At 62.9% G+C, this 93,437-nt stretch carries 90 protein-coding genes, 1 tRNA gene and 2 pseudogenes; 42 read left to right on the forward strand and 51 right to left on the reverse strand.

The genetic code is table 11. The features are described 5' to 3' along the window. Together NKH19_RS18855 and NKH19_RS18860 are read right to left on the reverse strand one after the other, a co-directional pair. The coding region (locus NKH19_RS18855) for a hypothetical protein (protein WP_352865608.1) at positions 1-1,621 on the reverse strand (1,621 nt) is incomplete at its 3' end. A 304-nt stretch (positions 1,622-1,925) separates the two neighbouring features. Then, positions 1,926-2,573, reverse strand: a complete 648-nt coding sequence (locus NKH19_RS18860; protein WP_352865610.1) for a response regulator transcription factor — start codon at positions 2,571-2,573, stop codon at positions 1,926-1,928. A 549-nt stretch (positions 2,574-3,122) separates the two neighbouring features. Here NKH19_RS18860 and eglC point away from each other — a divergent pair. Continuing rightward, positions 3,123-4,514, forward strand: a complete 1,392-nt coding sequence (eglC, locus tag NKH19_RS18865; protein WP_352865612.1) for an endo-1,3-1,4-beta-glycanase EglC — start codon at positions 3,123-3,125, stop codon at positions 4,512-4,514. A 272-nt stretch (positions 4,515-4,786) separates the two neighbouring features. Here the strand turns inward: eglC and NKH19_RS18870 are convergent, their stop codons facing one another. Further along, on the reverse strand, positions 4,787-5,308 hold the full coding sequence (locus NKH19_RS18870; RefSeq protein WP_352865613.1) for a GNAT family N-acetyltransferase: 522 nt from the start codon (positions 5,306-5,308) through the stop codon (positions 4,787-4,789). A gap of 106 nt (positions 5,309-5,414) precedes the next feature. Then, positions 5,415-6,062, reverse strand: a complete 648-nt coding sequence (locus tag NKH19_RS18875) for a helix-turn-helix domain-containing protein (RefSeq protein WP_352865615.1) — start codon at positions 6,060-6,062, stop codon at positions 5,415-5,417. A 361-nt stretch (positions 6,063-6,423) separates the two neighbouring features. Between NKH19_RS18875 and NKH19_RS18880 the strand changes: the two genes are divergently transcribed. The 8 genes and pseudogenes from NKH19_RS18880 to NKH19_RS18915 all read left to right on the forward strand — a co-directional run bounded on the left by NKH19_RS18880 (position 6,424) and on the right by NKH19_RS18915 (position 11,734). After that, positions 6,424-6,756, forward strand: a complete 333-nt coding sequence (locus tag NKH19_RS18880) for an ArsR/SmtB family transcription factor (RefSeq protein WP_352865617.1) — start codon at positions 6,424-6,426, stop codon at positions 6,754-6,756. Between the two features lie 16 nt (positions 6,757-6,772). Continuing rightward, positions 6,773-6,898 (forward strand): annotated as a pseudogene (locus tag NKH19_RS33565) (arsenate reductase/protein-tyrosine-phosphatase family protein); the annotation flags it as partial. Between the two features lie 103 nt (positions 6,899-7,001). Continuing rightward, positions 7,002-8,111, forward strand: coding sequence for an ACR3 family arsenite efflux transporter (gene arsB / locus NKH19_RS18890; RefSeq protein ID WP_502910976.1), 1,110 nt, complete (start codon positions 7,002-7,004; stop codon positions 8,109-8,111). After that, positions 8,108-8,518, forward strand: coding sequence for an arsenate reductase (glutaredoxin) (gene arsC, locus NKH19_RS18895; RefSeq protein WP_352865619.1), 411 nt, complete (start codon positions 8,108-8,110; stop codon positions 8,516-8,518). Before arsB ends, arsC begins: the two co-directional genes overlap by 4 nt. Then, positions 8,519-8,699: pseudogene (locus tag NKH19_RS18900) on the forward strand (arsenical resistance protein ArsH); the annotation flags it as partial. A 57-nt stretch (positions 8,700-8,756) separates the two neighbouring features. Beyond that, positions 8,757-9,077: an ArsR/SmtB family transcription factor gene (locus tag NKH19_RS18905; protein ID WP_352865621.1), complete on the forward strand. Its 321-nt coding sequence runs from the start codon at positions 8,757-8,759 to the stop codon at positions 9,075-9,077. Between the two features lie 45 nt (positions 9,078-9,122). Continuing rightward, positions 9,123-10,511, forward strand: a complete 1,389-nt coding sequence (locus NKH19_RS18910; protein WP_352865624.1) for an FAD-dependent oxidoreductase — start codon at positions 9,123-9,125, stop codon at positions 10,509-10,511. Continuing rightward, on the forward strand, positions 10,508-11,734 hold the full coding sequence (locus tag NKH19_RS18915; protein WP_352865626.1) for an MFS transporter: 1,227 nt from the start codon (positions 10,508-10,510) through the stop codon (positions 11,732-11,734). The genes NKH19_RS18910 and NKH19_RS18915 overlap by 4 nt, the downstream gene beginning before the upstream one ends. Before the next feature lie 45 nt (positions 11,735-11,779). Here NKH19_RS18915 and NKH19_RS18920 read toward each other — a convergent pair. Further along, positions 11,780-11,856 (reverse strand) — tRNA-Met (locus NKH19_RS18920). 239 nt (positions 11,857-12,095) lie between these two features. On the opposite strand from NKH19_RS18920, the gene NKH19_RS18925 reads away from it, so the two are divergent. After that, on the forward strand, positions 12,096-13,055 hold the full coding sequence (locus NKH19_RS18925; RefSeq protein ID WP_352865926.1) for a Gfo/Idh/MocA family protein: 960 nt from the start codon (positions 12,096-12,098) through the stop codon (positions 13,053-13,055). A gap of 190 nt (positions 13,056-13,245) precedes the next feature. Here the strand turns inward: NKH19_RS18925 and mnmA are convergent, their stop codons facing one another. After that, positions 13,246-14,436, reverse strand: a complete 1,191-nt coding sequence (mnmA, locus tag NKH19_RS18930) for a tRNA 2-thiouridine(34) synthase MnmA (protein WP_352865928.1) — start codon at positions 14,434-14,436, stop codon at positions 13,246-13,248. A gap of 309 nt (positions 14,437-14,745) precedes the next feature. On the opposite strand from mnmA, the gene sciP reads away from it, so the two are divergent. Beyond that, a complete protein-coding gene (sciP, locus tag NKH19_RS18935) occupies positions 14,746-15,021 on the forward strand; it encodes a CtrA inhibitor SciP (RefSeq protein ID WP_013529904.1) in 276 nt (91 codons plus the stop codon). 183 nt (positions 15,022-15,204) lie between these two features. On the opposite strand, the gene NKH19_RS18940 is transcribed toward sciP, so the two are convergent. Next, complete coding sequence (locus tag NKH19_RS18940; protein ID WP_352866095.1) at positions 15,205-15,609, reverse strand: hypothetical protein; 405 nt, start codon at positions 15,607-15,609, stop codon at positions 15,205-15,207. Here NKH19_RS18940 and NKH19_RS33570 point away from each other — a divergent pair. Continuing rightward, entirely contained in the window at positions 15,536-16,327 is a 792-nt protein-coding gene (locus tag NKH19_RS33570) for a winged helix-turn-helix transcriptional regulator (protein WP_502910978.1), read from the forward strand. The genes NKH19_RS18940 and NKH19_RS33570 overlap by 74 nt on opposite strands. Here the strand turns inward: NKH19_RS33570 and NKH19_RS18950 are convergent. After that, positions 16,220-16,597: a hypothetical protein gene (locus tag NKH19_RS18950; protein ID WP_056595903.1), complete on the reverse strand. Its 378-nt coding sequence runs from the start codon at positions 16,595-16,597 to the stop codon at positions 16,220-16,222. The two genes, NKH19_RS33570 and NKH19_RS18950, sit on opposite strands and share 108 nt — an antisense overlap. Positions 16,598-17,048: 451 nt before the next feature. Between NKH19_RS18950 and ctrA the strand changes: the two genes are divergently transcribed. Continuing rightward, positions 17,049-17,744 (forward strand): response regulator transcription factor CtrA, encoded by a 696-nt coding sequence (ctrA, locus tag NKH19_RS18955; protein ID WP_006203583.1) that lies wholly within the window; start codon positions 17,049-17,051, stop codon positions 17,742-17,744. Between the two features lie 106 nt (positions 17,745-17,850). Here the strand turns inward: ctrA and NKH19_RS18960 are convergent, their stop codons facing one another. Then, complete coding sequence (locus NKH19_RS18960) at positions 17,851-18,255, reverse strand: response regulator (protein WP_352865930.1); 405 nt, start codon at positions 18,253-18,255, stop codon at positions 17,851-17,853. Positions 18,256-18,492: 237 nt separating this feature from the next. Further along, positions 18,493-19,122 (reverse strand): histidine phosphotransferase ChpT, encoded by a 630-nt coding sequence (gene chpT, locus NKH19_RS18965; protein ID WP_352865932.1) that lies wholly within the window; start codon positions 19,120-19,122, stop codon positions 18,493-18,495. Between the two features lie 413 nt (positions 19,123-19,535). Between chpT and NKH19_RS18970 the strand changes: the two genes are divergently transcribed. Both NKH19_RS18970 and NKH19_RS18975 read left to right on the forward strand, forming a co-directional pair. Further along, positions 19,536-20,072, forward strand: coding sequence for a DUF1134 domain-containing protein (locus tag NKH19_RS18970; protein WP_352865935.1), 537 nt, complete (start codon positions 19,536-19,538; stop codon positions 20,070-20,072). Between the two features lie 252 nt (positions 20,073-20,324). Continuing rightward, positions 20,325-21,455, forward strand: coding sequence for a coiled-coil domain-containing protein (locus NKH19_RS18975; protein ID WP_352865937.1), 1,131 nt, complete (start codon positions 20,325-20,327; stop codon positions 21,453-21,455). A 2-nt stretch (positions 21,456-21,457) separates the two neighbouring features. Here the strand turns inward: NKH19_RS18975 and NKH19_RS18980 are convergent, their stop codons facing one another. The 6 genes from NKH19_RS18980 to NKH19_RS19005 all read right to left on the reverse strand — a co-directional run bounded on the left by NKH19_RS18980 (position 21,458) and on the right by NKH19_RS19005 (position 26,282). Beyond that, positions 21,458-22,261, reverse strand: a complete 804-nt coding sequence (locus NKH19_RS18980) for a TrmH family RNA methyltransferase (protein ID WP_352865939.1) — start codon at positions 22,259-22,261, stop codon at positions 21,458-21,460. Between the two features lie 167 nt (positions 22,262-22,428). Then, positions 22,429-22,773: an ArsR/SmtB family transcription factor gene (locus NKH19_RS18985; RefSeq protein ID WP_023760638.1), complete on the reverse strand. Its 345-nt coding sequence runs from the start codon at positions 22,771-22,773 to the stop codon at positions 22,429-22,431. A gap of 155 nt (positions 22,774-22,928) precedes the next feature. Next, on the reverse strand, positions 22,929-23,708 hold the full coding sequence (locus tag NKH19_RS18990; protein WP_352866083.1) for a HugZ family pyridoxamine 5'-phosphate oxidase: 780 nt from the start codon (positions 23,706-23,708) through the stop codon (positions 22,929-22,931). A 34-nt stretch (positions 23,709-23,742) separates the two neighbouring features. Next, the gene (locus NKH19_RS18995; RefSeq protein ID WP_352865941.1) at positions 23,743-24,918 is read right to left on the reverse strand and encodes a CaiB/BaiF CoA transferase family protein; all 1,176 of its coding nucleotides are present in this window, start codon (positions 24,916-24,918) and stop codon (positions 23,743-23,745) included. A gap of 6 nt (positions 24,919-24,924) precedes the next feature. Then, positions 24,925-25,686 (reverse strand): 3-hydroxyacyl-CoA dehydrogenase, encoded by a 762-nt coding sequence (locus tag NKH19_RS19000; RefSeq protein WP_352865943.1) that lies wholly within the window; start codon positions 25,684-25,686, stop codon positions 24,925-24,927. A 62-nt stretch (positions 25,687-25,748) separates the two neighbouring features. Then, a complete protein-coding gene (locus NKH19_RS19005) occupies positions 25,749-26,282 on the reverse strand; it encodes a GNAT family N-acetyltransferase (RefSeq protein WP_352865946.1) in 534 nt (177 codons plus the stop codon). Between the two features lie 268 nt (positions 26,283-26,550). Here NKH19_RS19005 and NKH19_RS19010 point away from each other — a divergent pair, with 268 nt between their 5' ends. Beyond that, positions 26,551-27,543 carry a glutathione S-transferase family protein gene (locus tag NKH19_RS19010; protein ID WP_352865947.1) on the forward strand — a complete coding sequence of 331 codons (993 nt, stop codon included), beginning with the start codon at positions 26,551-26,553 and terminating at the stop codon, positions 27,541-27,543. 1 nt (position 27,544) lies between these two features. On the opposite strand, the gene NKH19_RS19015 is transcribed toward NKH19_RS19010, so the two are convergent. After that, positions 27,545-28,039, reverse strand: a complete 495-nt coding sequence (locus NKH19_RS19015) for an NUDIX domain-containing protein (protein WP_352865949.1) — start codon at positions 28,037-28,039, stop codon at positions 27,545-27,547. A gap of 53 nt (positions 28,040-28,092) precedes the next feature. Between NKH19_RS19015 and NKH19_RS19020 the strand changes: the two genes are divergently transcribed. Further along, entirely contained in the window at positions 28,093-29,022 is a 930-nt protein-coding gene (locus NKH19_RS19020) for a metallophosphoesterase family protein (protein WP_352865952.1), read from the forward strand. Here the strand turns inward: NKH19_RS19020 and NKH19_RS19025 are convergent. The 4 genes from NKH19_RS19025 to leuA form a co-directional block, all read right to left on the reverse strand. Beyond that, a complete protein-coding gene (locus tag NKH19_RS19025) occupies positions 29,006-29,623 on the reverse strand; it encodes a hypothetical protein (protein ID WP_352865954.1) in 618 nt (205 codons plus the stop codon). The genes NKH19_RS19020 and NKH19_RS19025 overlap by 17 nt on opposite strands. A gap of 115 nt (positions 29,624-29,738) precedes the next feature. Then, positions 29,739-30,542 (reverse strand): alpha/beta fold hydrolase, encoded by an 804-nt coding sequence (locus tag NKH19_RS19030; protein ID WP_352865956.1) that lies wholly within the window; start codon positions 30,540-30,542, stop codon positions 29,739-29,741. A 183-nt stretch (positions 30,543-30,725) separates the two neighbouring features. Then, complete coding sequence (locus NKH19_RS19035) at positions 30,726-32,474, reverse strand: tetratricopeptide repeat protein (RefSeq protein WP_352865958.1); 1,749 nt, start codon at positions 32,472-32,474, stop codon at positions 30,726-30,728. 184 nt (positions 32,475-32,658) lie between these two features. Beyond that, entirely contained in the window at positions 32,659-34,413 is a 1,755-nt protein-coding gene (gene leuA, locus NKH19_RS19040; RefSeq protein ID WP_502910977.1) for a 2-isopropylmalate synthase, read from the reverse strand. Positions 34,414-35,090: 677 nt separating this feature from the next. Between leuA and NKH19_RS19045 the strand changes: the two genes are divergently transcribed. From NKH19_RS19045 to NKH19_RS19055, 3 genes are all read left to right on the forward strand, one after another. Beyond that, entirely contained in the window at positions 35,091-36,257 is a 1,167-nt protein-coding gene (locus tag NKH19_RS19045) for an ATP-grasp domain-containing protein (RefSeq protein WP_352865960.1), read from the forward strand. Between the two features lie 4 nt (positions 36,258-36,261). Continuing rightward, positions 36,262-37,038, forward strand: coding sequence for an esterase family protein (locus tag NKH19_RS19050; RefSeq protein ID WP_352865962.1), 777 nt, complete (start codon positions 36,262-36,264; stop codon positions 37,036-37,038). A gap of 332 nt (positions 37,039-37,370) precedes the next feature. Then, positions 37,371-38,444 carry a siderophore-interacting protein gene (locus NKH19_RS19055; protein ID WP_352865963.1) on the forward strand — a complete coding sequence of 358 codons (1,074 nt, stop codon included), beginning with the start codon at positions 37,371-37,373 and terminating at the stop codon, positions 38,442-38,444. A 43-nt stretch (positions 38,445-38,487) separates the two neighbouring features. Here NKH19_RS19055 and NKH19_RS19060 read toward each other — a convergent pair whose 3' ends face one another. Then, positions 38,488-39,387, reverse strand: coding sequence for a proline iminopeptidase-family hydrolase (locus tag NKH19_RS19060; protein ID WP_352865965.1), 900 nt, complete (start codon positions 39,385-39,387; stop codon positions 38,488-38,490). Positions 39,388-39,498: 111 nt separating this feature from the next. Continuing rightward, on the reverse strand, positions 39,499-40,260 hold the full coding sequence (locus NKH19_RS19065; RefSeq protein ID WP_352865966.1) for a helix-turn-helix transcriptional regulator: 762 nt from the start codon (positions 40,258-40,260) through the stop codon (positions 39,499-39,501). Positions 40,261-40,551: 291 nt separating this feature from the next. Between NKH19_RS19065 and NKH19_RS19070 the strand changes: the two genes are divergently transcribed. From NKH19_RS19070 to NKH19_RS19090, 5 genes are all read left to right on the forward strand, one after another. Further along, positions 40,552-42,225, forward strand: coding sequence for an ABC transporter substrate-binding protein (locus NKH19_RS19070; RefSeq protein ID WP_352865969.1), 1,674 nt, complete (start codon positions 40,552-40,554; stop codon positions 42,223-42,225). A gap of 100 nt (positions 42,226-42,325) precedes the next feature. Then, positions 42,326-43,354 carry an ABC transporter permease gene (locus tag NKH19_RS19075; protein ID WP_352865971.1) on the forward strand — a complete coding sequence of 343 codons (1,029 nt, stop codon included), beginning with the start codon at positions 42,326-42,328 and terminating at the stop codon, positions 43,352-43,354. After that, complete coding sequence (locus NKH19_RS19080) at positions 43,354-44,328, forward strand: ABC transporter permease (RefSeq protein WP_352865972.1); 975 nt, start codon at positions 43,354-43,356, stop codon at positions 44,326-44,328. Before NKH19_RS19075 ends, NKH19_RS19080 begins: the two co-directional genes overlap by 1 nt. 4 nt (positions 44,329-44,332) lie before the next feature. Then, positions 44,333-45,352, forward strand: a complete 1,020-nt coding sequence (locus NKH19_RS19085) for an ABC transporter ATP-binding protein (protein ID WP_352866088.1) — start codon at positions 44,333-44,335, stop codon at positions 45,350-45,352. Continuing rightward, positions 45,349-46,332 carry an ABC transporter ATP-binding protein gene (locus NKH19_RS19090; protein WP_352865975.1) on the forward strand — a complete coding sequence of 328 codons (984 nt, stop codon included), beginning with the start codon at positions 45,349-45,351 and terminating at the stop codon, positions 46,330-46,332. Before NKH19_RS19085 ends, NKH19_RS19090 begins: the two co-directional genes overlap by 4 nt. An 8-nt stretch (positions 46,333-46,340) precedes the next feature. On the opposite strand, the gene NKH19_RS19095 is transcribed toward NKH19_RS19090, so the two are convergent. From NKH19_RS19095 to NKH19_RS19120, 6 genes are all read right to left on the reverse strand, one after another. Continuing rightward, entirely contained in the window at positions 46,341-48,446 is a 2,106-nt protein-coding gene (locus NKH19_RS19095) for a TonB-dependent siderophore receptor (protein WP_352865978.1), read from the reverse strand. Positions 48,447-48,616: 170 nt separating this feature from the next. Beyond that, a complete protein-coding gene (locus NKH19_RS19100; protein ID WP_352865980.1) occupies positions 48,617-49,720 on the reverse strand; it encodes an AbrB family transcriptional regulator in 1,104 nt (367 codons plus the stop codon). A gap of 208 nt (positions 49,721-49,928) precedes the next feature. Continuing rightward, a complete protein-coding gene (locus tag NKH19_RS19105; RefSeq protein WP_352865982.1) occupies positions 49,929-50,174 on the reverse strand; it encodes a type II toxin-antitoxin system Phd/YefM family antitoxin in 246 nt (81 codons plus the stop codon). 38 nt (positions 50,175-50,212) lie between these two features. Beyond that, positions 50,213-50,521: a putative quinol monooxygenase gene (locus tag NKH19_RS19110; RefSeq protein WP_352865984.1), complete on the reverse strand. Its 309-nt coding sequence runs from the start codon at positions 50,519-50,521 to the stop codon at positions 50,213-50,215. 63 nt (positions 50,522-50,584) lie between these two features. Then, entirely contained in the window at positions 50,585-51,367 is a 783-nt protein-coding gene (locus tag NKH19_RS19115; RefSeq protein WP_352865986.1) for an SDR family NAD(P)-dependent oxidoreductase, read from the reverse strand. Positions 51,368-51,429: 62 nt separating this feature from the next. Next, positions 51,430-51,867 carry a DsrE family protein gene (locus NKH19_RS19120; RefSeq protein WP_352865987.1) on the reverse strand — a complete coding sequence of 146 codons (438 nt, stop codon included), beginning with the start codon at positions 51,865-51,867 and terminating at the stop codon, positions 51,430-51,432. 102 nt (positions 51,868-51,969) lie between these two features. On the opposite strand from NKH19_RS19120, the gene NKH19_RS19125 reads away from it, so the two are divergent. The 3 genes from NKH19_RS19125 (at position 51,970) to NKH19_RS19135 (ending at position 53,768) form a co-directional block, all read left to right on the forward strand. Next, positions 51,970-53,073 (forward strand): hypothetical protein, encoded by a 1,104-nt coding sequence (locus tag NKH19_RS19125; protein WP_352865989.1) that lies wholly within the window; start codon positions 51,970-51,972, stop codon positions 53,071-53,073. Positions 53,074-53,139: 66 nt separating this feature from the next. Then, positions 53,140-53,385, forward strand: coding sequence for an antitoxin (locus NKH19_RS19130; RefSeq protein WP_352866090.1), 246 nt, complete (start codon positions 53,140-53,142; stop codon positions 53,383-53,385). Further along, positions 53,382-53,768: a type II toxin-antitoxin system VapC family toxin gene (locus tag NKH19_RS19135; protein ID WP_352865991.1), complete on the forward strand. Its 387-nt coding sequence runs from the start codon at positions 53,382-53,384 to the stop codon at positions 53,766-53,768. Before NKH19_RS19130 ends, NKH19_RS19135 begins: the two co-directional genes overlap by 4 nt. Before the next feature lie 6 nt (positions 53,769-53,774). On the opposite strand, the gene NKH19_RS19140 is transcribed toward NKH19_RS19135, so the two are convergent. Then, positions 53,775-54,722, reverse strand: coding sequence for a cation diffusion facilitator family transporter (locus NKH19_RS19140; protein ID WP_352865993.1), 948 nt, complete (start codon positions 54,720-54,722; stop codon positions 53,775-53,777). Between the two features lie 5 nt (positions 54,723-54,727). Next, the gene (locus NKH19_RS19145) at positions 54,728-56,917 is read right to left on the reverse strand and encodes an anthranilate synthase (RefSeq protein ID WP_352865995.1); all 2,190 of its coding nucleotides are present in this window, start codon (positions 56,915-56,917) and stop codon (positions 54,728-54,730) included. A 321-nt stretch (positions 56,918-57,238) separates the two neighbouring features. On the opposite strand from NKH19_RS19145, the gene NKH19_RS19150 reads away from it, so the two are divergent. Then, positions 57,239-58,009, forward strand: coding sequence for an isocitrate lyase/PEP mutase family protein (locus tag NKH19_RS19150; RefSeq protein WP_352865998.1), 771 nt, complete (start codon positions 57,239-57,241; stop codon positions 58,007-58,009). Between the two features lies 1 nt (position 58,010). Here NKH19_RS19150 and NKH19_RS19155 read toward each other — a convergent pair whose 3' ends face one another. The 4 genes from NKH19_RS19155 to NKH19_RS19170 all read right to left on the reverse strand — a co-directional run bounded on the left by NKH19_RS19155 (position 58,011) and on the right by NKH19_RS19170 (position 62,292). Next, positions 58,011-59,066: a M14 family metallopeptidase gene (locus NKH19_RS19155; protein WP_352866000.1), complete on the reverse strand. Its 1,056-nt coding sequence runs from the start codon at positions 59,064-59,066 to the stop codon at positions 58,011-58,013. A gap of 88 nt (positions 59,067-59,154) precedes the next feature. Beyond that, on the reverse strand, positions 59,155-60,333 hold the full coding sequence (locus NKH19_RS19160; RefSeq protein WP_352866002.1) for an MFS transporter: 1,179 nt from the start codon (positions 60,331-60,333) through the stop codon (positions 59,155-59,157). A gap of 124 nt (positions 60,334-60,457) precedes the next feature. After that, positions 60,458-61,834, reverse strand: a complete 1,377-nt coding sequence (locus NKH19_RS19165) for an FAD-containing oxidoreductase (protein ID WP_352866005.1) — start codon at positions 61,832-61,834, stop codon at positions 60,458-60,460. Further along, a complete protein-coding gene (locus NKH19_RS19170) occupies positions 61,831-62,292 on the reverse strand; it encodes a DUF4126 domain-containing protein (protein ID WP_352866008.1) in 462 nt (153 codons plus the stop codon). Before NKH19_RS19170 ends, NKH19_RS19165 begins: the two co-directional genes overlap by 4 nt. Positions 62,293-62,477: 185 nt before the next feature. Here NKH19_RS19170 and NKH19_RS19175 point away from each other — a divergent pair, with 185 nt between their 5' ends. Next, a complete protein-coding gene (locus NKH19_RS19175; protein WP_352866010.1) occupies positions 62,478-63,035 on the forward strand; it encodes a sugar O-acetyltransferase in 558 nt (185 codons plus the stop codon). A gap of 15 nt (positions 63,036-63,050) precedes the next feature. Here the strand turns inward: NKH19_RS19175 and NKH19_RS19180 are convergent, their stop codons facing one another. Beyond that, positions 63,051-64,043, reverse strand: a complete 993-nt coding sequence (locus NKH19_RS19180; protein WP_352866013.1) for a GlxA family transcriptional regulator — start codon at positions 64,041-64,043, stop codon at positions 63,051-63,053. A 127-nt stretch (positions 64,044-64,170) separates the two neighbouring features. On the opposite strand from NKH19_RS19180, the gene NKH19_RS19185 reads away from it, so the two are divergent. Continuing rightward, complete coding sequence (locus NKH19_RS19185) at positions 64,171-64,815, forward strand: cysteine hydrolase family protein (protein WP_352982629.1); 645 nt, start codon at positions 64,171-64,173, stop codon at positions 64,813-64,815. 66 nt (positions 64,816-64,881) lie between these two features. Here the strand turns inward: NKH19_RS19185 and NKH19_RS19190 are convergent, their stop codons facing one another. The 9 genes from NKH19_RS19190 to NKH19_RS19230 all read right to left on the reverse strand — a co-directional run bounded on the left by NKH19_RS19190 (position 64,882) and on the right by NKH19_RS19230 (position 75,702). Beyond that, the gene (locus NKH19_RS19190; RefSeq protein WP_352866019.1) at positions 64,882-66,561 is read right to left on the reverse strand and encodes a formate--tetrahydrofolate ligase; all 1,680 of its coding nucleotides are present in this window, start codon (positions 66,559-66,561) and stop codon (positions 64,882-64,884) included. Positions 66,562-66,874: 313 nt separating this feature from the next. Then, positions 66,875-67,999, reverse strand: coding sequence for a DUF2333 family protein (locus NKH19_RS19195; protein ID WP_352866021.1), 1,125 nt, complete (start codon positions 67,997-67,999; stop codon positions 66,875-66,877). A gap of 105 nt (positions 68,000-68,104) precedes the next feature. Then, complete coding sequence (locus tag NKH19_RS19200; protein ID WP_352866023.1) at positions 68,105-69,406, reverse strand: DUF6638 family protein; 1,302 nt, start codon at positions 69,404-69,406, stop codon at positions 68,105-68,107. Positions 69,407-69,515: 109 nt separating this feature from the next. After that, the gene (locus NKH19_RS19205) at positions 69,516-69,932 is read right to left on the reverse strand and encodes an endonuclease domain-containing protein (RefSeq protein ID WP_352866025.1); all 417 of its coding nucleotides are present in this window, start codon (positions 69,930-69,932) and stop codon (positions 69,516-69,518) included. 131 nt (positions 69,933-70,063) lie between these two features. After that, complete coding sequence (locus tag NKH19_RS19210; RefSeq protein ID WP_352982631.1) at positions 70,064-71,974, reverse strand: AAA family ATPase; 1,911 nt, start codon at positions 71,972-71,974, stop codon at positions 70,064-70,066. Positions 71,975-71,998: 24 nt separating this feature from the next. Next, positions 71,999-73,144: a hypothetical protein gene (locus NKH19_RS19215; protein WP_352866029.1), complete on the reverse strand. Its 1,146-nt coding sequence runs from the start codon at positions 73,142-73,144 to the stop codon at positions 71,999-72,001. A 31-nt stretch (positions 73,145-73,175) separates the two neighbouring features. Further along, the gene (locus tag NKH19_RS19220; protein WP_352866031.1) at positions 73,176-74,264 is read right to left on the reverse strand and encodes a hypothetical protein; all 1,089 of its coding nucleotides are present in this window, start codon (positions 74,262-74,264) and stop codon (positions 73,176-73,178) included. Positions 74,265-74,574: 310 nt separating this feature from the next. Beyond that, positions 74,575-74,964 carry a c-type cytochrome gene (locus NKH19_RS19225; protein ID WP_352866033.1) on the reverse strand — a complete coding sequence of 130 codons (390 nt, stop codon included), beginning with the start codon at positions 74,962-74,964 and terminating at the stop codon, positions 74,575-74,577. Between the two features lie 126 nt (positions 74,965-75,090). Continuing rightward, a complete protein-coding gene (locus NKH19_RS19230; protein ID WP_352866036.1) occupies positions 75,091-75,702 on the reverse strand; it encodes a thymidine kinase in 612 nt (203 codons plus the stop codon). Positions 75,703-76,102: 400 nt separating this feature from the next. On the opposite strand from NKH19_RS19230, the gene NKH19_RS19235 reads away from it, so the two are divergent. From NKH19_RS19235 to NKH19_RS19250, 4 genes are all read left to right on the forward strand, one after another. Then, entirely contained in the window at positions 76,103-77,038 is a 936-nt protein-coding gene (locus NKH19_RS19235) for a choline ABC transporter substrate-binding protein (protein WP_352866039.1), read from the forward strand. 120 nt (positions 77,039-77,158) lie between these two features. Further along, entirely contained in the window at positions 77,159-78,013 is an 855-nt protein-coding gene (gene choW, locus NKH19_RS19240) for a choline ABC transporter permease subunit (RefSeq protein WP_352866042.1), read from the forward strand. Continuing rightward, positions 78,010-79,191 (forward strand): choline ABC transporter ATP-binding protein, encoded by a 1,182-nt coding sequence (gene choV, locus NKH19_RS19245; protein WP_352866044.1) that lies wholly within the window; start codon positions 78,010-78,012, stop codon positions 79,189-79,191. Before choW ends, choV begins: the two co-directional genes overlap by 4 nt. 45 nt (positions 79,192-79,236) lie before the next feature. Further along, positions 79,237-79,527 (forward strand): hypothetical protein, encoded by a 291-nt coding sequence (locus tag NKH19_RS19250; RefSeq protein ID WP_352866047.1) that lies wholly within the window; start codon positions 79,237-79,239, stop codon positions 79,525-79,527. Positions 79,528-79,644: 117 nt separating this feature from the next. Here the strand turns inward: NKH19_RS19250 and NKH19_RS19255 are convergent, their stop codons facing one another. Together NKH19_RS19255 and NKH19_RS19260 are read right to left on the reverse strand one after the other, a co-directional pair. Continuing rightward, on the reverse strand, positions 79,645-81,051 hold the full coding sequence (locus NKH19_RS19255) for an ATP-binding protein (protein ID WP_352866049.1): 1,407 nt from the start codon (positions 81,049-81,051) through the stop codon (positions 79,645-79,647). Then, entirely contained in the window at positions 81,048-81,764 is a 717-nt protein-coding gene (locus tag NKH19_RS19260; RefSeq protein WP_352866051.1) for a response regulator, read from the reverse strand. The genes NKH19_RS19255 and NKH19_RS19260 overlap by 4 nt, the downstream gene beginning before the upstream one ends. Before the next feature lie 233 nt (positions 81,765-81,997). Between NKH19_RS19260 and NKH19_RS19265 the strand changes: the two genes are divergently transcribed. The 4 genes from NKH19_RS19265 to clpS all read left to right on the forward strand — a co-directional run bounded on the left by NKH19_RS19265 (position 81,998) and on the right by clpS (position 83,572). After that, positions 81,998-82,300: a hypothetical protein gene (locus NKH19_RS19265; RefSeq protein ID WP_136615919.1), complete on the forward strand. Its 303-nt coding sequence runs from the start codon at positions 81,998-82,000 to the stop codon at positions 82,298-82,300. A 39-nt stretch (positions 82,301-82,339) separates the two neighbouring features. Beyond that, positions 82,340-82,573, forward strand: a complete 234-nt coding sequence (locus tag NKH19_RS19270) for a hypothetical protein (protein WP_013529962.1) — start codon at positions 82,340-82,342, stop codon at positions 82,571-82,573. Between the two features lie 219 nt (positions 82,574-82,792). Next, entirely contained in the window at positions 82,793-83,131 is a 339-nt protein-coding gene (locus NKH19_RS19275; RefSeq protein ID WP_352866054.1) for a hypothetical protein, read from the forward strand. Positions 83,132-83,266: 135 nt separating this feature from the next. After that, entirely contained in the window at positions 83,267-83,572 is a 306-nt protein-coding gene (gene clpS / locus NKH19_RS19280) for an ATP-dependent Clp protease adapter ClpS (protein ID WP_027039419.1), read from the forward strand. 223 nt (positions 83,573-83,795) lie between these two features. On the opposite strand, the gene NKH19_RS19285 is transcribed toward clpS, so the two are convergent. The 4 genes from NKH19_RS19285 to NKH19_RS19300 are packed head-to-tail and all read right to left on the reverse strand — an operon-like array spanning position 83,796 to position 90,696. After that, on the reverse strand, positions 83,796-85,874 hold the full coding sequence (locus tag NKH19_RS19285; protein WP_352866056.1) for a hypothetical protein: 2,079 nt from the start codon (positions 85,872-85,874) through the stop codon (positions 83,796-83,798). A gap of 57 nt (positions 85,875-85,931) precedes the next feature. Beyond that, positions 85,932-88,754, reverse strand: coding sequence for a DUF4159 domain-containing protein (locus tag NKH19_RS19290; RefSeq protein WP_352982635.1), 2,823 nt, complete (start codon positions 88,752-88,754; stop codon positions 85,932-85,934). Then, positions 88,751-89,692, reverse strand: coding sequence for a DUF58 domain-containing protein (locus NKH19_RS19295; RefSeq protein WP_352866060.1), 942 nt, complete (start codon positions 89,690-89,692; stop codon positions 88,751-88,753). The genes NKH19_RS19290 and NKH19_RS19295 overlap by 4 nt, the downstream gene beginning before the upstream one ends. After that, on the reverse strand, positions 89,692-90,696 hold the full coding sequence (locus NKH19_RS19300) for an AAA family ATPase (protein ID WP_352866062.1): 1,005 nt from the start codon (positions 90,694-90,696) through the stop codon (positions 89,692-89,694). Before NKH19_RS19300 ends, NKH19_RS19295 begins: the two co-directional genes overlap by 1 nt. Before the next feature lie 141 nt (positions 90,697-90,837). On the opposite strand from NKH19_RS19300, the gene NKH19_RS19305 reads away from it, so the two are divergent. The 3 genes from NKH19_RS19305 to NKH19_RS19315 are packed head-to-tail and all read left to right on the forward strand — an operon-like array spanning position 90,838 to position 93,358. Further along, entirely contained in the window at positions 90,838-91,467 is a 630-nt protein-coding gene (locus NKH19_RS19305; RefSeq protein WP_352866065.1) for a DUF1285 domain-containing protein, read from the forward strand. Further along, a complete protein-coding gene (locus tag NKH19_RS19310; RefSeq protein ID WP_352866067.1) occupies positions 91,467-92,099 on the forward strand; it encodes a CoA pyrophosphatase in 633 nt (210 codons plus the stop codon). Before NKH19_RS19305 ends, NKH19_RS19310 begins: the two co-directional genes overlap by 1 nt. Further along, positions 92,096-93,358, forward strand: coding sequence for a CCA tRNA nucleotidyltransferase (locus NKH19_RS19315; protein ID WP_352866069.1), 1,263 nt, complete (start codon positions 92,096-92,098; stop codon positions 93,356-93,358). The genes NKH19_RS19310 and NKH19_RS19315 overlap by 4 nt, the downstream gene beginning before the upstream one ends. The last annotated feature ends 79 nt before the right edge of the window (positions 93,359-93,437 follow it).

Consider the following 93,437-nt stretch of genomic DNA (forward strand, 5'->3'; position numbering starts at 1 on the left):
TCTGGCTGATCGTCAGCACCGTGCCGTTAGCGTTGAGCGCCTGGATGAAGTCGCCGTTCACCGCCGACGAGGTCGGCAGGCCAGCGCCGCTCAGCAGCGTCGAGCCGGCGCCGTCGGTGCCGTAGCTGTGCGCCAGCGTGCCGGTGGTGTTGGCGGTGTCGGGATTGACGTCGCCTGTGCCGCCCGCATTGCCGCCGGTCAGCGCGTCGTCGTCGAGTTGCACGGCCGCGTTGGCCGACACCGTCGGCCCGTCATCGTCGGTGTGCAGCTTGTCGCCGACCGATTCAGTCACCGTCACGCCCTGCGATAGATCGACCCGGCCGACGTCGAATTTGCCGACCACCGCTGTCGCCTGAAAGCGGTTGAAGGTCTCCACCGCCTGTGTGCCGGTGTTGTCAGTGAACCACTGCACCGTATAGGCGTCGTTGAGATGTTGTGCGGTTATGGTTCCATCAGGTATGCCGTTAACGGTGTTGAAGGTGACGAAATTGTTCGTGACGGTTGTGTCGGTGACGACCTGCCCGTTGCCGTCTTTGATGATGACGCGAACGATGGCCACCGCCGCATCGTCGGCAAGTGCGCTTTGGCCGCCATCGTTGCCGAGATTGGCGCCACTGTTGAGATTGTTGTCGATGTAGCTCCGGCCCGACTCAGCAGCGGTTGTTGCGCCGCCGGCGCTGAATGCCCCGATCTTCACGGTGAAGTTGGTGCTCGGAGTGCCTTCCGTCTGCGAGATGAAGAGCGCGGCGTCGGTGACATCGATGAAGTCGGTGTAGCTCATGTTGTCGATGTCGCCATATGTGCCCGGTGCCTGGCCTTTGACGAAGCTGAACACCGCCGTCTCACCCGGATCGAACATCTGGTTGTTGACGCCGATCGTGGCGCCGATGCCGCCCTGGCTGGTCTTGATGTTGTCACCTGAATTGTCGAGTGTTCCGTCGGCGTGGATGACCGGGTGTATGCCGCTTACCACCAATCCTGCGCCGGATGTGCCCACCGCCACGAACAGGTTGTTGCCGGAGGCGAGATTGTCGAAATTGAAGGACGTCGATCCCGTTGCCGAGACGTTGAGAATGTCGGTCCAGTCGATACTGTCATCGCTGCTCGTTACATCCGGGTGCGCGATGGCCTCGAAGGTCACCATCTCGATGCCGGCGCTGAGATTGTCGCCGGCCGCTTTCAGATAGAAGGCGGCAACGACGTCGCCTACGCCCTCGGTGGCGCTGGTGGTGGCCAGCACGATCGTGCCGTTCGCATAGGAATGCAGATAGATGGCATCGCCATCGACCGTCAGTAGCGGGCTGCCATTGAAGATGACCTGATCGCCATCGAGCGGCGCGCCGCTGCCATCGGAGAAGAACAGCTTGCTGATCGTCGCTCCGTCGGGATTGACCGTGACGAGCCCAGCCCCGCTGACCGCCGCCTCGACGTCGTCGGCATAGGCGCGCTGGCCCGCGGACAGTAGCAGGTCGCCAGCAAGGCCGTTCAGGAAAGTCTGGAAAGCGGAGGAAAGCCCGGTGAGGTTGCTGTCGATTACGGTGTCGTTGCCGTCCAGCAAGGTCTGCTGCCCCGAACTCTGATCCAGAGTCAGTGTGCCGGTGATGTCGATGGTGGTTGTCATGATTGTTATCCCCAACAAGAACTTTGAGTTTTGAATCTTGTGATCCGCCATCCGGCGACGCCGACATGTCGGGGTTCCCCAGATCCGATGGCTTATCGAATTGCGGCCTTAATTCCCTCAATGTGCCGCCGACGCGGAGGACGCGTCCATTCCCGCTTAGGTAGTATTGGGGTCAATGGCCGTACCTGATCGAACGATATATATCCTTCGATAGTGGCCGGTGCCGGCGGTTGCACGGCCGATGCCGTCAGGCGGCTTTCCTGCCCGTTGACGGCATCATGTCGATGTCAGTTGAAAGCGATGGTCAGATGAGGCCGGTTCGGCCCGTTCCCGGGCGCTCGGCGTCTTTGCCATGCGCCACCCAGGCCAGTTCCGCCCGGCTGCCGAGGTGCAGCTTCTCGTAGACGTGATGCAGGTGCATCTTCACCGTGCCTTCGGATACATGCAGCCGCTGCGCGATGGTCTTGTTGCGCAGCCCGCGCGAGACGAGATCGGCGACTTCAGTCTCCCGTCCGGTCAGCTTGGACATCGGCTGGGACTGCGTTTCCGGCATCAGCAGTTGCTGGACGATCTTGTTGTCGATCCACTTCTTGCCCGCCGCCACCGCGCTCACGCATTCGACGAGATAGCGGTGGCTGATGCCGTCCAGCAGCAGACCGTCGCTGTCGAGCGCCTGTATTTCCTTGATGTCGATCCTGCCGGCTGGCTGGACGATGAAGATGATGCCGAGAGCGCTGTTGCAGGCCTTCAGCCGGGCTGAGAGACCGGTCGTCTGCGGATCCGCGATGTCCAGGCCGACGATGACGATGTCTGGCCGATGGCGCTCCACATGAGGGACCACGTCGACAGGGCGGCGGCACTGGGCGACAACATCGTGTCCAGCCTTCTGCAACACCCACTCAAGACCGGCGAGATACACCCCCCGCGGGTCGGCGACAACCAAAGTCGACATACCAACACCGTCCGAAAAAACGCAACAAACTTGGTTAAACACCCGTTAAAGCACGAAACCAGAGCTCATGCGTATTGTCAAGTAAACACTAATATAGTGATTGCTATAATAACGATCCGAGGCTTTCAGACCAGCGCGGAATCCCACACGCCGTCACCATGTTTTCCCGGCGGACCGCCTTACGATGGCGCGACGCGCGTTTTCTCCCCGCTGACGGCGATGTCAAATCTCGCCCCCAGATTGCGGCGACTTGTGACCAAAAAAAGTGCTGGCAGCCCAACCCTAAAGCGCGTCGCGTTTGAACGGATTCAGGCGACGCTTTAGGTCCTTGTTTTTATGCATGTCGTCCTCCCAAAACCGAGGTCACTTTTGGGCGACATGCATTAGTGCATTCGAGGCAACGAGGCGGCCCGAATCGCCCGCGTGTTAAGTTATTGGTAACCCTCACAAGTCGAACACAACTCGAAGGCCAAAAAAGGCATTGGCTTCTCGTGCCCTGCATGGATGCTGCGGCTGATATCGAGGCGAGTCCAAGGAGCAGAGACCAGCATGGCCACCGTCCTCAACGCCAAGGGCGTTCCACTCCCCTATAGCGGGTCCTCGACCAGGTGGTACTCGGCGACGAATTCCGGCCCGGCACTTTATGGCAGCATATACAACGACTCGCTCTACGGCGACAGCAGCGTCAGCGTCACGATGTATGGCGGCAAGGGCGATGACATCTACTATCTGTATTCCACGAAAAACAAGGCGGTCGAACTGGCCAACGAGGGTGTCGACACCATCTCGACCTGGATGAGCTACAGGCTCCCGGCGAATTTCGAGAACCTGACGGTCACCGGCGACAAACACTACGCTTTCGGGAACGAACTGAACAACGTCATTACCGGCGGCTCCGGCCAACAGACGCTCGACGGCTTAAAGGGCGACGACGTTCTCAAGGGCGGATCCGGGGCGGACATTTTCGTCGTGGCCCCCGGCAACGGCAGCGACCTGATCCTGGACTTCAGCGCCGAGGATACGGTGCGCGTCGGGAGCTACGGCTTCACCTCCTTCGAGCAGGTGCACGCCAACATGGTCCAGTCGGGCGCGAACGTCCGACTTGATCTATCCGACACCGAGTTCCTCGTCTTCGCCAACAAGACAATCGACCAGTTCACCGCAAGCCAGTTCGATCTGGCCCTGGACAGGTCGCATCTGCAACTCACCTTCTCGGACGAGTTCAACACGCTGAACCTGTGGAATGGCTCGAGCGGTACCTGGGACTCGAACTTCTGGTGGGGAGCCGCGAACGGCAGCACGCTCACGAGCAACAACGAGCTTCAATGGTATATCGATACCAGCTACGCCCCGACGAGTTCAGTCAACCCGTTCAGCGTCGAGGACGGTGTTCTCACGATTACCGCCGCCCGAGCCCCCGAGGCTATCAAGCCCTACATAAACAACTACCAATACACGTCGGGTTTGCTGACGACTCACGAATCCTTCGCGCAGACCTACGGCTATTTCGAAATTCGGGCCGACATGCCCGAAAAACAAGGCGCATGGCCGGCCTTCTGGCTTCTTCCGGAGGACGGCTCCTGGCCACCGGAACTGGACGTCATAGAGATGACCGGTCAGGATCCAAACAAGCTTCTTATGACAAGCCACTCGAACGAGACGGGAACACATACGACCGTGGCCTCGACGCCCTTTGTCTCGGATACCGGAGGGTTCCACACATACGGGGTGCTGTGGACGGAAGACGAACTCGTCTGGTATTTCGACGACGTCGAAGTTGCCCATGCCGCGACACCCGCCGACATGCACGAGCCGATGTATATGCTGGTCGATCTGGCGGTGGGCGGCATCGCGGGAGCGCCCGCCGACGGGCTTGCGACGCCCGCGGAAATGCAGATCGACTACATCCATGCCTATTCGTTGAACGATTGGGTTATCTAGGTGGCACGGTGCACGCTGAAGGCAACAACCCGCAGGGTATGCATACGAGAGCGCTGCATTGAAATCATTGATCAATTTCCGCCGGCGGCACCGCCGCCAGCATAGATTTTAGTTATTTCAACAGCTTAGCGAATTGCGGGAGAGCGCTACCGCCTTTCTTCGACCCTTGACGGTCTAGTGAGCACGCGTTGCGGCGCGCTCGGGCGGGCACGGATATGCTCATCATCTTTCGACCTGCCGCGCCCGAAACGGCCCGGGAGGGAGCGCGGCAGCTAAGCGGCTGATCGCGCCCCCAGCTCCCGCCGAACCAGGACAAGCGTCGCATCGTCGGGATCGGTGGTGATGGTGAAACCCATGTCGCGCTCGACCTCGATCGCGGCACGGTTTTCACGGCTCTCGATCGCTTCGATCGCTTCGAGGCCGAGGTCTTCGGCATATTTCGCAATATAGGCGAGCAGCTCCCAGCCGACGCCCAGATGCTTGCGATCGGCGCGAATGCAGATCGCGACCTCACCGTTTCGGTCGGCTGGATCGCTTGCCAGCGTCGCAACCGCGATCAGCATTCCGTCCGCCGAGAACGCAAGAAAATTATGGATATGGGCGTCGTCTGAACGCGTCATCGCGACCAGCCGTTCATGGGAGACTTCCTTCACGGCGCCGAGAAAGCGGAAGCGCAGGTCGTCCGGCGTCACATGGGTGAAGAACTCCGCCAAGGTCGGTTCGTCTTGGGGATGCGCAAGGCGTATCTCGAAGCGAAAGCCGGTGCGTGTGGTGATTGAGCTATTCGTGGTCATACGCGGACCTCTAATCCTGGATTGTTCTGAAGCGGCCGGATGCTGCGGAGCCAAAGGGATATGGCTTTGCTCAGTATCTCCATGCCGCCGTTCGACGATATCCGGGTCATTCGCTCATGCAGTGGAGCGCGTCGCGCTTGACGATTTCGATGCTGCGCAGGCTGAGCAGGCGGATGACGCCCTTGTCCTTCAGCCGGGTGAAGACCCGTGAAACGGTCTCGATGGTGAGGCCGAGATAGTCGCCGATGTCCATACGAGACATGGGCAGTTCCACCTGTCGCAAGCCGCCCTGCCGTTCCGCGATGTCGACCAGGAAAGCGGCGACGCGTTCGATGGCGTTCTGGCGACCCAGGACCAGCAGGTGTTCCTGCGCGCGGGTCAAACCCTTGAGCGCCAGGGGCAGCAACTGGTGGGACATGTCCGCCCCGGCATTGAGCCGCAAGACGCGCACAGCGGTGGCGTTGATTGCTTCCGCGAAGAAATGATGTGTCGTGTCAGCCTCGAAGCCGAATGTCTCGCCGGCGAGGTGGAAGGCGCTGATCTGCCGGCGGCCGTCGGCAAGCAGGCGGTAGATGCGCACGGCGCCGAACTCGACCTGATAGAGGGCTAAGGCCTTCTCGCCCTGGGCATAGATCTCCGAACCAGCGGGAAAGAAACTAACCGGCTGCAATGGTGCCGGGTCGAATACCGCCGGCAGGCTTGGCTGGACAGAATGCGACGGCAGTGAAATTCTGGAGCTCGTGTAGGCGTGCATGGCTGTTTTCCCGGTTGTTCCGTGACACAGCAATCGCGCGAATCCGCGGGTCGCGAAATTCGGTTATATCCCTACGGGAAACTACCTAGGATTCGACCGTGGCAGCACGGGAGCCGTTGATGATGGCCGGTGCATGCCCGATCTGCTCGGGCGAGGTCGGGGGTGCCTGCCGGAGCCGATCGAGCATCTGGTCTGAGCCGTAGCCCATCGGACCGCCCATGGAAAAGCGCTACGGTCCCCGCCGGGCTCGCGGCACCGGTCGAGGATTTGATGCGGCGAATTTCACCACCGCGCTTGCCCAATTGTCATCCCGCGGTCATACGTTGGCGCTACATACCGTTAAATCTGGATTTATAGATACATGGATAAAAAACTAGCTCTCCTTGCCTTGGCGGCGCTCGGCCAGGATACCCGGCTCGAGGCTTTCCGCATGCTCGTTCAGGCTGGCGGCGAGGGAGTTCCCGCAGGTGAGATCGCTGCACGGCTCGATACCGTTCAGAACACCATGTCGGCGCACCTGAAGATTCTAGATCATGCCGGCCTGGTTCGAGCCGAGCGCGACGGCCGCACAATCCGCTACGTCGCGGACATGACCGGCTTCCGCGATCTACTCGCCTATCTGATGGAAGATTGTTGCAACGGCGCACCGGAATTGTGCCAGCCCGTCATTCAAGCTGTGACCTGCAAATGCTAGAAGGGAGGCGTACGCGATGAGCGAGCCGTACAACGTTCTGTTTCTCCGCACCGGCAATTCGGCCCGTTCGATCATCGCCGAGGCGGTCCTTAACCGTGTCGGTGTCGGCAAGTTCAAGGCCTATTCCGCCGGATCGCACCCCAATCAGCCTGCCGATGAACATGGTCGACAAACTTGCCCTGCAGAAGCAGCTGGACGAGATCGGCCGCAACCCGCCGAAGGCCGGCTGAGTCAAGGAACCAACCATGACTGATCATGCTTTGAACGCGGGCGAGGCGACGCGGCCCAGGATTGGCTTCGTTGAGAAATACCTGACGGTATGGGTAGCGCTGTGCATCGTTGCGGGTGTGGTGCTCGGTCATCTGCTGCCCGGCGCGTTCGGCGCCATTGCTTCAGCCGAGATCGCCAGGGTCAACATTCCCGTCGCGGTGCTGATCTGGCTGATGATCGTGCCGATGCTGTTGCGCGTCGATTTCGCCTCGCTGGCCAGGGTCGGCACCTACTGGCGCGGCATCGGCGTGACGTTGTTCATCAACTGGGCGGTGAAGCCGTTCTCGATGGCGCTGCTGGGCTGGCTCTTCATCGGCTGGCTGTTTCGGCCTTGGCTGCCCGCCGTGCAGATCGATTCCTACATTGCAGGGCTGATCATCCTTGCCGCGGCACCGTGCACGGCGATGGTGTTCGTGTGGTCGAACCTGACGCGCGGCGAACCGAACTTCACACTGTCGCAAGTGGCGCTCAACGACGCGATCATGATCGTCGCCTTCGCACCCATCGTCGGTCTGTTGCTCGGCCTGTCGGCCATTGCCGTGCCGTGGAGCACGCTGGTGTTGTCGGTGGTGCTCTACATCGTCCTGCCGGTGATCGTCGCGCAACTGGTTCGCGCCCGGTTGCTGGCGGCGAAGGGGCAAGCGGCGCTCGACGCGCTGCTGGCTGCCATGCAGCCGCTGTCGCTGTTTGCCCTGCTGGCAACGCTGGTGCTGCTGTTCGGCTTCCAGGGCGAGCAGATCATTGCCCAGCCGCTGGTGATCGCGCTGCTGGCGGTGCCGATCCTGATCCAGGTCTATTTCAATTCCGGCCTTGCCTATCTGCTCAACCGCATCTCCGGCGAGCGGCATTGCGTGGCCGGGCCATCGGCGTTGATCGGCGCGTCGAACTTCTTCGAGTTGGCGGTGGCAGCCGCGATTGCGTTGTTCGGGCTGAATTCGGGCGCCGCCCTCGCCACCGTGGTCGGCGTCCTCATCGAGGTCCCGGTCATGCTGTCCGTGGTGTGGATCGTGAACCGCAGCCGGGGCTGGTACGAAGAGGGTGCCGCCGTCAAAACCACAATGTCGACAGAGAGGCCCGCGCAATGACCGTCACCATCTACCACAATCCCGATTGCGGTACGTCCCGCAATACCCTCGCGATCATCCGCCAATCGGGCGAGGAACCGGAAGTGATCGAGTATCTGAAAACGCCGCCGTCGCGGGAACGACTGGTCGAACTGATTGCGGCGATGAGGATGAAGCCCCGTGACTTGCTGCGCGAGAAGGGCACGCCCTATGCCGAACTCGGCCTCGGCGACCCCAAGTGGACCGACGACGAGATCCTCGATTTCATGCTGGCGCATCCCATCCTGATCAACCGGCCGATCGTGGTCACACGTCTCGGCGTCGTCCTTGCCCGGCCTTCGGAAGCGGTTCTCGACGTCCTGCCAAATCCGCATATCGGGCCATTCGTCAAAGAGGATGGCGAAGTCGTGGTCGACAGGACGACATAGGGGCGCACCCTCGCGGTGATGCAGGTGTCGGGCGGCTCGCGGAGCTTCAGCGCCGTCAACCAGCTGCGTATTCTCGGCCGCTGGGTGCGGATGGTCACGATTCCCAACCAGTCGCCGGTAGCCAAGGCGTTCGCCGAGTTCGACGAAGCCGGCGGTCGATCTGAGCCAGAAAATTCATATTTCGAGAATCGCCGAAATTCATTTGACCGACTTCCCAATCGCGCTTATACATATTTCCATGAAACTCGAACAAGCAGCATCGCAACTCGAAGCTCTCGGGAACCCCACCCGGCTTCAGCTCTACCGTGTCCTGGTTAGGGCGGGGGACGAAGGGCTTCCGGTTGGCAGTATCCAGGAGAAACTGGAGATTCCGTCCTCGACACTGTCGCATCACCTCAAGCGGCTTGTCGACACTGGCCTCGTGACCCAGGAACGCCAGGCAACAACTCTGATCTGCCGCGCCAACTATCCCGGCATGAATGCGTTGATTGGCTATCTGGCTGACGAGTGCTGTGCCGACGCAAAATGTGCGCCAGCGGCCAGCAAAGCTGTCGCCTGATTTTTTTTGCGCGAATAATTCGAAGATACTGGAAGGATCGAACAAATGAGCGACATCGCAAATCTCCCGGTGGCCGTCATCGGCGCGGGGCCCGTGGGCCTCGCCGCGGCCGCTCAACTGATCAGCCGTGGACTGAAGGTGAAGGTGTACGAGGCCGGCTCGCATGCAGGTTCGAACCTGTTGGACTGGGGGCACGTTCGCGTTTTCACGCCGTGGCGCTATTGCGTCGATGCGGTTGCCCGCCGGCTGCTCGAGGGCCATGGCTGGACAATGCCGGAGCTTGAGGCATTTCCCACCGCCGATGAGATCGTCGATCAATACATCGGCCCGCTCGCGCAGCTTCCGGAACTGGCACCGTCGATCGAGACCAATGCTCGCGTCATCGCCGTATCCCGCTGGGGTGCCGACAAGGTCCTCAGCAAGGGGCGTGAACAGAGGCCCTTCATGCTGATGGTCGAAACCGCAAGCGGCCGGCGCCGGGATACGGCCCGCGCCGTCATCGACGCTTCGGGCACATGGCAAACACCGAACCCGCTTGGCGCAGGCGGCTTGTCCGCTGAAGGCGAGAGCGAGTTCGGCGACCGGATCGCCTACGGCATACCCGATGTCCTCGGCCGGGACCGCCATCTCTATGCGGGCCGTACGACGCTCGTGGCGGGGGCCGGTCATTCGGCTGCCAATGCCTTGCTGGAACTGGCCAAGCTGTCAGAAAGCGCTCCAGGCACCTCTGCAATCTGGACGACGCGCGGCACCGACCTGGTGCGGATCTATGGGGGCGGCGATGCTGACGCGTTGCCGGCACGCGGTGAACTCGGCTCCGAAGTCAGGGACCTTGCCGAAAGCGGGCGCGTCCGCCTTGTCACCGGCTTTGCCACCACAGCCATCAGTGAGGTGGACGGCCGCCTGCTTGTGGACGGGCAAACCAAAGACGGTCTTCAAACCATCGGGCCCGTCGACAGGATTATCGCGGCCACCGGCCAGCGGCCGGACCTCGCCCTGACCCGCGAACTGCGGCTCGATCTCGATCCATGGCTTGAAAGCGTAAAGGCGCTCGGTCCTCTCATCGATCCTAACGAGCACTCTTGCGGGGACGTCCCCCCGCATGGCCACCGTGAACTCAGCCATCCGGAACCGGGGTTCTATACGGTCGGAATCAAGAGCTATGGGCGTGCGCCGACATTCCTGCTGCTGACCGGCTATGAACAGGTCCGCTCCGTCGCAGCAGTGATCGCCGGTGATATGGCGGCGGCCGATGCCGTGCATCTGGTGCTGCCGGAGACCGGCGTTTGCACGGTGCCGGCATCGTTTTCCGGCTCAGCAGCCAAAGGCTGCTGCGGTGGCCCGGCGCCTGTGGCCGTTGACGCCTGCTGTGTTGCGGACGCGCAAGCCAAGGACAAGGGCAAGGCCGGCTGCGGCTGCAGCGCCGCAGCATGACCATGTCGCCCCCGTCGGCCGCCGTCGTGCGTGGTCGTCGCACGATCATCACGACGCTCGGCGTGACACAGATCATGGCGTGGGGATCATCGTATTATCTCCCCGCGGTCATTGCGCCGGCAGTCGCCTTAGGCACAGGCTGGCCTCTGGCCTGGGTCGTTGGGGGCCTGTCTCTCGGATTGCTCACAGCGGGAGTTATCTCGCCGCATGTCGGGTCTTCGATCGAGCGGCACGGTGGCCGCAACGTTCTGGCCTTCAGCGCGGGTTGCATTGGGCTTGGCCAGATCGGACTTGCGGTAGCGCCCAATCTGGCCGCCTACATCATCGCGTGGCTCGTTATCGGCCTCGGCATGGGGGCAGGGCTCTACGACGCCGCGTTCGGCACCCTTGGCCGGCTCTACGGCCATGGGGCTCGCTCCGCCATCACCACGCTCACCCTGTTCGGGGGCTTTGCGAGCACGATATGCTGGCCGATCTCGGCTTTTTTGCTGGGGGAGATTGGATGGCGCGGCACGTGCCTGGCCTACGCCGCGGTCCAGCTCTGCCTTGCCTTGCCGCTTTACCTTGTGATCTTGCCTCGTGGCCTGCCGCAACCGGCTGCCAAAGCCGCGTCGAGTAGGGCGGTGACGCCTGCCCTGCAAACCGGCTCCAATCTCACGATCATGATCGTCCTGGCCGCGACCCTCACGCTTGCGGCGGTAATCTCTTCGATGCTGTCAGTGCATCTGCTTACGATCCTGCAACGGAGCGGCATGACGCTTGCCGCAGCCGTTGGGCTTGGAGCCCTCGTCGGCCCCTCCCAGGTGGCTGCCCGGACGGTCGAGATGGTGATCGCGCCCCTCCATCACCCGATCTGGACCAAGTTCGCGTCGGTTACCTTCGTCGCTATCGGGGTCTCGGCGCTCTGGCTCGGCATGCCGATCATCCCGCTAGCACTCGCGTTCTACGGCGCGGGCATCGGGCTGGAATCCATTGCGCGGGGCACTCTGCCGCTCGCGATCTTCGGCTCCAATGGCTACGCCAAGCTGATGGGTCGCCTTGCCATGCCGAGCCTGATTGCTCAGGCGGCGGCGCCGTCCCTTGGCGCGCTGCTGCTGGAGCGCTTCGGCGCTTACGGCACACTGGCGACGCTTTCCGGCCTTGCGCTGATTAACGTCGCCCTGGCATGCGGCTTGGGTTGGCTGTTTTTCAGTCGAAGGGATATTCAGGTGCAGCCGCAATAGTGTGGCTGACGGTAGCGGTTGCCCACTTAACTTATTATTAGCGACTGGTAGCGGGAGAGGGACTTGAACCCCCGACCCCAGGATTATGATTCCCGTGCTCTAACCAACTGAGCTACCCCGCCAGGGCGGCGAAAGGCCCGAAATCCGCCTCAAATCGAAAGGCATGTCGGGGGCGTTCGCCAAGGTCGCGCGGATATAAGGTTGGGAGGGTGAGCCTGTCAAGCTTCGAAGCAACCAGCTTGCCGGCTTATCGTCATTATCGAAAAGCTTTGTCGCCCGGAGATTTGGTTGCCGCCGCCGGGGTTGAGTTCGCGGTGGCACGTCGCTATGTCTCGGCCACGAGTTTAAGAGTTTGAAACAGATGAAGCCGCGCATTGCAGTCCTCGGTTGCGGATACTGGGGCAGCAACCATATCCGCACCCTCAAGGCGCTCGGCGCGCTGCACGCGGTCTCCGACACCAACCGGGCCCGTGCCGAAGGCTTTGCCAGCGAGCAAGATTGCCTGGCGATCGAGCCGGACCAGCTGTTCGTCCGTGACGATATCGACGCTATCGTCATGGCACTGCCGCCGCAATTCCATGCCGACCTTGCCGTGCGTGCCGTCGAGAGCGGCAAGGACGTGCTGGTGGAAAAGCCGATCGCTCTGACGGTAGCGGACGCCGAGCGTGCGGTGCAGGCGGCCAAGGACAATGGCCGCGTCTTCATGGTCGGCCATGTCCTGCGATTCCATCCCGCTTTCGAGACGCTGAAAGGGCTGATCGACAAGGGCGAGCTCGGGGAAGTCCGCTACATCCACTCGCACCGGCTCGGGCTCGGCAAGTTCCACACCGAGAACGACGCGCTGTGGGACCTGGCGCCGCACGATCTGTCGATGATCCTGGCGATCACCGGCACCGAGCCGATCGAGGTGCGCGGCGAGGGCGCAGCGCTCCTCGACAATCTCAGCGACTTCGCGCATCTGCACATGCGCTTTCCCAACGGCCTGCGCAGCCATCTCTTCACCTCGCGGCTCAATCCCTATCGCGAGCGGCGGCTGACCGTGGTCGGCACCAAGGCGATGGCGGTGTTCGACGATGTCGAGCCATGGGAACGCAAGCTTGCCGTCTACCGCCACGCGGTGTGGCAGGACAGCGGCCAATGGGCCTTCACCACCAATGAGCCGTCCTATGTCGGGGTTGCCCAAGGCATGCCGCTGACGCGCGAGCTGGAGCATTTCATCCACTGCATCGAGACGCGGGCCGAGCCGCGCACCAGCGGCGAGGAAGCGATCAGGGTGCTGCGCATCCTGACCGCCGGCACAGTCACCCACACCAAGTCCTGAGACCGTTTGGAAATTCTACTCCGGCGGCCATCTGGTGGCGTTTTCTGCGCTTCCCCGTTCTACTACGTCGACGCAGTAGAACTGTGCTCACGGACCCAAATGTCCGCTCCGCGCCGGTTCTCAAAAACACCACTATATGACTCGACTCGCCAGAGCGAATTTCGAAACGGTCTCCGAGAGGACGGAGCCCCTATTCAGCGGGAATCTGCGCCGGCCTGGCGGCAAGACGGGTCAGCATGGCCTCGGCCTCGGCGCCGCGCTCCGAACGCTCGATGAAGCCGCCGCCGAACACGCGGGCCTCGTTGCCGTCGTCGGAGTAGAGCACGCAGGCCTGGCCCGGCGCGATGCCGGACTCGCCGTCGACCAATTCCACCCATGTGGCGCCGGCACGATGATGCAGCACGGCCGGGCGCGGCGGTCGCGTCGAGCGAACCTTGGCGAATAGCTCCAGGCCGCCGCTGGGGACGTCTGCGAGCGGTCCGTCGCCCAGCCAGTTCATGTTGCGCAGATAGATCTTGTGCGTCTCCAGCGCCTCGCGCGGGCCGACCACGACGCGGGCGCGGTCGGCATCGAGGTGGACGACGTAAAGCGGCTCGCCGGAAGCGATGCCGATGCCGCGGCGCTGGCCGATCGTGTAGCGCAGGATGCCCTCATGGCGGCCGAGCACGCGGCCGTCGATATGGACGATGTCGCCTGGATTGGCGGCGGTCGGCTTCAGCTTGGCGATGATGTCGGAATACTTGCCCTGCGGCACGAAGCAAATGTCCTGGCTGTCCTGTTTGGCCGCGACCGTCAGCCCCATCTCCTCGGCAATGGCGCGAACCTGCGGCTTCGACAGGCCGCCGAGGGGAAAGCGCAGATAATCGATCTGCGCCTGCGTGGTGGCGAACAGGAAATAGCTCTGGTCGCGGTCGGCGTCGACCGGCCGGTAGAGCGCGCGGTGGGCGCCATTGGCGCCGGAGCGGATGTAGTGGCCGGTGGCCAGCGCGTCGGCGCCAAGCTCCTTGGCGGTGGCCAGCAGGTCGGCGAACTTCACCGTCTGATTGCAAGACACGCAAGGGATCGGCGTCTCGCCGGCGACATAGCTTTCGGCAAAGGGATCGATGACCGCCTTGCGGAAGCGCTCCTCATAGTCGAGCACATAATGGGGGATGCCGAGCGTCTCGGAGACGCGGCGGGCATCGTCGATGTCCTGCCCGGCGCAGCACGAGCCGGCCCGGTGCGTCGCCGCGCCATGGTCGTAGAGCTGCAAGGTGACGCCGACGACATCGTAGCCTTCGCGCTTCAGCAGGCCAGCGACGACCGATGAATCGACACCGCCCGACATGGCGACGACGATGCGGTTGGTTTCGGGACGTCCGGGAAGATCGAGACTGTTCATGATGCTTTCGTTCTACGCGGCGTCTCAATGCCAATGTCGAGAATATAGGTCAAGCTTTACCGGCGCGCCAGCGGGCAGGGCGATTCATGGGGGCGATCGATCCGCGTGAGGGGATGCAATTTCCCGGGCCAACCGGGGTTTCTTCCCCGGCAAACCAGGGTTTGCGGGCAGATGGTTCAAATGCCGGTGAAAAGACTAACGCGGCGTTCATGATCCTTACCTAGTCATTAGGGTCTGCTTAGGCAATTTTTAAAGCTGTGGCGGTAACGTGGCGGGGATTGGGTCTTTGAGTTTTTTGTAGAGAGTACGATGACCGATCTGGTTAGACCGAGAGTCAAGTATGTTATTGGGCCTGACGGCAGTCCTCTTACGATTGCCGATCTGCCGCCGACGAATACACGTCGCTGGGTTATCCGGCGTAAGGCGGAAGTGGTTGCGGCAGTGCGCGGCGGGCTTTTGAGCCTGGACGAGGCATGCCAACGCTACAAGCTCACCACCGAGGAATTCCTGTCCTGGCAGGCGTCGATCGACGAATATGGCCTTGCCGGGCTGCGCACGACGCGCATCCAGCAATACCGGCACTAGCAAAATTCGCTTCAGGAACGGCGATCGTGAGTTAAGGGGCGGCGCAACCGCTGCTCTTCGCTCGCCTAGCCCATCGCGATCTTCGCTACATGGACATGCTCGCCGACCCGCGGAGGGCGAGACATGATCGCGCCCCTCTTCTTAAAAACTGCGAGATGAAGGCCGCACCCAGCGATCGGGAATCTATTTCACAAACGAGCCAAGAAAGTTGTCGACCAAATCCTCTTTCGTCTCCAAAAAAAGACTTTCGATGGTGAGGTCCATCTCTTTTTGAGCGATAATAGCGTCGATCTGTGCGGTTGGGAGGGGACTGGCGAATCGGCAACTCAGCGCGTGCTGTGTTCTTTGGACCAGATAGCAGCTCACCAGTTCGGATTTATCATCACCATATTGCAGGTAAAAGTAATCCGGACTGCCGGAAAAGCTGCCGACATACAGCGCCGCTCCACCTTCGGACAGGTCCAGCATGCGAAAATTGTTGCTCTGTACTTCGCGCAGGCCATGTGATGGAAAGATGAGGCGAACAAGGAAATTGACGTTCCTTCGAACCCATCTGCGCTTTTCCTCGACGCCGCCAGAATGTTCCACGAGTTCTGTTCCAATATCTAAGAATCCAAGTATTCCTCGGCCCTTACTTCGGTATCTTGGGTTAGAAACCTTAAGGACCGATAAGCGGTTCTGCTCGAATTGGTTCTTCCCGTATGACTTCGCGAGCGCGTATCCGCTTCTTCAACATCGCCGATCTCGCTTCACGGTCGAGCGAGACGATCGCGCCGCGGGTGTCTATCTGGTGGTTTGCGCGCTGCGCAAAGGCCGGCTGCGCAATGGCGAGCTTGCCCGCAAGCTCGAAGGCATCACGCCGAAGATGCTGACGCAGACGCTGCGCGTTCTCGATCGTGACGGACTGGTGCGGCGCGAGATCTTCCCGGGGATCCCGCCGCGCGTCGAATATGAATTGACGGATCTCGGCCAGAGCCTGGCGGGGCTGCTTACCCAGATGCTGCTTACCCAGATACGGTCATGGGCGGAACAGCATGCACCGGACATCAAGATGCCAGGGCGCGGGCGGCTGCCGAATATGAAGGCGATTTGGCCGCCTAGGTGGCTTCCAGTTCTCTTGGCGACCTTGCCGCCAAGGCTGGGCGAGGTCATGCGCCCGCCGGGTTGGCAAGCGCCGGAGCCGCGTGCGGGCCGGGCTTCAGCCGATCATGGCGCTGCGGCCGCCGACTTCGGCTTCGCGGATCTTGGTGTCACGCGATTCCAGCATTTCCGCCTTGGAAAGCTCCGCTTCAGCTTCGCCGAGTAATGATTCGGCAGTGCTTCGCTGCTGAGCGAGGTCACTTTGCGAATTTCTGAGGTTGTCGCGGCGCAAACGCGCCGCCTTGGCGAAGGTCGGATAGGCGAAATGGTTGATGTCGGTGATGCCGGCCTTCTTTTCTTCAGCGGTGATCTGAAGCTCCAGCTCGACGGCCATGCGTTCGAACTCGGCGATCATCATGTCGAGCTGCAGCAGCTGCCGCCGCTTCTCATTCACCTGAAATTGTTTCAGCCGAACGAGGTTTTCACGTGACTTCATGATTCGGTACTCCCGGAAACGCACACCCGCACTTATCGTCCAAACCACCTGGAAGGGCCCAGGCCGCACCCGTGTCCACCGCCTTTCCCCGAACTATGGGAAACAAAACCCTAAAGTTTTTTGCCGGCGGTAACCATTCGTTTACGGGCATTGTTAATCATACGGGTCAGGACTTAAGGCCGGGTAAAAATTCCGGCCGCCGATGCGGAAGCGATGTCGATGAGTCCCTGGAGTCACTTAGTCCAGATTGTTGATGTGTTGCATTAGGATTTGGTTCTGAGATTCGTTATTAGATTCAAGAGGGTGTAGAAAGAGGTTAAAAAATCTGGTACCGTCATGGACGGGAAATTAGGTTTTGTTAACCATTTAATGGCAGCCTCTGCACAAGGCAACCACTGCTCCGGGTCCGGACGGGTCGTGAAATGGTCCGGCAGCAGAAAAGGGGAATGAAATGCGTGTTCTGCTGATAGAAGATGACAGTGCAACCGCACAAAGCATCGAGCTGATGCTGAAATCGGAAAGTTTCAACGTCTACACGACCGATCTCGGTGAAGAGGGCGTCGATCTAGGCAAGCTCTACGATTACGACATAATCCTTCTCGATCTCAACCTGCCTGACATGTCGGGCTACGAGGTTTTGAGGACGCTTCGCCTTTCCAAGGTAAAGACGCCGATCCTCATCCTCTCCGGCATGGCCGGTATCGAGGACAAGGTACGCGGCCTCGGCTTCGGCGCCGACGACTATATGACCAAGCCGTTTCACAAGGATGAGCTGGTCGCCCGCATTCATGCCATCGTGCGGCGCTCCAAGGGGCACGCCCAGTCGGTCATCACCACCGGCGATCTCGTGGTCAACCTCGATGCCAAGACCGTCGAAGTCGGCGGCCAGCGCGTACACCTGACCGGCAAGGAATACCAGATGCTGGAGCTGCTCTCGCTGCGCAAGGGCACGACGCTGACCAAGGAAATGTTCCTCAACCACCTTTATGGCGGAATGGACGAGCCTGAGCTGAAGATCATCGACGTCTTCATCTGTAAGCTGCGCAAAAAGCTCGATGCGGCGTCCGGCGGCCAGAATTACATCGAGACGGTCTGGGGTCGCGGCTATGTGCTGCGCGAACCCGAAGACATCCGCGTCAGCGCCTGAGCGAAGAACACGTTCTAACTTATTCAATAAAAAACCCGGCTCTGCCGGGTTTTTTGCGTGATGGGCTGATAAGCATCCGTTTTACGCAATTACCAGCAGAAAACCGTCACGCACTCTTCCTGGAATTGCTCACCACCGCCGAATCAGGCGCGATCCTCAAGGCGCTAAAACGCTCAAGCAATTGCGAACGGTTGAACGGCTTCAAGAGATAGCCCTGGGCGCCAGCGCGCTTGGCCCGCATGATCGAAGCGATATCGAGCTCGACCAGTGAAATCAGGATCTGCGGCTTTATCGGGCTCTCCATGGCGCGCACGCGACGGATGAGATCGACCGCCGCCACGTCAGGCAAGGCGCCGTCGACGACGATGATGTCGGGCATATCGGCGGCGCACATCTCCAGCGCGTCAAGTCCGCTGGCGGCCTCGATGATAACCATTTCGGAGCCGCCCAGGATACGTTTTGCAACCTTCCTGATGACGCTTGAATCGTCGACGAACATGCAGCGTTTCATTTCCGGGTCCTCTTTGCCGTCTGGCAATCCGGCAGCGTCGGGGGCATCGAGAGGCACCATAGGCCAATCCGGTAAAGAAGCCGAAAAGGCGTTAGGTAAAATTTTTGCAAAGATGGCGGCTGCTGACTTTTATTCGCGAATGCTTCAATGCCGCCTAGGCAACTAAACGAATTTCATGCCAATCAGCCGGAATTACAGATTTCGATGTAAAAGTACTTTGGCTTCTCGACCGCGCTATCAGACCGCCGCAAACACGATTTCTTCAGGCGTCGCGTGGATCGATATCGTCATACCGGCTTCGCGCGCCAGAAGCAGCGTGTAATAGGGTTGCACGGAATGCGCGTCGATCGGTTCTTCCGGCTTGTGGCCGGAATGCAGTTCGAGGAATTTCGGCGGCACACGCAGCATCGGGCCAGCCGCGGCGAGCGCGAAACGCGGCTCGGTCTCGAGGTTTTCCAGGGTCACCGAGAGCTTGCCACCGCGCGGAATGGCGGCGTTGGCGACGAGGATCAGGTTGAGCAGCAGCTTGACCTTGTTCTTTGGCAGCAGCGCGCGGGTCCCGTTCCAGGTCAGTTCCGGCTTCTCGTTCTTGAGGAAGGCGATGGCGACCGCTTCGGCATCGCCGGTATCGATCAGCATGCCGGCCGAGCCGGCGGCGCCGAAGGCGATGCGGGCGAACTGCAGGCGGGCCGAAGCGTTGCGGGCGCTCTGACGGATCAGCTTCATGGCGTCTTCGTCGGCGCCGCCTTCATCGAGCAGTTCGAGCCCATTGTTGATCGCGCCGACCGGCGAGATGATGTCGTGGCAGACCCGGCTGCACAAAAGCGCCGCCAGATCGGGTGCGGAAAGGGTGAACAGATCGGCCATCGGCGAAAATCCCAGCAAAATTTTACAATTCATGGCCGAGCGATCGATCGTCGCCTGCCCACACGAATCACGCTCTCTCTCCTCGGACTTTCTGAATACACAGCGTCCGTGCGTGCAGCAACAAATCCAAATTGTGGCTATGGCAAATGGCGTTCACGAAGGCTGCCGACCCCACTTGAGCGACCCTAAACAGCCTTTGAACCGCCATGTTCATGTGGGAGCTTAATGGTTGAAAAAGGATTACGGCATAGTTTGCCCGTAACAGTTACCCTTAACGGCCGGCTAAAAGAGCCGTACGGGGTGCGAGGCGTCGGCGAAGGTGCTCCCTGACGGAGATTGGAAGCATGTTTTCCCGATTCTATGGCCGGACTTTTTTCCGTGTCCCAGACCGGACGGTTGTTCGTGTCATCTCAATGGCGATTGCGCTCATGGGCGTTCTCGCCTTCTCGACTTCAGCCCTACGGGCCCAGGAATACACCGCTCAGGAGATTGTCGATTCCGGTCACAAGTTCTTCGGCGCGACATCGGGCGGGCTCGCCACGGTCGTCGAGAAGATCTTTGCTTCCTACGGCCTGCCCAACGGCTATCTGCTGGGCGAGGAGGGCTCGGGCGCGCTGATCGGCGGTCTGACCTATGGCGAAGGCACGCTCTACACCAAGAATGCCGGCGATCACAAAGTATTCTGGCAAGGCCCGTCGCTCGGCTGGGACTTCGGCGGCGAGGGCTCACGGGTGATGATGCTGGTCTACAATCTCGATGATGTGGGCAGCCTCTACAACCGCTATGGCGGCGTCGCCGGCTCGGCCTATGTGGTGGCAGGTGTCGGCTTCAACGTGCTGAAGAACAATAATGTGATTTTGGTGCCGATCCGTACCGGCGTCGGTGCCCGGCTCGGCGTCAATCTCGGCTATTTGAAGCTTACCGAGCGCGCGACGTGGAATCCGTTCTGAGCTAAAGGTCTTTGGCTTTATGCATGTCGCTAGCCCAAAACCGGGCCACTTTTGGGCGACAAGCGTTAAACCCGTCAAGTTGCGGCAAGCCCTTGCCGCAACGCTGGATTTCCGCCATGTCAACGTGGCACGGTCAAAAGCGCTCGACGCGTTTTTGGTTTTATCTTGTTGCATGTCGTTGCGCCAAACCGGTTCTCATTTTTTGGACGACATGCATTGGTTTGATGGTTGCCGTCCACAACGGGTAGTCACTTGGTCCAGTCGGTCCTGTTCTTCGTTCTCGGCTTTCTCTGCGCCGGCTTTCTGGCGCTTATGGTGGCTCCGGCCATATGGCGTCGCGCCGTCACCCTGACGCGTCGACGTATCGAAGGCTCGATCCCCCTGACGCAAACCGAAATCCAAGCGGACAAGGATCGCATCCGCGCCGAGTACGCCATGTCGACGCGCCGCCTCGAAATCATCGTCAAGGCGTTGCGCGAGAAGGCAGCTGAGCAACTCGTGGAGATCAATCGCGGTCGTGAGGCCCTGAAGGGGCTGGCGGTCGAGCGCATGGACAAAAGCCAGGCGCTGACCGAGCTCGGCGTCACGACCGAGGCGTTGCATCAACGCGAGAGCGAGTTGCGGCAGCTTTCGGAGCGACTCAAGGAAACCGAACGCAAGCTGGAAAAACGCGCGCTCGAGCTGGAAAAGCTGGAGCGCATGTATGACGACGCCAGTTTTTCCTCCAGCAGCCGGCAAATCGAGCTCGTCGCGCGCGAATCCGAAATGCAGAAACTCGCCAGCGACATTGCGCTGCTGCGGGGCCAGCGCAAGGAGGCGGACAGGCGCGGCCAGGAGATCGCGGCCGAAAGCAAGGCAGCACGCGAAGCGCTGAAAGCCGAGAAGAAAAGGACCGCTGAGCTCGACAAGAAGGTCGAACGGCTGCTGGCGACGCTTGCCGACCGCGAGGACAAGCTTGAACGCCGCGAAAAGGAACTGGCGCGCATGCGAGAAAAATCGAAAGGCGAAGACAGCGCACCGGACTTGCGGCTGGTCGGCAAGGCTGGCGAAACCGCCAGAAGCGACGACCTCGACAAAGCGATCGCCAAGCTCGACAGCGATCGTGAGCGGCTAGAGGCGAGGCTGACGGCGCTGGCGCTCGAGAACAAGCGGCTGAAGGCGGATCTCACAGCGCTGGCCGCGTCCAATCCCGCGGAGGTCAGCTCCGCCCTGCGCGAGCAGATGAACGAACTGGCGGCGGAGGTCGTCCACCTGACGGCCAAGCTCGAAGGGCCTGGCTCGCCGATCGACAAGGCCTTGGCGGCCCCTTCGGATGTACGCTCCGGCAACCGGAGTCTTGCCGACCGCGTGCGGGCGCTGCAGAAGGCTGACGCGACAAGCTGAAATCAGGTCTCTTTTGCCGAAAAATGATGCAGGGTGATGGCTGATGCGGCTGCGACATTCAGGCTGTCGAAACCTTTCGACATGGTGATCCGCACGGTGTGCAAGCGCGCGAGCAGGCTGTCCGGCAAGCCTTCGCCCTCAGTGCCGAGATAGAGTGCCAGGCGTTCGCTCCTTTGCGCATCGCGGATGTCGGTCCGCCCGCGTGGCGTCAGTGCGAATTGTTCGAAGTTCCGCCGGCCAAGCATTGCCATGAAGCCGGCGGCGTCGGTGAACGACGCGAAAGGGATCTTGAGCGCGGCGCCGACTGAAACGCGGATCGCCTTGCGGTAGAGCGGATCGCAGCATGTCGCGTCCAGCAGTATGGCGTCGGCACCAAAGGCGGCGGCGTTGCGGAAGATCGAACCCATATTGTCATGATTGGCGATGCCGACGAGCACCACGACCAGTGCCCCGGCCGGCAAGGCATCGATCAGGGCCTCGGCGGACCGCGGCGTCCCCTTGCGGCCCATGGCCAGGATGCCGCGATGCATGTGAAACCCGGCGATTGCGTCCATCACCGCGCTGGTGGCGACATAGACCGGAAGGTTGGCCGGCGCCTTGCGCAGGATGCTCTCGAGGCCGGAGAGCCGGTTCTCCAGAACCAGAACCGATTCGGCGCCAAAGCGTCCGGCCGAGAACAGCAGGTCCAGCACCACCTTGCCTTCGGCGACGAAGCGGCCTTGCCGGCCGGCGAGATCGCGCTCACGGATGTCGAGATAGGCAGCGACGCGCGGATCTTGCGGGTCGTCGATGCGAATAGGGTCCATGCGTTCCTCGCCGCCGTCGCATCGGCTCGAAAATCCGGGCCGATTTCCCGGCGCTCACCTTTGGGTTCGGAAAGCACGATGCGACAATTCGGGACGGTCAGCTAGCTCCATGCGCCCTGATAGCGCATGTCGGCTCTGAAATCGCCGGCGAGGCGGCTACAGGACGGTCAGGTTCCGGCACGGCGCAAACGGTGCGCCATCTGGGACAAGTCATCCTTGCCGCTGCCGAAAATGCCGTCCAGCATGACAAGCAGTTCGCGCACGGCGTCGGATTTGCAGGAATAGTAAATCATCTGCCTGTCACGGCGGGTGTCGACGAGGTCGAGCGCACGCAACTTGGCCAGATGCTGGGATAATGCCGATTGACTGAGCATCACCTTCTCGGCGATGGCGCCGACCGACATTTCACCGTCGGCGAGATAGCTCATGATCAACAGCCGCTTCTCATTGCCCATCAGCATGAGAAATTCGGCCGCGGATTCGGCGTTGACGATTAGCTTTGTCGAGACCATTGATGCCCCATGCTTCTTGTTCATCCCGACGCCATGGGGGCAATGGCGTCTGATTCCATAAACTCACTTGTCAACCGGCGCTGGCGATTCAGCGCCACCAGCAAAAGGTAGAGCATTTCATTTAAATCTCAAGTGTTGCTTTTGATCAAACATAATTAAGTCCAGTCTCCGGCGTCGACCGAGGCCCGGCCGCTCTTGGCCATCTCGACCAGAACGTGTCGCAATTCGCGCGCTGCCACCAGGGGTTGCGGGAAGAAAACCCGGCAAGTGTCATCACCCGATACCAGATCCATGCCATCGGCATCGAAGCCGGTAATGGTCCAGCCGTTGGCGGATGCTGTCGCGAAATGCCGGGCATACACGGCGATTGCGTCAAGATGGTCGGCGTTCATGTGATCGATGGCGGATTGCTCGCTCGCCGCAAGCTCCTCGACGATCGGCCCGCTGGTGAGCAGATCCGACCGATCGAGATGATAGGCCTTGCCGAAACCTCCATTGAGGCTGGCGCGTTGCGGCTCGAGGCGAAAGATCGAAAAGTCGCCGAGACTGGCGTAAAGTTTCGCCTTGGGATTGTGGTTGAGATAACGGCGCTCGGCGCGGGCGTGTTCGCTTGATCCGCGATCGAGCCGTGCCGCCCGGCAGACCAGTGTCAGGCGCGGGTGCGCAAGCGGGTCGCCCTTGCCGGGTTCGCCAAGCAAAAGGGAGCAGCGCGGATCGGCAAGCAGGGCGCCGGTGTGCGCCGAGAGCATCGACACCAGGATCAGCGGCGCGCCGTCGATGTCGGTGGCCACGCCGACCCTGCTGGCCAGCGGTGAGCCGGTTTGCGGTTCGATCACCGCCAGCGCGCCAAAGCGGGCGTTGCGCAGAAGCGTCTTCGCCAGCCGGATCGCTTCGGCGTCCGTCTCGCGGATCACGTCCTTCTTCGGCTCGTCCAAGGCATCACTCAATAAGTGGATTTTCTTTCTCCAATTATCTGTCAAACAAACCGGATTTGGCAAGGTCGTCGATCTCGTTTTTCGAAAACCCGAAACGTGCCAGCACCTTCGACGGGGCGAGATCGCTGTCGGCGGGCCTGATCGCCGGTGTCGGCTGTGAGCCGGAGAAACGCGGCGCCGGGGCAGGGCGCTCAAGTGCGCCCGCCATCACGAAGGCGTTGCGCGCCCGATTGTGCGGGTGCTGCTTCGCCTCATGCAGCGACAGGACAGGAGCAACGCAGGCATCGGTTTGGGCAAACAGCAGGTCCCAGTCGTCGCGTGATTTCCGCCGGACCCGATCGGCAATGGCCGCGCGCATCGGCGGCCACAGCGCCTTGTCGTACTGGCCGGACACAAAGCGCTCATCGAGCGGCAACAGTCTGGCGAATTCGGCGAAGAATTGCGGCTCGAGGCAGCCGATGGCGATATGGCGTGCGTCCGATGTCTCATAGGTGTCGTAGAAGGGGGCGCCGGAGTCGAGCAGGTTCGCGCCGCGCTTGTCGCTCCACAACCCGGCAGCCATGAAGGCGTGCAGGGGCGCCGCCAGCATCGAGGCGCCTTCGACCATCGCGGCGTCGACGACCTCGCCCTTGCCCGTGCGCGAGCGTTGGAACAGCGCGGCCAGCAGGCCGGCTACCAGCATCATGGCGCCACCACCATGGTCGGCGACGAGGTTGAGCGGCGGGACAGGGCGGTCGTCCGGGTGGCCGATTGCGTGCAGCACGCCGCAATAGGCGAGGTAGGTGATGTCGTGACCGGCGCGGCCGGAGAGCGGGCCGTCCTGGCCGAAGCCGGTCATGCGGCCGTAGATCAGCGCCGGGTTGCGCGTCAGCACCGCCTCCGGGCCGAGGCCAAGCCGCTCCATGACACCGGGGCGAAACCCTTCGAGCAACATGTCCGCGTTTTCGGCAAGGCGCAGCAGCAGATCGGCGCCTTCCCGGCGCTTCAGGTCAAGACGCAGGATGGCGCGGCCGTGGCGGTCGATGTTGTACTCATCCGGGAGCGGCAAGGGCGGCTGGCTGGTCCCCGTCCGTTCGATGCGCAGCACTTCGGCGCCCATCTCCGACAGCATCAGGCCGGCCAGCGGCACGGGGCCTAGCCCGGCCATCTCGATCACCTTCAGCCCGGCAAGCGGGCCGGTCTTGCCGGCAGCGGACGGGCCGGTGCTCATGTCCGTCTATTTCGGCGCCATGCGGATGGCGCCGTCAAGGCGGATGGTCTCGCCGTTCAGCATCTGGTTCTCGATGATGTGCAGGGCGAGAGCGGCATATTCGGATGGTTCGCCCAGGCGCGACGGGAAGGGGACGGCGGCGCCCAGCGAATCCTGCACCTCTTGCGGCATGCCGGCCATCATCGGCGTCTTGAAGATGCCGGGCGCGATGGTGCAGACGCGGATGCCTGAACGGGCAAGGTCGCGCGCCACCGGCAGCGTCATGCCGACGACGCCGCCCTTGGACGCCGCATAGGCGGCCTGGCCGATCTGGCCGTCATAGGCGGCGACAGAGGCGGTGTTGACGATGACGCCGCGCTCGCCACCTTGCAGCGGCTCGAGCTTTGAAGCGCGCTCGGCGACGAGGCGGATCATGTTGAACGTGCCGATCAGATTGACCTCGATCACCTTGCGGTACTGATCGAGAGGATGGGGGCCATCCTTGCCGATCGTCTTCACGCCTATGGCGATGCCGGCGCAATTGACCAGGATCCGCGGCTCGCCAAGCTTGTCGGCGACGTCGGCAAGTGCAGCTGTCCCACTGTCGGCGCTGCTGACGTCGCACTGGACGGCAATGGCGTCGATCTCGGCCGCGACCTTGGCCGCGCGGTCAATACCGACGTCGAAGATGGCGACGCGGGCGCCCTTGGCGGCCAGCGCCCGCGCCGTTGCCTCGCCAAGACCGGAGCCACCGCCGGTAACGATCGCGATCTGGCCGTTCGGGTTCATGGCGTCATCCTTTTGATCTCAGGAACAGTGGAACGGATCAGGCGCCAGATCGATGGGGAAGGTCAAGCCATCGCCGCGATCGCGGCAACCCTGGCCTGATCGGCGTGACAGACCTCGCCCGAGAGCCTGGCGACCGCGCCCGGCACGATCTCGTGCGACAGCAACCGGTCGAGATCGACAGGGCGCGGCATCGAAATCTGGCCGCGCGGGATCCGTTTGAAACCGAGCGGACCGTAATAGGGTTCATCACCGACCAGCATGATCGCGGGCGCACCGGTCTTGGCGGCGGCCTCCAGCGCGATCGCCACCAGCCGGCGGCCGATGCCGAGATTCTTGAAGGCCGGCCGCACCGCAAGCGGCCCGAGCATCAGCGCGCGACCGGCGCCGGCGGCGATGCGGGTCATGCGCACCGAGGCGACGACGATGTCGCCCTCGACGGCGACAAAAGACAACGAGCGTTCGTGCCCTCCGGCTTCGCGGATCTTGTAGGCGGCCAGCACAAAGCGGCCGGGCCCGAAGGCTTCGTCGTTGATGGCTTCGATCTGGAGGTCGTGCGCCGGGGTTTCCGGCAGGTATTTTACGTCGGCAAGGCTCATGGTCTTTGCGTTCCGGTAAGGAGGAAAGGTTTGCTGCAAACGGCAGCATTCGCCAGTCAGCGCTAAGCGCGGGCGCCCTTTCGTCGTCGGTCAAACCGGATCAAAGCAAAGTCGAACATGCGGATTGTCCGCTAGCATCAATTTTCCGCCGCTGCAATCGGCCGTTTTTGTCCGTCGTTTCGGCCAAGTGACGGTCTGTTCAGCACCTGACGTCTTCGACAGGCCAATGTTGCGCTTAAATAGGCCAATGGGACGCAAGGAGATTTGCATGGGATTGCTGGTTGAAGGCAGGTGGCAGGATCGCTGGTATGATACCGCGGACAACGGCGGCAGGTTCGTGCGGACGCAGTCGCAATGGCGCGACTGGATCACCGTTGACGGGGCGGCGGCCGAAGGCCGAACGCGCGGCTTCAAGGCCGAGCCCGGCCGCTATCATCTCTATGTCTCGCTTGCCTGTCCGTGGGCACACCGGACGTTGATCTTTCGCGCGCTGAAGAAGCTGGAAGGCATCATATCGATGTCGGTGGTGCATCATTTCATGGGCGCCAACGGCTGGACGTTCGTGGCCGAGGACGGCGCCACCGGCGACACGCTTTACGGCCTCGACTTCCTGCACCAGATCTACGCCAAGGCCGATCCTGACTATTCGGGCAGGGTGACGGTGCCGGTGCTGTGGGACAAGAAGGAGCAAACCATCGTCTCCAACGAATCTTCCGAGATCATCCGGATGCTGAATTCGGCTTTCGACGAATGGGGCGATGCCAGCCTCGATTTCTATCCGCAGGCGCTGCGCGGCGAAATCGACAAGGTCAACGCACTGGTCTATCCCGCAGTCAACAACGGGGTCTATCGCGCCGGCTTCGCCACCACGCAGGCCGCTTATGAAGAAGCATTCGGAGAGCTGTTCTCCGCGCTCGATGCGCTGGAAGGCCGGCTGTCGAAGCAACGCTATCTCGTCGGCGATCGCCTCACGGAAGCTGATTGGCGGCTATTCACCACGCTGGTGCGCTTCGATCCGGTCTATGTCGGCCATTTCAAATGCAATCTGCGCCGTATCGCCGATTACCCGAACCTGTCCAACTATCTGCGCGATCTCTACCAGGTGCCTGGTGTCGCCGAGACCGTGAACCTGCACCACATCAAGGCGCATTATTACGGCAGCCACGAAACGATCAATCCGACGCGGATCGTGCCCGTCGGGCCGAAACTGGATTATGGCGCACGGCATGACCGGGCGCGGTTCAGCAGGGCGGCGGCTTGATCTACCAGTAAGGCGAGGGCTGCTCGCCGCCAAAAACCTCGGCGATCCGCCGCAGCGTCGCCGGCGTCGTTTTCTCGGGCAGGCGGTCGAGGGGGAAGAAGCCGGCTTCGGCGATCTCGTGGTCCGGGAGTTTTGGCGCCGTCTGGCTGAAGTGCTCGATCACGTAGAAGCCGACGTGGTCGCGCCGGCTGGCGCGGCGGTTGAAATGCATCGATTTGAGCATCGGCGGTGATGTCAGTGCGATGTTGCCTTCCTCGGCCAGTTCGCGTGCCAGCGCCTCGGCCAGCGTCTCGCCGACTTCGACACCGCCGCCGGGAAGCTGCCAGCCCGGCACATAGGTGTGGCGAATGAGGAAGATGGAATTGGACGCCATGTCGTGGATCAGACCGCGCACGCCGAGCGTCATCGGCCGCCGCAGCACGAAATGGAGATGGAACAGCCTGGCCCTCAGACCCGCCCAGCCGGTCTGGCGGAAGGCATCTTCAGGCTTCACCATCAGGCCCGAAACCGTGGCTGGAAAGCCAAGCGCGGGTCGCCTATGAAGGATGCATGTTCAGGCTCGCGCATATTTCCGATGTCCATCTTGGGCCGCTCCCCGATGTATCCTATCGTGATCTCGCCTCCAAGCGCGTGCTCGGCTACGTCAACTGGCAGCGCAACCGCCGCCGCCATATGCATGACGCCGTCATCGACACGATCGTCGCCGACATCAAGGCGAACACGCCTGACCACCTTGCCGTCACCGGCGACCTGGTCAATCTGGCGCTCGACGGCGAGATCGAGATGGCCAGGCATTGGCTGGAGACGCTGGGACCGCCGCATGATGTTTCGGTCGTTCCGGGCAACCACGATGCCTATGTGCCCGGGGCCTTCGACAAGGTCTGCCGATCCTGGGCGGCGTGGATGAGCGGCGACGGCGTCAACACGCCGGTCGACCGCAACGCGTTCCCCTATCTGCGGGTGCGCGGCGAAGTCGCCCTGATCGGCGTCTCGACGGCACGCGCCACGGCACCCTTCATGGCCAACGGTTTCTTCATGGAAGGTCAGGCGGCCCGGCTCGGCAAGCTGCTCGACGCAACGGCCAAACAAGGGCTGTTTCGGGCGATCATGATCCACCATCCGCCGGTGCGCGGCGCGGTCCCGCAGCACAAGCGGCTGTTCGGTATCGCCCGCTTTCACAAGATCATTCGGCGTCATGGTGCCGAACTTGTCCTGCATGGCCATTCGCATCTGCCGTCGCTGTTCTTCATCGGCGGTAGAGGCGTCAGGATCCCGGCGGTCGGCGTTGCTGCCGCAGGCCAGGCACCGGGCGGCAAGCACCCGGCGGCGCAGTACAATCTGTTCGACATCGACGGCGAAAAGGGCAATTGGCGGATACGGCTGACGCGGCGCGGCCTGACCGGGCCGTCCATACCGCCATCCGACCTGCAGACGCTGGAGCTTGGCACGGAGCCCGGAGCCGTTATGGCCGCAAGCTGATAATCATGGCGGCGATACGGTCCCAGAACAAGACGACCGACACCACCAGGCCGACCAGGGCACCGGCGGCGATCAGGCCAAGCCCGGACAGAAAGGCCGACCAGCCGTTGCTGCTCGTCACTGGGCGCAGCGGCGGTTCGGCTTCCGCTACATCGGCGCGTTTCATGCCGGCGACAGCCGGCTCGACCCCGCCTTCCATCATCCTCTGACGCTCGACGATGCGCTCGGCGACATAGCGCGTCACGGAATCGGCAACCGACTTCATCTCGGTGGATTCGGCAAGCACCACCCGGCCGATGCGGGTGTCCTTGAGGAAGCGATAGGTGCGGCGGTCGCGTCCCATGGCGACATGGCTGACGGCGTCGATCCACAGGCGCGGCTGCAAGCCGGACGAGACGACAAAGTCGAAATTGTCCATGTCGGCCGGAACATCGGCAAAAACCGGCGCCAGATCGGCGGCGAGCAGATCGAGGCGCATGCGATGCGCCTCGCGCATATCGACGACGACGTCATCGCGGTCGGCGAAGGCATTTTTCACATCACGGATGGCATCGGACAGCTTGTTCGACTGGTCGACGGTCTTCTCGCCTGCTTCCTTCATCGGCGTTTGCCTCGCGGGTTTGGTTAACATGGCGTTAACACAGCCGCCGGCAAAATGCACTGGAGAGATGGACGGGATTGAGGCGCGCACGAAGGTTGCTGTGCGCGAAAAAAGGTCAGTTGGCCGCCGCCGCGAATTTCTGGCGATGCGGCCTGGCGCGGCGGTTGGTGTTGCGGCGAATGATCTCGGCGACGAGGCCGGGTGCTTCCTCGGCCAGCATGTGGCCGGCCTCCAGCACATGGTGCACATGAAAATGCGTCGGCAGATCATGCGCCTGGGTAAAGGGCAGCACCGCGTCGTCGGTTCCCCACGCCACCATCACGGGTATGTTCAGCCCATCGAAACGATCATGCGGGATGACGCCTTGCCGATCGTCCATGGTCATGGCGGCTGCGATCTCGACGAGTTTTTCCAACTGGCCGGGCCGCCTGCGCATTTCCCAGAGGGTGTCCACGGTGTGATCGAGCGGCCGGGCTGATGGTCCCGACATGGCGGCGAGGCAGAACCGTATCTCGGACCGATCCGCTGCACCGGCATAGCGGCGCAACAGGGGTCCGTTGATCTCCGGGCCAATGCCGCCCGGCGCCAGAAGCGTCAGCGAAGCGACTTTTCCGGGCTCGGCCAACGCCATCAGCATTGCCACCGCACCGCCCATCGAGTGGCCCACGAGATGAACGCGCCTCAGGCGACGCTCCGAGAGATCGGCGAGCACGGCCCTTGCCGCCACCTTGGCCGGACCAGCGGCGGGAAAATCGAGCGACAGCCCATGCCCCGGCAGATCATAGGCCAGTGTGTGCGTTGCAGGCGCCAGGGAGGAAATCACCTCGCGCCAGACATCGTGGCAACCGCCGAAACCATGCAGCAGGACGATGGCTTTCGAGCCAACACCTTGTTCGGCGGCAAAAAGCGATGCAGTCATGAAAACTGATTTTTGTTATTGCGGGATGCGCGACACTAATTGTGCTGAATTGCTCCGAGTCTAGCGTGATGGCCAGTAAAATTTTCGCGATTTGTACGATTGCGGACAGAACTCGGCGACCAGCCGGTAGTGGCGATCAAATCCACTGGAACGTGGCGCCCAATCCGCGGATGTCGATTGGTGTCAGCTTGGGTTGCCGAGCCCGGCCGCGCGCAGCGCCTTGACCAGCCGGTCGGTCAAGTCGGCTGGATATTTCCGCTCGACGAAGGTCGCACGTGGATCGGCGGCAAATTTAGGGAACTCGGTGGTCAGTTGGTTCAGCAGCGTGCTCACCAGATGGTCCTGTCCGGCGGCCTTGGCGCCGATCAGCCGCGCCGCCAGATAGTGCGATTTCGTTGCCGTCGTTCTCAACGCCATGCTGGCCGCGATGGCTTTGTTCATGTCGCCGAGCATGAACTCACCGACGAATACCCCGTAATCCCACCATGTCGAGTGCCCGCTGAAGGTCTCCGCTGCATGGTCAAGGATCGGCGTTCCCTCCGCGTATCGGCCGGCGAAGATCAGCCCATAGCCGTAAGCAGCGGCCATGCCGAGGTCGTAGGGATTGAGTTCGTAGGCCTTGCGCATCCAGCGGATCGCTTCGTCCGTATTGCCGAGGCGCGAACTGACGTAGCCGTAGGAGCGATGCGCATAAGGGCTGGTCGGCCCCATCTGCACGCCGCGATGGGCAAACTCCACCGCCTTCTCGATCGTCGCATTGGGCGGATAGGTATAGTGATCGGAGACCGCCTCGAGATGCAGGGAGGCCAGTTCCGAATAGACGAGCGAGGATTTCGTGCCGCCATTGGCCAGCTTCTCAAGGCACCGATAGGCAGCCTCATGGGTTCTGGCGTTCTGGTCGAGATAATATTTGTCGTTGAGCAGCAGGCATTGCGTCAGACCATTTGGCGCACCGGTCTGCTCGATATAGTTGTAGATCGTGCCCGAGGCGGGAAGCGCTGAACTCAGCATGTCGGCGATACGGTCTTCGATCGCGGCAGGAGCGCTGTCGGCAGCGGTCAGATTGCGCGAAAGAAGCACCCGTCCGGACGCCATGCTTTGCAGTTCGATCGTGATGTCGCCCGTGTCCGGCCCGGGCAGGATGTCGAATATGAAGTTTGTGGCATCTTCGGCCGGATCGGCCACGGTGTCGCGGCCGATGAAGTCGATCGTATCGAAGCCGCTCAAGCCGGCGCGCAGCGACGCGGCGACACGGCTGGCGTACGTGCCCTCGGCCTTGAGGCCGATATAGACTTGCGGCAGGTCGTCAGCCATTGCCGATGACGCGATGCTTCCGGTCGCGCGGGCGGTCTCGAGCGTTGCCGACATATCGCCGCCCGTCAGCAAGGCACTCCCGCCCTGACGAAGGATCAGTACACCCAGCATGGCGATGACCAGGGCGATCGCCATCCAGAAGAAACGGAGATGGCGCACCACCGAGGGCGTGGGCGAGGGCGTCGCGGAAGTCAGCAGCGCCGCATCCGGCACACTGGCGTCGTTGGGTCGATCGGCGGATGCAGCGCCGTCCAGCTTCAGGTCCGGCAGCCTTATGGCGTTCAATTCATAGGCAGGAACATAGCCGCCGCGCGGAATGGCGATGCGGACAGGCTCGGCAACGCCCTCATTGGCAAAATAGTGCTGCAGAAGCTCGCGCAGCCTGCCTGCCTGCACCCGCACCACGGCATCGGTGGACGGATCGAAATCGCCATCCTTGCCGAAAACATCCATGGCGATGGAGAAGCCCTTGAGCCTGTCGGCTTCTCCGGCTTGTTCACGTTCGACAAGATAACGGAGCAACTTGCGCGCGCGTTCGGATCGTCCGAACGTTTGGCTGGCAAGCAGTCGCTCCAGTGTCTCGCGCACTGCGGGGGCGGCAGGCGTGGCATGCTGCAAGTGTCGATCCTCTCGAAGTCGGCACAGGTTGAGGCGCGATCATATAGGTCCCGCACCGCCACACAAGTATACACCCATTATGCGATCACATACCCCACCGGATAATTCTTCGGTGGTTAATGTCCCGAAAGATCGGAACCGATCACCAGGTTGCGGCAGTCCCGATCTTCGCTCTGGTCGTGCGTCAGCCGGCTTTTTTGCCAACGATCCGGTTGGCGGCAGACATCACCGCTTCCAGCGAGGCAGCGACGATGTTGGTGTTGATGCCGGCGCCGAACAGCTTGCCGTCAGGATATTCCATCTCGACATAGGAAATGGCCGACGCGTTCGAGCCGCGCTGCAACGAGTGCTCGGAATAGTCGAGCACCGACATCTCGACGCCGAGATGGCGCGACAGCGCATCGACGAAGCCGTCGATCGGACCGGTGCCGGTGCCCGATATCGTCACTTCCTTGCCATTGTCGAGGATGACCGCCTCGACAATGCGCCGGCCCTTGATTTCGGTGCTGGGATAGGTGTGGTGGTCGAGGAATTTCAGCCGCGCGGCAGGCTGATCGACATAAGTATCGAGAAAGCGCTCGTAGATGCGCCTTACCGGCACTTCCTTGCCCTCGGCATCGGTGATCGCCTGGATTTCCTGGCTGAATTCGATCTGCAGATTGCGCGGCAGGTTGAGGCCGTAATCGGCCTGCAGCACATAGGCGATGCCGCCCTTGCCGGACTGCGAGTTGATGCGGATGATGGCTTCGTAGCTGCGCCCGACATCAGCCGGATCGATCGGCAGATACGGCACTTCCCACAGGCTCGTATTGGCCTTCTTCAGCGCCTTCATGCCCTTGTTGATGGCATCCTGATGCGAGCCGGAAAAGGCGGTGTAGACGAGTTCGCCGACATAGGGGTGCCGCTCGGGGATCTTCAACTGGTTCGAATACTCGTAGACGTCCTTCATCCGGTTGATGTCGGAGCAGTCGATCCCGGGATCGACACCTTGCGTGTACATGTTGAGCGCCAGCGTGACGATGTCGACATTGCCGGTGCGCTCGCCATTGCCGAACAGCGTGCCCTCGACGCGGTCGGCGCCGGCCATCAGGCCGAGTTCGGTGGTGGCGATGCCGGTGCCGCGGTCATTGTGCGGATGCAGCGAGACCAGCAGGTTCTCCCTGTTGTCGAGGTTGCGGCACATCCATTCGATGCGGTCGGCATAGATGTTGGGTGTCGACATCTCGACCGTCGACGGCAGGTTGACGATCAGCTTGTTGTCCGGCGTCGGCCTGACGATCTCGGTGACGGCGTTGCAGATCTCCAGCGCCACTTCGAGCTCGGTGCCGGTAAAACTCTCCGGCGAATACTCGAAGCGAAAGCCGCCGCCGGCCTTGGCCGCCATGTCGGTGATCATCTTGGCCGCATCGGTGGCGATGCGCTTGATGCCGCCGACGTCCTTTTCGAAGACGACGCGGCGCTGCAATTCGCTGGTCGAATTGTAGAAATGCACGATCGGGTTGGTGGCGCCCTTGAGCGCCTCGAAGGTGCGGGTGATCAGCTCCGGCCGGCACTGAACCAGCACCTGCAGCGAGACGTCGGCGGGCACGTTGCCCTGCTCGATGCACCAGCGGGCAAAATCGAAATCGGTCTGCGAGGCCGAGGGGAAACCGATCTCGATCTCCTTGAAGCCCATGTCGAGCAGCAGGCCGAACATGCGCGCCTTGCGCTCGTGGCCCATCGGGTCGATCAGCGCCTGGTTGCCGTCGCGCAGGTCGACCGAACACCAGATCGGCGCCTTGTCGATGACCTTCGAGGGCCAGGTGCGGTCGGTGAGGCCGACGGTCGGATAGGGCTGATATTTGCGGGCCGCGTCAGGCATGCCCCTGTTCTGGATGCTTCTTTCCACACCCTTGCCAGCTATCTCGGCATCGGAGCGGATCTCTTCTCGTGCGTTCATCGTCTTTTCTCCCGGCGGCTCATGGATCCACCCTCGGGTGGATTGATGGCGAGCGGCGCCTTTACCAGAATTTCGTTCGCTTGATGTGATTGCCAAGGAGCATGCGCTTGCGCGGCGGTTCGACCGCCGGGCGCTCCTTCAGCGAACCCGGCGATCGCCGATAAGGCCGAGAAGAAGCAGGGTCGAAGTCAGCGCGCGCACGGTCTCGCCGGAAAAACCGGTCGGACGGGAAGCGTTGGTGGCGCGCGTGCTCATGGCTGATCTCATATAGGAGCGGCTTGTGGGAGGCAAGTGGGGCCCATGGCGGGTAGGGCTCCGAACTCAGGCTAACAAAAGACCTGACGACAGCCAGTTCGGCGGTGTTGGCAGTTTTTGTGCCGGCAGCTTTTCACGATAGGAATTTTTTCTTGATTCCGTGACCTCAGCTATGGTACATGTTCGTCCATGGTGCTGATTTGCGCCAGTGACCCGCCGCACAGGCGGGTTTTTCATTTGACGCTCCGTCAGCCAACGCGCCGGCGAAGGAACCCGTTAACCCGAGTTCGTTGCCCTGGCATTGCTGGCCGGATCTGCTGGATATTATCCCTACCGCACGTGCTCTTCCCCAGGCGCGGCAAATGCGCCAGACTTGGGCGTCGACAGGGTTGCGATGTCCTGTCGCCGGGAGGGAGTCGTCCATGAATTTCGTGTTCTTCTCGCCGCATTTTCCCGCCAATGGCGTGGATTTCTGCGACCGTTTGAAGAAGGCCGGAGCCAGGGTGCTCGGCATCGGCGACGCACCCTATGACGCGCTCGACGCCAAGCTGAAGGCGGCGCTTTCGGAATATTACCGTGTCGCCGACATGGAGGACTACGATCCGGTGTTCCGGGCGATGGGGTATTTCATACACAAATGGGGCCGGATCGATCGTTTCGAATCGCTCAACGAACACTGGCTGGAACTCGAAGCCAACATCCGCACCGACTTCAACATCTATGGCACCAAGCTCGATTTCGTGAAGAATTTGAAGCGCAAGAGCCGCATGCGCGCCTTCTTCCGCAAGAGCGGTGTCGACACCATCGCGCAGCGCAAATGCTCCGACCGCGCTGGGGCCATGACCTTTATCCGCCGCGTCGGCTACCCGGTGGTGGTCAAGCCAGACAGCGGCTCGGGCGCCTCGAACACCTTCAAGATCTCCAACGCCAAGGAGCTCGACCAGTTCTTCAGGGACAAGCCCGAGGACGTGACGTTCGTCATGGAGCAGTTCATCGAGGGGCTGGTGGTGACCTTCGACGGGCTGGTCAATCGCGACGGCGAGGTGGTGCTGGCGGCGAGCCATCGTTACGACCAGAGCGTCATGGAGGTGGTCAACAAGGATCGCCACATGAGCTACCTTTGTTTTCCCAGGATCAGCCCGGCGGTCGAGGAGGCCGGCCGCAAGATCCTGAAGGCATTCGACGTGCGCGAGCGCTTCTTCCATATCGAGTTGTTCGAGACCAAGGACGACCGGGTCATCGCGCTGGAGGTCAACATGCGCCCGCCCGGCGCCTGGATGACCGATGCCATCAACTACACCTTCGACATCGACGTCTATGCGGCATGGGCCGACATGGTGGTCAGGGATGCCGCCGGCGGTCCCTATGAGGGCAAGTATTTCACCGCCTACGCCAGCCGCAAGCGACGCCTCCACTATTTGCACAGCCATGAGGACGTGTTAGCCGCCCATGGCGACAAGATCGTCCATCATCAGGCCATCGAAGAGGTTTTCAGCCGCGCCATGGGAAATTACGCCTACCAGATGCGCTCGAAGGACGAAGCAGCGCTGCGCGAGGCGGTCGCCTATATCCACGCGGAAAAGGTGTGAGGCGATGGACATCTCCTATCACAAGAGTTCCTCGGGCAAGCTCGGCCGCGACATGGAGTACAAGCGCTACGGCCACGCCGGCCGGCCGGTGGTGGTGTTCCCGACCTCGCAGGGACGGTTCTACCAGTTCGAGGATTCCGGCGGGGTGGCTGCACTGGCCGAGTTCATCGACACCGGCCGCATCCAGCTGTTCACGGTCGATGGCGTCGATTCGGAATCCTTCTTCGACAAGCATGCGGACGCCGCGCACCGCATCGCCCGCCACGAGGCCTATTTCCGCTATGTGCGCGAGGAGGCGCTGCCGGAATTCCTGTCGGCAGCCGAGCAAGCCAATGGCGGACGCAAGCTGAAGCCGCTGTTTTCGGGCTGTTCGATGGGCGGCTACCACTCGTCGAACTTCGTCTTCCGCTTTCCCGAACTGGCCAGCGGCGTCATTGCGCTCTCGGGCGTCTATTCGGCCCGCGACTTCTTCGGCAAGGCGTTGGAAGGCGACATCTTCTACAATTCGCCGCTCGACTATCTGCCCGGCATCGTCGACCCCAAGCTGCTTGCCCGCCTGAAGGCGTTGCGGCTGATCTTCTGCTGCGGGCAGGGCGCCTGGGAAGAGCGGATGCTGGTCGAAACACGCAAGCTGGAACAGATCCTGCGCGACAAATCCATTCCCGCCTGGGTCGATTATTGGGGCGGCGATGTCAGCCATGACTGGCCGTGGTGGCACAAGCAACTGGTCTATTTCTTCGGCCGCTGGCTGGATGAAGACCTGATGCACAGGCTGGACTGACGTGCGTTGATATTCAGCCGGCCTGCGAAAGACGGCTCGGCCTGAATCTCAACACACCTCGGGCGCGGACGAATGAGCACATCCGACTTGGCCGTGTCCAGTTCAGGATGCTGTGGCCCTCCATCGCCATTTGTCGCTGAAGGTGCGCGTGTTCGTCGATTTCCTTCCTGAACGGCTTGCGGCGGCGGCAAGCGGCTCGTAGAGCGCCGTCCAGAAAAATATGACTATTCTAATCATGTTTCTGTGGAAACACCGGAGCGGCTGTGGCATGGCGGTGGCGGCGATGGCGCCGCGTGGCGTCTTGTCCCGAACCGTTTCGAAGGACTTGAGTGATGGACCAACTGAGCGCGCAAACCCGTATCCGCGACGAGGCGATCAGGTCGGCGATGGACAGGCTGCGTGCCGAACACGGCGAATTCGAGATCGACACCGGCGTCGCCGACCGATGGGAGCTTCGCCTGCATTATGGGTCGCTGATCGCCACGCTCGAGGATGACGGCATGCTGATCCGTGTCGCGGCAATGGACGAAACCTGCCTGTCCTACATGAAGATGACGGTCGCCGGCCATGTCGCCGAACATCTTGGCACGGCCAGCGGGCTGCGCTGGCAAGGCGACGGCGTTGACGCCGGCACGCCGGTCTTCTTTCGCGAGATCATGGTGATGGCGTCGACGCGGATCTCGGCGCATATGCAGCGCCTGCGCTTCGCCGGCAAGGATCTCGGCCGGTTCACCCATGGCGGCCTGCACATGCGGTTGCTGTTGCCGCCGCATGGGCGACGGCCGGTCTGGCCGTCGATGGGTGCCGACGGGCTGCTTGTCTGGCCCTCGGGCGACGATGTCCTTACCGTGCGGGTCTACACGATCCGGGCGGTGGATGCCGCACACGGCTGGCTCGATGTCGATTTCGTCCTGCACCCTGGCCAGAACACGCCCGCCGCCACCTTCGCGCAAAACGCACGGACGGGAGACGTCATCGGTATGATCGGACCCGGCGGCGGCGACACCCCGGTGGCGCGGACCCTGCTTCTGCTCGGCGACGACACCGCATTGCCCGCCATGGCCAGGATCCTCGAGCATCTGCCGCCGTCAACCCGCGCCGAGGTACTCATCGAGGTCGATGGCCCGGATGACCGGATCGCGCTGGCGCAAGGGGAAAATATCGACATCACCTGGCTTTACCGGCATGGCCGTGAAGCCGGCACCGCCGGCCTGTTGCCGGCCGCCTTGCGGGAGCGCAGTCACATCGCGCTTGCCGACGGCCTTTATGTCTGGGCCGGATGCGAATTCGGCGATTTCCGGGAGATCCGCAAGATCGTGCGCAAGCAATGGAACCTGTCGCGCGACCAACACCTGGTCACGGCCTACTGGCGCCGGGACGCGCACAGCGAGGGCGACGGCGAGTAACCGTCGATCTCCTGTCGACGTTCGCTACCGCGCGAAGCGGCGGTCAGTCATGGCGGGCCAGAAACGCCTCGGTGACCGCGATGCAATCCTGCCTTTCCTCGACATGCGGCATGTGGCTCGAGAGTGGGAAGACATGGCCTTCGACCGTGGGAATGTGGTCGAGGAAGGGCTGGACACAGGCGGCCGTGGCTTCATCGAAAAGGCCGCGAAAGGCCAGTGTCGGCGCTTCGATCAGCGGCAGGCGGTCGATGATCGACCAGTCGCGCATGGTGCCAACAACGTGGAATTCATTGGGGCCGTTCATCGTGTGATAGACGGTGGGATCGGCGTCGATGGCGGCAAAGGTACGCGCCACCTCGACCGGCCAAGGCACGACGCGGCAGACGTGCCGGTCGTAGAACGCCTGCGTCGCCGCGAGGTAATCAGGATGGTCCGTCGTCCCGTCCGCTTCGTGGCGATCGAGCGCCTGTCTCACTGCTGCCGGCAGCTGCGCGCGCAGTTGCCCCGCGCCTTCGACCCACAGCTTCATCGAGGCGAGCGAGTTGGCGAGCACCAGTGCCTTGAGGCCCGCTGGCCGGCGCACCGCATGCTCGGCGCCGAGCATGCCGCCCCAGGATTGCCCGAGCAGGGCGTAACGCTGCTGGATGCCGAGATGGGCGAGCAGCGCATCCAGTTCGCCAAGGAAGAATTCGACCGTCCAGAAGTCGCCGCCCTTGTGCGGCAGATGGGTGGATCGTCCGTTGCCGATCTGGTCGTAGTGGACCACCGCGCGGCCGAAGCCGGCAATGTCCTTGAAGCTGTCGACATAGTCGTGGGTGCAGCCGGGTCCACCATGGGCAACGACCAGCGGCAGCCTGCCCGACCCCAGGTCTCCCGTCACGCGGTACCAGGTCCTGTATGGCCCGTGGGCGCTGAACCCTTCCGATATTGCAAGGTCGTCCATCGTGTCCCTCCGCCTGGCTGGCTCATCGGCAGCCGCTCATCAACGGTCTCCGACGGTGTTCGCGGCAAAGGGTACAGAGGCGGACCGGCAAGCGACCAGCTAGCAATAACGTTAGTTTTGATGGCGCCGGCGGGACAGGTCCTGGTCCTGGCTGATCGGCCCGAGCAACCGGTAGTGGGCCGCCAAAGCGATGGCGTGGAAGCGGTTGCGGGCGCCGAGTTTGCGGCTGGCGGCGTTGAGATGCAGCGTCGCGGTCGGCACGCTGCGGCAGATTTCATGGGCGATCTGCTTGGCCGTCAACCCGCAAGCGGCGAGGCTCAGACACTGGCGTTCCCGTGACGTCAGGTGGAAATACTGACTTGTCCGGGTGCGCTGATCGAAACCGGCATAGACGCAATCGTGGAACAGGTGACCGAGGTCGCCAATGCCGGGCAGCATCCCTTGTGCCTCGGCTTCGAAATTCGGCTCCGGATCGAGGCGGATGGCGGTGAAGGTGGCGAGATCGCCGCCGTCGAAGCGGATCGGCACCGTCACGCCGCATGTCATCTTGGTGTCCAGCAGATAGCCTATCACCGGGTCATGCTTGCGTTGCAGAATGCGTCGCATGACCGGGCTCTGCGAGCCCTTATGCGACCACAGAAATGGTCGTGACACCGCGAGTGCCGCCTCCTGCACCGGATCGAGCTGATAGTAACCACCCTTGCACCACAGGTCCTGCATGTCGGACGGCACGTTGGCGAGGGCCATCAGCGAAGGCGTGATCAACTCGCCTTCATGACTGACCGGGACCGGCGTATAGTCATAAATCAGCGAGGTAAAACCTGCGGGCGCAAGCACGCGCATCGCCGCCGCCATCGCGGCGTCGATTCCCATGCCTGTGTGAAATTCGCTCTCGAAATCGCCGGACACGCCTTGCATGAGCAAAAGCTTACTCGCCAGCCAATGTTTGTCAAACAGGCATGTTCGTAAAATGCTCAACAAATGAGCACAGCACGATCACGGCTTGTTGTCCGCGACGCGTCTGGAGGGACAAAACTATCTTAATTCACAGCTATCCCGGCGGGTTTCGTGCGCCATACGCTGTGTACAATGGATCGCGGTCCGGCGTGTGCCACGGCGCACATCGTGGTTTGCAATCACCCACTTCCCCAGAGGAGCAAGACGATGCGGTCCCGGAATGTTTTTAGCGCAATGATGGCCGGTGTCGGCCTGGCTGGCCTGATGCTGATGGCGCCCGTGACAGGTGCGGCCGCGCAAGAAGGCAAGGCTGGCGGGACGCTGAAGCTTCTCGCCAACGCCGCTGCCGGCACGATCGATCCGCAAATCAACTACACACTGCAATATTTCCAGATCAACTACGTCCTCTATGATGGGCTGGTGACCTTCCGCAAGACCGGCGACAAGACCGGGTTCGAGGTGGTAGCGGACCTGGCCGAGAGCTTGCCCAAGCCGGAAGACGGCGGCAAGAAATACGTCTTCAAGCTGCGCAGGGGCATCAAGTTCGCCGACGGATCGGACCTGACGACGGCCGATGTCGTGGCGTCGTTCCAGCGCATGTTCAAGATCAGCGGTCCCACGACGGGTACGCTCTACAATGGCATCGTCGGCGCCGACACATGTCTCAAGACGCCGGCGACCTGCACGCTCGACGGCGGCGTCGTCGCCGATGAGGCGGCAAGCACCGTCACCTTCAATCTGGTGGCGCCCGATCCGGACTTCCTGCAGAAGATCTCGATCCCGCACGCCGCGATCCTGCCCGCCGAGGCGCCTCTCAAGGATTCGGGGACCGCGCCCATTCCCGGCACCGGGCCCTACATGATCGCCACCTACGATCCCAACAGCCTGCTCAAGATGGTGCGCAACCCGCATTTCAAGGAATGGAGCAAGGAGGCGCAGCCGGCCGGCTATCCCGACGAGATAGACTATGGCTTCGGTCTCACCGACGAGGCGGCGGTCACCGCCGTGGAGAATGGCCAGGCCGACTGGATGTTCGATCCGCCGCCGGCGGACCGGTTGGCGGAATTGGGCACGAAATACGCCAAGCAGGTGTCCGTGCATCCGCTGACGGCGATGTGGTATGCGCCGATGAATACCAATCTCGCGCCGTTCAACGACATCCGCGTGCGGCAGGCGGTCAACTACGCCATCGACCGGTCGGCCATCGTCAAGCTGTTCGGCGGCAGCAATCTGGCGCAGCCTTCCTGCCAGATACTGCCGCCGGATTTCCCGTCCTACGCTCCTTATTGCCCGTTCACGGCCAAGCCCGGCGAAAAGTGGTCGGCGCCTGACCTGGAGAAAGCCAAAGCGCTGGTCGCTGCCTCCGGCACGGCCGGACAGGAGGTGACGATCATCACCGAGGACACCGAAGTGTCGAAGTCGATCGGCGTGTACCTGCAGGATGTGCTGAACGGGCTGGGCTACAAGACCTCGATCAAGCCGATCTCGCAGAACATCCAGTTCACCTACATCCAGAACACCAACAACAAGGTGCAGATTTCCATCTCGCAGTGGTTCCAGGACTATCCCGCGCCATCGGATTTCCTGCAGGTGCTGTTCAGCTGTGCCTCGTTCACACCCGGCTCGGACGCCTCGGTCAACATTTCCGGCTTCTGCGACAAGTCGATCGACCAGAAGATGGGCGAGGCTCAGACCGCCACGATCGCCGATCCTGCCAAGGGCGCGCAACTGTGGACCGACGTCGACAAGGCGGTCACCGACGCAGCGCCGGTGGCCGTGCTGTTCACGCCGAAGCGCGTCGACCTGATCTCGCCGCGGCTGAAGAATTTCGTCTTCAGCCCGCAATTCTACTGGATCATGAGCCAGTCATGGGTCGAGTGACCGGGGGTTGAGTGATCAGGCCAAGTCAGATCCGCGGCGGAACGATGCGCAATCCTCCGCCGCGGTTGCTTTTCCCGCCGATCTGAAATTCATACCCATCATGGACAATTCGAGTGGCGGGCAAGCGCTGGTTCGGGGCCGCCGGGGCGCCGAGGGGCCATGGCGGACAGCGTGGCGCAAGCTCAGGGCCGACCGGGCTGCCATCATGGCGTTCGGCGTGCTGGTGCTGATCACCGCCGCTTCGCTGGCAGCCCCGCTTTATGCCCGCCATGTGGCACAGAGCGATCCTTTTGCCACCAACCTCAATGGCGAGATCGTCATAGGCGGCCAGACCAGGCAGGTGCTGGAGCCTTCGACCGAAGGCCTTGGCCTCGGATTCACGCCGCTTGGCCCGACCTGGGATTTCGGACCCTATATGCTGGGCGCCGACAATCAGGGTCGTGACGTCGCAGCGCGCCTGCTTTACGGCGGTCGCAATTCGCTGCTGATTGCCGGCGCCGCTGCGCTGATATGCCTTGGCCTGGCGACATTGCTCGGCGTCGTCTCCGGCTTTTTCGGCGGTCTGGTCGACACCTTGCTGTCGCGCATTCTCGACGTGCTATGGGCGTTCCCCATCTTCCTGCTGGCGATTTCGCTGTCGATCGTCCTGATCACGCAAAGCATCACCATCGGCCCGATCGAAATCCGCTCCGGCAGTCTCTGGCTGCCGATCTTCATCATCGGCATCGTCTATGTGCCTTACGTCGCCAGGCCCATCCGCGGTCATGTCCTGTCGTTGATGCAGGCCGAGTTCGTCACGGCCGCGATCGGCATTGGCGCGTCGCCGTGGCGTATCCTGCTCTATGATATCCTGCCCAATGTGATCACCCGGGTCATCGTTTTCGTGCCGCTCATCCTGGCGCTGAACATGATGACGGAATCCTCGCTATCCTTCCTGTCCATCGGCGTGCAGCCGCCCGATGCGAGCTGGGGTACCATCATCCAGGACGGGCAGGGGCTTCTCTATTCACGCCCGATCGTCGCCCTGGCGCCGGGACTGGCGATCGTCATCACGGTGCTGGCGCTGAACATATTGGGCGACGGCGTGCGCGATGCGCTCGACCCGAAGTCGTCGATCAGGGTCGTCTGATGCTGACGGCGCTCATTTCCAGGCTCGGCCAAATGGTGCTGGTGATGTTCGGCATCAGCGTCGTCGCCTTCCTGATCTTTTTCGCCACCCCGGGCGCCGATCCGTCGGCGCGCATCGCCGGGCGCAACGCATCGCAGGAGACGCTGGTCCAGGTGCGGCACGATTTCGGCCTCGACAGGCCGCTGCCCGTACAATACGCGCTGATGATGAAGCGGCTGTTCATCAGCCGCGATCTCACCTCCTTCGTCAATCGCGGCCAGAAGGTCGTTCCAACGGTGCTCGAGGCGATCCCTATCACTCTATCGCTGGTGCTTGGCGCCGCCGTCTTCTGGGTTCTCGGCGGGCTGATCGTCGGCGTTGTCGCCGGCGCGACGCGCGGCACGTGGCTCGACCGGACGCTGATGATCCTCAGCCTGATCGGCGTGTCGATACCGGTCTTCTGGCTGGGCGAGGTCGCCAATCTGGTCACGCAGAGCCGCTGGCATGACAGCTGGCTGTTCTCGTGGGTGCCGCCGCTCGGCTATATCCCCTTCACCGAGGATCCCTGGGGCTGGTTCAAGGCGCTTGTCATTCCCTGGTTCACGCTCGCCACGCTTTATATCGGACTTTACGGCCGCGTGCTGCGGGCCTCGATCATCGAGACCATGCAGGAGGATTTCATCCGCACCGCGCGCGCCAAGGGCATCGGCGAGCGGCGGGTGCTGCTGCATCACGGCTTAAGAACCTCGCTCGTCGCCTTCGTCACCATGTTCGGGCTGGATTTTGGCGCCCTGGTCGGCGGCGGCGCCTTGCTGACGGAGGTGGTGTTCGGCCTGCAAGGGGTCGGCAAGCTCACCTACGGGGCCTTGCAGTCGCTCGATCTGCCGATGATCCTGGCGACGGTCATCTACGCCTCGTTCTTCGTGGTGATGGCCAATTTCATTGTCGACATTGTCTTTGTCTTCATCGATCCGAGGGTTAGAGATGCCCACTGACAAGATGCCCACTGACAGGCCGCTGCTGGTCGTCGAGAATCTGTGCGTCTCGTTCCGCACCGAGGGCGGTGTGGTGCCTGCCGTCAGCGGCGTCTCGTTCTCGCTCGCGCAGCGCGAGATCCTCGGCGTCGTCGGTGAAAGCGGTTCGGGCAAGAGCCAGACCTTGCTCGCCATTCTGGGCTTGATCAGCAGTCCCAACGCCGTCGTCACCGGGTCGGTGCGTTTTCTCGGCCAGGAGTTGCTTGGGCTCAAGCGCCGGGCCCTCGACGCTATTCGCGGCCGGCAGATCGGGATGATCTTCCAGGATCCGATGACGGCGCTGACGCCGGTACATACGATCGGCGACCAGATCATCGAGCAGATCCGCGCGCATGAACGGGTGTCGCGCGCCGCCGCGCGCAAGCGGGCGGTGGACTTGCTCGATGCGGTTGGATTGCCGAGCCCCGACAGTGCCGTCGACCGCTACCCGCACCAGCTGTCAGGCGGCATGCGTCAGCGCGCCGTGATCGCGATGGCGCTGTCGTGCAATCCGGCATTGCTGATAGCCGATGAGCCGACGACGGCGCTCGACGTGACGGTGCAGGCGCAGATCCTGGAGCTGATCGGCCGATTGCGCAATGAGTTCGGATCCGCCGTCATCCTGGTCACCCATGACCTTGGCGTGGTCGCCGAAGTCGCCGACCGCGTGCTGGTGATGTATGCCGGGCGCGTTGTCGAGGAGGGCGGCAAGGGGCAGCTTTTCCGCGAGCCGCTTCACCCCTACGCGTGGGGGCTTTTCGGCTCGATCCCGCCGATGCACGGTCCGCGGCCCGCACGGCTGACGGCCATTCCCGGCAGCCCGCCGAAACTGAGCCAGATGCCGCAGGGCTGCGCTTTCGGGCCGCGGTGCACATTCCGCCATGAAGCCTGTGCCGCCCAGCCTGCGCTCGGTGGAGCGGGCGGGCATCGGTCGGCTTGCTTTCTTCCGCAGGACGGCCGCCAGGATCTGCGCCGGACGCTGGCTGGCAGGGCCGTGCCGGCATGAGCGAAACCAGGCCGAAACCGCTGGTGCGGACCAGCGATCTGTCGAAACACTATCCGGTCGGGCGCCCGCCCTTTCAACGGCGGATCGTCCATGCCGTGGAGCAGATCTCGCTCGACATCTTCCCGGGCGAGACGCTTGGTATCGTCGGCGAGTCGGGCTGCGGAAAATCGACACTGGGGCGCTGCCTCGTCCGTCTCACGGAAATCGCCTCCGGGTCACTGGAATTCGAAGGCCTCGATATCACCAGAGCCTCGCAGCGGCAGCTTCGGCCGATACGGCGCCAGATGCAGATGGTGTTTCAGGATCCCGCCGCTTCGCTCAACCCGCGCCGCCGCGTCGGCGACCTGCTGGCGGACCCTTTCCGCGTGCATGAAAGACTTTCGCGATCGGAAATGGCGGATCGCGTCGAGGAATTGCTGGTCCGCGTCGAACTGCTTCCCGAGCATGCCCAGCGTTTCCCGCATGAATTCTCGGGCGGACAGCGCCAGCGGATCGGCATCGCACGCGCCTTGGCGCTGCGGCCGCGGCTGATCGTTGCCGATGAGCCGGTGTCGGCGCTGGACGTGTCGATCCAGGCGCAGATCATCAACCTGCTTTGCGACCTGCGTGACGAATTCAACCTGACCTATGTGTTCATCGCCCACGACCTCTCGGTGGTCAGGCAGTTCTCGTCGCGGGTGGCGGTCATGTATATGGGTTCGATCGTCGAAACAGGGCCTGTCGACGCTGTCTTTTCAGCGCCGCGGCATCACTACACCATAGCGCTTCGCTCGGCGGTGCCGGTACCCGACGTCGACAACCGGCCAGGCCAGCGGATCATGCTCAAGGGTGATCTGCCGAGCCCGCTCGACCCGCCGTCAGGCTGCCGTTTCCATACGCGTTGCGTGGCGGCGACTTCGGTCTGCCGCCACGAGCGTCCGGTACTTTCGCTCGTCGACAAGAACCACTTCGTCGCCTGCCATCATCCGAGGGCGGGCTAGGCTCTCCGTCAGAAGCGGTAGCGCAGGCTGGCGAACAGCGAGCGGCCTTCGTCGCGGTAGCAATAGCCGGCGGAGCAGATGGTCTTCTGGCTGTCGAACAGGTTCTTGGCGTTGACCTGCAGCTTGACGCCTTCGAGCTTCGGATTGCGGTAGCCGAAATCATAGGAGAGCGAGGCGTCGACGAAGGCGCGGGCGCTGTTCTTGAACGTGTTGGTGTCGTCGCCATAGCTCGAACCGGCGAAGCGCACGCCCGTGCCGAGCCCCAGCCCTTCCAGCGTGCCGTTCTCGAACTGATAGTGGCCCCACAGCGACAAGATGTGGTTCGGCGTCGCCGATAGCTCCTTGCCATCGGTTCCTTCGGCGCCCTGCTCGATCCTGACGCGAAGATACGTATAGGAAGCGATGAAGCTGAAGCCGTTGTCGAGCGAGGCATTGGCTTCCAGTTCGAGACCGCGCGAATTCAGGTCGAGCTGGCGCTGCTTGTTGATGCCGGTCGAGGCATCGAAGACGACACCGTCCTTCTGGTCGATGTCGAACAGCGCGGCGCTGACGGTCGCATTGTAGTTCGGGATCTCGTATTTGACGCCGATCTCCTTCTGCGTCGCGATGGTCGGGCGGGCGACGCGGCCGACAGGGCTGGCAACGTCGTCATAGACGAAGCCGATGTTGGGTGAGAACGAGGTCGAATAGTTGACATAGGGCGTGATGCCCCATTCGGTCTGGTAGGACAGGCCGAGACGGCCTGAAAAGGCGCTGTCCTTCTGCTTCGACGTGCTGTCGTCGGCCGCTGTGGAGGTGGTGTCGACCCAGTCGTAGCGGCCGCTGGTGAACAGGGTGAAGTCGTTCCACTCCATCTGGTCGTGCAGGTAGACGCCGAGTTGGTTCATCTGCTGTCCGCCGGAGTGGGGAACCGGCATCGCCTTGATGTCATCGACAGAGATATAGGACAGGCCGCTGGCGGCATCATAGTCCGACCAGGCATAGTCGATGCCGCCGACGGCGATGTGCTTGACCGGTCCCGTGTCGAACTCGAACTGCGCCATGTTGTCGACGACGAAGTTCTTCATGGTCTCGGTGTAATGGCCCCAGTAGCGCCTCAAGTCGGCGCCGTCCGGATAGTGGCCGCTGTATTCGATGTCGCTGTCGACGGCGTTGTAGCGCAGGTTCTGGCGCACCGTCAGCAGGTCGTTGAAACGATGCTCGAACTCGTAGCCGATGCGGCCCTGGCTCTGGGCAAAATCGTTCCAGGCCGGATCACCCTCATAGAGGTTGGACAGCACGCCATAGCCTGAATTGTAGAAGGCCGCCGTGCCGCCGGTGACCGATTTCGAATATTCGCCGAGGATGGTGAGCTTCGTAGCCTCGTCCGGCTTGAAGGTGATCGCCGGGGCCAGGTAGATCTTGTCGTCGGGATAGCCGGACAATTCGGTATTGCTTTTGCGGCCGAGGCTGGTGAAGCGATAGAGGATTGTGCCGTCCTCGTTCACGGGCCCGGAAGCGTCAAGGGCTGCCTGCAATCGGTTGTGCTCGCCGGCAAGCAGTTCGATCTCGCGGAACGGCTCATCCTTGGGGCGCTTTGTGACGACATTGACGATGCCGCCCGGGCCGCTGACACCGTAAAGCGACGATGCCGGGCCCTTCAGGATGGTGACGCCCTCGATGCCGTAGGGCTCGGTCCTGAACCAGGCCGAGGGGCCGTTGTACTGGCGCAGCCCGTCGCGGAACATGCCATTATAGAAGGCCTGGAAGCCGCGCAGGAAAAACGCGTCGTAGCGGGTGTCGAAGCCGAAGCTGTTGGGATTGGCGCTAGCCGTGTAGCCGAGCGTTTCGTTCAGCGTGCGCGGCTTCTGGTCTTCGATCTGCTTCTGCGTAACGACCGAAACGGCCTGCGGAATCCTGGCGAGCGGCGTGTCGGTCTTGGTGCCGATGCGGTCCTTCTTGGCGACGTAGCCATCCTGCTTCAGGATCTCGTTGCTCTGCGCGGTGACCTCGATCTTGCCGAGCATGGTGGCCGTTTCGCCGTCCTGGGCATGCGCGGCGCCGGACTGGCCGAGCATTGCCGCGCCGCCCAACAATGAGATCCCCTGGCGCCATGTCATCGGCCTTGTTCGCATCAACTCGTCTCCACCGTCTCATGCTTGATTGCGTTCCCGCGTTCTCAAATATGAGTATGTGAGTCAAGTATTTTTCTCCGCATCGGCCCAGGCTGTCATGGGCTGTTGCAGAGCGGCACTGCTAACGGATTCGACCGATCGGTTTTGAGTTTCTGGGGCGGCGGCTTTGACTAATGCCTGACGCTTCTCGCCACCAGGCGTGCGACGCTCGGGCCGACCAGCAGCACGATCAGGAATCGTGCCGATTGCAGCGCCATGACGAAGGAGATGTCGACGTTTTGCGCGGCGGCGGCGATGATGGCTATGCTGTCCATGCCGCCGGGGCTGGTTGCCAGATAGGCGGTCAGCGGATCGATGCCGAGCAGATGGCTGATCAAGAAGGCAAGGCCGCCGCAAAAGGCGATCAGCGCCATGATCGAGGCGATGATCTGCGGCAAGGCGCGCGTCGCATGACGCAGGATCGGCCCGGTGAAGTTCAGGCCGATCGACCAGCCGACCATCGCGTAGCTGACGGCCAGCAGCCATTGCGGCAATTGCATCTCCACGCCAAAGCCGAGATGGACGACGGTGCCGAAGATGAAGGTGCCGAGGAAGAAGGGCGAGGGCAGCCTCAGCAGCTTTCCCGCCAGGCCACCGACAACTGCGATGCCGATGGTGGCGGCGAAGGCTTGGACATCGATCGGCGGAAACCAGATGATGGCGGGGATTTCGATGCCCGATGTGTCGACCCACATCTTGGCAACGAGTGCTGCCGTCATCGAGACGAAGATGACGCGCAGATATTGCATGAAGGCGACGAGGCGCTGGTCGGCGCCGAAGGCACCGGCCATCAGCACCATGGCGGTGGCCGCACCCGGCGACGAGCCCCAGACGGCGGTGGTGCCTGGCAGGATGCGCCATCGACTGATCAGCCAGCCGAGCAGGCTGGAGGCCGTGACGGTGGCCACCACGACGCCGAGAAACAGCGGCCATTCCCGGTAGAAGACCGGAAAGATGTCGGCCGAGATCGACACCGCGACCAGGCAGCCGACGATCGCCTGGGCGGCGCCGAACAGAAGGCGCGGCACGCGCACCGTGGCGCCATTGGTGCCGGCGACGATGGCCGCCAGCATCGGCCCGATCAGCACCGCCGCCGGCAGGGCGGCGAGTTCCAGCGCGCCGGCAAACAGCAGGGAGACGATCAGCAGGGCCAGCCATTGCCAGAGCTTGCGCATCCGCGCCGTGCGCTCAAGTGTGGGCAGGTCCGGGGATGGCTGCTCGGCCGAGGAATCCATGTTCCGGTCTTAGACTCGAAGCGGGACGATGCGAACCCCGCTGCACCGAAAAAGGAAGCTGTGATGCGTGGTCTCTCAGTTAGCGAGAGCTATGCTGGTCAAATCTTCCGGGTAGGACCGGGGTCGCGGACGACCATAGTCCGTCCTCAGCAAAAGGACGTCTTCCACGATTGCCCGAGCGACAGCAACTGGGTGTCGAGTGATAGTTTCACGCGTTGGTGCCGAACAGTTGCTCGACCTCTCCGTCGCCCATGCGATCGAAATCGTCGGGGACGGAAAGCTGGCCGGCCATAAAACCGATCCGTCGTGCCTGCGCCGATGCAGGCTGGTCGATCGGCACGACTTTGACCAATGGTTTGCCCGCCTTGGCGATGATGAACGGCTCACCTTTGGCGGCCTGGTCAACGAGACGTGAAAGATTGGCCTTTGCATTGTGAATGTTCACGGTCTGCATCGCAGTTGGCTCCGTTGGCATGGCGCCGTCTGTCCTGGTCAGCCAGTCTTGCCGTCGGCCAGGCCGAAGCCGCCGACGGGGTGGGTTTCGACCTGGAATTCGAAGCCGGCGATGAACGGCCGCGCCTTGGCGATCGTCGCCTGGACTTCCGGAAGCTGCAGCGACGTCTTGTGGCTTTCGGCGTCGATCCACACTTCGGTCACCCAGATCGCATCGGCATCCGCGGGGTCGCGGGCGATAATGTAGCTCAGGCAACCCGGCAGGGCGCCGGTGCTGGCGCGCAGAAGGTCGATGACCGCGTCACGCTGGCCGCGCGCCGCCCGCATCTTGCCGATCAGTCCGTACATTCCGTTGTCTCCCTTTGAGGTTTTCGACAAGAACATGCAGATCGCCAGTATGCAGATAGCCGCTCAAGGCATCAACTGGCCGCCATTCACCTCGATCACCTGGCCGGTGATGTAGCCGCTCAAAAGATCGGAAGAGAGGAACAGATAGGCGCCGACGCAGTCCTGCGCCGTGCCCGCACGCCCCTGCGGAATCGTGGCGATCATGCCTTTCATCTGCTCGTCGGTCGAATAGCGCTCGTGGAAAGGGGTGAGAATGGTGCCGGGCGCCACCGCGTTGACGCGGATGCCGAAGCCGATCAGCTCCTTGGCCATGCCGCGCGTCACATTGGAGACGAAGGCCTTGGCCGAGCCGTAAAGCCCGGCGCCGCCGCCGGCACCATTGCGCGCGGCGATCGACGAGGTGTTGACGATGAAGCCGCCCTGTTTCTTCAGCCATGGGATCGCCTTGCGCGAGGCGGTCAGCACCGAGCGCGCGTTGAGATCCATCACCGCGTCGTAATGCGCTTCGGTCTGCTCGGCATAGGGCACGCGGCCAAGCATGCCGCCGGCATTGTTGACCAGCCCGTCGAGGCGGCCGAAATACCGCGCGCTGTCCTCGACGACGCGTTCGACATCGGCGGCAACGGAGAAATCGCCCTGGACGAGAAACACCTCGCCGCCCTTGTCGGCGATCGCCAAGCCGACCTTTTCGGCGGCGTCGCGGCTCGAGTTATAATGCAGCGCCACCTTGCATTTCTGCGCGGCATAAGCCAGCGCGAGCGCCGCGCCGATGCCGGTCGACGCACCGGTAACCAGCACCGCCTTGCCGGCAAGATCGGGTATGCTGAGTGTGGTTGTGGCTGGCACGGTTCTTCCTCCGGGATGTCGGCCCGTCCTTCGTAGGCCCTTGCCGCCCCGGTGTTCAAGCCTCACGGGCGCAGATAGGCGTAGCCCTGGCCTTGCAGTTCGGCGAGTTTGACGACGCCGCCCTTGTCGGCGGCATGGAAACCGGCGAGCAGGTCGGCGAGCGTAATATCCATGCCTTGCATGGTGTTGGCGCAGGCATGGGATTCCAGCCCCTGCCGCACCAGACCGGCGAAGCGCCCGGAAATCGCTGCCGATATGCCTTTCGACTTGAAGGCCGCCAAGGCAGGACCGTGCACGACCAGCACGATGTCGACATCGCCGCCGGTACCATCATAGTGGTTCTTGATGTTGCCGAGCACGAAGTTGACCTTTTCGACGTCGCTCAAGTGATAGGCGACCTTCTGCCTGGCAGGCTCGATGGTGGCTGCCTGCCCCGCCCCCAAGCCAAGAAGCGTTCCGGTTCCGGCAAGAACCGCGCGGAACATTTCGCGCCGGCGCATGGCATCCTCCTCGGCTTGGCGGCCCACCGCGAATTGCGTGGCCGCGGCCACAATACTAGCATAAATTGACGTTGCGTCCTGTCGATGCGGAGGAGAGATCACATGGCGTTCGGGGTGGGGGAATGGAAGACAATTGCCGGCGCCGGGTTTGGTGCGGCGCTGCTTGCCACGCTTGCCGGCTCGGCCTTCGCCGATGATGCGCTCAAGCTCGCCGAACTCAGTCCCGACGGCACTGACGCCTGTTTCGGCCGCGTCTATGACGCGGCGCACCTCAAGGCGCATCCGAAGCAGAAGGTGGGGCGGATCTTCTTCCTCTATGGTCATGATCCGGTGAGCCGTCCCAATGAGCAGCCCGCCGCAAGCTCCGACTCGTCCTATAACGGCTTCATCGCCACCACCGTGCGCGGCGCCAAGGCGCCGGAATGGGCCGGCGGCTGGTGCAATCACGAGTCCGAGGATGACACGTCCGGCCCGATCCGTTGCGGCATGGACTGCGACCGCACCATGGCCTCGCTGAAGCTCGACGAGAATGGCCGCCTGATTGTCACCGGTGTGTCCCCCGATCTTTATCTCGATGCGGGATCGGAAGACGAACTTGGCGAGGCTGAGTATGACAGGCAGGCGCTCGGCTCGGAGGACGACAATTTCCGCCTCGACCCGATGCCGGCCGCGACCTGCAAGGCGGAGTTCGCGCGCATCGATCCGATCGACCCGGCACTCGGTCCGCCGCTGCGCGAGCGGCTGAAGCCGGACCAGGCGTTCTGCTATGGCCGCGACTATGACGGATCGCACCTTGCCTCGCATCCCGACCAGCTGACGCAGTCGATCCGGGTTTTCCGCGGATCGGTCGAACTGGCGTCCTTTGCCTCGGGCGGCGACGCCGCCAACTGGCCAGACGGTGCCGATATTGCCGTTGCCGTCACCACACGGCGTAAATCGGCTGAGGTGACGCAGACCTATTCCTGCCAGGGCGAGGCCGACCAGTGGCGCTGCGCGGCGAGCTCGAAGATGAGCGATTTCTCCTGCGACATCGCGCGGAAAGAGATTTTCCTCAAGCGCGGCGCCGACGGCACGATGATGCTGGCCAATCCCAACAGCGCTCTCGCGATCGTCGACCTGTGTTCGAAGGCCGCCGACGGCAAGACCAAATCCGACGACAAGGTCTATCGGCTGCAGCCGATGCCGCAATCGGCCTGCGCGCCATGAGCCCGGACTTGTCTACATCGCCATGAAGGAATATATCTTTGCTATATCTCATCTGAGGATAGCATGATGGAAAAAGCAAAAGTGTTCTGGTCGGGGAGGTCACAAGCTGTACGCCTGCCCAAGGAATTCCGTTTCGAAACAGACGAGGTTTCGATCCGCCGTCACGGACAGACCGTTATCCTGGAACCGGTTGCGCAGGATTGGGCGTGGCTCGACCAAGTGATCGGACCACTTGATAACGATTTCGCCGAGGCAGCACTGGAACGTCAGGACGGCCAGGATAGACCCGCCTTGGATGACGTCTTCAAGTGATCTACCTGCTCGACACCAATGCCGTTATTGCGGTCATCAAGGGCGATGATGGTCTGCTGACACTACTCAAACAGCGCACGCCGCAGGATTTTGCCCTCTCGGCGATAGTGGTACACGAATTGTACTATGGTGCTGAAAAGAGCCAGCGAAGGCCCGAAAATTTGGCACGCATCGAAGCTCTGCAGTTCCCCGTCCTCGAATTTGACCGGGAAGACGCGAGACATGCCGGCGAGATTCGGGCAACGCTTGCGACGTTGGGAACTCCAATCGGTCCCTACGATGCGTTGATCGGCGGGCAGGCGCGCGCTCGGAACCTTACGCTGATGACCCGTAATGTCCGGGAATTCGAGCGGATCAAAAATCTTTCAATCGAGACCTGGTGAACCGCCTCAAGCGAACGGCACGGCCGTCGTGCCCTTCGGCAGCTTGGCCTCGTCGTCGGGCTCGACATGGATGGTGACGCGCACCGAGGGGATCTCGGCCTTCAGGGCGTCCTCGATGCGGTCGCAGATGACATGGCTGGCGCCGACCGACATGTCGGCATCGACGACCAGATGGAACTCGATGAAGGTGGCGCGGCCGGCGATGCGTGTCTTGAGGTCATGCACCTCGAGCGCGCCCTTGCAGTTGGCCGAGATGACGTCGCGGATGCGCATGTGCTCCTGCGTGTCGACGGCGCGGTCCATCAGGCCGTTCATCGACGAGCCGATGACATGCCAGCCCTGCCACAGGATGTTCAGCGCCACGAGGACGGCAAGCGCCGGATCGAGGATCTGCCAGCCGGTCAGGATCGCTCCGACGAGACCGCCGAAGACGCCGATCGAGGTCACCACGTCGGTCATGATGTGGTTGCCGTCGGCGACCAGCGCCGGTGACTTCTCGGCCCTGCCGGCACGGATCAGCGTCCAGGCCCAGAAAGCATTGATCACTGTGGCGACGCCGTTGACGGCAAGACCTTCCCAGGGCTGTTCGAGTGGCGCGGGACTCTGCCAGGACCGCCAGACCTCGTTGAGGATCAAAAGCGCGGCGAGCACGATCAGCACGCCCTCAAGCACCGCCGAGAAATACTCCGCCTTGTGATGGCCGAAGGGGTGATCCTGGTCGGCCGGCTTGTAGCTGACCTGGATCGCCCAGAAGGCGGCGACCGAGGCGATGACGTTGACGATCGATTCCAGCGCGTCCGAATAGAGCGCGACGGAGCCGGTGACGTACCAGGCGACGAGCTTCAGACCTAGCACGATTGCCGCAATGATGATCGACCAGAAGGCAAGGTTGGCGACCTTGCGCTTCGCGGCCGCCTTGGCCGCGATCGCCATTGTGTTCTCGGCTTCGGCCATGATTGTCAGGCGGCCTTTTCCTTGGCCTTGCGCGGCAGGTGGGCGACGATGTTCTCGATGATGCGCATGCCGGCATTGTGGCCGAGCGTCATGATCGATTCCGGGTGGAACTGCACCGCGGCGATCGGCTCCTTGCGGTGCTCGAAGGCCATGATGACGCCGTCCTCGGTCTCGGCCGTGACGATGAAGTCATCGGGCAACCGCACCGGGTCGGCAAAGATCGAGTGGTAGCGGCCGACGGTGACCTCCTTGGGCAGGCCGGAGAAGATGATGCCCGGCTTCGAGACGCGGATGCGCGACGGCTTGCCGTGCATCGGCACATGCAACTGCCTGAGCTCGCCGCCGTAGGCTTCGGCCAACGCCTGCAGGCCAAGGCAGACGCCGAAGATCGGCAGGTCGCGGGCGCGCGCTCGTCTGATGGTCGCGGCGCAATCGAAGTCCTTCGGCGTGCCGGGGCCGGGCGACAGCACGACGAGGTCGGGCTTCAGCCGGTCGAACACTTCCTCCGGCACCGGCGTGCGCACGGTCGAGACATTGGCTCCGGTCTGGCGGAAATAATTGGCCAGCGTGTGGACGAACGAATCCTCGTGGTCGACGAGCAGGATGTTGACGCCGTCGCCGACGCGCGCGGTGGTGCGCTCGGTACTGGCGGAATTGCCTGTCTTGGCGTCGCGGATGGCGGAGAGCATGGCGGATGCCTTCAGTTCGGTTTCGGCTTCTTCTTCCTCAGGAATGCTGTCGAAGAGCAATGTGGCGCCGGCGCGCACTTCGGCAATGCCGTCCTTGATGCGGATGGTGCGCAGGGTGAGGCCGGTGTTCATGTCGCCGTTGAAGTTGACCATGCCGATCGCGCCGCCATACCAGGCGCGCGGGCTCTTCTCGTTCTGTTCGATGAAGCGCATGGCCCACAGTTTCGGAGCGCCGGTAACGGTAACCGCCCAGGCATGAGACAGGAAGGCGTCGAAGGCATCCATGCCTTCGCGCAGCCGGCCTTCGATGTGGTCGACGGTGTGGATCAGGCGCGAATACATCTCGATCTGGCGGCGGCCGATGACGCGCACCGAACCCGGCTCGCAGACCCGCGACTTGTCGTTGCGATCGACGTCCGAGCACATGGTCAGCTCGGATTCGTCCTTCTTGGAGTTGAGCAGTTTCAGGATCTGCTCGGAGTCCGAAATGGCGTCGTCGCCGCGCTTGATGGTGCCCGAGATCGGGCAGGTCTCGACGCGGCGGCCGTTGACGCGCACGAACATTTCGGGCGAGGCGCCGATCAGATATTCGCCTTCGCCCAGATTGATGAAGAAGGAATAGGGCGAGGGGTTGATCGACTTCAGCTTGCGCGAAATCTCGGATGGCTGCGTCTCGCAGCGCTCATAGAACATCTGGCCGGGGACGACCTCGAACAGGTCGCCGCGCTTGAACGAATCCATCGCCTTGCGTACCAGATTGGCGTATTCGCCAGGTTCATGGTCGCCGCGCGGCGGGATGCGGTCAGGGCTCTTGAACGGCTCGGCGATTTCGTCGCGCGGCAACCCTTCCGTCGAAAACCCGTCGCCGGCATAGTCGTAGCGGTCGGTCCAGGCCTTGGCCGAATAATGGTCGACGACGAGGATCTCGTCGGGCAGGAACAGCACCAGGTCGCGCTGGCTTTGCTTGCGCTCGAGCTTGTAGTCGACCGGGTCGAACTGGAAGGCGAGGTCGTAGCCGAAGGCGCCATAGAGACCGAGATTGGCGTCTTCCTCGGTCTTGAACAGCGCGGTGATGGCGCGCAGGACAGTAAACACCGAAGGAACGCGGCTGCGCTCCTCCTCGGTGAACACACGGCCGGGTTTGGCGACGTCGAGGCGGATGAGCTTATTCGATGTCTCGGCGATTGTGACGTCGGCGAGGCCGCCCAGCGCCTTGCCGATGACCGGCAACAGCGCCTCGCCGCGGCGGTTCAGCGCCTCGATGCGCATGGCGCGGCCACGTGCCGAGATGACCAGCGGCGGGTCGATGATGGCGGTGTCCCAGCGCGTGTAGCGGCCGGGATATTCATAGTTCGAGGAAAACACGGCGCCCCGGCGCGAATTCAGGCCGTCGACGTAAGCGTCGATCGCGCCCGCATAGGGCCGGTCGTGGCGCTCGCGAGTGATGGTCACGCCACCCGCGGTCACGAAACTTTCCGCCCCGTTATCCAGAACCTTCATCGTCATTGCCGTCTCCATCAGCTTCTTTGGGGCAACGGACCCGGGAATGGCTTGGAAAAAACAAATGGCCGCCCGGACTTTCCGTTGCGGCCACCCTCTCTTTTCGCGCACGCGCGTTCGAACAGGCCGCTGTCAGCAGGCCCACCACCAAATGGTCTTGGTCGAACGCATATTCATGGCGAAATCCATAGCTGCGAAAGGGAGGATACGCAACTGGTTTGAAAAGCCTGTCCGGTGGCCGCCGCTTCTGCATCTCATGGCACATCGCCAGAGCCGACAGTGCGGCCTAGATTGTTTATGCAACAGCAGGAACATGGGAAAATACCAATGACCGAGCAGATCGAGCGCGCGCGCACGTTCCATTCCCTCCACGTCAAGGGAAACCCAATCGTCCTCTACAATGCATGGGATCCCGGCTCGGCCAAGATCGTCGAGAAAGCAGGAGCCAAGGCCATCGCCACCGGAAGCTGGCCGGTGGCGGCCGCCTTCGGATATGCCGATGGCGAGAAGATCCCGCTGGAGCTGGCGATCGACAACATCAGACGCATCGTCGGGTCGGTCGACCTGCCGGTGACGATGGACCTCGAGGGCGGCTACGGCGTCGCCCCGGACATCGTCGCCCGCACGGTGACGCTTGCCTTGCAGGCCGGGGCCATCGGCTTCAATTTCGAGGATCAGATCGTCGGCGGCACCGGCCTGCATGACATCACCGTGCAGGTGAAACGCATCGAGGCCGCGGCGGCCGCCGTCAGGCAATCGGGTATACCGGCTTTCCTCAACGCCCGGACCGACATCTTTCTCAAGGCGAAGCCGGATGCGCATGACAAGGCGCTGTTCGATCAGGCGATCGAACGGGCGCGGGCCTATGAAGAGGCCGGAGCGAACGGCTTTTTCGCGCCGGGCCTTGGCGATGAGGGCCTTATCGAGGCGCTCTGCAAGGCAACCGCGTTGCCGGTCAACATCATCGCGCTGGCGCATGTGCCGCCGCGCCAGCGGCTGGCCGAACTCGGCGTCGCCCGCATCAGCCACGGACCGGTGCCCTACCGGCAGATGGCGGAATGGCTGGAGGCGAAGGCGCGGCGGGCCATTTCTGGCTAGATCAATCTTCCAGCGTGCCCGACCTGGCGTCCGCGCTCTTCCTGTCGCCGACCAGCTTCAGCAGATCCTCGCCGGCGCGGATGATGCGGCGCGAGCGGCGGGTCAGGATGACGCCGCCCTGCGGCGCGAAGACTTCGGTGCGGCCATCGGCTTCGCCCGGCGCATGGACGATGGTGGCCAGCCTTGCGCCCTTGGCGACGCGGTCGCCGGGCTTCACGTCGTAGAGCACCGCGCCTGCCCGGGGTGCGGGCATCATGTCGATGTTCTCCAGGGGCGCGACGGTGCCGGTGAAGGGACCGGGCGCGGACAGGGTGCTATCGGCGATCACGCCGCGCCCCACCAGCAGGCGGTAGAGCCCTTCGGCGTCGGCGGCGGCCAGGGCACCGTCGACATCGAGGATGCCGCGATATTCGACCGTGGTGGCGACGCGGCGGTCGAGCCTTGCCACTTCGGCGGGAACGTTCTGGTAGGGCATGATCGCGGCGCTCTCGAAGGTACCATCGGTGTCCTCGCTCCACAGCACGACCGCATCGACGCCCATGGCGGCGGCACAATCGGCCATGGCCGGCCACAGGCTGGTGTGGACGTAGAGATAGGCGAGGCCCTCGTCGTCGCAATGCAGGTCGAGCACGATGTCATGGCCAAGCGACAGCTGCACCAGCCGGCTCTTCAGCCGCTGGTCGACCGTGCCAAGTGCGGTGTCGTGCAAGAGGGCTGTGTCGGGCGCGGCCAGCAGCGGAAAGCCGCGGTTGAAATTGGTGCGGGTGCCCAGATGGAAGCGGCCCTGATGTTCGCCGAAATGATATTGCGCCCGGCCGACCGGGTTGGCCCAGGGCACGATGGTGAGGTTGCCCTTGATGCGGCCTTCGGCTTCGGCCTTGTTGAGCATCGGCATCAGCGCGTCGATGGCGACGACGCCCGGCAATTCGCCGGCATGGAGCGCTGCCTGCAGATAGGCGGATGGGGCGGCCTTGTCCGCACCCGCAAAGCGGAACAGCGGGAATTCGTAGGAAACACCTTCGCTTTCGCCGGCGATGCGCTCGATCGATTTCTGCATGACGTCCTCCATCAAGAGCGACAAGACATGCCCATTTGAAGGTGCCGATGTCGATTGGTCCAGACTGCCGCGCTATGGGCGCAAGCGGCTACTCCGCGGGAGCCTGGAGAGGGATGACGGGCGCGGGGCGATCCAGCGCCTGCGACAGCACAGCGACGGTGACCGCCAGCAGGGCAAGTGCCGCGCCGACCAGCGGCAAATTGGCATAGGAGACACCGGTGGAAAGGGCCACGCCGCCGATCCAGGCGCCGCTGGCATTACCGACATTGAAGGCGCCCTGGTTCAGCGTGGCGGCCAGGTTCGGCCCCTCGGAGGCCGCCTCGACGACGCGGATCTGCAGCGGCGGCACGACGACGAAGATGAGCAGACCCCAAAGGAAGACGATGCCGATGGCAACGCTGGCTATGGCGCCGAACTGCATGAAGCCGACAAACAGCAACGCCAGCAACAGCAGGGTGCCGATGACCGTCGGCATCAGTTTCCAGTCGGCCAGCCTGCCGCCGATGATGTTGCCGATGGTCATGCCGGCTCCGAACAGCAGCAGCACCCAGGTGACCGCGGAGGTGGACAGGCCGGATACGTCGGTCAAATAGGGTTTGATGTAGGTGAAGACGGCAAACAGGCTGGCCGAGGCCAGGGCGGCGATCAGCATCGCCAGCCAGACCTGCAGTTTGCCCAGCACGCGCAATTCGCCACGCAGGCCGCCGCCGCTCGGTTCAGTGACATCGGATGGCACCAGCCAGGCGATCGCCGCGACCGAGATCAGGCCGATGCCGACCACGGCCAGGAAGGTGGCGCGCCAGCCGAGGGCTTCGCCAAGCGCGGTGCCAGCCGGAACGCCAAGGATGTTGGCCAGCGTCAGTCCGGCGAACATGAGCGCGATGGCGCTGGCGCGCTTGTTGCGCGGCACCAGGCTGGCGGCAACGACCGAGCCGATGCCGAAGAAGGCGCCATGGCCGAAGGCAGTGAAGACGCGCGCGGCCATAAGCGTCCAGTAATTGGGCGAGATGGCGCAAAACAAATTGCCGACGACGAACAGCACGGCGAGGCCAACCAGCACCGGCTTGCGCGGCAAATGCGCGGTGGCCATGGCGACAATCGGGGCGCCGAAGACGACGCCTAACGCATAGCCGGTGACCAGCAGGCCCGCGGAAGGGATGGACACGCCGAGATCGGCGGCGACCTCCGGCAGCAGGCCCATGATGACGAATTCGGTGGTGCCGATGCAGAAGGACGCAATAGCAAGCGCAAGGATCGGCAAGGGCATGGGGCGTCCAGACTGAATCGGTTCAAAATTGAGACTGCGCGAAGGACGCCACCGTTCGCAAGCTGCATTGCTGCATTGCAGCAATGCAGAAAAGAAAGGGCTTTGAAATAGGTCGCCGCTGCTCTCAAACCAGCGGCTTCAGCTCCTGGGCAATGGTCGGCAGCAATTCCGAGACATTGGGATGGATGTGCACGGCGCGCGCGAGCGTGTCGACGGGCGCTTTGGCGTACATCAGGTCGAGCACGCAATGCACCGCCTCGTCGCCACCGGGGCCGAGCACCGAGCAGCCGAGGATCTGCCTGGTGTCGGCATCGACCAGGATCTTCATGAAGCCTTGCGTCTCGCCCTTTTCGATGGCGCGGCCGACGCGGGTCATCGGCCGCTGGCCGACGAGTGCGCGACGGCCGGATTTCCTCACCGCAGCCTCGGTCATGCCGCAGCGGCCGAGCGGCGGGTCGATGTAGAGCGCATAGGCTTCGATGCGATCGCTGACCTTACGCGGATCGTTGTCGAGCAGGTTGGCGGCGACAATCTCGTAGTCGTTGTAGGAGGTGTGGGTGAAGGCGCCCTTGCCGTTGCAGTCGCCCATCGCCCAGATGCCGGGCACGCTGGTGCGCAGCTGGTCGTCGACAATGACGAAGCCGCGCCGGTCGACCTCGACGCCGGCCTTTTCCAGGCCGAGGTCGTCGGTGTTGGGCGTCCGCCCCAGGGCCAGCAGCAAATGCGAGCCGACCGCCGGCGGTTTGCCGGCCGAGAAGGTCACGGCAATATCCCCGCCCTGTTTGGCGAAGCTGATGTCGTCGGCACCGACATGGACTGTGATGCCTTCGTTTTCGAGGATCGACAGGATGGCGGCCGAGACGTCCTCGTCCTCGCGGCCGGTCAGGCGGAGGCTCTTCTCGATGACGGTGACTTCCGAGCCGAAGCGGCGGAACATTTGCGCGAATTCGAGCGAGACATAGCTGCCGCCGACGACGATGAGATGGCGCGGCAGCACGTCGAGCTCCATCATCGAGGAATTGGTCAAATAGTCGATGTCGTGGATGCCGGGCAGGTCGGGCACCGTTGCTCGGCCACCGGTGTTGAGAAAGATTTTCTCGGCGGTCAGAAGCTCGTCGCCGACGCGGACCGTGTTGGCGGATTCGAACCGAGCATGGCCACGGTAGAGCGTGCATTTGTCCATGCCTGCGATCCAGGTCTCCAGATTGGTGCGGGCGTCGATCGTCACCTTGTCCTTGCGCGCCTTGATCCTGGCATAGTCGATGCCGACCGGGCCGCCGAGCGTGACGCCATAGTCGGCCGCACGCCGCGCCAAGTGCGCGGCATAGGCGCTGGCGACCATGGTCTTGGTCGGCATGCAGCCGGTGTTGACGCAAGTGCCGCCAACCAGCTTGCGTTCGATCAGCGCCACGCTCATGCCTGCCGCATTCAGCCGGCCGGCCAGCGAAGGGCCGGCCTGTCCGGCGCCGATGACGATGGCGTCGAAGGTTTTCGTTGTCATGCCACCGCCGCTACGATCAGCAAGCCGCCGAGGATCGCCACCGCGTCCTCGATGAAGGCGGCGGGCCGATCCTTGCCGAAGGCTGCCGCCAGCCGTCCGCGTGCTTCGGCGCCGCCCAGCGTGCCGATGACAGCGCCGATGGCGCCGGCGATCAGGCCGCCGATGGTGGCGCCGCCTGTCGCGCCGATCACCGCGCCAGCGAAGGCACCCAAAATGATGCGGGCGCCGAATTGCTGCGGCACTTTCCGGCTTGGCGTAGACGGCAATTGGTCGGTGACCAGCTCGACGATGGCCAGTATGGTGAAGATGCCGACGGCTGCCCAATGGCTCATGAAGCTCGCCCAGGTGCCAGCAACCGACAGCCAGCCGAGCCAAGCGCCCCAGGCAACCGCGGCCGGCGCGGTCATGGCGCGAAGACCGGCAATGATACCGATCAGAAGTGCGAGAATGTAAAGCATCGTCGATCCCCCTCGATCGCCGGGCCAGGACAGTCCGGCAAGAGCAGGCTAGCATAGGTCCGGCATTTGACCAGCGCATGACTGCGAAAAATCCGAATGGATTTGCGCTGGTGCTGCCGGGGCGCTGGCACTTCCCCGTTCACTGCAATTGTGCTTTGGCAGTGGCGTCACATGGAGACATTGTCATGGCTGGAAGCGAGCGCGCAAGGATGGCGGCCGGCGAATGGTATACCTGCCTCGACGACGAACTGGAGGCTTTGCGGGCGATAGCGCGCGACGCGGTGTTCGAGCATAATCGCCTGCCGCCGCGTCAGCGCGGCAACCTCGGACCGGGCTTGAAGGTGCTGCTCGGCAAAGCCGGCGAGGGCGCCCGTATCGAGGCGCCGTTCCATTGCGCCTACGGTTTCAACATCTTTCTCGGCGACGGCGTCTTTCTCAATGCCGGCTGCACCATCCTCGATACGGCGAGCGTGCGCATCGGCAAGGGAACGCTGCTTGGTCCCAATGTTCAGATCTACTGCGCCGAGCACCACAAGGAGGCCAGCGGGCGGCAAGCCGGACTGGAGATCGCCAGGCCGGTCGAGATCGGCGCCAATGCCTGGATCGGCGGTAGTGCCGTCATCCTCGGCGGCGTCGGCATCGGTGACGGCGCGATCGTCGGTGCCGGTGCGGTGGTGACGCGCGACGTGGCCGCCGACACCACGGTGGTCGGCAACCCGGCGCGGGCGGTCAAGCGGGATTGAGCAGGATTGAACAGATCAGCAGGAAAGTGCCATGCGCTCGTCCCTCTGATCGGGCCGCCTGGAGAATTCGCGCCGGTATTGCGCCGGCGATGTCTTGAGCCGCGCGGCGAAATGCTGGCGCAGCGAGGTGGCGCTGCCGAAGCCGGCCTCGAAGGCCACCATGTCCATCGACTTTTCCGTCGCCTCCAGCAGCCGCTGCGCCAGTTCTATCCGCTGACCGGTCAGCCATTCGCCGAAACTGGTGCCGATCGATTTCTGGAAGCGGCGGGTGAAGGTGCGCCTTGTCAGACCGGCGGCATCGGCGACGCTGTCCAGGCTGTGCCTCTCTCCGAGCGTCGCGCGAACCGCGTCGAGGGCTTGGGCGAAACGGTCGGCATCCGCGCTCCTCGCCACCGGATGCTCGATGAACTGTGCCTGCCCGCCCTGCCGATGCGGGGAAAGCACGATCTGACGGGCGAGCCGCAGGGCGGCTTCCGCGCCATAGCGGGCGCGCACGATGTGGAGACAGCAGTCGAGACCAGCGGCGACGCCGGCCGATGTCACGACATCGCCATTGTCGACATAAAGCACCGTGGCATCGACGGTGATGTCGGGGTGGAGTGTTTGCAACTGTTCGGAATAAGCCCAGTGCGTGGCGGCACGGCGGCCCGACAGCAACCCGGCTGCGGCGATGGCAAAGGTTCCGAGGCACAGCCCGACAATCAAAGCGCCGCGCCGGTGTGCCTGGCGCAGCGCCTCCATCAGCAGCGGCGACGCCGGCTCGCCGAGATGATGCCAGCTTGGGATAATGACGATGTCGGCGCCATCAAGCCCTTCGAGCCCATGTGGGGCGGCAACGGTCAAGCCAGCCTCGGTGTGGATCGGGCCGGCCTTGACCGCGCAGATGCGGAAGTCGAAGCGCGGCAGACCAAGCGCCGTCCTGTCCTCACCGAACACCAGGCACGGCACGGAAAGATGGAATGGGCTGATGCCGTCGAAGGCGAGGACGGCAATGATCGGGTCGGTCATGGGTGCCTCCAGCGAGTGAGCGTGGATTGTCCCAATTCTTTCGGATGATGTCAATCGGGCCACTTTCAGCGGCCCGGCGGTCCGCCTATTTTCGGCCCATCGCATTCAAGCAGGAAAGGAAAACACAATGTCTGACCCAGCCAACACCACGCCACGACGGGCGCTGATCGTCGTGGATGCGCAGAACGACTATGACGGCGGCAATCTCGCCATCCAGCATCCGCCATTCCGCGACAGCGTCGTCAATGTGGCGCGGGCGATGGATGCGGCGGCAGCGGCCGGCATCAAGGTGGTGGTCATCAAGCAGATGGCGCCGGAGACATCGCCGATCTTCGCCAAGGGCAGCCATGGCGGCGAACTGCATCCCGAGATCGCCAGGCGCGAGCGCGACCACTATGTCGAAAAGAACCTGCCCAGCGCCTTCACCGGCACCGATCTCGAGGACTGGTTGCGTGCCAACGCCATCGATACGATCACGGTGGTCGGCTACATGACGCACAATTGCGACCTGTCGACCATCATACACGCCGTGCATATGGGCTTTGCCGTCGAGTTCCTGTCCGACGCCACCGGCTCGGTGCCTTACGCCAACAGCGCCGGCTACGCCTCGGCCGAAGAGATCCACCGCGTGGTCACGATCTTCCTGCAGTCGCGCTTCGCCGCCGTGCTCAAGACCGCCGAATGGGTCGAGTGCCTGAAGACCGGCGCTCTGCCGGAACGCGATACCATCTTCGGCTCCAACCAGCGGGCGCTGTCGCGCAGTGCTGCTTAGGACTGTCCGAAAAGAGAAAAGGGCGCCGCATCGCTGCGGCGCCCTTTTTGTCGAAACTGCAAAATCTCAGAACAGGCCTTCGATCTGACCCATTTCGTTGAGGAAGATCTTCTCCGAGGACGGCGCCCTGGGTAGCCCTGGCATGGTCATGACCTCGCCACAGATGATGACGACGAAGCCGGCACCAGCCGAAAGCCTGACTTCGCGCACCGGAACGGTGTGGCCGGTCGGCGCGCCGCGCAAATTCGGGTCGGTCGAGAACGAATACTGGGTCTTGGCCATGCAGACTGGGAGGTGGCCGTAGCCGGCCTGCTCCCAGGCGTGCAACTGGTCGCGCACCGACTTGTCGGCAATCGCCTCCGAGCCGCGATAGATGCGCTGGACGATGGTGTTGATCTTCTCGAACAGCGGCATGGCATCGGGATAGAGCGGCGCGAACTGCGAGGCGCCGGATTCGGCCAGCGCCACCACCTTGTTGGCGAGGTCCTCGATGCCGGCCGAGCCATGGGCCCAGTGCTTGCACAGGATGGCTTCCTCACCCATCGAAGCGACATAGTCCTTCATCGCCTGGATCTCGGCGTCGGTATCGGAATAGAAATGGTTGATGGCCACCACCGCCGGCACGCCGAACTGGCGGATGTTCTCGATGTGGCGGCCAAGGTTGGCGCAGCCCTTCTTCACCGCTTCGACGTTTTCCTTGCCGAGGTCTTCCTTCTTGACGCCGCCATTCATCTTCATGGCGCGCACGGTGGCGACGATGACGGCGGCCGCTGGCTTCAGCCCAGCCTTGCGGCACTTGATGTCGAAGAACTTTTCCGCACCGAGATCGGCGCCGAAGCCGGCTTCGGTGACGACATAGTCGGCAAGCTTGAGCGCCGTCGTGGTGGCGACGACCGAGTTACAGCCATGCGCGATGTTGGCGAACGGGCCGCCATGCACGAAGGCCGGGTTGTTCTCCAGCGTCTGCACCAGGTTCGGCTGCATGGCGTCCTTCAGCAGTACGGCCATGGCGCCGTCTGCCTTGAGGTCGCGGGCATAGACCGCAGACTTGTCGCGACGGTAGGCGACGATGATGTCGCCGAGGCGCCTTTCCAGGTCCTTCAGATCGGTGGCCAGGCACAGGATGGCCATGACTTCCGAGGCGACGGTGATGTCGAAGCCGCCCTCGCGCGGAAAGCCGTTGGCGACGCCGCCGAGCGAGCAGATGATTTCGCGCAGCGCACGGTCGTTCATGTCCATGACGCGGCGCCAGACCACGCGGCGGTTGTCGATACCGAGCTCATTACCCCAGTAGATGTGGTTGTCGATCAGCGCCGACAAAAGGTTATGCGCGGTGGTGATGGCGTGGAAGTCGCCGGTGAAGTGGAGGTTCATGTCCTCCATCGGCACGACCTGCGCGTAGCCGCCGCCGGCAGCACCGCCCTTGACGCCGAAGTTCGGGCCGAGCGAGGCCTCGCGGATGCAGACGATCGCCTTCTTGCCGATGCGGTTCAGGCCGTCGCCGAGGCCGACCGTGGTCGTCGTCTTGCCTTCGCCGGCCGGCGTCGGGTTGATGGCGGTGACGAGGATCAGCTTGCCGTCCTTGTTGCCCTTCACCGACTTGATGAACTCGGCGGAGATCTTGGCCTTGTCGTGGCCATAGGGCAGCAGATGCTCGGTCGGGATGCCGATCTTCTGGCCGATCTCCTGGATCTGCTTTTTCCTGGCGCCGCGCGCGATCTCGATGTCGGACTTCACTTCGGCCATGACGGCTTTCCTCTGGATTGGACGGTGGAGGGGACGGGTTTGATGTCACTCGCAAGCAGGTTGGAACCGGGCGCGGGCATGTTCTAACCCTGTCGCTGCCGCGGCGTCAACTTGTATGCAACTAAGTTTCCTATAGAGAAAATTCCTCTGCGGACCGGCCGACCTGTCATCGGTTCTTCCTAGCTCCGTTGCCGCGCCGTATAGAAGCCAGAGGACGCGTCGTTCCGCCGTCTCAAAACAGCCGCACAATGCACGGAATGCGACAGAGGCGACGGCGCAAATTCGCCATCGCGTGGTGCCCAATGGAACAGCGTTACTGAGTCAGCACGTTGCTGATTTCGACCATGTTGGAGCGCACCCTGAGCACGTAGAAGCCCATTGTCGTCAGGTGCGTCGGCAGGATCCAGCCGTCCTCGCGGCCGTTGGCGATGATGAAGGGCTGGATGCGCAGCGCCGAGACGAACTGCGAGTCCATCGTGTCCCACAGGTTCTGCAGATGCTTTTCCTTGATGACGTCGTCGAAGTCCGCCTGGGCGCCCTTCATCAGGCCGTAATAGCCGTAGAGCTGGCCATAGGCGAACCAGAAGCGGTCGTCGGCGCGGAAATCGAACCAGCCATTGTTGTGGTTTTCAGCTCGTTCCTTGAGGATCGCCGAGGTCGAGCCGATGTCGGACGAGATACGGTCGATATATTGTTTCAAATTGTCGGCGCGGGCGTCGAACGTCGCCTGGCAGGTGGCAAGGCGAGCGTTGAAGGAACGCAGCATGCGGACGGCATCGCGATAGTAGCTTGGCGTCGGCGTCTTGGGGCCGAACGGGTTCAGGCCGAAATACCAGGTCTCCTCGTCGAACTGCAGATTGCCGCGGGCATTCTGCAGATCGCTGTCGATCTGCGAGGTGGTGCGCACACGGCCGAGATTGTCGGCGAGTTCGGTCGCGGTGCGCCGCACTGCCTGGTTGATGCCGCGCTGGAACGAGGCCTTGTTATCCATCCACGGCGTGTTGTCCCAGTCGATGCCGAACAGGCCGAGCTTGTAGAGGATCATCGACGAGATCCAGGCATTCTGGTTGACGTTGAAATCGGTCAGGTCGGCCGCCACCTGGGCGATGCCGGAGTTGCCGCAGGTCTTGGCCGTGTCGGTGCCGGAGCCCGCAGAGAGCTGTTCGCCGGCGGAGACGTTACGTTTCTCGAAAGTGTATGTGTCGGGGTAGTTCGGGTTGAAATTGTTCCACCACTGGGTGGCGTAGAAGAAATTGGCGTAGAGGCCGATCAGCACCAGCAAAGCCAGGCCGAGCGCCGCCTTGAGGATCCAGCCGCGCTGCGTGTACCAGCGCCCGGCCCACAGGAACGGCCACAGGATCGCGCCGATCACAAGCCCAATGCCGCGGCCGATCCACTGGAAAATCCGGGTGAAGAAGTTCACGATCGGATCGAGCATGGCAATGTCATCCCCTCAAAGCACGATGCCAAAAAGTTGCAGACTTTTTGGATAACATCATGCGCCAAAACAGTAAGTTAGAACGAAGTGACGGTTCATTTCGTTCTAGTCAGTCAGACCGTAAAGGCGTGTGCGAAACGCCACCTTGTCCTTCAAATATGTGGTTTTGAGAACGTCCACAACATGCGATCGCCAGGCGTCGCTGAAGCCGTCATAGTCCTTGTAGAAGCCCTGCTTGTTGAAGATGTAGCGCGAGACGAAGTCCGACGGCACGAAATCCGAGATCAGCCGGTTGGTCAGCCAGGCGTCGGGATGATCGGGCTTGGCGCGGATCACCAGGAAGCGCTGCTGCGGGAAGACATCCTCGATCTTGAGGTGGCCGAGCTGGGCGATCTCGCGCTTGGCGGCGTTGAGAAAGGGAAAGTTGCCGTCTTTGGTGATCATGTCGGCATGGCTCTGGATCCAGGTCTGCAGCCAGACCTTGTCGACGTCGGTCAGGTTGCGGTTCGGGTCGGCGTCCCGGATCAGCGCGCGCACCACCATCTCGGCGCGATGCTCGAGATAACCCGATGTCTCGACCCAGGAGGCGCGCGGCAGCTCGATGCGCCCGGTGGTGGCGAGGAATTTGAACACCTTGTCGGCATCGCTGATCGAGATATAGCTCACTTGCCACGGTCGCGAACGGCGGAAACCGGGAGCCGCCGGATCGCTGATCACGGTCGTCATATCAGGGTCGACGAACACGTAGAGGCCGCCGAAATGGCTGGTCCAGTAGGCGTTGTGGCGGAAGATCACCTGGTCGGGCACCAGCGCGTTCTCGCGGATGTCGCCGCAGATCTTGGCGAGCTCTACCATGCGGGTCAGCATGGCGTTGTCGCGCCAGGCGTCGGGCTCCTGCTTCAGCCGGTCGACGAGCTTGCCGAGTTCGGCGGCCTTGCCCAGCACATTCTCGGCCGACAGCACCTTGAACTCGACCTGGCTGATCGACAGCAGATCCTCGATGTCGTTGACCTTGGGAATGGAATCCTCGATCTCGCCGTAGATCACGTCCTTGATGGTCAGCGCGTCGATGGCGCGCTGGTTCTTGGACATGAACTCGAACATCAGCTGCGAGGTGTTGGAGAAGGCCGTGTGCACCACCGGCAGGTCGATCTGCGACGGCGTCAGGATGATGAAGCGGCGGTTGACCTCGTTGGGATCGAGATAGTCGTAGTCGCCGCATTCCTCGGCCACTTCGGGCGAGAAGCCGGTGCGGTCGATCTGAAAGCTTTTCAGCTTGGTGGGGTTCAGGCCGAACGCGGCGAGCGCTTTGTTGTAGCGCTGGATCAAGTGCGACTCGTCGACCGTCAGCAGCCGGCCATAAATCAGCTCATTGTCGCGCAGCAGATCGGGTTTCTTGGCGGTCATGTGGAAGGCTCCGAGGAGCTTTGCTTGGAGGGACGAAGCGCCAACGCTGACGCCCCCCTCTCCCCGTTCTTCACGGGGAGAGGGTAGGGGTGAGGGGCGGCGCTAACGGTCAAGAACATGCCTCCCCATAGCCTTTGGCGGCAACAAATCGAAGCTCGTGCGTTTCGATATGGTGTGCGAGACGTCCCCCGATCGCGGCCAGTATGGTGTCAAGTACAGCTTCCCGATCCTTCAAGACATCGACATTCCAGAAGCGGAGGACCGACCAATCATTTGAAACCATGAAGCGATCCCTGGCCTGATCATACTTATTGCCGGCATGCTGACTGCCGTCGACTTCGACAACTAGATGGCACTTCCTGCAGGCAAAATCGGCAAAATAGCTGCCTATCGGAAACTGCCGCACGAATTTATGGCCGTTCAGTCTGCGGTCACGCAATTCGAGCCAAAGTGCGTTCTCAGCGTCGTTGTCCGACTGGCGCAGACGTCTCGCTCGACCCGTTGTCTCAATTTCTGGTCCACGCATGCGCTGCCCCTCACCCTTACCCTCTCCCCGTGAAGAACGGGGAGAGGGGAGCGTCAGCGTTGGCGCCTCGTCCTTCGGCATCGCGATTGCAACTTGTCGATTGATGACGAGGATTCACAAGGGACGGAACGTCACGCATTCCAAAGCCCCTTCTTCTTCATCTCTTCCATCTCCCGCGCAGCCCGTTCGCGCAGGCGCGCGTCGCGCAGCAGTTTTTCCACGGCGGAGTCGTCGGACTTGTCGGAATAGCGGAACTCAGAGTCGGCGTAGCGGTTGATCTCCTGCATGACCATGTCCATCGAGAACGGCCCGCGCAGTTCCTCGATCATCGCTTTCTTCTCGTCGTAGCCCTTGTGCATGAAGACTTCCGGCTTCTCGAACCAGTCGTCGGGAAGTTCGATGTCCATGGCGCGCATCTTGATGGCGTCGGTGACGTTCTTGATGGCACGGCCGGTGAAGCGCGGTTCGGCATCCTTGATCAGGTGCAGATAGGTGCCGATGTCTGCCATCGATTTCGGCGCGCCGTTCTCCTTCATGTAGCGTTCGTAGACCTTCATCAGCCCGTCTTCCCGCGGTTTCTCGTGCTCCTCATAGGCCTCGGTCACGGCGCGCTGGATTTCCTGCGCGGCGTAGAGCTTATGGTCGCCGAGCGGGATCTTGTGGTTCTTGCCGGCAAGCAGCACGAAGATGTCGATGTAGTCGTCGCGGCTCTGTGGCCCGTCGACCAGCCAGCGGGCGCCGGCGCGCTGGCGCAGCGCGTCGTCGACGTTCTCGGGATAGTTGGAGAACATGCCGAACGAGCAGTTACCGCGCACCACGGTGGCGGCGCCCGCGAAGGCGTCCATCAAGACGCCGGTTATCTCCTGCTGGCCGGCCGAGGCGCGGTCGTCGGAGCGGCGCGCCGCCACCTGGTCGATGTCGTCGATGGTGCCGAAGCCGATGACGCGCGGGTTCAAGACATTGTTGATGAACTGGCGGCAGTTCTGGCCGGATTTGCCCTGATAGGACGAGATCTGGTCAACGCCGAAATTCTCATAGGCGAAGGGATAGCCGGCGACCTGGCAATAGCCGTTGACGAGGCCGGCGATCATCTGGATCAGCGTCGTCTTGCCGGTGCCGGGCGCGCCGTCGCCGATGAAGGTGAACAGGAAGCCGCCGAGCTCGACGAACGGGTTCATCTCGCGCTCGAAGTCGTAGGCCATCAGCATCTTGGCGAGCTTGACCGACTGGTACTTGGCAATGTGGTTGCCGACGACCTCCTCCGGCTTCTTGAAGGTCATCACCAGCGGCTTGGAGCGCTTGCCCGGCGCGACGTCGAAACCATCGAGGGTGAAGTCGTCGGCATCGATACGGATATGGGCGTTCTCGAACGGGCCGATGCCGTCGAAGCGGCCCTTGCGCGCCAGAAGCCCGTCGATGGCGACGCGGGCAAAGGCGCGCGCCCGGGTCATCAAGTCGGCGTCGTCGGACGATCCTGAGATCGCCTTGTCGAGGCCAGCGAGGATCGACTTCACCGCATCCTGCGGCGTGTCGAACAGGAAGTCGGGCTCGGGGATATCGTTGGGCGCCTCGCCGTCGCTGTCGATCAGCTGGAACAGATAGGAGGCGAGGCTGAAGGCGGAGATGTAAGCCGAGGCCGACAGAAGCTTCTTGAAGGTGGACGCCTCGTCGCCTTCGAGCGGGGCGCGGGTGTTCTTGGCCTGCAGGCTTTCGAGGTCCGAGCCTTCGGCGAAAACATCAGATATTGCGAGCGCGATCGCCGTGCCGCGCCGGGCGCGGAACAGGAGCGTGTGCTGCGGGATGGTCAGCAACTGGTCGTCGGGATGGACGGCGCCGACGGTCTTGGCTAGCTCGACTTCGCGCGTGCGGCGCACCGAACCGACCGAGACGGTCGAGACGAAGCGGCGGTTGGTGCCGGCAAGTGCCGTGCCCGATTCGCGTGACGGATCCTCCAGCACGACGATGCGGGTGATGAAGCTTTGCGCGGTTGCGCGGTGCTTTTCGATCGCAGCTTCCGGTATGGTGGTCAGGCCGGTATCCATGAAGGTTGCTCCGTGGTGTGACGGTCAGACGTCTGAGATGACCTGCCCGTTGGACAGGATGTGAACCTTGTAGCCGGCAAAAATCTTCTGCGCCTCGCCGACGGCATAGAGCGCCTGATAGGCCTCGTGCGGGATCAGCGCGTGGTTTTCGTAGCTCGACACGCCCTGGCGGGCGGCTTCCAGATCGTCGGTGTTGATGAAGAATTCCTGCGTTGTCTTCTCGCTTGAAAACAGCCCCTTGCGGCCCGGCTTCTCAGCCTTGGAATAGACCTCCTGGATGGTCCAGGTGAGCAGCCAGGCATTTTCGGGCTTGCGCACCTTGGCGAGCACCTCGGTCACCGTCGAATTGTTGTCGGTAATGCCAGCCGAATAGAATGGTCCGAGCACGACGCGGCGCAGCTGCTTGGGATGCAGCGGCTCGAAATCCTTGTCGAGGTTGACCGCGATGGTCGCCGGCGACAGGGTATAGGCGGAGTTCTTCTCGGTGAAATCGTCGAAACGGTGGGCGAGCTCGGGATTGAGCAGGCCGTCGACCGGCAGCGGAATGTCGATCGTCTCGTTCAGTTTGCCGTTTCTGTCGACAAGCTGTCGGACCATGTCTTCGGAAGAATCCTCCACCGTCACCATGTAGACCAGAGGCAGGTTGGCGCTGCCGTCGAACGTCGCCCAGTGGACGAGATAGTAGGGACGCCCCGTCTTCGGGTTGACCGAGACCTTGGCCGTTTGCGCCAGGGTGAACGGGCCGAACGTGTTTTCGCTCTTCACGTCCTCGAGATAGAGCCTCTCGGCCATCGACTTCTGCAGCGCCTCGGGGAATTCCTTGTGGCGCAGGATGAAGTCGGCCATCTCCTCGCGCAACTCGCCGGCCAGCGGAATGTTGGCCAGCCGCGCATCGGCCTGGCGGCGGTCATTTTCCAGTTCGAGCAGGTTCTGGAAGACCGGGAAGCCGCTTTCGGCCCGCGAAATGCGGAACGTGTCCATGAAGCCCAGCCGGTTGCGCCAGCAGGCGAATGACTTGTCGAGCCGGGCGATGTATTCGGCGACGATCTTGGCGACGATGCCATGCCGGTACAGCGGCGAGCGATCGTCGCGCATGAACACTTCAAGGCCACTGAGCGCGGCCGTGATGGCGGAGAAATACCGTGCCGCCGCTTCGTTTTCGCGGGTCATGCTTGTGTGCTCGCGGGCAGTCCTGTCACTCCTAAGACTGCACGTAGTTCGCCGAATTGTGCTTCTTCAGCACCTCGTCGAAGCGGCGGGCAAAGGCATCGTCGGCCAGCTTCTTGCGGCGCTGGATGTCGGCAGTGGCGACCATGTTCTTCTCGTGCATCTCGAGCAGGTCGCCGATGTGCTTTTGCGAGGCGGCACCGATGCCGGCCATGGTTTCCTCGGCGGTGTTGTCGACCTGGCTGCCCAGCGTGTTGATCTTGTGGGCGACGTCCTGCTGGGCGGCGGTCTTCAGCGAATCTTCGAGCGCCTTGTAGAGGACGATGCGTTGCTCGGTGTCGATGGTCAGCTTGTTGATCAGCGTCGACTGCGCGGCGATCTGGTTGTTGAGCGAATCGACGAAGGTCTGGAACATCGAGGTGTAGCGCTCGAGCGTCTGGCTCTCGGCCAGCAGCTCCTGTTCCTTGGCCTGCTTTTCATTGTATTCCGTCGCCAGCTTGGAGCGCTCGCCTTCGAGCTGCGTGCGCTCCTTCTGGCTGGTCGAAGCGGCGATCTTGTTTTCGATGTCGAGCAGCATCGGGTTGAGTTCCTCGATGCGCTTCTGCACGGCTTCGAGGTTGGTCATGGTGGTCTTACGGCGCTCGATGACCTGTGACAGGCTGGTCTCGGAGGTCTTGTAGCGCTGGTCGAGGACCCCTTTCTGCGCCTTCAGGATGCCGACGATGGTGTCGGACTTGACCAGCAGTTCCTGCAGATTGCCGGCCAGCGACATGTTGCGGACGCGGTCGGTGCGCATGCGCTGCTTGCTCTGGCTGGAGAAGACGCCGATGAATTTTTCCCAGCCGGTGTAGTTCTTCATGCTCTCGAACTCGGCGCCGAAGACGTTGGTGGCGTCCTCCAGCCCGATGATCAGGTCGGCGATGTTGCCTTCCATCACCTTCTGCTGCTTCAGCACATCCTCGATGCGGGCGTTCTCGATGTCGAAATTGGCGTCGCCGATCTTCTTGTCGGCGGTGGCGAGCGTATCAAGCACGGTGCCGGACTGCTCGATCTTGGTGCGCATGTCCTGCACGACCTGCTTGGTCTTGGCAATTTCGGCGTCGAAATTCTGCAATGTCGCCATTGGGGCCTCCCGCTTCGGCATCACGTCGCTGGTCGCGAACAGCGGCGAATATATGTGGGGCATCCGGGGATTGAAAGACGCAAGACAAGACCCGCCCCGAAAACAAAATATTCGGTCACGGTCTTGAAAGGCAATGGAGGCGAGGTCATGGCGTGATTAGCCTGCCGGCCAGGCTTGGTTCAACTGCCATTGAACTTCTAAGCCGCAAAACGACGGCGAACGGATGCCTTTGTATTTGGCAAGCCAATGCAGCAATAGCGGCCGCGACATGCGAGGCGGAAGCCGGCTTTACAGCGGCGTGCGCGGCGGATCAGGGCTTGGGATCGGCCTTCAGATAGGCGATGACATTGGCGATGTCGTCGTCCTTGGTCAGGCCGGCAAACGCCATCTTGTTGCCGGGCACTTTCAGCTTGGGAGCCTTGAGATACTCGGCGAGATTGGCTTCATCCCAGACCAGGCCGGCGGCACCGGCACTCTTCATCGCCTCGGAGTAGTGACCAAGAAAACTCTCGGCGCTACCGGCGGTGCGACCGACGACGCCCGACAGATGCGGGCCGACCTTGTCGCGGTCGGTGGCTGCTTCGTGGCAGGCGATGCACCGGTTGAAGACCTTCTTGCCAAGGGCCGGGTCACCGCCGGCATGGGCGGCAAGTGAGGTGGCAAGGAGAAGAATGCTGGCGGACGAAGCGGCTCGAAACATGGCTGACCCCGGAGAGCTCTGGCTGGGGCCTTATAGTGCCGAGGCCTTAACAAACGCTGCATCGCGGCGCGATCGCGGTAGGTGTCGATCGGGCTGCACCGGGCCCGGGCAAGGTCGCCGGGGCCGTCAGCCCTTGATAAAGCCGATGAAGTCGTCGGGTGCGGCGCGGCCCATCTCTTCCTCCCAGTGGCGACGGCAGAGCGAGACATAAACGTCCTTGCCGATCGCCACCTGCTCGCCCTGGCGCGCCACCTTGCCGTCAGGTCCAAGGCGCACCACCATCGTCGCCTTGCGGCCACAGCGGCAGATGGTGCGCACTTCGCGCAAATCGTCGGCGATGGCCAGCAGCGCACGAGAACCGGAGAACAGATTGCCCTGGAAATCGGTGCGCAAGCCGTAACACATGACCGGGATGTTCAGCCGGTCGGCAATGCGGGCGAGCTGCCAGACCTGCTCCTCTTCGAGAAACTGCGCCTCGTCGACAAAGACGCAATGCACCGATGTATGCGCGTGATGATCGGCGACGCGGGCGAACAGGTCGTCGCCATCGCGGAACATGTCGGCTTCCGTCTCCAGGCCGATGCGCGACGAGATCAGGCCGGTATCGCCCTTGCGGTAATGGCCGGCGACGAACAGCATCGTGCGCATGCCGCGCTCGCGATAATTGTACGACGCCTGCAACAGCATCGTGGTCTTGCCGGCGTTCATCGTTGCATAGTGGAAGTAGAGCTTGGCCATGCCGTCCTTTACGGTCTGTTGATATTCAGGTGATGCCGGCCTGCAAATGGCGGTTCCTGCGCTTCCGGTGCTCACGTACCCGAAAGTACGCTCCGCTCCGGTTCTCGGAGCCCACCATTTTCGGCGCGGCCTGACCTGAATCTAAACAGACCTTAAGCCGACTTGGTGTCGTGCGGGGAGGGGCCACGGCAGCCTTTCTACGAAAAAGCCGCCTCGCTCCTGAAAAAACTGTCCGGCAAGACAAAAGCGTCAGCCGTGTCGCTGATTGGCCAGTCCGCGCCGTTGATCGTGATTGCCTTAACGCTTGAAACCGCACCAGAATGGTGTTTGGCTGACGAAACAAGGCGGGCAGAGAAACCGCAGCTGCGCTTCGCCAAAGAATCACAATGGGAGAATACCTATGTCGCGTATGAACTCTTTCGTCGCCGGCCTCGGCCTGGCGGCTTTTTTGTCCACGAGCGCTGCATTCGCCGGTGATCCGGCGAGCTGCAAGGCGGTGCGTCTTTCCGATGTCGGCTGGACCGACATCCAGGCGACGACCGGCATCGCTTCCGTGCTGCTGACCGCACTCGGCTACGAGCCGCAGGTGATCCAGCTATCGGTGCCGGTGACCTATGCGTCTCTGAAAAACAAGGACCTCGACGTCTTCCTCGGCAACTGGATGCCGTCGATGACCAACGACATCAAGGACTACACCGCCGACGGCTCGGTCGAGACCATCAGCGAAAACCTCAGCGGCGCCGGCTACGGCATCGTCGTGCCGACCTATGTGGCGGACGCCGGCGTCAAGACGCTGACCGACCTCGGCAAGTTCAAGGACAAGTTCGACGGCAAGATCTACGGCATCGAGGCCGGCAACGATGGCAACCGCATCATCCTCGACATGATCAAAAACCCGAAGGACAATCTCGAAGGCTTCGAACTGGTCGAATCCTCGGAAGCCGGCATGCTGACGCAGGCCGAACAGTCGATGAAGAACAATGAGTGGATCGCGTTCCTCGGCTGGACGCCGCATCCGGTGATGGGCGCCATGAAGATCACCTATCTCGACGGCATGGGCGACAGCGGCTTCGGCGCCGCCACCGTGCATACCAATGTGCGCAAGGGATATACCACCGAGTGCCCGAATGCCGGCAAGTTCATCGCCAACCTGAAGTTCAATCTCGATATGGAAGGCGAGATGATGGACGCGATCCTCAAGGGCAGCGACGCCAACACGGCCGCGACCGACTGGCTGAAGAAGCATCCGGACGCGGTCGCTCCGTGGATTGCCGGCGTGACCACTTTCGATGGCGGCGACGCGGCTGCGGCGGTGAAGACCGCGCTCGGGAGCTGAGCCGACTTTGAATCCGACATGACGCGAGTGAGGGCAGCCATCTAGAAAAGGCTGCCCTTTTTTATATCCTGTGACAAGATGACTGTCCGGCAAGGACGGCGGCTGCCAAAGAGGGGCTAGATGGATCCGATTTCAAAATTCTTTGTCAGTTATAAAATTCCCATCGGCGAATGGGGCAAAGCGTTCTTCACCTTCCTCACCGACAATTTCAACACCTTCTTCCGCGGCCTCTCAGGCGGCCTGAATTTCCTGCTCGACGGCGTGGTCGACACGCTGCTGCTGATACCGCCCGTCCTTCTCATCGCCCTGATTGCGCTGCTTGCCTATTATCTGCAGCGATCGAGAGGCCTGGCAGTGGCGGTTTTTCTCGGATTGCTGTTCATCCTCAACCAGAATCTCTGGAAGCAGACCGTGGAGACGCTGGTGCTGGTGGTTGCCGCTGCCGCCGCCTCGATGGCCATCGGTGTGCCACTCGGTATCTGGGCGGCTCACAAGCCGAAGGTCTACCGCATCATGCTGCCGGTGCTCGACCTGATGCAAACGTTGCCGACCTTCGTCTATCTGATCCCGGTGCTGACGCTGTTCGGCCTTGGCAACGCGCCCGGTCTCATCGTCACCATCATCTTCGTCATCCCGACATCGGTTCGTCTCACGCATCTGGGCGTCGTCTCGGTGCCGAAGTCGATCGTCGAGGCAGGCGAGGCGTTCGGCGCCACCAAGAGCCAGTTGCTCTGGAAGGTGGAGCTGCCCTCGGCCCTGCCGACCATCATGGCCGGTCTCACCCAGTCGATTATGCTGTCGCTGTCGATGGTGGTGTTCGCGGCTCTCATCGGTGCCGGCGGCCTCGGCACCGAGATCAACCGGGCGCTTGGTTCGCGCAAGATCGACCTCGGCCTTGAAGCCGGCCTGGCCATCGTCGTGCTGGCCATCGTGCTCGACCGCATGACGCGCATCGGCGTTGGAGGCAAGAAATGACCGTCGCCGTCGATTTCAGGAACGTCGATATCGTCTTCGGCGCCGACCAGGCCGGATCGTTGGCGATGATCGACGCCGGCGCCAGCCGCGCCGATATCCTCGAAAAAACCGGTAATGTGCTCGGCTGTGCCGGCGCCAGCCTGACCATCAACGAGGGCGAGATCTCGGTGCTGATGGGCCTGTCCGGTTCGGGCAAGTCGACATTGCTGCGGGCGGTCAATCGGCTCAACGTGGTGTCGCGCGGCCAGGTCCTGGTCAAGGATGGCGACAAGACCGTCGATGTCGTCACTTGCGATGAGGCGACCTTGCGGCGCCTGCGCCAGAAACAGGTGGCGATGGTGTTCCAGCAGTTCGGCCTGCTGCCGTGGCGCACGGTGGAGGAGAATGTCGGCCTCGGCCTTGAACTCGCCGGCGTGCCGGAGCTAGAGCGCAAGGAACGGGTGCAACGCCAGCTCAAGCTGGTCAATCTCGACCAGTGGTCGAAGAAATACGCGCACGAGCTTTCGGGCGGCATGCAGCAGCGCGTCGGCTTGGCCCGTGCCTTCGCCACCGAGGCGCCGATCCTTCTGATGGATGAGCCGTTCTCGGCGCTCGACCCGCTGATCCGCACCAAGCTGCAGGACGAGCTGCTGCAATTGCAGGCCGAGCTGAAGAAGACCATCATCTTCGTCAGCCACGACCTCGAGGAGGCGCTGAAGATCGGCAGCCACATCACCATCATGGAAGGCGGTCGCATCGTGCAGACCGGGGCGCCGGAGGACATCGTGCTGCGGCCCGCCAACGACTATGTCCGCGACTTCATCGCCAATGTGAACCCGCTGTCGGTGCTGACCGCCTGGAACGTCATGCGCGACCGCCGCGACCTGGAACATGGCGACAATGGCTGGGTGTGGCTCGACCGGCGCAAAACGACGCGCTTCAAGATCGATGAGCACGGGCTGGTGGCGGCGGCCGAACGCGACGGCAAGCCGGCGGTCTGGGTGTCGTGCGCCGATCTCGAAGGGCAGCCGGAGGAAGCGGCGCAAGTGTTCTGGGCCAACCCCGGCACCTCGCTGAAAACAGTGATGCTGGCCATGCACCGCTCGCAGACAGCACCCGTGGCACTGTTCGATGATCAATCGCGCTTTGTCGGCGCGATCGGCATCCGCGACGTGCTGAGTGCGGTCCTGCGGCGGTAGGAGCCGCGAGAACTCCAGGACCGTCGGCTATGAGGGAAAGGCGCTTTGGAACGGATTTGGGGTTGGCTGTCTAAACCGCGGACCGCGCAAACGGCGCTCGGGGTACTGCTTGTGATTGCGATGCGATCGATCCTGGAGTTTTTCAGGATCGGCGGTGCGACCGGCACGCAACTGACTGCAAATCAGCTCTTTTATATCGAAGGGACGCTCGCGGCGATCAGTGCCGCGTTGGCGGTTCTTGCCCTGCATGCGTTCGAGCGGCATGGTTTGGCGACCCTCTCCAGCGCAGCGGCAATCGTTGCCCTGCTTGCATGGAAGATCGCCGTCATCCATTGAAAACGGGAACACATCGCTTGTCCTCGCGCCGACCTTGATATCTCGCTGCCGGCCTCCCGGGTTTCCGCGTATGCCGGTCCAAAGCCGCGCCTTGCGAGGTCGGCACTTTGGGCTGCGTCAGGCCGCCAATGGCAGGCGCAGTTGCGTCAGCAGACCGCCGCCCGGGTTGTTGGACAGGCTGACCTCACCGCCAGCGGCGCGTGCGATGTTACGGGCAATGGTCAGGCCGAGCCCGAGACCGCCGGTCTGGCGGTTGCGGGATTGTTCGAGGCGCACGAAAGAGCCGAACACGGCGTCGATCTGCGCCTGAGGTATGCCCGGTCCTTCATCGCGGATGGTGAGCAGGATCGTGTTTTGCGACAGGCGCAGGGAGAGATGCGCCTTCTTGCCGTAAGTGACCGCGTTCTGGAGCAGATTGGTGACGCAGCGCTTGAGCGCGACCGGCCGCGCCATGCAGACGAGGCCGCGTGAACGGGTATCGTCGTCGAACGAGACGTCGTCATAGCTGTCGGCGATCGACTCCACGAGCGACCAGAAATCGATGCGCTCGTTCTTCTCCTCGGTCACCTCGAAGGTGGCGAAGTCGATCACCGAGCTGGCAATGCTCTCGACATCGGCGAGATCGTGCGCCAGCGCCTCGCGAACCGCCGATTTGCGCAACAGCTCCAGGCGCAGCCGCATCCGCGTCATCGGCGTGCGCAGATCGTGCGCCAGCGCCGCCGCCAGATGTTCGCGGTCCTCGACATATTCGCGCAGCCGGGCCTGCATGGCGTTGATCGCCTTGGCGGCGGCACGCACCTCGCGGCTACCGCCTTCGGCGATCGGCGGGCTCTTCAGATCCTTGCCGATCCGGTTCACGGCGGTTTCCATCATCCGGTAGGGCGCCGTCAGCCGGCGTAGCGACCAGATCGACATGATCACCACCAGTCCGGCGATCAGCGAATAGAGCGGCAGGCTGTCGAAGCTCAGTATCGGGCCGACAGGCGTGATCGGCTCGGTGAAGTTCAGCCATTGGCCGTCGGCGAACCGCAACGACGCCGTCAGCTTGTCACTCTGGGCGAAGTCGGCGGCCAGCACCAGAAGGTCGCGTTCCACCTGGCCGATATCGGGCCCTGGCGCCGTGCCGTCGGCGTCGTCGGCCTCGCGCGTCGCCGGGTCGCGCCGCACGCGCGCATCGGTGATGCCGAACTTCGACAGCCGGCCGACGAGGATGTCTTCGAGTTCCGCCAGTTCGTCGTCGCTTGCGATCGACGAGGTGACCGCCGGCGTGTCCGAGACAGTGAGCGCGTAGGTGGAGTTGAACAGACCGGTCGCCGTCGCCTTGCGTTCCTCCGGCGTGGCGTCATGCATCAGCTGCACCAGCGAGAAGGCGCGGTCGTTGAGGCGGTAGAGGTCGACCACGCCATTGGCTACGGCGCGGTCGCGCGACACGATGTAGAGGGTCGCGACCTGGCTGATCAGCAGGCCGGCAATGACGATCAGCAGCACCCAGACAGGCAAGGTCTGCGGCAGGAAACGTCTCATTCGGAGGTCGTCTCGGGCAGGAACTGGTAGCCGCCGCTGCGCACGGTCAGGATCAGCTTGGGCGTTTTCGGGTCGTCTTCCATCTTGCGCCGCAACCGGCTGACGAGGATGTCGACGCTGCGGTCGAAGGAGTAGTCGCTGTCGCCGCCGGAGAGTTCGATGAGCTGGTCGCGGGTCAGCACGCGCTGCGCGCTTTTGACAAAGGTCTGCAGCAGGTTGAATTCGGCCATGGTCAGCTCGACCCTGATATCGTCGGGAGCGATCAGCCGGCGGCGCGAGCAGTCCATCGTCCAGCCGGCAAAGCGGTAGATCTGCCTGGTGGTTGCGCGCTTGGGCTCGGCGCCGCCATTACGCCGCAGCACGGCGCGGATGCGCGCCAAAAGCTCGCGCGGATCGAAGGGTTTGGGCACATAGTCGTCGGCGCCCATTTCCAGGCCGACGACGCGGTCGGTGGTCTCGGTGACGGCGGTCAGCATGATGATCGGCGTCGAATACTGGGCGCGCAGGTCGCGGCACAGCTCCAGCCCGCTCTTGCCGGGCAGCATCACGTCGAGAACGATGAGATCCACCTGCGCGCGGCGCAGGATAGTCTCCATCTCGATGCCATCGGCGGCAACCGAGGTGTGCAGGCCCCGCTTCTGGAAGAATTCCTGCAGCAGGTCGCGGATGCCCTTGTCGTCGTCGACGATCAGTATGTGCGCGTCGGATTTCACTTGAGCCCTGTCATTGTTGATTGCCAAGCCCTTCTGTCGCAACCCACACGATAGAATTCAGGCCATATGTTGGCCAGTGGTGATGATGGGTTCACACCGGCTCTCTCAGACACAATCCAGAAACAAAATTCTACAGTTCAGAAAAACTCCTGAAAAATTTCAAGGGCATAACTGATCTCGTGGCGGTCAGGTCATCGGCTGCGACGCTAGTCTCCGGGTTTACGGATAAACCGATGCCAAGGTTGTCGATCAGTTTGTTGGGTGCGTTGCTGGGCCTTGGCCTGGTCACTGCCGCTGTCGGACAATCGGACGCAAAGGTGACGCTCACCACCCGGAGCGAACGGTGCGCCAATCTCAGCCACCAATTCGATGAAGCCCTCGAAACCCATGCCACGGCAACGCAGGTCACCGCGGCAAAGGCACTTCAGAGAAAGGGTAACCGGTACTGCGCCGCCAAGAAACAGGCACAGGGCATCCGGATGCTCGCCAATGCTTTGAAGCTGCTTGGAGTGACACCGAACGACCCGGTCCAGTGACACTCGAAAACTCGACCCGCATGAAAAGGAAATGAAGCCATGAAAAAGTCCATCCTCTCCGCAACCGGTCTCGCCGTCGCTCTCGCTTTCGCAATGCCGGCTCTCGGCAACGCCGCTGCCACCACGACCGCTGCTCCGGCGGCTTCGACGACCACTGCTCCGGCTACCGCCGCTCCGGCCAAGGCTGCTCCGAAGAAGGTCGTCAAGAAGACCGTCAAGAAGCACAAGAAGGCTGCCGAGAAGGCCGTCAAGAAGGACGCCCCGAAGACGTAATCAGGTCCGGCATAAAATGCTAACCTGTTGACCAAGGCCGCTCCAGTCGGTTTCGGCTGGAGCGGCCTTCTTCCTGTCCAAGCCGTTGAGAAAGCCTGATATCGGCGATCAATCGGACTGATGGGATCGATCGATATCTGGCCGAAGTCTGGCACCGGAAGCTTCCGCCTCGACTGACACTTAACCCGTTTGCAACGCCGGCGGTGTAAGACAATCCGCATGAAGAAGCGGCTTTCGTCCATTCTGCGCTCGATGGTGCTCGGCGGCCTGGTGGCCACCGGGGTCGCCAGGGTGCTGATCCTGTTCACCGCCAGCCCGGTGCCCGATCCGGCCAGCGGACGCACCGAGCCTTCGCTGTTTGCGCCGGCGATTTCCACCAATTGGGACTACATCACGCCGGCGCAGACCTGGTTGCTGATCGTGCTGACCGGCGCGACGCTGATCTGCGTCGTCGCCTGGCCGATCACAGCCTGGCTGGAACGCCGGGCGGATGCCGGGGGAAACCGCTTCCGGCCCGACAGGCCTAGCCGCCGCGTGTTCAGCCGCCAGGGCCGTTGAACGGCGACCGACGGTTTCCCACATAGTAGCTGGCCGCGCCCACCGGATACCGGTTGGCGCGTCGATCAAAATGGACGGCCGCTTTTCCCGGTGCCAGAATGGCGGCCACGTCGCTTACGCAAATTGCCGGTTCCAATGCCTGAAATCACCACAAAACCGCGTGTCCAGGTCAAGCCGCAGGTCGAACGGCCGAAGCTCTACAAGGTCATCCTCATCAATGACGATTTCACACCGCGCGAATTCGTGGTGACGGTGCTGAAGGGCGAGTTCAAGCTCAGCGAAGACCAGGCGCACCGGGTGATGATCACCGCGCATCGGCGCGGTGTCTGCGTCGTCGCCGTCTTCACCAAGGATGTCGCCGAGACCAAGGCGACGCGGGCCACCGACGCCGGCAAGGCCAAGGGCTATCCGCTGATGTTCACGACGGAGCCGGAAGAGTAGGGCGGGGGTAGTCTTTAACGCTGACAATTGGCGAAACCATCCGCGACAGCATCTTTCTCCCCGTCACTATACGGGGAGAAATGTCCGGCAGGACAATGAGGGGCGGCGCCGGGGGTGACAACAGTTCATTTGCGCGATCGCCAATCACTTCAGGCTGGAGCTGCCCCTCATCCGCCCTTCGGGCACCTTCTCCCCGTGAACGGGGAGAAGGAAAAAGGTGGCGCTACCGTCCCTCGCGGTACCACATCGAACCCATCGCCAGAAGCAGCAGGCCGAGGCCGAGGAAGCCGCCGAAAAGCGGCACGCGCGAGACGGCCTTGAGCACGCTGTCGTCCGTGGTGCGCAGGCCGATCCAGTCGCTGCCGGACGCGGCGCCGGCCGAGCGCACCGGCACAATGGAGGGCAGCGTCACATCGCTGCCAAGGGCCGTGGATGACGCCAGCCGGCGCACGCTGCCGCCGGTGGCTTCCGCCGGCGCCTTCAGCCGGTTTTCGGTGGAGATGACATCGGCGAACTCCGGTGCGTTGACCGGTCCGACATGGGCGAGCGCGGTCAGGTCGCCATTGGCGACCTGATAGAGGCCGATCTCGCTTGTCTCGACACTGCCGAGGAAGACGCCGGGCTCGGATTTCGCGAGCTTGACGGTCAAGGTCTTGCCGGACGGGGTGATGATCTGGGCGGGGCCGGGGTCGTCGGCCATCGTCTGGCGACGGATTTCCAGCACCATGCCGCGACCGTCGGCGGTCAGCCGCTCCTCCTCGAGTTCGGGCTCCTTCATCAGCCAGTGCGCGATGCGCCGATAGAGCTGGACATGCGGGCCGCCACCTTCGAAGCCGCGCGCCCACAGCCAGCCCTGATCGGACAGAAGCATGCCTACGCGGCCTTCACCCTTGCGGTCGAGCAACAGAAGGGGCCGGTTGTCGGCGCCCTTCATCACCACCTCGCCTTCCGGGTTCTGCACGCCGATGGTGCGGAACCAGCGGCTCCAGCGCGGCGGCTCGGCGGCCGAGCCATCCAGCCCACGTGTCACCGGATGGCGCTGGCCAAGATCGGTGAGACGTGGATAGAAGGCCTTATCTACAACCTCACCGGTCGGCATCGCCGGCAGGGCCGACATCAGCGGCGTGCGCGCGATCGAGCTTTCGCCGGCATATTCGGGGCCAGCCGCGATCAGCAGCGCGCCGCCCTTTTCGACATATTCGGAGATGTAGTCGTAATAGAGAATCGGCAGCACGTCGCGGTGCTGGTAGCGGTCGAAGATGATGAGGTCGAAATCCTTGATCTTCTCGACGAACAGCTCGCGGGTCGGGAAGGCGATCAGCGACAATTCGTTGATCGGCGTGCCGTCCTGCTTTTCCGGTGGCCGCAGAATGGTGAAATGCACGAGATCGACCGAGGCGTCGGATTTCAACAGATTGCGCCAGGTGCGCTCGCCGGCATGCGGCTCGCCGGAGACGAGCAGCACACGCAGGTTCTCGCGGATACCGTCGATGAGCGCGATGGCGCGGTTGTTGGTGTCGGTCAGTTCGCCCGGCTCGCGGTCGATGGCGAGTTCGACGATGTTGCGGCCGGCACCGGGAATGGTCACTTGCAGCGGCATGGCCTGGCCGACGGCGGCATGCTCGACCGCGACCTGCTCGCCATTGACCGAGACGCGCACGTCGACCGGACCGGTCTCCTTCTCGGTCGAGATGACGCGGTAGGTCATGTCGAGCGGCTTGCCGACAAGGCCGAAGCGCGGCGCGTTCTCGAAGCGGATGCGGCGATCCTTCTCGTGGTCGTTGCCGGTGACCAGGGCATGCAGCGGGGCGTTGAAATCGGGGACGCCCGGGGGGGCGTCATGCACCTCGCCATCGGTGATCATGATGGCGCCGCCGATGCGCGAGGGAGGCACGTCGCGGAAGGCGCCCTCGAGCGCGCCGAATAGCCGCGTTTCGGTGCGCTCTTCGGCGGCTTCGGATTTACCCGCCTCGACGACGCGCACGTCGAACTGCTTGAAGCGGCCAAGACGCTGCTGCAGCCCCGCCAGCGCCTCGTCGGTTTGTTTGGTGCGGTCGCCGATATCCTGGCTCTGGCTGCGGTCGACAACGAGGGCGACAACGCTTTTCAGTGGCTCGCGCTCCTCGTTGAGGAACACCGGGTTGAACAGGGCGGCGGCGAGCGCCATCAAAGCGATGAAGCGAAAGACCGAGCCGCGCTGGCGAAACCACAGGCCAACGAGCCCCAGCAGCGCCAGCGGCACCAGCGCCAAGACCAGCCAGGGCCAGGAGATCAGCGGTTCGAAGGAGATAGACCAGTTCATTCCTTACCCTCCCATTTGGGAGGGTCGATCCGCGGAGGTGCAATAAAAGACATCATCTTACTGCCCCAGCCGTTCGAGCAGTATCGGCACATGCACCTGGTCGGATTTGTAGTTGCCGGTCAGCATGTACATCATGATGTTGACGCCGGCGCGCAGCGCGTAGATGCGCTGCATCGGGTCCGCCGGCACGGTCGGCAGCAGCGGGTCGCCATTCTCGTCGACCGCCCAGGCGCCGGCGAAATCATTGGCGGTGATCATGATCGGCGAGACGCCGTCGCCGGTCCGCACCGGCCGGTTCTCGGCGTTGCTGGCGTCGAGCGAGGCCTCGACCCACAATGGACCGCCGGCGAAGCGGCCGGGAAATTCGGGCAGAATGAAGAAGGATTTGGTCAGCACGTGGTCCGACGGCACCGGCTCCAGCGGCGGCACGTTGAGGCTGCCGAGGATGTCGCGCAGCCGCTCCGTCGCCGGGCTGGTTGAATCGGCGCCGATGCCGTTGGCGAACTGGTCGCGCGTATCGAACAGCACCGTGCCGCCTTGCTGCATATAGGCGTCGATGCGGGCGATCGCGGCCTGGCTCGGCATCGGCGCGGCCGGATCGATCGGCCAGTAGATCAGCGGGTAGAACGACAGTTCGTCCTTCGAGATGTCGACGCCGGCCGGCTCGCCCGGTTCCAGTGCCGTCTTCTCGACCAGGAAGCGGGTCAGGCCTTCGAGCCCGGCGCGGCTGATCGAATCGTCGCCCGGCACGCCGGTCAGCACATAGGCGATGCGGGTCTTCGAAATCGCCTCTATTGCAACCTCGTCGCCCGGCTTGGCGTCATCGGCGCGGGCAAGATCGGCATGGCCGAACAAGCCACCGAGCGCAATCAGGATCGCCGCGGTCGTTGTTACGGCACCGGCGCGGCGCGGCCGGCGGGTAAACAGGCCGCCTATCCAGAACACCGCCAGCGTGTCGAGCAGCATCAGCACCAGGGCAGCCGCGACCAGCGCGCCTTTCAAATTGCGCGATTCGTCAAAGGCATACTGGATCGAGGTCACCGGGACCGTGATTTGCGGGCGCGCCAGGGGCGCAAACGTGCTGTCGGCTTCAAGCAGATTGTGGGCAAACACACCCGTCTCGGAACCATAGAGCCCGGGCGGGTTCTCGAAGGTCACTGGCAACGCGCCGGCGCCCGGAACCAGCGGCCGCGCGTCCGGCGTCGGCGGCACCAGCGAGCCGTCGGCCGCAATCATGCGATAGGGCGCCAGCGAGGTGGCGGCGGCTTCGGCATTGGCGATCGCCGCGCCCTGGTTGCGCGACAGTTGCACGATGCGGCGCAGCATCTCGACGAAGCTGCCCGAGATCGGCAGGTTCGACCAGGTCGCCTCGGGCGTGACATGGAACAGCACCAGCGTGCCCTTGCCCTTCTTCAGCCCGGTGACCAGCGGCGTGCCGTCGGCAAGCGCGGCCCAGGTGCGCTCGACGATGTCGGGCGTCGGCTCGGCCAGCACCTGCCTGCTGACGGTGACCTCGGTCGGCGGGGCAAGATCGGCGAACGGGCCGGCCTTGGGGAATTCGGTGACCGGCTGCGGCGACGTCCATGACAGCGCGCCGCCAAGCGAACGTTCGCCGGTGCGCAGGCGGACCGGCAGCAGATCGTCGTCATTGCCGGAGGCGGCTAGCCGCGAACCGGCGAAACGCACCAGCGTGCCGCCATTGTCGACCCAGTCGACCAGTCTTTGCCGGACCTGTGCGGGAATGGTGCCGATGTCGGCCATGATGATCATCGCCGGCTTCTGGTCGAGGATCTGCGGGATGGCGTCGGCGAGGTCGGCGCTGGAGGGTTCGACCAGATCGGCGAAGGGCTGCAGCGCGCGCCTGATGTAGTAGAGCGGCGACAAAAGCGGCTGCGCCTGGTCGGCCTCGGCCTGCGACAACAGTCCGACGCGGCGGCGCTTGGAGCTTTCATCGAGGACGCGCACCGCGCCGGCCTGGCGCTCGCCGTCGAGCGCGATCGAGGCGAAGTCGTTGCGCAGCTCGAACGGCACCGCCATGGTGCCGTTGGCGGTGGTTTCGCCCGGCGAGAAGGTCAGCGTCGCATCGGCGATGCGGCGACCCTTATCGTCGAAGGCGCCGGCGGTGACCTGCGCCGGGGCAGGATCGCCCGGCGCGCGAATGGCGGTCAGCGCAAAGCCGTCGACCTGGTTGTCGGCGGCGGTCAGGCCGGTCAGCGACAGCCTGTCGGCGGTTGCCCAAACGACACGGGCGGCATTTTTCGACAAAAGCGTGTTGAAGGCGGCTTCGTCGCCTTTTGCCGCAAGGCCGTCGGCAAGCACGGCGACACTGGCGCCGGGCAAGGTCTCCAGCACGCCGGCGACGCGGGCATAGACGGCGGGCCGGTCGGTCGGGATCGGCCGCGGCTTGGCGGCGCGCAGCCGGTCGAGCGCGGCGGCGGCATCGAACGGGCCGATCTCCGCATTGGCTTTTTCCGCGGTGAAGGCGATGACGACAGGCACGCCGTTCGAGCCGGCATCGGCGATCAGCCGCTCGGCGGTGGCGACGCGCTTGCCCCAATCGGCGGCACTTGCCCAGTCATTGTCGATGACCAGGGCCAGGGCAGCACCCTCGGCCGGCAGCTTTTCGCGCGGGTTGAAGACCGGATCGGCCAATGCGGCGACTATGAGCGCCGCCATCAGCAGCCTGAGCAGCGTCAGCCACCACGGGCTCTGCTGCGGCGTCTCCTCGCGCTTCAGAACGCGCGCCAGGATCTTCAGCGGCGGGAAGATCTCGGTCTGCGGCTTGGGCGGTGTCAGCCGCAACAGCCACCAGATCACCGGCAGCGCCAGCAGGCCCCACAGCACCATGGGGGCGCCAAAGGAGAGCGGCAGCCAGCTCATGCGACGGCCTTTCCGGCACGACCGCCACCAGCGGTCGGCCCGACAGAGGGGCCATCGGCGGTCATCGCCATGTGCAGGCGCACCAGCGCATCGGACGCCAGCCGATCGGTGTGGTTGAGGGTAAAGCTCCAGCCGAGGCGCTTGCACCAGGCGGCCAATTCGTGACGGCGAGCGGTGTAGAGCAGGCGATACTCATCGCCCAGCATTTCGGCGCGGCCGGCGGTCAGCTTGTCGCCGGTCTCGGGGTCGGTGAATTCGGTGCGGCCGGCATAGGGGAAGGTTTCCTCGGCCGGGTCGGCAACCTCGATCAGATGAGCGCGCACGCCGTGGCGGGCTAGAACGTCGAGCCAGGCCATCGTCTCCTCGACGGGATCGAGGAAGTCGCTGACAATGACGATGTCGCAGAAGCGGCGGATGTCGGAAAGATCGGGTTTTGCCGGCAAATCGCCGGCATGCATGAGCTGGGCGGCGATGCGCTCGGCGCCGTTGCGGGCGGTAAACGGATCGGTAAGGCCGGGCCAGGCGATGCGCTCGCCGCTGCGCGACAACAATTCGGCCATGGCCAGCGCCAGCACCAGCGCGCGCGATTGCTTGGAAACGCTGGCGCCGGTCGATTTATAGAGCATCGACGGCGAGGGGTCGGCCCACAGCCAGACCGTATGGGCGGCTTCCCATTCGCGGTCGCGCACATAGGTATGATCGTCGCGCGCCGAGCGGCGCCAGTCGATGCGTGAGGAATCGCCTTCGACATAGGGCCGGAACTGCCAGAAATTCTCGCCGATGCCGCGCTTGCGGCGGCCGTGCCAGCCGGCGATCACCGTGTTGACGATGCGCCGCGCCTCGACCAGCAGGTCCGGAACCAGCGAAGCCCGCAACCGGCCACGGGCGAGCGCGTCGCGCGTCGCTGCCGGAGCCTGGACCTCGCCAATACGCGCCATCAGATACCTTTGGCCAGTTTCGCCACCACGTCGCGCACGCTGGTGCCTTCGGCACGGGCGGCGAAGGTCAGCGCCATGCGGTGCTGCAGCACCGGCTCGGCCAGCGCGCGGACATCGTCGATCGACGGTGCCAGCCGTCCATCGTAGAGCGCGCGCGCCCTTGTGCACAGCATCAGTGCCTGGCTGGCGCGTGGGCCGGGGCCCCAGGCGACGTGCTTGTCGGTCTCGGCATTGCCTTGGCCCGGACGCGCCGAGCGCACCAGCGTCAGGATCGCCTCGACGACGCTTTCGGGCACCGGCATGCGGCGGATGAGTGTCTGGATTTCCTTCAGCCGCGCCGGCTGCAATACGTTCTGGGCTTTGGCGTCCTCGACGCCGGTCGTTTCCAGCAGAATGCGGCGCTCGGCCTCGATTTCGGGATAGAGGATATCGACCTGCATCAGAAAGCGGTCGAGCTGGGCCTCGGGCAGCGGATAGGTGCCTTCCTGCTCCAGCGGGTTCTGCGTCGCCAGCACGTGGAAAGGCGCCGGCAGGTCGTAGCGGCCGCCGGCAATGGTGACGTGGTACTCCTGCATCGCCTGCAGCAGCGCAGACTGGGTGCGCGGCGATGCGCGGTTGATCTCGTCGGCCATGAGCAGCTGGGCGAAGATCGGGCCGGAAATGAAGCGGAAGGAGCGCTTGCCGGTCTCGTCCTGCTCCATCACCTCGGAGCCAAGGATATCGGACGGCATCAGGTCGGGGGTGAACTGGATGCGGCGCGAATTGAGGCCGAGCACGATGCCCAGAGTTTCGACCAGCTTGGTCTTGGCGAGGCCCGGCACGCCGACCAGCAGCGCATGGCCGCCGGCCAGCAGCGCCACCAGCGTGCGCTCGACGACGCTCTCCTGGCCGAAAATGACCCGGCCGACCCCGTCGCGGATCCTGGAGATGTCGGCCAGCGCCTTCTCGGCCTCGGCGATCATGTCCGTTTCGCTGATCGGGCTTTCCTTGACCATTACGCTCATGCCGCATCGATCCTTGTGGTTGGAAATACCTGCCTGCAGCATACCATGACTGCCGCGATTCGGCCTCGCCTGGTGTCCGCATTAGAATTTAAATCACAGACTTAGGCTGACAAGCGGAACAACAGTGACTATTTCGTGACCATGACGGGACCCTTGGAACATCGTGAAGAAAGCCTGACGACCGCCACCGAGGCGCGCGGTCTCGAGGCGCTGATCTCCCGCGCGGCCCGCGCCGGCAAGGGTGCGGCACCCGTCGAGCGCTGGAATCCCGACTTCTGCGGCGATCTCGACATGGAGATCAGGGCCGACGGCACCTGGTTCTATCTGGGCACGCCGATCGGGCGCATGCCGCTGGTGCAGCTTTTCTCCTCGGTGCTGCGCAAGGATGCCGACGGCAGGACCTATCTGGTGACACCGGTGGAGCGGGTCGGCATCCGCGTCGCCGATGCGCCGTTCATTGCCGTCGAAATGGATGTTTCTGGCGACGGCGATGCGCAGGTCATCACCTTCCGAACCAATGTCGGCGACGTCGTCGAGGCCGGGCCGGAGCGGCCGCTGCGTTTCGTCGACGAGAACGGGACTGGCGGGCTGAAGCCCTATGTGCTGGTGCGCGGCCGGCTGGAGGCCTTGGTGGCGCGGCCGGTGATGTATGAGTTGGTCGGCCATGGCGAGGAGGTCGAGATCGGCGGCAAGACCATGTTCGCGGTGCGCTCGAAAAAGGCTGTGTTCCCAATCATGCCGGCGGATCAGTTGAAGCGGCTGAGCGCGTGATGGACCAGGTGTCTCCGACGCCTTTCTCATCCGCGGATTTTCGCGCGCGATTTGCCGCGCAGCCGGATGCGCATGCCGGCGACGACTATGGCGACCATCGCTTCAACCCCGATCACCCACGCCTCAACCAGGGCAAGGCGCTGCGCGACGCCGCGGTGCTGATCCCGGTGGTCGATCATGAGGGCGATGCGACGGTTCTTTTGACCAAACGGGCCGAAAAGCTGCGCAACCATTCGGGGCAGGTGGCCTTTCCCGGCGGCACCATCGATCCGGCCGATCCAAGCCCGGAGGCGGCGGCGCTGCGCGAGACCTTCGAGGAGATCGGCCTTGGCCAGGATGGCATCGAGGTCATCGGCCGCATGCCAGACTATGTCGCCGGCAGCGGCTACCGCATCGCGCCGGTGCTCGGCATCGTGCGGCCGGGTTTCCAGCTGACGCTCAACGCCGACGAGGTCGATGCCGCCTTCGAAGTGCCGCTGCGCTTCCTGATGGACCCGGCCAATCACAAGCGCGACAGCCGCATATGGAACGATCTCGAATGGTTCTTCTACGACATGCCCTATGGCGACCGGCGCATCTGGGGCGTCACCGCCGGCATCATCCGTACCCTCTATGAAAGGCTCTATGCGTGAGTGTCACGATCGCGGGCAGGGCCGACTGGCTCGGCGACAAGCATCTGCAGCGCCTGTTGGCCGCACTGAGCGAGGGCGATGAAGAGGCGCGTGTCGCGGGCGGCGCCGTGCGCAACACGCTGATGGGCCAGCCGGTCGCCGACATCGACATCGCCACCACGTGTTTGCCTGGGGAAACCGTTCGTCGCGCCGAGGCGGCAGGTTTCAAGGCGGTGCCGACCGGCATCGAGCACGGCACGATCACGGTTGTCGCCGGCGGCAAGCCCTATGAGGTCACCACGTTGCGAGCCGACATCGAGACTGACGGGCGACGGGCCAAAGTGTCGTTCGGGCGCGACTGGAAGCTTGACGCCGAGCGGCGCGATTTCACCATCAACGCGCTCTATGCCGAAGCCGATGGCCGGGTTGTCGACCTGGTCGGCGGCATTGCCGACATCGAGGCACGCCGGCTGCGCTTCATCGGCGATGCGGAAGCGCGCATCCGTGAGGACTATCTGCGCATCCTTCGTTTCTTCCGCTTCTTCGCCTGGTATGGCGATGGCCGGCCCGATGCCGATGGGTTGAAAGCCTGTGCCCGGCTGAAGGAAGGTCTTGCACAGCTTTCGGCCGAGCGCATCTGGTCTGAATTGAAGAAGCTTTTGTCGGCGCCTGATCCCTCACGGGCGCTGCTCTGGATGCGGCAGGCTGGCGTCTTGACCGCCGCGCTGCCGGCGAGCGAGAAATGGGGCATCGATGCCATCCATGGGCTGACCAAGGCCGAGAAGGAACTGGGCTGGGCGCCCGACCCGCTGCTGCGGCTGGAAGCGATCGTGCCGCCGGATGCCGCACGCATGAAGACACTCGCCGAGCGGCTCAGATTTTCGATCGCCGAAGCGGATCGCCTGCGCCACTGGGCGCTTGCCACCGCTGTCGAGCCGAAGACGACCGAGGGCGAACTGGCGAAAAGGCTCTATCGCGGCCATCGGCAGGGATTTGTCGACCGCTTGCGCCTGTCGCTGGCTGCCGCCCGTGTGCGTGCTGTTGACGACAATGACGCGCTGCTTGAAGCCGGCGGCTTCTCGCGCCTGCTGGCCTTCGCGCTCAAATGGGAAAAACCGATGTTCCCGCTGAAAGGCGCCGATCTGACGGCGCGCGGCGCAACGCCAGGACCGAAGCTGGGCGAAATCCTCAAGAACCTCGAGGCGGAATGGATCGAAGCGGGATTTGCGCCCGATCGCGCCGCACTGCTTGATCGCGCCGCGAAGGCACTGGAGAGCTAGCCCGGATATCTCACACTGTCTTTTGGCGTAGGTCTGAAGCGGGGATTTTGCGAGCGCGTGAGTTGCAGGCAAGGGCTGT

This window comes from Mesorhizobium sp. M1338 (assembly GCF_040318045.1).
Lineage (GTDB): Bacteria > Pseudomonadota > Alphaproteobacteria > Rhizobiales > Rhizobiaceae > Mesorhizobium.

Bases quoted from the DNA above. Each gene is read 5' to 3' on its own strand.
- NKH19_RS18860 (WP_352865610.1), bottom strand. From the start codon at position 2,573: ATGTCGACTTTGGTTGTCGCCGACCCGCGGGGGGTGTATCTCGCCGGT.
- eglC (WP_352865612.1), top strand. From the start codon at position 3,123: ATGGCCACCGTCCTCAACGCCAAGGGCGTTCCACTCCCCTATAGCGGG.
- NKH19_RS18870 (WP_352865613.1), bottom strand. From the start codon at position 5,308: ATGACCACGAATAGCTCAATCACCACACGCACCGGCTTTCGCTTCGAG.
- NKH19_RS18875 (WP_352865615.1), bottom strand. From the start codon at position 6,062: ATGCACGCCTACACGAGCTCCAGAATTTCACTGCCGTCGCATTCTGTC.
- NKH19_RS18880 (WP_352865617.1), top strand. From the start codon at position 6,424: ATGGATAAAAAACTAGCTCTCCTTGCCTTGGCGGCGCTCGGCCAGGAT.
- arsB (WP_502910976.1), top strand. From the start codon at position 7,002: ATGACTGATCATGCTTTGAACGCGGGCGAGGCGACGCGGCCCAGGATT.
- arsC (WP_352865619.1), top strand. From the start codon at position 8,108: ATGACCGTCACCATCTACCACAATCCCGATTGCGGTACGTCCCGCAAT.
- NKH19_RS18905 (WP_352865621.1), top strand. From the start codon at position 8,757: ATGAAACTCGAACAAGCAGCATCGCAACTCGAAGCTCTCGGGAACCCC.
- NKH19_RS18910 (WP_352865624.1), top strand. From the start codon at position 9,123: ATGAGCGACATCGCAAATCTCCCGGTGGCCGTCATCGGCGCGGGGCCC.
- NKH19_RS18915 (WP_352865626.1), top strand. From the start codon at position 10,508: ATGACCATGTCGCCCCCGTCGGCCGCCGTCGTGCGTGGTCGTCGCACG.
- NKH19_RS18925 (WP_352865926.1), top strand. From the start codon at position 12,096: ATGAAGCCGCGCATTGCAGTCCTCGGTTGCGGATACTGGGGCAGCAAC.
- mnmA (WP_352865928.1), bottom strand. From the start codon at position 14,436: ATGAACAGTCTCGATCTTCCCGGACGTCCCGAAACCAACCGCATCGTC.
- sciP (WP_013529904.1), top strand. From the start codon at position 14,746: ATGACCGATCTGGTTAGACCGAGAGTCAAGTATGTTATTGGGCCTGAC.
- NKH19_RS33570 (WP_502910978.1), top strand. From the start codon at position 15,536: ATGAGGCGAACAAGGAAATTGACGTTCCTTCGAACCCATCTGCGCTTT.
- NKH19_RS18950 (WP_056595903.1), bottom strand. From the start codon at position 16,597: ATGAAGTCACGTGAAAACCTCGTTCGGCTGAAACAATTTCAGGTGAAT.
- ctrA (WP_006203583.1), top strand. From the start codon at position 17,049: ATGCGTGTTCTGCTGATAGAAGATGACAGTGCAACCGCACAAAGCATC.
- NKH19_RS18960 (WP_352865930.1), bottom strand. From the start codon at position 18,255: ATGAAACGCTGCATGTTCGTCGACGATTCAAGCGTCATCAGGAAGGTT.
- chpT (WP_352865932.1), bottom strand. From the start codon at position 19,122: ATGGCCGATCTGTTCACCCTTTCCGCACCCGATCTGGCGGCGCTTTTG.
- NKH19_RS18970 (WP_352865935.1), top strand. From the start codon at position 19,536: ATGGCGATTGCGCTCATGGGCGTTCTCGCCTTCTCGACTTCAGCCCTA.
- NKH19_RS18980 (WP_352865939.1), bottom strand. From the start codon at position 22,261: ATGGACCCTATTCGCATCGACGACCCGCAAGATCCGCGCGTCGCTGCC.
- NKH19_RS18985 (WP_023760638.1), bottom strand. From the start codon at position 22,773: ATGGTCTCGACAAAGCTAATCGTCAACGCCGAATCCGCGGCCGAATTT.
- NKH19_RS18995 (WP_352865941.1), bottom strand. From the start codon at position 24,918: ATGAGCACCGGCCCGTCCGCTGCCGGCAAGACCGGCCCGCTTGCCGGG.
- NKH19_RS19000 (WP_352865943.1), bottom strand. From the start codon at position 25,686: ATGAACCCGAACGGCCAGATCGCGATCGTTACCGGCGGTGGCTCCGGT.
- NKH19_RS19005 (WP_352865946.1), bottom strand. From the start codon at position 26,282: ATGAGCCTTGCCGACGTAAAATACCTGCCGGAAACCCCGGCGCACGAC.
- NKH19_RS19010 (WP_352865947.1), top strand. From the start codon at position 26,551: ATGGGATTGCTGGTTGAAGGCAGGTGGCAGGATCGCTGGTATGATACC.
- NKH19_RS19015 (WP_352865949.1), bottom strand. From the start codon at position 28,039: ATGGTGAAGCCTGAAGATGCCTTCCGCCAGACCGGCTGGGCGGGTCTG.
- NKH19_RS19020 (WP_352865952.1), top strand. From the start codon at position 28,093: ATGTTCAGGCTCGCGCATATTTCCGATGTCCATCTTGGGCCGCTCCCC.
- NKH19_RS19025 (WP_352865954.1), bottom strand. From the start codon at position 29,623: ATGAAGGAAGCAGGCGAGAAGACCGTCGACCAGTCGAACAAGCTGTCC.
- NKH19_RS19030 (WP_352865956.1), bottom strand. From the start codon at position 30,542: ATGACTGCATCGCTTTTTGCCGCCGAACAAGGTGTTGGCTCGAAAGCC.
- leuA (WP_502910977.1), bottom strand. From the start codon at position 34,413: ATGAACGCACGAGAAGAGATCCGCTCCGATGCCGAGATAGCTGGCAAG.
- NKH19_RS19045 (WP_352865960.1), top strand. From the start codon at position 35,091: ATGAATTTCGTGTTCTTCTCGCCGCATTTTCCCGCCAATGGCGTGGAT.
- NKH19_RS19050 (WP_352865962.1), top strand. From the start codon at position 36,262: ATGGACATCTCCTATCACAAGAGTTCCTCGGGCAAGCTCGGCCGCGAC.
- NKH19_RS19055 (WP_352865963.1), top strand. From the start codon at position 37,371: ATGGACCAACTGAGCGCGCAAACCCGTATCCGCGACGAGGCGATCAGG.
- NKH19_RS19060 (WP_352865965.1), bottom strand. From the start codon at position 39,387: ATGGACGACCTTGCAATATCGGAAGGGTTCAGCGCCCACGGGCCATAC.
- NKH19_RS19065 (WP_352865966.1), bottom strand. From the start codon at position 40,260: ATGGGAATCGACGCCGCGATGGCGGCGGCGATGCGCGTGCTTGCGCCC.
- NKH19_RS19070 (WP_352865969.1), top strand. From the start codon at position 40,552: ATGCGGTCCCGGAATGTTTTTAGCGCAATGATGGCCGGTGTCGGCCTG.
- NKH19_RS19075 (WP_352865971.1), top strand. From the start codon at position 42,326: ATGGACAATTCGAGTGGCGGGCAAGCGCTGGTTCGGGGCCGCCGGGGC.
- NKH19_RS19080 (WP_352865972.1), top strand. From the start codon at position 43,354: ATGCTGACGGCGCTCATTTCCAGGCTCGGCCAAATGGTGCTGGTGATG.
- NKH19_RS19085 (WP_352866088.1), top strand. From the start codon at position 44,333: ATGCCCACTGACAGGCCGCTGCTGGTCGTCGAGAATCTGTGCGTCTCG.
- NKH19_RS19090 (WP_352865975.1), top strand. From the start codon at position 45,349: ATGAGCGAAACCAGGCCGAAACCGCTGGTGCGGACCAGCGATCTGTCG.
- NKH19_RS19095 (WP_352865978.1), bottom strand. From the start codon at position 48,446: ATGCGAACAAGGCCGATGACATGGCGCCAGGGGATCTCATTGTTGGGC.
- NKH19_RS19100 (WP_352865980.1), bottom strand. From the start codon at position 49,720: ATGGATTCCTCGGCCGAGCAGCCATCCCCGGACCTGCCCACACTTGAG.
- NKH19_RS19105 (WP_352865982.1), bottom strand. From the start codon at position 50,174: ATGCAGACCGTGAACATTCACAATGCAAAGGCCAATCTTTCACGTCTC.
- NKH19_RS19110 (WP_352865984.1), bottom strand. From the start codon at position 50,521: ATGTACGGACTGATCGGCAAGATGCGGGCGGCGCGCGGCCAGCGTGAC.
- NKH19_RS19120 (WP_352865987.1), bottom strand. From the start codon at position 51,867: ATGCGCCGGCGCGAAATGTTCCGCGCGGTTCTTGCCGGAACCGGAACG.
- NKH19_RS19125 (WP_352865989.1), top strand. From the start codon at position 51,970: ATGGCGTTCGGGGTGGGGGAATGGAAGACAATTGCCGGCGCCGGGTTT.
- NKH19_RS19130 (WP_352866090.1), top strand. From the start codon at position 53,140: ATGGAAAAAGCAAAAGTGTTCTGGTCGGGGAGGTCACAAGCTGTACGC.
- NKH19_RS19140 (WP_352865993.1), bottom strand. From the start codon at position 54,722: ATGGCCGAAGCCGAGAACACAATGGCGATCGCGGCCAAGGCGGCCGCG.
- NKH19_RS19145 (WP_352865995.1), bottom strand. From the start codon at position 56,917: ATGACGATGAAGGTTCTGGATAACGGGGCGGAAAGTTTCGTGACCGCG.
- NKH19_RS19150 (WP_352865998.1), top strand. From the start codon at position 57,239: ATGACCGAGCAGATCGAGCGCGCGCGCACGTTCCATTCCCTCCACGTC.
- NKH19_RS19155 (WP_352866000.1), bottom strand. From the start codon at position 59,066: ATGCAGAAATCGATCGAGCGCATCGCCGGCGAAAGCGAAGGTGTTTCC.
- NKH19_RS19160 (WP_352866002.1), bottom strand. From the start codon at position 60,333: ATGCCCTTGCCGATCCTTGCGCTTGCTATTGCGTCCTTCTGCATCGGC.
- NKH19_RS19165 (WP_352866005.1), bottom strand. From the start codon at position 61,834: ATGACAACGAAAACCTTCGACGCCATCGTCATCGGCGCCGGACAGGCC.
- NKH19_RS19170 (WP_352866008.1), bottom strand. From the start codon at position 62,292: ATGCTTTACATTCTCGCACTTCTGATCGGTATCATTGCCGGTCTTCGC.
- NKH19_RS19175 (WP_352866010.1), top strand. From the start codon at position 62,478: ATGGCTGGAAGCGAGCGCGCAAGGATGGCGGCCGGCGAATGGTATACC.
- NKH19_RS19180 (WP_352866013.1), bottom strand. From the start codon at position 64,043: ATGACCGACCCGATCATTGCCGTCCTCGCCTTCGACGGCATCAGCCCA.
- NKH19_RS19185 (WP_352982629.1), top strand. From the start codon at position 64,171: ATGTCTGACCCAGCCAACACCACGCCACGACGGGCGCTGATCGTCGTG.
- NKH19_RS19190 (WP_352866019.1), bottom strand. From the start codon at position 66,561: ATGGCCGAAGTGAAGTCCGACATCGAGATCGCGCGCGGCGCCAGGAAA.
- NKH19_RS19195 (WP_352866021.1), bottom strand. From the start codon at position 67,999: ATGCTCGATCCGATCGTGAACTTCTTCACCCGGATTTTCCAGTGGATC.
- NKH19_RS19200 (WP_352866023.1), bottom strand. From the start codon at position 69,406: ATGACCGCCAAGAAACCCGATCTGCTGCGCGACAATGAGCTGATTTAT.
- NKH19_RS19205 (WP_352866025.1), bottom strand. From the start codon at position 69,932: ATGCGTGGACCAGAAATTGAGACAACGGGTCGAGCGAGACGTCTGCGC.
- NKH19_RS19210 (WP_352982631.1), bottom strand. From the start codon at position 71,974: ATGGATACCGGCCTGACCACCATACCGGAAGCTGCGATCGAAAAGCAC.
- NKH19_RS19215 (WP_352866029.1), bottom strand. From the start codon at position 73,144: ATGACCCGCGAAAACGAAGCGGCGGCACGGTATTTCTCCGCCATCACG.
- NKH19_RS19220 (WP_352866031.1), bottom strand. From the start codon at position 74,264: ATGGCGACATTGCAGAATTTCGACGCCGAAATTGCCAAGACCAAGCAG.
- NKH19_RS19225 (WP_352866033.1), bottom strand. From the start codon at position 74,964: ATGTTTCGAGCCGCTTCGTCCGCCAGCATTCTTCTCCTTGCCACCTCA.
- NKH19_RS19230 (WP_352866036.1), bottom strand. From the start codon at position 75,702: ATGGCCAAGCTCTACTTCCACTATGCAACGATGAACGCCGGCAAGACC.
- NKH19_RS19235 (WP_352866039.1), top strand. From the start codon at position 76,103: ATGTCGCGTATGAACTCTTTCGTCGCCGGCCTCGGCCTGGCGGCTTTT.
- choW (WP_352866042.1), top strand. From the start codon at position 77,159: ATGGATCCGATTTCAAAATTCTTTGTCAGTTATAAAATTCCCATCGGC.
- choV (WP_352866044.1), top strand. From the start codon at position 78,010: ATGACCGTCGCCGTCGATTTCAGGAACGTCGATATCGTCTTCGGCGCC.
- NKH19_RS19255 (WP_352866049.1), bottom strand. From the start codon at position 81,051: ATGAGACGTTTCCTGCCGCAGACCTTGCCTGTCTGGGTGCTGCTGATC.
- NKH19_RS19265 (WP_136615919.1), top strand. From the start codon at position 81,998: ATGCCAAGGTTGTCGATCAGTTTGTTGGGTGCGTTGCTGGGCCTTGGC.
- NKH19_RS19270 (WP_013529962.1), top strand. From the start codon at position 82,340: ATGAAAAAGTCCATCCTCTCCGCAACCGGTCTCGCCGTCGCTCTCGCT.
- NKH19_RS19275 (WP_352866054.1), top strand. From the start codon at position 82,793: ATGAAGAAGCGGCTTTCGTCCATTCTGCGCTCGATGGTGCTCGGCGGC.
- clpS (WP_027039419.1), top strand. From the start codon at position 83,267: ATGCCTGAAATCACCACAAAACCGCGTGTCCAGGTCAAGCCGCAGGTC.
- NKH19_RS19285 (WP_352866056.1), bottom strand. From the start codon at position 85,874: ATGAACTGGTCTATCTCCTTCGAACCGCTGATCTCCTGGCCCTGGCTG.
- NKH19_RS19290 (WP_352982635.1), bottom strand. From the start codon at position 88,754: ATGAGCTGGCTGCCGCTCTCCTTTGGCGCCCCCATGGTGCTGTGGGGC.
- NKH19_RS19295 (WP_352866060.1), bottom strand. From the start codon at position 89,692: ATGGCGCGTATTGGCGAGGTCCAGGCTCCGGCAGCGACGCGCGACGCG.
- NKH19_RS19300 (WP_352866062.1), bottom strand. From the start codon at position 90,696: ATGAGCGTAATGGTCAAGGAAAGCCCGATCAGCGAAACGGACATGATC.
- NKH19_RS19305 (WP_352866065.1), top strand. From the start codon at position 90,838: ATGACGGGACCCTTGGAACATCGTGAAGAAAGCCTGACGACCGCCACC.
- NKH19_RS19310 (WP_352866067.1), top strand. From the start codon at position 91,467: ATGGACCAGGTGTCTCCGACGCCTTTCTCATCCGCGGATTTTCGCGCG.